105 protein-coding genes (2 of these 105 only partly in view) are annotated in these 113,107 nt (G+C 71.0%); 54 read left to right on the top strand and 51 right to left on the bottom strand.

All coding sequences use genetic code 11. The annotated features are described in order from the left end of the window. Positions 1–683: the 3' portion of an ABC transporter permease subunit gene (locus ACIBLC_RS08830; protein ID WP_399210050.1), read on the top strand. The gene continues 1,105 nt to the left of window position 1, outside the view; the window shows 683 of its 1,788 coding nt (coding positions 1,106–1,788); the start codon falls outside the window, past its left edge; it ends in the stop codon at positions 681–683. Positions 684–697: 14 nt separating this feature from the next. On the opposite strand, the gene ACIBLC_RS08825 is transcribed toward ACIBLC_RS08830, so the two are convergent. Then, the gene (locus tag ACIBLC_RS08825; RefSeq protein ID WP_399210049.1) at positions 698–1,777 is read right to left on the bottom strand and encodes an NADH:flavin oxidoreductase/NADH oxidase; all 1,080 of its coding nucleotides are present in this window, start codon (positions 1,775–1,777) and stop codon (positions 698–700) included. 159 nt (positions 1,778–1,936) lie between these two features. Between ACIBLC_RS08825 and ACIBLC_RS08820 the strand changes: the two genes are divergently transcribed. After that, the gene (locus ACIBLC_RS08820; protein ID WP_399210048.1) at positions 1,937–2,296 is read left to right on the top strand and encodes an ArsR/SmtB family transcription factor; all 360 of its coding nucleotides are present in this window, start codon (positions 1,937–1,939) and stop codon (positions 2,294–2,296) included. Here the strand turns inward: ACIBLC_RS08820 and ACIBLC_RS08815 are convergent. Further along, positions 2,216–3,604, bottom strand: a complete 1,389-nt coding sequence (locus ACIBLC_RS08815; protein ID WP_399210047.1) for a nucleobase:cation symporter-2 family protein — start codon at positions 3,602–3,604, stop codon at positions 2,216–2,218. The genes ACIBLC_RS08820 and ACIBLC_RS08815 overlap by 81 nt on opposite strands. A 316-nt stretch (positions 3,605–3,920) precedes the next feature. Then, entirely contained in the window at positions 3,921–5,303 is a 1,383-nt protein-coding gene (locus ACIBLC_RS08810; RefSeq protein WP_399210046.1) for an FAD-dependent oxidoreductase, read from the bottom strand. A 223-nt stretch (positions 5,304–5,526) separates the two neighbouring features. On the opposite strand from ACIBLC_RS08810, the gene ACIBLC_RS08805 reads away from it, so the two are divergent. Then, on the top strand, positions 5,527–6,027 hold the full coding sequence (locus ACIBLC_RS08805) for a DUF6214 family protein (protein WP_399210045.1): 501 nt from the start codon (positions 5,527–5,529) through the stop codon (positions 6,025–6,027). A 207-nt stretch (positions 6,028–6,234) separates the two neighbouring features. On the opposite strand, the gene ACIBLC_RS08800 is transcribed toward ACIBLC_RS08805, so the two are convergent. Then, positions 6,235–6,885, bottom strand: coding sequence for a DUF305 domain-containing protein (locus ACIBLC_RS08800; protein ID WP_399210044.1), 651 nt, complete (start codon positions 6,883–6,885; stop codon positions 6,235–6,237). Between the two features lie 194 nt (positions 6,886–7,079). Here ACIBLC_RS08800 and ACIBLC_RS08795 point away from each other — a divergent pair, with 194 nt between their 5' ends. Continuing rightward, complete coding sequence (locus ACIBLC_RS08795) at positions 7,080–8,582, top strand: LVIVD repeat-containing protein (RefSeq protein ID WP_399210043.1); 1,503 nt, start codon at positions 7,080–7,082, stop codon at positions 8,580–8,582. Here ACIBLC_RS08795 and ACIBLC_RS08790 read toward each other — a convergent pair. The 5 genes from ACIBLC_RS08790 to ACIBLC_RS08770 all read right to left on the bottom strand — a co-directional run bounded on the left by ACIBLC_RS08790 (position 8,570) and on the right by ACIBLC_RS08770 (position 12,520). After that, positions 8,570–9,301: a TetR/AcrR family transcriptional regulator gene (locus ACIBLC_RS08790; RefSeq protein ID WP_399210042.1), complete on the bottom strand. Its 732-nt coding sequence runs from the start codon at positions 9,299–9,301 to the stop codon at positions 8,570–8,572. The two genes, ACIBLC_RS08795 and ACIBLC_RS08790, sit on opposite strands and share 13 nt — an antisense overlap. Positions 9,302–9,436: 135 nt before the next feature. Then, complete coding sequence (locus ACIBLC_RS08785; protein ID WP_399210041.1) at positions 9,437–10,135, bottom strand: HAD family hydrolase; 699 nt, start codon at positions 10,133–10,135, stop codon at positions 9,437–9,439. Between the two features lie 33 nt (positions 10,136–10,168). Continuing rightward, positions 10,169–10,852: a phosphatase PAP2 family protein gene (locus ACIBLC_RS08780; RefSeq protein ID WP_399210040.1), complete on the bottom strand. Its 684-nt coding sequence runs from the start codon at positions 10,850–10,852 to the stop codon at positions 10,169–10,171. Positions 10,853–10,944: 92 nt separating this feature from the next. Then, the gene (locus ACIBLC_RS08775; RefSeq protein ID WP_399210039.1) at positions 10,945–11,880 is read right to left on the bottom strand and encodes a M56 family metallopeptidase; all 936 of its coding nucleotides are present in this window, start codon (positions 11,878–11,880) and stop codon (positions 10,945–10,947) included. Positions 11,881–11,974: 94 nt separating this feature from the next. Beyond that, positions 11,975–12,520: a DUF5134 domain-containing protein gene (locus ACIBLC_RS08770; RefSeq protein ID WP_399210038.1), complete on the bottom strand. Its 546-nt coding sequence runs from the start codon at positions 12,518–12,520 to the stop codon at positions 11,975–11,977. A gap of 203 nt (positions 12,521–12,723) precedes the next feature. Between ACIBLC_RS08770 and ACIBLC_RS08765 the strand changes: the two genes are divergently transcribed. Both ACIBLC_RS08765 and ACIBLC_RS08760 read left to right on the top strand, forming a co-directional pair. Then, positions 12,724–14,379, top strand: a complete 1,656-nt coding sequence (locus ACIBLC_RS08765; protein ID WP_399210037.1) for an FUSC family protein — start codon at positions 12,724–12,726, stop codon at positions 14,377–14,379. Continuing rightward, complete coding sequence (locus ACIBLC_RS08760) at positions 14,376–14,969, top strand: MarR family winged helix-turn-helix transcriptional regulator (RefSeq protein WP_399210036.1); 594 nt, start codon at positions 14,376–14,378, stop codon at positions 14,967–14,969. Before ACIBLC_RS08765 ends, ACIBLC_RS08760 begins: the two co-directional genes overlap by 4 nt. Before the next feature lie 60 nt (positions 14,970–15,029). Here the strand turns inward: ACIBLC_RS08760 and ACIBLC_RS08755 are convergent, their stop codons facing one another. Beyond that, positions 15,030–15,416 (bottom strand): VOC family protein, encoded by a 387-nt coding sequence (locus ACIBLC_RS08755; protein ID WP_399210035.1) that lies wholly within the window; start codon positions 15,414–15,416, stop codon positions 15,030–15,032. A gap of 70 nt (positions 15,417–15,486) precedes the next feature. On the opposite strand from ACIBLC_RS08755, the gene ACIBLC_RS08750 reads away from it, so the two are divergent. Then, complete coding sequence (locus ACIBLC_RS08750; protein ID WP_399210034.1) at positions 15,487–16,029, top strand: GNAT family N-acetyltransferase; 543 nt, start codon at positions 15,487–15,489, stop codon at positions 16,027–16,029. 29 nt (positions 16,030–16,058) lie between these two features. Here ACIBLC_RS08750 and ACIBLC_RS08745 read toward each other — a convergent pair whose 3' ends face one another. Continuing rightward, complete coding sequence (locus ACIBLC_RS08745; RefSeq protein WP_399210033.1) at positions 16,059–16,742, bottom strand: glycerophosphodiester phosphodiesterase; 684 nt, start codon at positions 16,740–16,742, stop codon at positions 16,059–16,061. A gap of 390 nt (positions 16,743–17,132) precedes the next feature. Here ACIBLC_RS08745 and ACIBLC_RS08740 point away from each other — a divergent pair, with 390 nt between their 5' ends. From ACIBLC_RS08740 to ACIBLC_RS08720, 5 genes are all read left to right on the top strand, one after another. Further along, on the top strand, positions 17,133–18,530 hold the full coding sequence (locus ACIBLC_RS08740) for a DUF6421 family protein (RefSeq protein WP_399210032.1): 1,398 nt from the start codon (positions 17,133–17,135) through the stop codon (positions 18,528–18,530). Between the two features lie 35 nt (positions 18,531–18,565). After that, positions 18,566–19,324 (top strand): SDR family NAD(P)-dependent oxidoreductase, encoded by a 759-nt coding sequence (locus tag ACIBLC_RS08735; RefSeq protein ID WP_399210440.1) that lies wholly within the window; start codon positions 18,566–18,568, stop codon positions 19,322–19,324. Beyond that, positions 19,321–20,394, top strand: coding sequence for a threonine aldolase family protein (locus ACIBLC_RS08730; RefSeq protein ID WP_399210439.1), 1,074 nt, complete (start codon positions 19,321–19,323; stop codon positions 20,392–20,394). Before ACIBLC_RS08735 ends, ACIBLC_RS08730 begins: the two co-directional genes overlap by 4 nt. A gap of 81 nt (positions 20,395–20,475) precedes the next feature. Further along, positions 20,476–21,048 carry a transglutaminase domain-containing protein gene (locus tag ACIBLC_RS08725; RefSeq protein ID WP_399210031.1) on the top strand — a complete coding sequence of 191 codons (573 nt, stop codon included), beginning with the start codon at positions 20,476–20,478 and terminating at the stop codon, positions 21,046–21,048. Positions 21,049–21,056: 8 nt separating this feature from the next. Continuing rightward, positions 21,057–21,749, top strand: a complete 693-nt coding sequence (locus ACIBLC_RS08720) for a B3/4 domain-containing protein (protein ID WP_399210030.1) — start codon at positions 21,057–21,059, stop codon at positions 21,747–21,749. A gap of 4 nt (positions 21,750–21,753) precedes the next feature. On the opposite strand, the gene ACIBLC_RS08715 is transcribed toward ACIBLC_RS08720, so the two are convergent. Together ACIBLC_RS08715 and ACIBLC_RS08710 are read right to left on the bottom strand one after the other, a co-directional pair. After that, positions 21,754–22,482 (bottom strand): lysophospholipid acyltransferase family protein, encoded by a 729-nt coding sequence (locus ACIBLC_RS08715; protein WP_399210029.1) that lies wholly within the window; start codon positions 22,480–22,482, stop codon positions 21,754–21,756. Between the two features lie 185 nt (positions 22,483–22,667). After that, positions 22,668–23,084 (bottom strand): DUF4395 domain-containing protein, encoded by a 417-nt coding sequence (locus tag ACIBLC_RS08710; protein WP_399210028.1) that lies wholly within the window; start codon positions 23,082–23,084, stop codon positions 22,668–22,670. 75 nt (positions 23,085–23,159) lie between these two features. On the opposite strand from ACIBLC_RS08710, the gene ACIBLC_RS08705 reads away from it, so the two are divergent. The 6 genes from ACIBLC_RS08705 (at position 23,160) to ACIBLC_RS08680 (ending at position 29,729) form a co-directional block, all read left to right on the top strand. Further along, a complete protein-coding gene (locus ACIBLC_RS08705; protein ID WP_399210027.1) occupies positions 23,160–23,573 on the top strand; it encodes a thioredoxin family protein in 414 nt (137 codons plus the stop codon). Positions 23,574–23,815: 242 nt separating this feature from the next. Continuing rightward, positions 23,816–24,325 carry a flavin reductase family protein gene (locus ACIBLC_RS08700; protein WP_399210026.1) on the top strand — a complete coding sequence of 170 codons (510 nt, stop codon included), beginning with the start codon at positions 23,816–23,818 and terminating at the stop codon, positions 24,323–24,325. 245 nt (positions 24,326–24,570) lie between these two features. After that, positions 24,571–25,356, top strand: coding sequence for an electron transfer flavoprotein subunit beta/FixA family protein (locus ACIBLC_RS08695; RefSeq protein WP_399210025.1), 786 nt, complete (start codon positions 24,571–24,573; stop codon positions 25,354–25,356). A gap of 89 nt (positions 25,357–25,445) precedes the next feature. After that, positions 25,446–26,408, top strand: a complete 963-nt coding sequence (locus ACIBLC_RS08690; protein ID WP_399210024.1) for an electron transfer flavoprotein subunit alpha/FixB family protein — start codon at positions 25,446–25,448, stop codon at positions 26,406–26,408. A 162-nt stretch (positions 26,409–26,570) separates the two neighbouring features. Then, positions 26,571–27,866, top strand: a complete 1,296-nt coding sequence (locus ACIBLC_RS08685; protein WP_399210023.1) for a DUF6986 family protein — start codon at positions 26,571–26,573, stop codon at positions 27,864–27,866. A 123-nt stretch (positions 27,867–27,989) separates the two neighbouring features. Next, positions 27,990–29,729 carry a serine/threonine-protein kinase gene (locus ACIBLC_RS08680; RefSeq protein ID WP_399210438.1) on the top strand — a complete coding sequence of 580 codons (1,740 nt, stop codon included), beginning with the start codon at positions 27,990–27,992 and terminating at the stop codon, positions 29,727–29,729. Here ACIBLC_RS08680 and ACIBLC_RS08675 read toward each other — a convergent pair. Continuing rightward, positions 29,675–30,478 (bottom strand): hypothetical protein, encoded by an 804-nt coding sequence (locus ACIBLC_RS08675; RefSeq protein WP_399210022.1) that lies wholly within the window; start codon positions 30,476–30,478, stop codon positions 29,675–29,677. The genes ACIBLC_RS08680 and ACIBLC_RS08675 overlap by 55 nt on opposite strands. Before the next feature lie 3 nt (positions 30,479–30,481). Next, positions 30,482–31,546, bottom strand: coding sequence for a LacI family DNA-binding transcriptional regulator (locus tag ACIBLC_RS08670; RefSeq protein WP_399210021.1), 1,065 nt, complete (start codon positions 31,544–31,546; stop codon positions 30,482–30,484). 241 nt (positions 31,547–31,787) lie between these two features. Here ACIBLC_RS08670 and ACIBLC_RS08665 point away from each other — a divergent pair, with 241 nt between their 5' ends. Beyond that, entirely contained in the window at positions 31,788–32,747 is a 960-nt protein-coding gene (locus ACIBLC_RS08665; protein WP_399210437.1) for an ROK family protein, read from the top strand. 23 nt (positions 32,748–32,770) lie between these two features. Here the strand turns inward: ACIBLC_RS08665 and ACIBLC_RS08660 are convergent, their stop codons facing one another. Both ACIBLC_RS08660 and ACIBLC_RS08655 read right to left on the bottom strand, forming a co-directional pair. Further along, on the bottom strand, positions 32,771–34,819 hold the full coding sequence (locus ACIBLC_RS08660) for an NPCBM/NEW2 domain-containing protein (protein WP_399210020.1): 2,049 nt from the start codon (positions 34,817–34,819) through the stop codon (positions 32,771–32,773). A 434-nt stretch (positions 34,820–35,253) separates the two neighbouring features. After that, positions 35,254–35,763 carry an excalibur calcium-binding domain-containing protein gene (locus ACIBLC_RS08655; RefSeq protein ID WP_399210019.1) on the bottom strand — a complete coding sequence of 170 codons (510 nt, stop codon included), beginning with the start codon at positions 35,761–35,763 and terminating at the stop codon, positions 35,254–35,256. Between the two features lie 122 nt (positions 35,764–35,885). Between ACIBLC_RS08655 and ACIBLC_RS08650 the strand changes: the two genes are divergently transcribed. Beyond that, complete coding sequence (locus tag ACIBLC_RS08650; protein WP_399210436.1) at positions 35,886–36,077, top strand: hypothetical protein; 192 nt, start codon at positions 35,886–35,888, stop codon at positions 36,075–36,077. Between the two features lie 133 nt (positions 36,078–36,210). Further along, on the top strand, positions 36,211–37,251 hold the full coding sequence (locus ACIBLC_RS08645) for an NUDIX domain-containing protein (protein WP_399210018.1): 1,041 nt from the start codon (positions 36,211–36,213) through the stop codon (positions 37,249–37,251). A 244-nt stretch (positions 37,252–37,495) separates the two neighbouring features. On the opposite strand, the gene ACIBLC_RS08640 is transcribed toward ACIBLC_RS08645, so the two are convergent. Then, positions 37,496–38,851: a dipeptidase gene (locus ACIBLC_RS08640; RefSeq protein ID WP_399210017.1), complete on the bottom strand. Its 1,356-nt coding sequence runs from the start codon at positions 38,849–38,851 to the stop codon at positions 37,496–37,498. Positions 38,852–39,035: 184 nt separating this feature from the next. Between ACIBLC_RS08640 and ACIBLC_RS08635 the strand changes: the two genes are divergently transcribed. Then, on the top strand, positions 39,036–40,241 hold the full coding sequence (locus tag ACIBLC_RS08635) for a geranylgeranyl reductase family protein (RefSeq protein WP_399210016.1): 1,206 nt from the start codon (positions 39,036–39,038) through the stop codon (positions 40,239–40,241). A 49-nt stretch (positions 40,242–40,290) separates the two neighbouring features. Here the strand turns inward: ACIBLC_RS08635 and ACIBLC_RS08630 are convergent, their stop codons facing one another. Beyond that, complete coding sequence (locus ACIBLC_RS08630; protein ID WP_399210015.1) at positions 40,291–40,740, bottom strand: nitroreductase family deazaflavin-dependent oxidoreductase; 450 nt, start codon at positions 40,738–40,740, stop codon at positions 40,291–40,293. Positions 40,741–41,011: 271 nt separating this feature from the next. Here ACIBLC_RS08630 and ACIBLC_RS08625 point away from each other — a divergent pair, with 271 nt between their 5' ends. The 3 genes from ACIBLC_RS08625 to ACIBLC_RS08615 all read left to right on the top strand — a co-directional run bounded on the left by ACIBLC_RS08625 (position 41,012) and on the right by ACIBLC_RS08615 (position 43,806). Continuing rightward, positions 41,012–41,749: a TetR/AcrR family transcriptional regulator gene (locus ACIBLC_RS08625; protein ID WP_399210014.1), complete on the top strand. Its 738-nt coding sequence runs from the start codon at positions 41,012–41,014 to the stop codon at positions 41,747–41,749. Positions 41,750–41,887: 138 nt separating this feature from the next. Continuing rightward, entirely contained in the window at positions 41,888–43,144 is a 1,257-nt protein-coding gene (locus ACIBLC_RS08620; RefSeq protein WP_399210013.1) for a sensor histidine kinase, read from the top strand. Continuing rightward, entirely contained in the window at positions 43,141–43,806 is a 666-nt protein-coding gene (locus tag ACIBLC_RS08615) for a response regulator (RefSeq protein ID WP_399210012.1), read from the top strand. Before ACIBLC_RS08620 ends, ACIBLC_RS08615 begins: the two co-directional genes overlap by 4 nt. Here ACIBLC_RS08615 and ACIBLC_RS08610 read toward each other — a convergent pair. Next, complete coding sequence (locus ACIBLC_RS08610) at positions 43,767–44,057, bottom strand: DUF6332 family protein (protein WP_399210011.1); 291 nt, start codon at positions 44,055–44,057, stop codon at positions 43,767–43,769. The two genes, ACIBLC_RS08615 and ACIBLC_RS08610, sit on opposite strands and share 40 nt — an antisense overlap. Before the next feature lie 69 nt (positions 44,058–44,126). Further along, positions 44,127–45,656: an MFS transporter gene (locus ACIBLC_RS08605; protein WP_399210010.1), complete on the bottom strand. Its 1,530-nt coding sequence runs from the start codon at positions 45,654–45,656 to the stop codon at positions 44,127–44,129. Positions 45,657–45,741: 85 nt separating this feature from the next. Between ACIBLC_RS08605 and ACIBLC_RS08600 the strand changes: the two genes are divergently transcribed. The 3 genes from ACIBLC_RS08600 (at position 45,742) to ACIBLC_RS08590 (ending at position 51,730) form a co-directional block, all read left to right on the top strand. Beyond that, positions 45,742–46,149 (top strand): MarR family winged helix-turn-helix transcriptional regulator, encoded by a 408-nt coding sequence (locus tag ACIBLC_RS08600; protein ID WP_399210009.1) that lies wholly within the window; start codon positions 45,742–45,744, stop codon positions 46,147–46,149. A gap of 517 nt (positions 46,150–46,666) precedes the next feature. Continuing rightward, entirely contained in the window at positions 46,667–47,578 is a 912-nt protein-coding gene (locus ACIBLC_RS08595) for a S1 family peptidase (RefSeq protein WP_399210008.1), read from the top strand. A 720-nt stretch (positions 47,579–48,298) separates the two neighbouring features. Continuing rightward, positions 48,299–51,730, top strand: coding sequence for a CARDB domain-containing protein (locus ACIBLC_RS08590; protein WP_399210007.1), 3,432 nt, complete (start codon positions 48,299–48,301; stop codon positions 51,728–51,730). A gap of 385 nt (positions 51,731–52,115) precedes the next feature. On the opposite strand, the gene hutH is transcribed toward ACIBLC_RS08590, so the two are convergent. Both hutH and ACIBLC_RS08580 read right to left on the bottom strand, forming a co-directional pair. Continuing rightward, entirely contained in the window at positions 52,116–53,660 is a 1,545-nt protein-coding gene (gene hutH / locus ACIBLC_RS08585) for a histidine ammonia-lyase (protein ID WP_399210006.1), read from the bottom strand. Continuing rightward, a complete protein-coding gene (locus tag ACIBLC_RS08580) occupies positions 53,657–54,658 on the bottom strand; it encodes an ornithine cyclodeaminase family protein (protein ID WP_399210005.1) in 1,002 nt (333 codons plus the stop codon). Before ACIBLC_RS08580 ends, hutH begins: the two co-directional genes overlap by 4 nt. Positions 54,659–54,909: 251 nt before the next feature. On the opposite strand from ACIBLC_RS08580, the gene ACIBLC_RS08575 reads away from it, so the two are divergent. The 7 genes from ACIBLC_RS08575 to ACIBLC_RS08545 all read left to right on the top strand — a co-directional run bounded on the left by ACIBLC_RS08575 (position 54,910) and on the right by ACIBLC_RS08545 (position 61,069). Further along, positions 54,910–56,223, top strand: a complete 1,314-nt coding sequence (locus ACIBLC_RS08575) for an ABC transporter ATP-binding protein (protein ID WP_399210004.1) — start codon at positions 54,910–54,912, stop codon at positions 56,221–56,223. Continuing rightward, positions 56,220–56,885, top strand: a complete 666-nt coding sequence (locus tag ACIBLC_RS08570) for an ABC transporter permease (RefSeq protein WP_399210003.1) — start codon at positions 56,220–56,222, stop codon at positions 56,883–56,885. The genes ACIBLC_RS08575 and ACIBLC_RS08570 overlap by 4 nt, the downstream gene beginning before the upstream one ends. Further along, complete coding sequence (locus tag ACIBLC_RS08565; RefSeq protein WP_399210002.1) at positions 56,882–57,571, top strand: ABC transporter permease; 690 nt, start codon at positions 56,882–56,884, stop codon at positions 57,569–57,571. Before ACIBLC_RS08570 ends, ACIBLC_RS08565 begins: the two co-directional genes overlap by 4 nt. 56 nt (positions 57,572–57,627) lie before the next feature. After that, a complete protein-coding gene (locus tag ACIBLC_RS08560) occupies positions 57,628–58,557 on the top strand; it encodes an ABC transporter substrate-binding protein (RefSeq protein WP_399210001.1) in 930 nt (309 codons plus the stop codon). A gap of 144 nt (positions 58,558–58,701) precedes the next feature. Further along, the gene (locus tag ACIBLC_RS08555; protein WP_399210000.1) at positions 58,702–59,565 is read left to right on the top strand and encodes a MurR/RpiR family transcriptional regulator; all 864 of its coding nucleotides are present in this window, start codon (positions 58,702–58,704) and stop codon (positions 59,563–59,565) included. Between the two features lie 199 nt (positions 59,566–59,764). Continuing rightward, positions 59,765–60,364, top strand: a complete 600-nt coding sequence (locus ACIBLC_RS08550; protein ID WP_399209999.1) for a hypothetical protein — start codon at positions 59,765–59,767, stop codon at positions 60,362–60,364. 252 nt (positions 60,365–60,616) lie between these two features. Next, positions 60,617–61,069, top strand: coding sequence for a phospholipase (locus ACIBLC_RS08545; RefSeq protein ID WP_399209998.1), 453 nt, complete (start codon positions 60,617–60,619; stop codon positions 61,067–61,069). Between the two features lie 64 nt (positions 61,070–61,133). Here the strand turns inward: ACIBLC_RS08545 and ACIBLC_RS08540 are convergent, their stop codons facing one another. From ACIBLC_RS08540 to ACIBLC_RS08530, 3 genes are all read right to left on the bottom strand, one after another. Beyond that, a complete protein-coding gene (locus ACIBLC_RS08540; RefSeq protein WP_399209997.1) occupies positions 61,134–62,663 on the bottom strand; it encodes a metallophosphoesterase in 1,530 nt (509 codons plus the stop codon). 128 nt (positions 62,664–62,791) lie between these two features. After that, positions 62,792–63,598 (bottom strand): DUF427 domain-containing protein, encoded by an 807-nt coding sequence (locus ACIBLC_RS08535; protein WP_399209996.1) that lies wholly within the window; start codon positions 63,596–63,598, stop codon positions 62,792–62,794. 133 nt (positions 63,599–63,731) lie between these two features. Continuing rightward, a complete protein-coding gene (locus tag ACIBLC_RS08530) occupies positions 63,732–64,511 on the bottom strand; it encodes a DeoR/GlpR family DNA-binding transcription regulator (RefSeq protein WP_399209995.1) in 780 nt (259 codons plus the stop codon). A gap of 123 nt (positions 64,512–64,634) precedes the next feature. Between ACIBLC_RS08530 and ACIBLC_RS08525 the strand changes: the two genes are divergently transcribed. After that, on the top strand, positions 64,635–65,525 hold the full coding sequence (locus tag ACIBLC_RS08525; RefSeq protein WP_399209994.1) for an SIS domain-containing protein: 891 nt from the start codon (positions 64,635–64,637) through the stop codon (positions 65,523–65,525). Positions 65,526–65,558: 33 nt separating this feature from the next. Beyond that, a complete protein-coding gene (locus tag ACIBLC_RS08520; RefSeq protein WP_399209993.1) occupies positions 65,559–66,410 on the top strand; it encodes a ketose-bisphosphate aldolase in 852 nt (283 codons plus the stop codon). 2 nt (positions 66,411–66,412) lie between these two features. On the opposite strand, the gene ACIBLC_RS08515 is transcribed toward ACIBLC_RS08520, so the two are convergent. Together ACIBLC_RS08515 and ACIBLC_RS08510 are read right to left on the bottom strand one after the other, a co-directional pair. Then, positions 66,413–66,688 (bottom strand): hypothetical protein, encoded by a 276-nt coding sequence (locus tag ACIBLC_RS08515; protein WP_399210435.1) that lies wholly within the window; start codon positions 66,686–66,688, stop codon positions 66,413–66,415. 2 nt (positions 66,689–66,690) lie between these two features. Beyond that, the gene (locus tag ACIBLC_RS08510) at positions 66,691–67,503 is read right to left on the bottom strand and encodes a phytanoyl-CoA dioxygenase family protein (protein WP_399209992.1); all 813 of its coding nucleotides are present in this window, start codon (positions 67,501–67,503) and stop codon (positions 66,691–66,693) included. 71 nt (positions 67,504–67,574) lie between these two features. Between ACIBLC_RS08510 and ACIBLC_RS08505 the strand changes: the two genes are divergently transcribed. Continuing rightward, on the top strand, positions 67,575–68,348 hold the full coding sequence (locus ACIBLC_RS08505) for a helix-turn-helix domain-containing protein (protein ID WP_399209991.1): 774 nt from the start codon (positions 67,575–67,577) through the stop codon (positions 68,346–68,348). Here the strand turns inward: ACIBLC_RS08505 and ACIBLC_RS08500 are convergent. Then, entirely contained in the window at positions 68,338–69,471 is a 1,134-nt protein-coding gene (locus ACIBLC_RS08500; protein ID WP_399209990.1) for a methyltransferase, read from the bottom strand. The genes ACIBLC_RS08505 and ACIBLC_RS08500 overlap by 11 nt on opposite strands. Positions 69,472–69,536: 65 nt before the next feature. Here ACIBLC_RS08500 and ACIBLC_RS08495 point away from each other — a divergent pair, with 65 nt between their 5' ends. Beyond that, a complete protein-coding gene (locus tag ACIBLC_RS08495; RefSeq protein WP_399209989.1) occupies positions 69,537–70,190 on the top strand; it encodes an alpha-ketoglutarate-dependent dioxygenase AlkB family protein in 654 nt (217 codons plus the stop codon). A 39-nt stretch (positions 70,191–70,229) separates the two neighbouring features. After that, positions 70,230–71,468, top strand: coding sequence for an ROK family protein (locus ACIBLC_RS08490; RefSeq protein WP_399209988.1), 1,239 nt, complete (start codon positions 70,230–70,232; stop codon positions 71,466–71,468). A gap of 55 nt (positions 71,469–71,523) precedes the next feature. On the opposite strand, the gene ACIBLC_RS08485 is transcribed toward ACIBLC_RS08490, so the two are convergent. Genes ACIBLC_RS08485 through ACIBLC_RS08475 form a run of 3 tightly spaced genes read right to left on the bottom strand, consistent with a single transcriptional unit; the run spans position 71,524 to position 73,615 of the window. Continuing rightward, the gene (locus ACIBLC_RS08485; protein WP_399209987.1) at positions 71,524–72,432 is read right to left on the bottom strand and encodes a phosphotriesterase; all 909 of its coding nucleotides are present in this window, start codon (positions 72,430–72,432) and stop codon (positions 71,524–71,526) included. Beyond that, entirely contained in the window at positions 72,429–73,013 is a 585-nt protein-coding gene (locus ACIBLC_RS08480) for a DUF4865 family protein (protein ID WP_399209986.1), read from the bottom strand. The genes ACIBLC_RS08485 and ACIBLC_RS08480 overlap by 4 nt, the downstream gene beginning before the upstream one ends. Next, entirely contained in the window at positions 73,013–73,615 is a 603-nt protein-coding gene (locus ACIBLC_RS08475; protein ID WP_399209985.1) for a TetR/AcrR family transcriptional regulator, read from the bottom strand. Before ACIBLC_RS08475 ends, ACIBLC_RS08480 begins: the two co-directional genes overlap by 1 nt. 199 nt (positions 73,616–73,814) lie before the next feature. Between ACIBLC_RS08475 and ACIBLC_RS08470 the strand changes: the two genes are divergently transcribed. The 3 genes from ACIBLC_RS08470 to ACIBLC_RS08460 are packed head-to-tail and all read left to right on the top strand — an operon-like array spanning position 73,815 to position 77,436. Continuing rightward, positions 73,815–74,123 (top strand): SHOCT domain-containing protein, encoded by a 309-nt coding sequence (locus ACIBLC_RS08470; RefSeq protein ID WP_399209984.1) that lies wholly within the window; start codon positions 73,815–73,817, stop codon positions 74,121–74,123. Then, positions 74,120–74,878, top strand: coding sequence for an ABC transporter ATP-binding protein (locus tag ACIBLC_RS08465; protein WP_399209983.1), 759 nt, complete (start codon positions 74,120–74,122; stop codon positions 74,876–74,878). Before ACIBLC_RS08470 ends, ACIBLC_RS08465 begins: the two co-directional genes overlap by 4 nt. Beyond that, the gene (locus tag ACIBLC_RS08460) at positions 74,875–77,436 is read left to right on the top strand and encodes an ABC transporter permease (RefSeq protein ID WP_399209982.1); all 2,562 of its coding nucleotides are present in this window, start codon (positions 74,875–74,877) and stop codon (positions 77,434–77,436) included. The genes ACIBLC_RS08465 and ACIBLC_RS08460 overlap by 4 nt, the downstream gene beginning before the upstream one ends. Positions 77,437–77,462: 26 nt before the next feature. Here ACIBLC_RS08460 and ACIBLC_RS08455 read toward each other — a convergent pair whose 3' ends face one another. Together ACIBLC_RS08455 and ACIBLC_RS08450 are read right to left on the bottom strand one after the other, a co-directional pair. Further along, positions 77,463–77,978, bottom strand: coding sequence for an ATP-binding protein (locus tag ACIBLC_RS08455; protein WP_399209981.1), 516 nt, complete (start codon positions 77,976–77,978; stop codon positions 77,463–77,465). Positions 77,979–78,194: 216 nt separating this feature from the next. Beyond that, positions 78,195–78,518: a hypothetical protein gene (locus tag ACIBLC_RS08450; RefSeq protein ID WP_383689688.1), complete on the bottom strand. Its 324-nt coding sequence runs from the start codon at positions 78,516–78,518 to the stop codon at positions 78,195–78,197. A gap of 348 nt (positions 78,519–78,866) precedes the next feature. Here ACIBLC_RS08450 and ACIBLC_RS08445 point away from each other — a divergent pair, with 348 nt between their 5' ends. Beyond that, positions 78,867–79,991, top strand: a complete 1,125-nt coding sequence (locus ACIBLC_RS08445; RefSeq protein ID WP_399209980.1) for a PLP-dependent cysteine synthase family protein — start codon at positions 78,867–78,869, stop codon at positions 79,989–79,991. Positions 79,992–80,334: 343 nt separating this feature from the next. Here the strand turns inward: ACIBLC_RS08445 and ACIBLC_RS08440 are convergent, their stop codons facing one another. Beyond that, the gene (locus ACIBLC_RS08440) at positions 80,335–80,814 is read right to left on the bottom strand and encodes an SRPBCC family protein (RefSeq protein ID WP_399209979.1); all 480 of its coding nucleotides are present in this window, start codon (positions 80,812–80,814) and stop codon (positions 80,335–80,337) included. 99 nt (positions 80,815–80,913) lie between these two features. Next, complete coding sequence (locus ACIBLC_RS08435) at positions 80,914–81,744, bottom strand: DeoR/GlpR family DNA-binding transcription regulator (RefSeq protein WP_399209978.1); 831 nt, start codon at positions 81,742–81,744, stop codon at positions 80,914–80,916. Positions 81,745–82,017: 273 nt separating this feature from the next. On the opposite strand from ACIBLC_RS08435, the gene ACIBLC_RS08430 reads away from it, so the two are divergent. Next, a complete protein-coding gene (locus tag ACIBLC_RS08430; protein ID WP_399209977.1) occupies positions 82,018–84,417 on the top strand; it encodes a hypothetical protein in 2,400 nt (799 codons plus the stop codon). Here ACIBLC_RS08430 and ACIBLC_RS08425 read toward each other — a convergent pair. The 4 genes from ACIBLC_RS08425 to ACIBLC_RS08410 all read right to left on the bottom strand — a co-directional run bounded on the left by ACIBLC_RS08425 (position 84,387) and on the right by ACIBLC_RS08410 (position 89,095). Continuing rightward, entirely contained in the window at positions 84,387–86,825 is a 2,439-nt protein-coding gene (locus tag ACIBLC_RS08425) for a right-handed parallel beta-helix repeat-containing protein (RefSeq protein ID WP_399210434.1), read from the bottom strand. The two genes, ACIBLC_RS08430 and ACIBLC_RS08425, sit on opposite strands and share 31 nt — an antisense overlap. Before the next feature lie 159 nt (positions 86,826–86,984). Beyond that, positions 86,985–87,590 (bottom strand): hypothetical protein, encoded by a 606-nt coding sequence (locus ACIBLC_RS08420; RefSeq protein WP_399209976.1) that lies wholly within the window; start codon positions 87,588–87,590, stop codon positions 86,985–86,987. A gap of 186 nt (positions 87,591–87,776) precedes the next feature. Next, positions 87,777–88,604 (bottom strand): MOSC domain-containing protein, encoded by an 828-nt coding sequence (locus ACIBLC_RS08415; RefSeq protein ID WP_399209975.1) that lies wholly within the window; start codon positions 88,602–88,604, stop codon positions 87,777–87,779. Between the two features lie 59 nt (positions 88,605–88,663). Beyond that, positions 88,664–89,095, bottom strand: coding sequence for a DUF6643 family protein (locus ACIBLC_RS08410; RefSeq protein WP_399209974.1), 432 nt, complete (start codon positions 89,093–89,095; stop codon positions 88,664–88,666). 300 nt (positions 89,096–89,395) lie between these two features. On the opposite strand from ACIBLC_RS08410, the gene ACIBLC_RS08405 reads away from it, so the two are divergent. Next, complete coding sequence (locus ACIBLC_RS08405) at positions 89,396–90,679, top strand: TerD family protein (protein WP_399210433.1); 1,284 nt, start codon at positions 89,396–89,398, stop codon at positions 90,677–90,679. A 4-nt stretch (positions 90,680–90,683) separates the two neighbouring features. On the opposite strand, the gene ACIBLC_RS08400 is transcribed toward ACIBLC_RS08405, so the two are convergent. Then, a complete protein-coding gene (locus ACIBLC_RS08400; RefSeq protein WP_399209973.1) occupies positions 90,684–91,859 on the bottom strand; it encodes a glycosyltransferase in 1,176 nt (391 codons plus the stop codon). A 55-nt stretch (positions 91,860–91,914) separates the two neighbouring features. Here ACIBLC_RS08400 and ACIBLC_RS08395 point away from each other — a divergent pair, with 55 nt between their 5' ends. Together ACIBLC_RS08395 and ACIBLC_RS08390 are read left to right on the top strand one after the other, a co-directional pair. Next, a complete protein-coding gene (locus ACIBLC_RS08395) occupies positions 91,915–92,700 on the top strand; it encodes a glutamate racemase (RefSeq protein WP_399209972.1) in 786 nt (261 codons plus the stop codon). Between the two features lie 116 nt (positions 92,701–92,816). Continuing rightward, positions 92,817–93,362, top strand: coding sequence for a hypothetical protein (locus ACIBLC_RS08390; RefSeq protein ID WP_399209971.1), 546 nt, complete (start codon positions 92,817–92,819; stop codon positions 93,360–93,362). 18 nt (positions 93,363–93,380) lie between these two features. Here ACIBLC_RS08390 and ACIBLC_RS08385 read toward each other — a convergent pair whose 3' ends face one another. Beyond that, positions 93,381–94,442 carry an O-antigen ligase family protein gene (locus ACIBLC_RS08385; RefSeq protein ID WP_399209970.1) on the bottom strand — a complete coding sequence of 354 codons (1,062 nt, stop codon included), beginning with the start codon at positions 94,440–94,442 and terminating at the stop codon, positions 93,381–93,383. A gap of 251 nt (positions 94,443–94,693) precedes the next feature. Here ACIBLC_RS08385 and lnt point away from each other — a divergent pair, with 251 nt between their 5' ends. From lnt to ACIBLC_RS08370, 3 genes are all read left to right on the top strand, one after another. Next, positions 94,694–96,328, top strand: coding sequence for an apolipoprotein N-acyltransferase (lnt, locus tag ACIBLC_RS08380; protein ID WP_399209969.1), 1,635 nt, complete (start codon positions 94,694–94,696; stop codon positions 96,326–96,328). Positions 96,329–96,362: 34 nt separating this feature from the next. Beyond that, entirely contained in the window at positions 96,363–96,836 is a 474-nt protein-coding gene (locus ACIBLC_RS08375; protein WP_399209968.1) for an NUDIX hydrolase, read from the top strand. Positions 96,837–97,017: 181 nt separating this feature from the next. Continuing rightward, the gene (locus ACIBLC_RS08370) at positions 97,018–99,897 is read left to right on the top strand and encodes an AAA family ATPase (RefSeq protein WP_399209967.1); all 2,880 of its coding nucleotides are present in this window, start codon (positions 97,018–97,020) and stop codon (positions 99,895–99,897) included. Positions 99,898–99,950: 53 nt separating this feature from the next. On the opposite strand, the gene ACIBLC_RS08365 is transcribed toward ACIBLC_RS08370, so the two are convergent. The 4 genes from ACIBLC_RS08365 to ACIBLC_RS08350 all read right to left on the bottom strand — a co-directional run bounded on the left by ACIBLC_RS08365 (position 99,951) and on the right by ACIBLC_RS08350 (position 105,312). Continuing rightward, positions 99,951–101,972, bottom strand: a complete 2,022-nt coding sequence (locus tag ACIBLC_RS08365; protein ID WP_399209966.1) for a trypsin-like peptidase domain-containing protein — start codon at positions 101,970–101,972, stop codon at positions 99,951–99,953. A gap of 148 nt (positions 101,973–102,120) precedes the next feature. Beyond that, positions 102,121–102,882 (bottom strand): TIGR03943 family putative permease subunit, encoded by a 762-nt coding sequence (locus tag ACIBLC_RS08360; protein ID WP_399209965.1) that lies wholly within the window; start codon positions 102,880–102,882, stop codon positions 102,121–102,123. Further along, positions 102,879–103,898, bottom strand: a complete 1,020-nt coding sequence (locus ACIBLC_RS08355) for a permease (RefSeq protein WP_399209964.1) — start codon at positions 103,896–103,898, stop codon at positions 102,879–102,881. Before ACIBLC_RS08355 ends, ACIBLC_RS08360 begins: the two co-directional genes overlap by 4 nt. 151 nt (positions 103,899–104,049) lie before the next feature. Continuing rightward, the gene (locus ACIBLC_RS08350; protein ID WP_399209963.1) at positions 104,050–105,312 is read right to left on the bottom strand and encodes an alpha-L-fucosidase; all 1,263 of its coding nucleotides are present in this window, start codon (positions 105,310–105,312) and stop codon (positions 104,050–104,052) included. Between the two features lie 249 nt (positions 105,313–105,561). On the opposite strand from ACIBLC_RS08350, the gene ACIBLC_RS08345 reads away from it, so the two are divergent. Further along, positions 105,562–105,975 (top strand): SseB family protein, encoded by a 414-nt coding sequence (locus tag ACIBLC_RS08345; protein WP_399209962.1) that lies wholly within the window; start codon positions 105,562–105,564, stop codon positions 105,973–105,975. A 221-nt stretch (positions 105,976–106,196) separates the two neighbouring features. Further along, a complete protein-coding gene (locus ACIBLC_RS08340) occupies positions 106,197–107,315 on the top strand; it encodes a hypothetical protein (protein ID WP_399209961.1) in 1,119 nt (372 codons plus the stop codon). 30 nt (positions 107,316–107,345) lie between these two features. Here ACIBLC_RS08340 and ACIBLC_RS08335 read toward each other — a convergent pair whose 3' ends face one another. The 5 genes from ACIBLC_RS08335 to ACIBLC_RS08315 all read right to left on the bottom strand — a co-directional run bounded on the left by ACIBLC_RS08335 (position 107,346) and on the right by ACIBLC_RS08315 (position 112,045). Further along, complete coding sequence (locus tag ACIBLC_RS08335; RefSeq protein ID WP_399209960.1) at positions 107,346–107,738, bottom strand: MarR family winged helix-turn-helix transcriptional regulator; 393 nt, start codon at positions 107,736–107,738, stop codon at positions 107,346–107,348. A 134-nt stretch (positions 107,739–107,872) separates the two neighbouring features. Then, positions 107,873–108,904 carry a LacI family DNA-binding transcriptional regulator gene (locus ACIBLC_RS08330; protein WP_399209959.1) on the bottom strand — a complete coding sequence of 344 codons (1,032 nt, stop codon included), beginning with the start codon at positions 108,902–108,904 and terminating at the stop codon, positions 107,873–107,875. Then, positions 108,901–109,806: a carbohydrate ABC transporter permease gene (locus ACIBLC_RS08325; protein ID WP_399209958.1), complete on the bottom strand. Its 906-nt coding sequence runs from the start codon at positions 109,804–109,806 to the stop codon at positions 108,901–108,903. The genes ACIBLC_RS08330 and ACIBLC_RS08325 overlap by 4 nt, the downstream gene beginning before the upstream one ends. Continuing rightward, entirely contained in the window at positions 109,803–110,726 is a 924-nt protein-coding gene (locus ACIBLC_RS08320; protein WP_399209957.1) for a carbohydrate ABC transporter permease, read from the bottom strand. The genes ACIBLC_RS08325 and ACIBLC_RS08320 overlap by 4 nt, the downstream gene beginning before the upstream one ends. Then, a complete protein-coding gene (locus ACIBLC_RS08315) occupies positions 110,723–112,045 on the bottom strand; it encodes an ABC transporter substrate-binding protein (RefSeq protein ID WP_399209956.1) in 1,323 nt (440 codons plus the stop codon). Before ACIBLC_RS08315 ends, ACIBLC_RS08320 begins: the two co-directional genes overlap by 4 nt. Positions 112,046–112,230: 185 nt before the next feature. Here ACIBLC_RS08315 and ACIBLC_RS08310 point away from each other — a divergent pair, with 185 nt between their 5' ends. Further along, positions 112,231–113,107, top strand: the 5' end (the start) of a protein-coding gene (locus ACIBLC_RS08310; protein WP_399209955.1) for a beta-galactosidase. It continues 1,145 nt past the right edge of the window; only the first 877 of its 2,022 coding nucleotides appear in the window; it begins with the start codon at positions 112,231–112,233; the stop codon falls past the right edge of the window.

Below are 113,107 nucleotides of genomic sequence, written 5' to 3'. Positions count from 1 at the left end.
ACCCGTTCGGCACCGACGCCCTGGGCCGTGACGTCCTCGCCCGCGTCGCCCACGGTGCGCTCGACACCCTCGGGCTCGCGCTCGCGATCAGCGCCGCCGCCCTGTTGACCGGCGTCGTGCTCGGCCTGCTGCCCCGCGTCTCGGGCTCGCTCGTCGACACGGTCAACGCCCTGCCGCCCGTCCTCGTCGCGCTGCTGGTGACGGCGGTCGCCGGCAGCGGACCTGCGACGCCCGCGCTGGCCGTGGCCGCCGTGGCCTGGGCCCCGCTCGCCGCCCACACCACCGCCCTGCTCCGCCAGGAACGCGCCACGACCCACCTGCTCGCCACCCGCGCCCTCGGCGCGGGCCCGCTCCAGCTCCTCGCCCACGAAATCCTCCCCGCCGTCCTGCCTCCCGTCACCCGGCACGCCCTGCTCCGCCTCCCGGGCGTCGCCCTGGCCCTGGCCGCGCTGGGCTTCCTCGGCCTGGGCGCCCAGCCGCCGGCCCCCGAGTGGGGCCTGCTGCTCGCCGAGAACCAGCCGTACGCCGAACGCGCCCCCTGGGCCGTCCTGGCCCCGGCCGCCGCACTCGCGCTGCTGGGCGCGCTGGCGGTGACGGTCGCGGACGGCGTGCCACGGCGGCGCGACCGGACCGCCCCGCTTTCCCCGCACCGGTTCCGCGCCGCCGTTCCGTCCCAGGGGTGAGGTGCCGGGCCGCGTCAGACGGAGCGGTGGTACTGGTCCGGCACATGCACGTCGGCGCCGAGCGTGCGGGCGGCCAGCCGGGCGAAGGACGGGTTGCGGAGCAACTCGCGGCCCAACAGCACAGCGTCCGCCTCGCCGTTGGCCACGATCTTCTCGGCCTGCACGGTGTCGGTGATGAGTCCGACGGCGGCGACGGGCAGCGTCGTCTCGGCCTTCACCCGGGCGGCGAAGGGGACTTGGTAGCCGGGCTCGACCGGGATGCGTACACCTGAGGCGTTGCCGCCCGTCGAGACGTCCAGCAGATCCACACCGTGCTCCTTGAGCTGCCCGGCGAAACGGACCGTGTCGTCCGCCGTCCAGCCGTCCTCCTCCAGCCAGTCGGTGGCGGAGATGCGGAAGAAGAGCGGCTTGTCCTCGGGCCACACCTCCCGTACGGCGTCGACGACTTCGAGGGCGAGACGCGTGCGGTTCTCGTACGAGCCGCCGTAGGCGTCGGTGCGGTGGTTGGAGTGCGGGGAGAGGAACTCGTTGATCAGGTACCCGTGGGCGCCGTGGATCTCGGCGATCTCGAAACCGGCGTCCAGCGCGCGTCGGGCCGCGTCGGCGAACTGCCCGACGATCTCCCGGATCTCGGCGACGGTCAGCTCGGCCGGAACGGGGTGGCCCTCGGCGAAGGGGAGCGGGCTCGGGCCGAGCGGCTGCCAGCCGTACGCGTCCGGGCCGATCGGCGCGCCGCCCTTCCAGGGCTGGTCGGTCGACGCCTTGCGGCCCGCGTGGGCGAGCTGGATCCCGGGGACGGTGCCCTGGCTCGTCAGGAAGCGGGTGATGCGGCGGAACGCCTCGACCTGCGTGTCGTTCCAGATGCCGAGGTCGTACGGGCTGATGCGGCCCTCGGGGGAGACCGCGCTCGCCTCGACGATGATCAGGCCGGTTCCGCCGGCGGCGCGGGCCGCGTAGTGGGCGAAGTGCCAGTCGTTCGGGGCGCCCGCCGACGGCCCGTCCGGCGCGGCCGAGTACTGGCACATCGGGGGCATCCACACCCGGTTGGGGATGGTGACGTCGCGCAGGGTGAAGGGCTGGAAGAGCGCGCTCACGGCGGACTCCATTCGTCGTGGGGCCGGGGACAGCTACTACGATAGGCATCGTAGTACGGCAGATGTCAAACTACGAAAGGTCTCGTACAATGAGGTCCCCCGACGGCGTTTCTCCGACGACGTTTCCCGGACGCTGTTCCCCGACGATGTGGAGTCGCCGTGACGACCGCAGCCCCCGCCACCGGCAGCCGTGATCTGCCGCACCCCGAGCGCGGGGAGATCCGGCTGGAGGCCGTGCTGCACGCGCTCTCCGACCCCATGCGGCTCCAGGTCGTGCGAGAGCTCGCCGCCGACGGCGACGAGCTCTCCTGTTCGGACATCGTGCTGCCCGTCACCAAGTCCACGACCACGCACCACTTCCGGGTGCTCCGTGAGAGCGGGGTGATCCGGCAGGTCTACCGGGGCACGGCCAAGATGAACGGCCTGCGCCGGGATGACCTAGGCGACCTCTTCCCTGGGCTTCTCGACAGCGTCCTCGCCGCTGCCGCCGGCCAGGCCCGCCGTCTCGGGAGCGGCTGAACCGCCCCTGGCGGGAAGGTGGTTGAAGAGCAGGTTGAGTACGATCGCCGTCAGGCAGCCCGCGCTGATCCCGCTGTTCATCACCGTCTGGAACCAGTCGGGGAACTGCTCGTACACCGTCGGCACCCCGACCGGCAGCACGCCCACGGCCACCGAGACGGCCACCACGGTCAGGTTGTGGTTGTCCTCGAAGTCCACCTGGGCCAGCGTCCGCACCCCGCTCGCGGCGACCGTACCGAACATCACCAGACCCGCGCCGCCGAGCACCGGCGCCGGTATCGCCGCGACCACCGCGCCCAGCTTGGGCAGCAGACCGAGCAGCACGAGGATGCCGCCCGCGGCGGCGACGACCCAGCGGCTGCGGACGCGGGACATCCCGACCAGGCCCACGTTCTGCGCGTACGCCGTGTAGGGGAAGGTGTTGAACACCCCGCCGAGGACGGTCGAGAGGCCGTCGGCCCGCAGTCCGTCGGCGAGCGACCGCGGCTCGATCCTCCGGTCGGTCATCTCGCCGACCGCGATGAGGTCACCCGTGGTCTCGGTCATGATCACCAGCGCCACGATCAGCATCGAGATGATCGCCGAGGCGTGGAAGGTGGGTGCCCCGAAGTGGAACGGCGTGCTGATCCCGACCCAGTCGGAGTCGCCGACCCCGCCGAAGTCCGTGAACCCGAAGGGCACCGCGACCGCGAGGCCCACCGCGATGCCGATCAGCACCGCGATCCGGCTCAGGAAGACCGGCGCGAACCGTTGCACCCCCAGCACCACGGCCAGGACGAAGCCCGCGAGCGCCAGGTTCTTCGGCTCCCCGAAGTCCGCCGCGCCCGCGCCGCCCGCCGCCCAGTTGCCCGCCACCGGCAGCAGGGAGATGCCGATGATCAGGATCACCGTGCCGGTGACGAGCGGCGGGAAGTAGCGGAGCAGCTTCCCGAAGACCGGTGCCAGCAGCACGATCGCGAGACCCGCGACGATCACCGAACCGTAGATCGCGGGCAGTCCGCCGCCCGTCGTGCCGATGAGCACCATCGGCGAGACCGCCGCGAACGTGCAGCCCTGCATGATCGGCAGCCGCACTCCGAAGCGCCAGAAGCCCACGCACTGGATCAGGGTGGCGATCCCGCAGACGAGCAGATCCGCGGTGATCAGATACGCGAGGTCGGCGGGCGACAGCTTCATCGCCCCGCCGACGATCAGCGGGACCGCCACCGCCCCCGCGTACATGGCGAGCACATGCTGGAGCCCGAAAGCTGCCAACTGGCGTACGGGTGGGACCTCGTCGACGGGATGCACGGGTGTGGTGGTTGCCATGGGCACTCCAGGAGCGGCGGGGAAGCGGAGATTCGGGGGGCAGCACCAGACCGTAGGGGCCTTGAACAGTTTGTTGATTTCTGACTTGTTGCCGATGTGTGTCATGCCCACGGACTTGGCGCGGGCCCCGCCGGAGCGCTGCGAATCACGCACGGCAGCGGAGCCGTCCGGACTCCTACGACCCACATACGGCGGCGGACGCCGGGTCACTGTGGTCCGCGCACGCCGGCGGACCCCGCCGGAGCTCTGCGATCCACGCACGGCGGCGGACCCGCCTGATCCTTGTGGTCCGCGCGCGGCGGCCGCGTCGGCGCGGCTACGACTCCGTGGTCCGAGCGGCCGCGGCCAGCAGCGCCGCCCAGTCCGGAAGCTTGACGACACCGCGCCCGAGCGAGGCGCCAAGCTCCGCCTCGGCCCGCTCGATCGCCTGCCATCCGGCCCACTCGACCGGCGCCGGCCCCGCCGCCCGCAGCGCCACCAGCGGATCCACGGGCACTTCCCGTCGTACGAGCACGGCCGCGTCCTCGAGCAGTGAGGTGACCGTCTCCTTGGCGCAGGGCCGGTTGGTGCCGATGACACCGGTCGGGCCCCGCTTGATCCAGCCGGCCACGTACTCGCCCGGCGAGATCGCGCCGTCCCGCACGACCCGCCCGGCGAGATGCGGCACCGTGCCCTGCCGGGCGTCGAACGGCAGCCCGTCCAGCGGTACTCCGCGATAGCCCACCGAGCGCAGCACCAACTGCGCCCCGATGTCCTCGTACCGGCCCGTGCCCGTGACGCCCCCCTGCCCGTCCGGCACCGTCCGCTCGAAGCGCACCGCGGCCACGCGACCGCCGTCGGCCCCGCCCCCGGAGACCCCGTCACCTGAGAGCAGTGCGACGGGACGCAGGAAGAAGCGCAGCCGGATCCTGCGCGGGGCGTCACCCCGTGGCGGCACGGAGGCCCAGCCCCGCATCACCTCCACGTTCCGGCGACTGGCGGCCGGTAGCCCGGAGGGGTCGGCGTACGCCGGATCGAGCGCCAACTCCCGTGGATCCACGATGACTTCGGTGTCCGGCAGGGCGCCCAGCTCGCGCAGCTCCTTGGTGGTGAAGCGGGCCTGGGAGGGGCCGCGCCGCCCCACCATGCTGATCTCCGTCACCTGGCTGGCGGCCAGCGCGGTGAGCGCCGACTGCGGTATGTCGGTGGGGCTCAGCTCGGCCGCGCCGCGGGCCAGGATGCGTGTCACGTCGACGGCCACGTTCCCCACGCCGATGACCACGGCCGACCGGGCGCCGAGCACGAATCCGTCGGTCAGGCAGTCGGGGTGCGCGCTGTACCAGGACACGAACTCCGTCGCCGACCAGCTGCCGGGCAGTTCCTCGCCCGGTATCCCGAGGTGGCGGTCGGTGGCGGCGCCGACGCAGTAGACGACCGCGTGGTAGAGCTCGCGCAGCCGGGCCGTCGGCAGTGCGTCCGGGCCGATCCGGACGCCGCCCAGGAACCGCACCCGCTCGTCCTCCAGGACGGCCCGCAGATTGTTCTGGAGGGACTTGATCTTCTCGTGGTCGGGCGCCACGCCGTAGCGCACCAGACCGTACGGGCAGGGCAGCCGGTCCAGGACGTCCACCCGCACCCCGGGGACCTGGCTCTGCTGGACGAGACCCTGGGCGGTGTAGACCCCGCTGGGGCCGGATCCGACGACGGCGACACGCAGCACGCGGAACTCCTTGTCCGAAACCTGGGCAGTCCGAGGAGATCGCTGACGGCTCCAGGATCCCACCACTGGTGCTCCGCTGACAGGGTCGGCGCACGGCTCGTGCGTGCGTGTCCGTTCGTATGGAATGTGATCATGCGGTTACGTTCCGTATGTGCTAGAAGCATCCTCTCTTAATCTGTCCGACCGACTGGACGTCTGTGACCGCGGCGGTCCCGACGGCGCTGTGTCGGTGTGGCCCGCGTGGGAAGTGCGTGAGCGCGACGGGGTGACGTCCTGGTTCGACGTCCGGCTGGCGTTCGCCGACGGCGCCCGGGTCGACCTGCTCGCCGTGGTGTCCGAGGGGGACGTGTCGATCGAGGACGTACGGGCCCAGCCACCGCTGTCCTTCGGTGATCTCGACCTGCTCGCCGAGTGGATCGAGGAACCGCTCTTCGAGGCGTGCGGAGTGCGGACCGCGCTCTCGCACGAGGAGCCGGACGAGGGGGAGCCGCCAGAGGATCCGTCGAGCGAGGAAGGGCCGTCCAGGCGCGCCCGGCCCGCGTGGCCGCGCGGTATCGAGGGCCGCAGGCTCGTCGCGGAGGAGTACCTCGCGGCTCAGGGCGAAGGCCGCGACGCCGTGCTCGCGGTGATGAGCGCGACCGGGCACAGCCGCCGCAGGTCGCTCAAACTGATCGCCGGGGCACGCGACGCCGGATTCCTGGCACCACGTCACGTACGCCGCTAGCCGGCCGGAGCGGCGGCCGGTGGTCCGGTGGACGGGGAGGGGCCTGGGCTCGGTGGTCCGGTGGACGGGGAGGCGGGCTGGGTTCGCTGGTCCGGAGCGCGGAGCGGTGGCCTGGGTTCGGCGGTCCGGTGGACACGGCGGGCGGCCGCGCGTCGGTAGTCCCGGTGGACCCAGCGGGCGGCCTTGCCTCGGCGGTCCGATGCGCGGCTACGACATGTCCCGCATCCTGCCGATCTCGCTCGTCTGCTGTGCGATCACGTCGTCGGCCATCTCCTCGATCTGGATGTTGTTGCCCTGGGCCTTCACATCCGTCGCCATGGTGATCGCGCCCTCGTGGTGGGTGATCATCAGCGTCAGGAAGAGCTGGTCGAACGCCTTGCCCTCGGCGGCACGCAGCTTCTTCAGCTGCGCCTCCGTCGCCATGCCGGGCATCGCCTCGTGCGCGTGCTCGGTGGCGGTCTTCTCCCCGTCGTTCGCCTTGAGCCAGCCCTCCATGGTCTTGATCTCCGGCCCCTGGGCGGCCGCGATCCGCTCGGCGAGCGCCTTCACCGGGCGCGACTCGGCCTTTTTCGGGGCCAGTTGGGTCATCTCCAGCGCCTGCGTGTGATGCTCGATCATCATCCGCGCGTACGCGAGGTCCGCCGAGTTGGGTGTGTCGTCGTCCATCCGCTGTTTCGCCGCGTCCTCGGCGGAGAGGGTCTCGGCCGCCTCGCCGGGCTTGCCGGGCACGATCACGGAAGGCCCGCCCGTCGTGGCGGACTTGGTCTCGGAGCCGGAGTCGCAGCCGCCCAGCGCGAGCACGACGAGCGCCAGTGACGCCGTGACCAGGGGCGCGTGGGACGGACGGCGGAACAACACAGCGACCTCCTGCGGCACACGAACGGGCGGACACCTCAAGGATGTTGATGACCGTCCTAGCACGCGGCTGAACCTGAATGATCAGAAACTTTCATTACGACTACGTTGCTGTCTGTTGATCTGTGCATGGTGAAGACGATACTGCGGGGTGTGCGTGAACCGTTCGACTGCGAACGGCTACAAGGGAGGACGCAGTGACCCTGTTGAAAGACCCCCGAACGCGGCACAGACGTCTGGGAGTTGCCGCGGCCGCGGCCGGACTCCTGGCCGCGCTGCTCACGACAGGCCCGGCGGCCGCGACCCCCGACCCCGGGGACGGTCCCGCCGCGCAGAAGAAGGTCTCCCAGAGCGACGAGGCCGTCGCCGAGGCGGCCATAGCGAGCGGTGAGATACCCGGGCAGGACGAGATCGTCCACTCGGACAACATCGAGCACCTCGCGAACATCCCGAAGGAGGCGCTGCCCAACTTCAACTCGGACCTCGCCTTCCAGGGCAACTACGCCTTCGCGGGTAACTACGACGGCTTCCGCATCTTCGACATCCGGAACCCGAAGGCCCCCAAGACGGTCGCCCAGGTGCTCTGCCCCGGTTCGCAGAACGACATCTCCGTCTCGGGCAACCTGCTCTTCCTGTCCACCGACTCCTCGCGCAGCGACAACTCGTGTGCGAGCACCTCGCAGCCCGCGACCGAGAAGTCGTCGTGGGAGGGCATGAAGATCTTCGACATCAGCGACAAGGCGAACCCGAAGTACGTCGCCGCCGTCGAGACCGCCTGCGGCTCGCACACCCACACGCTGGTGCCGGAGCGCAAGAACGTCTACGTCTACGTCTCCTCGTACTCGCCGAGCGCCACCTTCCCCGACTGCCAGCCGCCGCACGACGGCATCTCGGTCATCAAGGTGCCTCGGAAGTCCCCCGAGAAGGCCGCGGTCGTCGGCTTCCCCGTCCTCTTCCCCGGTGAGGGAACCGACGGTGGCGGCAACCCGGGCTCGCCCACCAACCCGGGCGTCTCCAAGACCACCGGCTGCCACGACATCACGGTCCTGCCGTCGAAGGACCTGGCCGCTGGCGCCTGCATGGGCGACGGCATCCTCTTCTCCATCAAGGACCCGGCGAACCCGAAGGTCATCGACAGGGTCCAGGACAACGTGAACTTCGCGTTCTGGCACTCGGCGACCTTCAACCAGGACGCCGACAAGGTGGTGTTCACCGATGAGCTGGGCGGCGGTGGCGCGGCCACGTGCAGCGCGGCCGTCGGTCCCAACCGCGGTGCCGACGGCATCTACGACATCGTGGGCAAGGGTGACAAGCGCAAGCTCGTCTTCAAGAGCTACTACAAGATCCCCCGTTACCAGGCGGAGACCGAGAACTGCGTCGCCCACAACGGCTCGATCATCCCGGTCAAGGGCAAGGACCTCATGGTCCAGGCCTGGTACCAGGGCGGTATCTCCGTGTGGGACTTCACCAACTCGGCCAAGCCCAAGGAGATCGCCTACTTCGAGCGCGGCCCGCTGAGCACCGACGCACTCTCGGTCGGCGGTTCGTGGTCGGCGTACTACTACAACGGCTACATCTACTCGAACGACATCATCAAGGGCTTCGACGTACTGAAGCTCAGCGACCGGCGCACCGACCCGGCGAAGCGGGTCAAGCTGCGCGAGCTCAACGTCCAGACGCAGCCGGACTACTTCGACTGACCGTCGAGTCGATCGGACCGGTCCTCGGACCGAGGACCGGATTGTTGACCGGAAGGATCGGCCGGCTGCCGGCCGGTCGCGAAGAACCGTGACAGGTCCGTGTCGGACGTCCCGCCGGGCACCTCGGTGTCCGGCGGGACACCCGACTCCCAGTCCAGGCCGTAGCGTTCGAACAACTCGGCCCGCAGCGTCGGGACCGGCATCGGGACGCCCGGCACCACGGCCGCGTACACCGCGCCCATGAGCAGCGCGCGCAGCAGGGGATAGTCGGCGGCGGGGTCCGCCGAGCCGAAACGGGCGACGGTCTCGCCGAGCAGCTGCGCCAGACGCTGCTGATCCGGGCATTGCACGAATCCCTCGGGCTGGAGAATCCCGGCCATGTGCTGGCGCATCAGAACCGGCTGCTCCCGGGCGAGTCCCAGCACCGCGTCGATGGCCCGCGCCATCCGCTCCCGGCCGTCCCCGGAAGCCGGCTCGCGCTCCAGCGCCTCTTCCAGCGTGCGGTGCATCAGCCGGTGCACGGCGGACTGCACGAGCTGGCGCTTGCCGGGGAAGTAGTACGACACCAGTCCGCGCGCCGATCCCGCGCGATCCGCGATGTCCCCGAGCGTCGTCGACTCGTAGCCGCGCTCGCTGACCAGTTCCACCGCGGCCTGGAGGAGCCGCTCCCGGGAACGCCGCCGTAACTCTTCATTGACGGATCGGCTGCGCGGGGACATTCTGAAACTCCTGCGTTGACTGGTTGTCAGCCAACTATACTCAGTGCGTCCGGACCGAGACCCTCCGTGGGTCGGCTCCGGGCTGCGTCCGCCTCGGGTGACGCGGGGGATCATCCGAGGCGGACGTGCGGGATCTCAGCCGACCAGGCCGAGTACCGGCCGCAGCCCGTCCGGGCGCTCGGCCGCCGGCTGATGGTCCACGAAGTGCACGGCACAGCCCAGCGCCGCCGCACCTCCGTCCGCGTGACGGTTGTCGCCCACCATCAGTGTGTCCTCGGGCGCGACTCCCAGAGCGTCGCACGCGGTCGTGAACAGCCGCGGATCCGGCTTCTGGACGCCGTGCTCGTACGACAGGACGTACGCGCCGACGTGACGGTCGAGCCCGTGGGCGCGGAAGACGGGCCGCAGGTCCCAGCCGATGTTGCTGACCACGGCGACCGCGATCCCGCGCTCCCGCAGGTCGCCCAGTACCTCGTCCGCGTCCGGGTAGGGCAGCCACGCCTCCGGGGCCATGTGGCGCTCGTACAGGGCGTCGTGCAGCCGGGGATCGGGCAGCGTCACCCCACGGGAGAGCCCGGTGTAGGCGGCCCGGTGCGACTGAGTGCTCTCGTCGCGGACCGCCCACACGTCGGCGAGGTCGTCCGGGAGCGGCCCCGCCGGGGAGGCCCCGCCTGGGAGCGCGCCCGCCGACTCCAGGTCCCGGGCGAAGCGGACCAGCTCCCGCTCGGACAGCGGGATACCGGCCTCCGCGAGCACCGCCCGCAGCCAGGACTCGGTCGATTCGACGCGGAAGAGCGTTCCGGAGAAGTCGAAGAGCACGCCTTTGATCGTCATGAGGGTGATCCTTCGCGGCGCGGCCCGCACCGGTCAAGGCTGCCTCGGCGCGGCCCATCGCTCGTACGAGCCCACCGCCAGCGCGACGAGCAAGGCCCCGAGAAGCCAGCCGCCCACGACGTCCGACGGCCAGTGGACGCCCAGCCAGACCCGGGTCAGACCGACGCCCAGGACGGAGGCCACGGCCAGCGCGAGTGCCGTACGCCGCAGGGTGCGTCCGGCGCCGTACAGGTGCAGCAGCCACAGCAGCAGCCCGCACACCACCGCGGCCGTCATGGCGTGCCCGGAGGGGAAGGCTGCGTAGTGCGCCGAGTCGACAGGGTCGGTCCAGACGGGGCGTTCACGGCCGATCAGCCACTTCAGCCCCTGCTGCACCACGCTGCCCAGCACACAGGTGGCCGTCACCCACAGGGCCGGCCCCCACGCGCGATGTCTCCACACCAGCCAGACCACGACGGCCGCGCAGAGCGCGCGCATGGCCCAGGGGTCCCACACCCAGTCCGTCAGGATGCGGAACGTGTGGGTGAGGCCGGGTTCGTCGACCGCCCAGGGGTGTGCGGCGCGGGCGATCTCGTCGTCGAGGTCGAGCAGCGGGCGCCAGGAGAACGCCACCAGCAGGAGAAGCAGTACGCAGGGTACGGCGAGAGCCGCCGCGGTGCGCGCGGCGTTGTGCGGGCCCGGCGTGTGTGGAGGTGAGTCGACAGGCGGGGAGTGCATGGAACGATCCTCGCCGACGTGCGGGGTCGGATGCCAACCCCGGGCCGCTCGGGGTGGGCGTGGCCGCTGGGCTCAGCGCCCGGCCGGCCCGGTCAGGTCAGCGCCCGCAACCCCGGCACGAACGTCACCAGTACCGGGATCACCGGCACCAGCGCGGCGGCCGCGGTCAACCGCAGGCGCCTTGCCGCGGTGAGCCGGTCCGGGGGAGTGAGCAGGCGGTGCACCCGGTGCGGGACATGGGCGTGCGGGGTGGCGCCGGGGCCGAACACGCCCCGGTCCTCGTTGAGTTCGACCAGGGCGAGGGCGATCGTGAGGCGGCCGAAGCGGCGTGAGGCCATGTCGTCGGCGGAGAGTTCGACCAGCCGGTGCATCTCGTCACGGAACGCGGCGAAGACCGGAACCTGCGGGAACCCGTTGGCCAGCGCGCCCGAGCAGTGCAGCAGCCAGTCGTGCCGTGCCCGCGCGTGTCCCTGCTCATGGGCGAGCACGGCATCCAGCTGGCGGCCCTTGAGACGCCGCAGTGCGCCTGTGGTGACCACCAGTTGGGGCGCAGAGCCGGGCAGCCACCAGGCGTCCGGCCGCTCACCCTCCAGGACCACCAGCCGGTCGGCGGCGGGCTCCTCGCCGGGCAACAGCGGGGCGCGCGACAGGAGTTCGGTCCGGTTCTGGCGACGGCGGGCCCGGGCCCTGGCGATCTCGCGGACCAGCATCGCCGCGGTCCACACGCCACCGCACGCGAGCGTCACGGCGGTCGTCGCGGCCCACGGACCACCGGTGCTCAGCGCGTAGGCGTCCACGACCGAGTGCGGTGCCGGACCGAACACATGGCCTCGCACCACCACCCAGGCGGCGGCCGCGCTCAGCGTCATCGACAGCGCACAGCACAGCAGAACGGCCGCCACCACGCACTGCCACACCCACAGCGCCACCACCGGTTCGCGGTCCACCCAGTCCGCCCGTGAGAGCAGTCGCGGAGCAACCATGGCGGCAAGGGCGCCGAGCAGCAACAGTGCCGCGGGGACCATCATGGCTGAAGCCTATGAGCGGGGTGTCGCCGGAGGATACGGGCCGCGACGGCAAGTGACGTACGCCACGACCTTCCGGGTCCACCGGGCGCCGGCGTCAGAGCGTGACCAGCATGGCGAGCATCGCGATCCCCATGGACAGCCGGCAGGCCTGTGACAGTTCCGGGCGGTCGGCCCAGCCGACGGTTCCGCTGCCGCCGGCCACGGAGGTCAACGGCAGCAGGCGCAGGCCCGAACGCAGCACGTATCCGGTGAAGTAGAGCAGGAGCGCCCCGGTCAGCAACGGCACCCCCGTACCGCCGTGGCCGTGGTGACCGGGAGAGGCGGCCATCGCCCCGGCCATGTAGGCCATCGCGCAGACACCCACCAGGTGGTGGGCGTGGTGCGGGCTCGTACGGGCCACCCACAGGCCACGGACCGCCGCCGCGCCGAAGACCGCCGCGTAGGCGAGCCAGGCCCAGCGCGGCGGCGCGGCCACCGCCGCGGGCACGGCCATCGCGGCCATGCCGAAGCCCATGAGCGCCTCACCGCCCGCGGTGCGGCGCTGCTCCTCGACGGAACTGCGCATCCGCAGCAGGCAGTACGCCCCGGTCGCCGCGCACAGCGCGACGAGCAGCCAGCCGGGCGAAGCCGGTCCGTGCATCGCACACCTCCCGCTCGACGGCGTAGTACATCGGACATTCGGTCAGGACATGCCCCGCCCGGACAGGGCGCAAGCGAGCGCAAGGGCGTACATGGGGGAGCGTTATGAGCGCATCGGTGATGACGCGCTGAAAGCGCCGGCAGCGGCCCAGGAGCAGGGAGACCAGATAGTTCACAAGTAAAACACCTGCTAATCTTGTCGTCATGAGCAGTGCGACACCCTCCCGTCCCCCACGTGCCCCGCGTCTCCCGCTGGCGGGTGTCCTGCGCGTCGGCCGCCCTTCCGACATCTGGTTCAAGCCCGCACTGAGCGTCGTCGCCGCGGTCGCCCCGCTGAACCTGCTGCTCGTGGCACTCGGCCGGCTCGACCTGGCGATGTACACGATGGCCGGGTCGCTCTGCGCGCTCTACGCCCACCAGCGGCCGTACGCCGCCCGGGCCCGCGCCCTCGCCTGGGTGGTGCTCGCCATGCTCGGCGGGACGGCCGTCGCCCTCGTCACAGCCTCGCTGACCACCGACGCCGTCGTGCTGGTCGCCGTCGGCGCGCTGCTCGCCGCCGTCCAGAAGACCCTGTGCGACGCCACGCGCGTCGGGCCGCCCGGACACCTGATCCTCACCTTCATCAGCTCCGCGTCCCTCTTCGCACCACAGACCCTGAGCCAGGTCCCGGGCCATCTCGCCCTGACCGCCGGAGCGGGCCTCTGGGCCTGGATCGTCGCCATGGCCCCCGGGCTGCTCCGTCCGCACGGCCCGGAGCGTCGCGCCACCGCGCTCGCGCTGAACGCCGCCGCGGCCTACGCGCAGACCCGGGGGAGTCGCGAGGAGGCCGCCGGTGCCCGCGCCGCCGCGGTCGCCGCCGTGCACGGCGCCTGGCAGTCACTGCTCTCCACCGGCGCGCGCTCCGTTCCCCGGCGCGCCCTCGAACGGCTCGTCGTCCGCGCCGAGGTCGCCCTGGCCGCACCCGCCGGCACCGACCCCGAGCGGCTGCGCGCCTGGGCCCGCGGGCTGCGCGGCACCGGTCCGGTGCCACGGCCGGACGACCTCGCGGAGACCGCGGACGAAATCCTCGGTGTCGAAGCCGAACTCGCCTTCGGGCAAAGGCCGTTGCTGCGCCGCCTCGGCCCGCTCGGGCCCATCGCCCTGCGCACCGCGCTCGGCTGCGCCCTCGCCGGATACGCCTCACTGGCACTCGGAGTCGGCCGCCCCTACTGGGCTCTGGTCACCGCGGCCTCCCTCTACCAGGCCAACGTCACCCTGACCTGGAGCCGGAGTGTGCAGCGCGTCGTCGGCAACCTGGCAGGCGTGCTGGTCTTCGCGGCGGTCGTCCCGCTCGCCCATCTCGGCGACGCGGTCCTCGTGCTCTGCGTCCTCGCCTGCGCCTTCGGTGCCGAAGCGCTCATCAGCCGCAACTACTGGCTCGGCAGCCTGTGCGTGACCCCCATGGCGCTGCTGATCACCGAGTTCACGCGCACCCAGCAACCCGGCCGGCTCATCACCGACCGAGTCGTCGACACCCTTGTCGGCGCGCTGGTCGGCTTCGCCGCCGCTGTCGCGGTCACCAACCGGCGGGCCGGCGACAGCGTCGAGCACGCGCTCCTGGCGGTGGAACACGCCCGCGAGCACGCCGCCCGGGTCCTCGCCCGCGACCACCCCGAGCCCGGCACGCTGGAGTCCGCCCGCCGCGGCCTCGCCGCCACCCTCGTCGACCTCCGTGCCACCGTCGACACGGCGGCCGGCGAATGGTGGCAGCGCGCCCTGCCCGAGGACCGGCTGATGCCGGTCGAACACGCCGCACACCGTACGCTCGCGGCGACGGTACGACGGCAGGGACTGCACTCCTTGGAGGGCGCACGGGCATGACGGCAGCGAACGGGCGGGCGACGGACGGGGACGCCCAGGCGGGGCGGAGGGAGCGCGCGGGCACCGGCTCGGGATGGAGGGCGGGGTCCGGCGACACCATGGCCGCGGTCGTGCGGCAGTGGCAGGAGGTGCGGCCCGATCTCGACACCGGGCCCATGGAGGTCATCGGCCGGATCAACCGCTGTGCGGCCCTGCTTCAGCAGGCGGAGGACGCCCCGCTGCGCCGTGCCGGGCTGACCCGGCCCGAGTTCGACGTCCTCGGCACCCTGCGGCGCACCGGACACGAGCTGACCCCGAGCGAACTCGCCCGGGAGACCTTCTCCTCCGGCGCCGCCGTCACCAAGCGCCTGAAGCAGCTGACCGAACGGGGACTGGTGGAGCGGCGCGGTGACACCCGTGACCGCCGGGTCGCGCATGTCCGGCTGACCGACGAGGGCCGCGAACTCGTGGACGGCATCCTCCCCGAGCAGCTCTCCTACGAGACGACCGTCCTGTCGGGGACCGACCTCGGCCGACAGCGCGAACTGGCCGACCTGCTCGCCGAGTTGCTCGGCCAGCTGGAGGGCCGCCTCGGGATGCCACGCGCCTGACTCCTCGCCCGTGCGCCGACCGGGTCAGCGGCGAACCCGGTACGGACGCAAGCCGGACCCTCAGGGGCGGTACCGCAACGGATGGTCGTCCGGGGTCTCCACGAGCGCGATCTCCGTGCCGTCCGGATCCGCGATCCACATCTCGATCAGCCCCCACGGCTCCTTCACCGGCGGACGCAGCACCTCGACACCGGCGGCGACCAGTTCCTCGTGCGCCGCCTTCGCGTCCGCGACCTGGAGCCACAGCTTGACCGCGGGGGACGGTGGCGTCTCGGAGCGCCCCGAGACCTCCAGGAACCCGCCGCCGAGGAAGTAGACGGTGCCGCGTTCGGGGCCCGTACCGAACTCGCGGTACACGGCGAGGCCCAGCTTCCCGCCGTAGAAGGCCCGGGAACGCTCGGGGTCGGTGGGGCGCAGGAGGATTCGGCTGCTCAGTACATGCACCATGAGGCCGCAGCCTAGGCGAGGGTTAGGCTCGTCGGTGCCTGGCCCGCCGCCGAACGGAAGAGACCGCTTCATGGACACCGCCGCCTCCACCGGACTGACCTTCCGCGACGCCGCCGACAGCGATGTGGACGCTCTGGTCGCGTTGATCGAGTCGGCCTACCGCGGGGACTCCAGCAGGACCGGCTGGACCACCGAAGCGGACATTCTCGAGGGGCAGCGGACCGATCCCGAGGGCGTGCTCGCGGTCATCAAGTCGCCCGACAGCCGGCTGCTGACCGTCGAGCGGGACGGATCGGTCGTTGCCTGCTGCCAGCTCGAACACCGCGGCGACCACGCCTACTTCGGCATGTTCGCGGTCAGTCCCGCCCTCCAGGGCGCCGGCCTCGGCAAGGTGATCATCGCCGAGGCGGAGCGGCACGCGCGCGAGACCTGGGGCGTCGTGGAGATGCACATGACGGTGATCTCCGTACGGGAGGACCTGATCGCCTGGTACGAGCGTCGCGGCTACCGCCGTACGGGAAAGATGACCCCCTTCCCGTACGGCGACGAGCGCTTCGGTATCCCGCAGCGCGACGACCTCCGGTTCGAGCTGCTGGTCAAGCCCCTCGCATAGTCGTCACGCCAGGTGTCGAACCGACACGGCTACGCGGTGAAGCGGCCGGTGCGCTTGATCTCGGGATAGTCGGTGGTCGCGCCGTCCAGTCCGAGGGCGCGCACCAGCCGCAACTGGTCCTGGGTGTTCACCACCCAGCCGATGATCCGCAGGTCGGCCTTGCGGGCGTGCTCGACGACCTCCAGGGTCAGCCGGCGGACGTTGAGACAGACGGTCGCGGCGCCGACGTCCACGGCGCGGTCCACGACGTCGGTGCCGTACCGGCTCGCGATCAGCGCGGTGCGGACGCCCGGCACGAGACGGGTGATCTCGTCGACCGCCTCGTCGTGGAACGACGACACCTCGACCTGCCCGACCAGGTCACGCCGGTGCATGACCTCGGCCAGCGCCCGCGCCGCCGCCACGTCCTTCACCTCGGCCTGGAGCGGCGTCGTGATGGCGTCAAGGACCTCCTCGAAGATGGGAACCCTCTCACCGCGCCCCGCGTCCAGCGCGCGCAGTTCGGCGAGCGTCTTCTCGGCGATCGGCCCCGACCCGTCGGTCGTACGGTCCACTTCGGCGTCGTGCATGACGACGAGGGCGCCGTCCTTGCTCAGATGCAGATCGAGTTCGATCAGGTCGAGGCCCGCGTGCTGGGCGGCGAGGAAGGAACGGAGGGTGTTCTCGGGTTCGACACCCATGACTCCGCGGTGACCGATGGTGAGGAAGTTCAAGACGCGACTCGCTTCCGTCGACGGCGGCTCGGCTCGCGCGTGGTTCCGACGGCGGCGCCCACGCGGCAGGGCCGCAGCCTAGTGGCCCTGCTCTGCGATGTACCCGCTCGTACGCGGGCCAATGGCCCCGCCGGTCAGGGGAGACCCGCCTCGCGTCGCCGGTCCGGGTCACTCCGCGGTGGGCGCGTCACGGCGACGGTTGACCCCCCGGGGGCTCCCTCGCCGCTCCTCGCGGTGCTTAGCAGCAACAGCCGCATCCCCGGTTAATGACAGGAAAAAAGGCCGTGAAGGAGCGAGTGTGCAGGATAATGTCCCGAGATTCTGCTTGCAGGAAGGAACTACGTACGCATACGGTGTTCTAACGCGAGGTTCTCCTGTGGAGGGTGGGACATGACGGAAATTCTTGTGCAGGTGGGTGCGGAGGAGCGGGTCCCTCCCGTGGTCAGGGTGGTGGAGCACCCGGCCTGGCCCGTGCTCAAGAATGCCGTGGAGGAGATCCGGCCGTGGCAGGCCAAGGACGGCTCCATCGACTTCGACGCGGAGGGCGCGCCTGACGCGTCCGACGCCCGGCTCGCCGTCCGCCGTGCCGTCGACGCGATCGAGCGGCTCGCCCCGCTGCTGCCGCACGACGCCGCCTACCACGAGGCACTCGCGAAGGATCTGCGCCGCTGGGCCGACGGCGGCTTCCAGGTGCCCGACTTCCTCGACTCGCTGCTGGCCTTCCAGCCCGCCGCACACCGCGAGGACGGCCTCCAGCACCTGGTCGTGTTCCCGATGTACACGCAGAACGGCAACCCGGACCGCAACCTCGAAGCGGTCGTGCTGCGCATGGTCTGGCCGGACTGGCTGGCCGACCTGGAGCGCACCCGCTACGACAACCCGCTGTTCTGCGGCATCACCTTCGAGGACTTCACGGCCGGATACGACACCAACTCGGCGGTTCTCTTCCCGGAGACCATCGCGGTGCGCGAGGCACCCGAGCGCTTCTCCTGGGGCGGCATCTTCTGCGACCGCGAGGCCGCCCGCTTCCGCGCCGTCACCGACGCCGCCGTGGGCATCCTCGGTCTGGAGCTGCCCGTGGACATCGCCGCGATGGTCGACGACCAGGCGCGCTGTGAGCAGGCCTTCGTGCTCTGGGACATGGTCCACGACCGCACCCACAGCCATGGTGACCTGCCCTTCGACCCCTTCATGATCAAGCAGCGCCAGCCGTTCTGGATGTACGGCCTGGAGGAGCTGCGCTGCGACCTCACCGCCTTCAAGGAGGCCGTGAAGCTGGAGGCCGACGGCTTCCCGCAGGGCCGCGACGTGCAGTACGCGATGCTCTTCGACCGGATGTTCCGCTTCCCGGTCACCGGCGAGCGCGTCCGCAACTACGACGGCCTCGGCGGTCAGCTGCTCTTCGCGTATCTCCACAAGCACGACGTCGTCCGCTGGACCGACAACAAGCTGCACATCGACTGGCAGCGCGCACCGCAGGTCACCAACCAGCTCTGCGCGGAGATCGAGGACCTCTATCGCGCGGGCATCGACCGCCCCAAGCTCGTCCACTGGTTCAAGGCGTACGAGCTGGTCGCCACCTACCTCGCCCCGCACCCGGGTTCCCGCTGGGCCAAGGGCCCGGACGCCCTGGATCTGACCCTGCCGCCGCGAAAGCTCGTGGACGACGTGCTTCCGGACGAGTTTCCCCTGAGCATGTTCTATGAGGCGCTCGCCAAGAAGCTGAAGCACGTGATCGCCTCGACCAGGGGCATCACCGCGGCGAACGCCGAGCGGGTCGCCGCGTGACTGCCCGTGCCGAGGACGTATCGGAGGCGAAGGCGATGTCCAACGGAAACGGCGACGGAGCACTCAGCGGAGCGGTGATCGCGGTGGCGGGCGCCGGAGGCCCCGCGGGCCGCGCGACACTCCTGCGGCTCGCCGAGGCGGGCGCCACCGTCGTCGGCTCGGACAACGATCCCGAGCGTCTCGCGGAGGCCGTGGACGCGGCCAGCTACGCGCACGGCGGCGCCACCGTCGTCGGTGACACGGTCGACCTGCTCGACCTCCAGTCGACCCGTGACTGGGCCACCCGCGTCGAGAAGGAGTTCGGCCGCGTCGACGGCCTGGTCCACCTCGTCGGCGGCTGGCGGGGCAGCGAGACCTTCACCAAGACGGTTCTCGACGACTGGGACCTGCTCGAACTGCTGCTCATCCGCACCGTGCAGCACACGTCCCTGGCCTTCCACGAGGCGTTGCAGCGCAGCGAACGCGGCCGGTATGTCCTGATCAGCGCCGCGGGTGCGAGCAGGCCGACCGCGGGGAACGCCGCGTACTCCGCCGCCAAGGCCGCCGCCGAGGCGTGGACGCTGGCCATGGCCGACTTCTTCCGCAAGGCCGGGGGCGAGCAGGGGCCGACCTCGGCGGCTGCCATCCTGGTCGTGAAGGCACTGGTGCACGACGCGATGCGCGCCGAGCGCCCGAACGCGAAGTTCGCGGGCTTCACGGACGTCAACGAGCTGGCCGAGTCCATCGCCGGCGTCTGGGACAAGCCCGCCGGTGAAGTGAACGGAAAACGTCTGTGGCTGACCGACAAGCCGTGAACCCTCCCAGGACCGATGCCCGGCGTCACCACGACCCGGCCGTCCGGGGCTTCGCCAGCGACAACTACGCGGGGGCCCACCCCGAGGTGCTCGCCGCCCTGGCCCTGGCCAACGGCGGGCACCAGGTCGCCTACGGCGAGGACGACTACACCGCCAACCTCCAGCGCATCGTCCGCAGCCACTTCGGCGCCACCGCGGAGGCCTTCCCGGTCTTCAACGGAACCGGCGCGAACGTCGTCGCCCTCCAGGCCGTCACCGACCGATGGGGCGCGGTGATCTGCGCCGAGAGCGCGCACATCAACGTCGACGAGGGCGGCGCCCCCGAGCGCATGGGCGGCCTCAAACTGCTCACGGTGCCGACCCCCGACGGCAAGCTCACGCCCGAGCTGATCGACCGGCAGGCGTACGGCTGGGACGACGAGCACCGTGCGATGCCGCAGGTCGTCTCGATCACCCAGAGCACCGAACTGGGCACCCTCTACACGCCCGAGGAGATCCGCGCGATCTGCGACCACGCCCACGCGCACGGCATGAAGGTGCACCTGGACGGGTCCCGGATATCCAACGCGGCCGCCTCCCTCGATGTCCCCATGCGGACGTTCACCAACGCGGTCGGCGTCGACATCCTCTCGCTCGGCGGGACCAAGAACGGCGCGCTGTTCGGCGAGGCCGTCGTCGTCATCGACCAGGACGCCGTCAGCCACATGAAGCACCTGCGCAAGCTGTCGATGCAGCTCGCCTCCAAGATGCGCTTCGTCTCCGTGCAGTTGGAGGCGCTGCTCGCCAGGGACCTGTGGCTGCGCAACGCCCGGCACGCCAACGAGATGGCCCAGCGGCTCGCCGAGGGCGTGCGCGCGGTGCACGGCGTGGAGATCCTCTACCCCGTGCAGGCCAACGCGGTCTTCGCGCGCCTTCCGCACGACGTGAGCGAGCGTCTCCAGAAGCGCTACCGCTTCTACTTCTGGGACGAGACAGCGGGCGACGTCCGCTGGATGTGCGCCTTCGACACCACCGAGGACGACGTCGACGGTTTCGTGGCCGCGCTGAAGGAAGAGATGGCGCACCCGTAACCAGGAGATTCACTGCATAGATATGCTGCCACCTGAAAAGTCATTGACTCTCGGGTGGTCGCGTTCCTATGCTCTGCGGGCATGGAGCTGATCCAGAACAACACAGACCTGTCCGCGTATTTGGCCGCCGACGAGGTCATCGACCATCACCATCCGCTGGTGCGCGAGACCGCCGCGCGGCTCGCCAAGGGATCCGTCGACTCGTATGCCTATGCACGGTCCGCGTTCGAATTCGTGCGCGATGAGATCCCGCACTCGCGGGACTCCGGCGACTTGCGCGTCACCTGGCGTGCGTCCGACGTGCTGGAGCGGCGCACCGGGATCTGTTACGCCAAGGCCCACGCCCTGGCCGCGCTGCTGCGAGCCGAGGACATCCCGACGGCGCTGTGCTACCAGAAGTTCGACGAGGTGCACGGGCTCGTCGCCGTGCGGTTCAACGGCGCCTGGCACCGGCAGGACCCTCGCGGCAACAAACCGGGAGTGGATGCCCAGTTCTCCCTGGACGGCGAACGGCTGGCCTTCACCCCTGACCCGGAGTTCAATGAGCTGGACTATCCAGTACTGTACGCTGAACCTCACCCGGTTGTGCTGAGCGTCCTCAAGGCCGCCACCGACCGGCCACACCCCTGGCAGACGCTCCCCACCGCACTCTGAGGCAGGCCATGACCCTCACGCTCACCGTCTCCGACGAGGTGCGCGCGCTCGCACCCGGCTTCACCCATGTCGCCGTCGAGGCGTCCGGACTCGTCAACGGGCCCAGTACCGAAGCGACTTCGGCGCTGCTCGACGACGCGGCCCGCCGTCTGGCCGTACGGCTGGACGGTCGCGCTCCGCACGAGGACCCGCACATGGCGGCCTGGCGGGAGACCTACACGGCGTTCGGCTCCAAGCCCTCTCGGACCCGCAACTCCGCGGAGGCGCTGGCCAAACGAGCCCTGTCGGACGCCGGACTGCCCCGGATCAACGTGCTGGTGGATGTCTACAACGCCATCAGCGTCGCCCACTTGATCCCTGTCGGCGGTGAGGACACCGACCGCATCAAGGGCGGCATGCGCCTGGTGCGCGCCGTGGGCGACGAGGAGTTCGTGACCGTCGCGGGCGGCGAGCAGACCGTCGAACACCCCGACGCGGGCGAGGTGGTGTGGCGGGACGACGCGGGGGTGACCTGCCGCCGCTGGAACTGGCGCCAGGGGCCGCGCACGCGTCTCACCGAGGAGTCGGTCTCAGGGGTCTTCTTGCTGGAGAGCCTGGCGCCGATGCCGGTGGCCGACGTCGCGCGCGCGGGGGCCGAACTCGCCGAACTGCTCGAGAAGTTCAGCCCCGGGGCGCGGATCCACGTCCACGCCCCGGAGTGACGATTCAGCGTGCCTCGGCCGCTTTGACCTCTTCCGGCGTCGGCGCGGTGCCGCCGAGGTGCGCGGGCATCCACCAGGTGTCGTCCGGCCCCTTGGGCCGCACGGGGTAGGCGCGCTGCGCGGCTTCGAGGAGCTCCTGCACGCGGTCACGCAGCCGCCGGGTGATCGCGCCCGCGTACTGGTCCTTCGGGGCCTCGAACGGCTCCCCGACCCGGATGGTGACCGGGATGTGGCTGCGCTTGAAGTTTCGCGGGCGGCCCTTGGTCCACAGCCGCTGGGTGCCCCACACGGCCATCGGGATCAGCGGGACGCCGGCCTCCTGGGCCAGCCGGGCGGCGCCCGACTTGAAGCTCTTCAGGGTGAACGACTGCGAGATGGTGGCCTCGGGGAAGACGCCGATGATCTCGCCGGAGCGCAGTGCCTCCAGTGCGTGGGCGTACGCCGCCTCGCCCTGCTTCCGGTCCACCGGGATGTGCTTCATGTTCCGCATGAGCGGACCGGAGATCCGGTGCCGGAACACCGACTCCTTCGCCATGAAACGCACCAGACGCTTCTGTGGCAGGGCGGCCAGACCGTCGAAGATGAAGTCCATGTAGCCGATGTGGTTGCTGACCAGAACGGCGCCGCCCGAGCGCGGAATGTTCTCCGATCCCTTGCAGTCGATCTTGAGGTCCCAGGCCTTGAACAACGTTTGGGCGAGACCGACGACGGGGCGGTAGACAAGCTCTGCCATGGACGGGGTGGACCCTTCTCTCTGCCTGGGATGGGGTCTCCCGGCGGGCAAGTTACGCAGCCGTAGGTTTACGGCATTGCGCAGATCGTGCCCGAAGAACGGACGAGTGGCCAGCCCCAGTTCCGGTAGTGGGCGAGATTCTCGTCACGTCACCCCTTGATCCACCTCGTACTTTTAACTCCCCTTTACTCCGTGCGTACGGTGAATCGGCGTACGAGCAGGTACATCTCGCACCCCAGGCAGTACCCGAACGCCGCGTTGAGGAACGCGGCCGCCAGCGCGCACGAGGTGGCCACCAGGCCCAGCCATTCAGGTCCCACCGCGTAGCCGACGAGCCCGACGACCGCGAAGGCCAGTCCGACCGCCTGCGCGAACCGGGGCGGCTCGGGCGCCTCGAACTCCGCGGGCGGACCGATCCGCGGGCGTACGGCCTTGCGGAACAGCCAGCCGTACGGGGAGCGCCCTACTCCGCCGGCAGCGCCCAGCGCGAACGCCAGCGTCTGCCAGGCCAGCAGCCAGGGACTGCCGGTGACCAGTACGACCGCCAGCACGAAGGCCGTCACGGCCGCACCGAACCGCGGCCCCCTCACGTCAATTTCCATGAACCAAGCATTCCGCACCGGGCGCGAATCCCGTAACCGGGAATCTTTGCGGTCTCGTGAACGCTTGTCGATGTGATGACCGGACTTGTGGTGTGCGTGGTGGTGCTCGCGGCGGCGAGCGCCTACGGAGTGCTGCATCGGCGGCGGAGCGGGAGGGTGAGGGTGCGCGGGCGTGACGGCGGAAAGCTGCTCGGCGCGGCGGAGTTGGGGGAGGGCCTCGGCGAGCGGGCCACACTCGTCCAGTTCTCCAGTGCCTTCTGCGCCCCCTGCCGGGCGACCCGGCGGGTCCTCACCGAGGTCGCGGAGCTGGTCCCCGGGGTGGCCCACGTGGAGATCGACGCGGAGCACCACCTGGACCTCGTGCGCGAGCTCGATATCCTCAAGACCCCGACCGTGCTCGTGCTCGACGCCGACGGGCGGATCGTGCGGCGGGCGACGGGGCAGCCGCGCAAGGCGGATGTCATCGCCGCACTCGGGGAGGCCGTCTGACCCGTGGTGATCAAGGTGAGGCATCTCCCGGATACCGGAACGCGCTTGACTGTACCGGCCACCTATCGTCAATCTGACCGTATGCCCCCGGAACTCCTTCTTTTCGAGCGCGTCCACGTGGACCTGGCCCGCACCGCGAGTGCGCGCTGTCCGGCCTGTTGAGCAGCCACGGATCATCCCCCGCTCTCGGCACCGCCCGGGCGGGGGACTTCCCACGTCCCCCCTCGCAGAAGGACAGTTCGATGACGGCCAGGCCCGACCTCGGCACGCCCCAGCTCGCCTCCCCCGATCTGCTGCGCTCCGTCTTCAGGCGGCACGCGGCCGGTGTTGCCGTGATCACGGCGACCGGCGGCGAGGGTCCCGTCGGCTTCACCGCCACCTCGCTCACCTCGGTCTCCGCCGAGCCGCCGGTCGTCTCGTTCGGGATCGGCGTCGGCGCCTCCAGCTGGCCGGCGGTCTCCGGGTCCGATCACATCGGCGTACACATACTCGGGGAGCACCAGCGGGAACTCGCCGGCACCTTCGCCAGGAGTGGCGCCGACCGGTTCGGCGCGCCCACCCGTTGGCGTAACGGCCCCGAGGGTGTTCCCGTGCTCGACGACGTCCTCGCGTGGCTGGTCTGCCGTGTCGTGGCGCGGGTGCCCGCGGGGGACCATCGCATCGTCCTGGCCGAGGTCGTCCTCGGTGACCCGTCGGGCGCCGGCCGCCCGCTGCTCTACCACCAGGGGCGCTTCAACGGCCTGCGCGACTGAGCCCGTACGCCCGTGACCGCGCACCGGCCTGACTCGCCGGTCCCGCCCGCAAGTCCCGCTCGCCGGTTACGCAGCGTTGCGAACGTCACAGTTCAAAGCGCTTGCTCAGTGGGCATTCAGTAGGTGTACTGACGAGTAATATTCCGGTCGGAGCGCGGGCCGCCCCGACCGGGATCGGCCGCTTCAGGCGCCTATGCTGCCGATAGAAGGCAGCCAAAAAATGACGATGCAGTAGGAGAGCCGGCGTGAGCTTGAGGATCGTTGTCACTGTGAAGTACGTGCCCGACGCCACCGGCGACCGGCACTTCGCCGATGACCTGACCGTCGACCGTGACGACGTGGACGGTCTTCTCTCGGAGCTCGACGAATACGCGGTCGAACAGGCGCTGCAGATCGCCGACGAAGCCGATGACGCCGAGATCACCGTGCTGACCGTCGGCCCCGAGGACGCGAAGGACGCGCTGCGCAAGGCGCTGTCGATGGGCGCCGACAAGGCCATCCACGTGGAGGACGACGGCCTGCACGGCACCGACGTGATCGGTACGTCGCTGGTGCTGGCGAAGGCCATCGAGAAGGCCGGCTACGACCTGGTCATCTCCGGCATGGCGTCCACCGACGGCACCGCCGGTATCGTCCCGGCCCTCCTCGCCGAGCGGCTGGGCGTCCCGCAGGTCACCCTGCTCTCCGAGGTCTCCGTCGAGGACGGTGTGGTCAAGGGCCGCCGCGACGGCGACTCCGCCTCCGAGCAGCTCGAGGCCTCCCTCCCGGCGGTCGTGTCGGTCACCGACCAGTCGGGCGAGGCGCGTTACCCCTCCTTCAAGGGCATCATGGCCGCCAAGAAGAAGCCGGTGGAGTCCTGGGACCTGGAGGACCTGGAGATCGAGGCGGACGAGGTCGGCCTCGAGGGTTCCTGGACCAAGGTCGACTCCGCGGTCGAGCGCCCCGCGCGCACCGCGGGCACGATCGTCAAGGACGAGGGCGAGGGCGGCAAGCAGCTCGCCGAGTTCCTCGCGGGCCAGAAGTTCATCTAGCGGCCGGGGTTTCCCCCTGGCCGGATGTCCGTCCCGGTCCAACCCGCTGACCTCCCATCGTCTTTCGCAAGCAGGAGAGAAGAAGTCCCATGGCTGAAGTTCTCGTCTACGTCGACCACGTGGACGGCGCCGTCCGCAAGCCCACCCTGGAACTGCTGACGCTGGCCCGCCGCATCGGCGAGCCCGTCGCCGTCGCCCTCGGTGCCGGAGCGGAGGCCACCGCCCCGGCGCTCGCCGAGCACGGCGCGGTCAGGGTCCTCACCGCCGACGCCCCCGAGTTCACCGACTACCTGGTCGTCCCGAAGGTCGACGCGCTCCAGGCCGCCTACGACGCCGTCTCCCCGGCCGCCGTGCTCGTGCCCTCCTCCGCCGAGGGCAAGGAGATCGCCGCCCGCCTCGCGCTCCGCATCGGCGGCGGCATCATCACCGACGCCGTCGACCTCGAAGCCGGTGACGAGGGCCCGGTGGCCACGCAGTCCGCGTTCGCCGCCTCCTTCTCCACCAAGTCCCGCGTCTCCACGGGCACCCCGGTCATCACGGTCAAGCCGAACTCGGCCGCCGTGGAAGCCGCTCCGGCCGCGGGCGCCGTCGAGGCCCTCACCGTCAGCTTCTCCGAGAAGGCCACCGGCACCAAGGTCACCGCGCGCACCCCGCGTGAGGCCACCGGCCGCCCCGAGCTGACCGAGGCCGCGATCGTGGTCTCCGGCGGCCGTGGCGTCAACGGCGCCGACAACTTCTCGATCATCGAAGGCCTCGCGGACTCCCTCGGCGCGGCCGTGGGCGCCTCCCGCGCCGCGGTCGACGCCGGTTGGTACCCGCACTCCAACCAGGTCGGCCAGACCGGCAAGTCGGTCTCGCCGCAGCTCTACATCGCCTCCGGCATCTCCGGCGCCATCCAGCACCGCGCCGGCATGCAGACCTCCAAGACGATCGTGGCGATCAACAAGGACGCCGAGGCCCCGATCTTCGACCTCGTCGACTACGGCGTCGTCGGCGACCTCTTCGAGGTCGTCCCCCAGCTCACCGAGGAGATCAAGACCCGCAAGGGCTGAGGTCTCCGAGGTACCGGGTGCACGAGGCCCTCGCGACCGTCTTCGACGCGGTCGCGGGGGCCTCTGCTCATCCCAACAGGGTGTTGACCGGCGGGAAGGTCCCCGGATAACTTCGTTCTACGGATTGTTGATTCCGTACTGCGGAAAACAGGAGGGTATGGAATGGGTCAGGGTCAGCAGGAGAAGGTGGCGACCAGCCTCGCGGGCACCGTCAGCGAGGAGATCAGCGCCTCCCTCGCCCCGGTCGACGCCGACCTGGAGCGCCGCTACCCCGGAGACCCGGGCACCCGTCAGCCCGTCCACACCGTGTACGTACCCGGGGACGCGTTCGCCGCCGACACCCTCCGCTCCTGGGGCGACCGGGCCCTCGCCGCCCTCGACGAGCACGCCCCCGACGCCGCTTCCTTCGCCGCCGTCCTCGGCCTCGCCGACGACCTCGCGCAACCCGTGTACGACCGCGTCAGGGCCAAGCTGGAGCGCGAACCGATCGAGGACCTGCGCGTCGACTTCGAGGACGGCTACGGCCCCCGCCCGGACGCCGAGGAGGACGAGGCGGCGGCGCGCGCCGCCCGGCTGATCGCCGGGGCGTACGAGAACGGCACGGCGGCCCCGTACATGGGCATCCGCATGAAGTGCATGGAGGCCCCGGTCCGCGACCGCGGCATCCGCACCCTCGACATCTTCCTCACCGGCCTGCTGGAGGCCGGCGGTCTGCCCGAGGGACTCGTCCTGACCCTGCCGAAGGTGACGTACGCCGAGCAGGTCACCGCGATGGTCCGGCTCCTGGAGGAGTTCGAGAAGGCGCGCGGTCTCGAGCCCGGGCGGATCGGCTTCGAGATCCAGATCGAGACCAGCCAGTCCATCCTCGCCGCCGACGGCACCGCGACTGTCGCCCGCATGATCCAGGCCGCCGACGGCCGCGCCACGGGCCTGCACTACGGCACCTTCGACTACAGCGCCTGCCTCGGCGTCAGCGCCGCTTACCAGGCCAGCGACCACCCCGCCGCCGACCACGCCAAGGCGATCATGCAGGTGGCCGCCGCGGGCACCGGAGTGCGCGTCTGCGACGGCTCCACCAACGTTCTGCCGGTCGGCCCGACGGAGAACGTCCACGACGCCTGGCGACTGCACTACGGCCTCACCCGCCGCGCCCTGGCCCGCGCCTACTACCAGGGCTGGGACATGCACCCCGGACACATCCCGACCCGCTACGCGGCCGTCTTCGCCTTCTACCGCGAGGGCTTCGAGCAGGCCGCCGCCCGCCTGTCCCGTTACGCCAACCAGGCCGGCGGCGACGTCATGGACGAGCCCGCCACCGCCAAGGCCCTCAGCGGCTACCTGCTGCGCGGCCTGGACTGCGGCGCCCTCGACATCGCCGAGGTGACGGGGCTGACGCGGGCCGACCTGGAGGGGTTCGCGGCCCCGAGGCGGGGAGACCTGACCATCTCCGCGAAGTAGGGGCGACGGGCCCGCCGTTGAGAGACGTGCGCTCCCGCCACAGCGCACCCTGTGGCTCAGCCCTGTCACGCCCGCCCCGTACTGTGTAGCCCACGCATGGGTGGCTCACAGAACGGGGCGGACGTGTCATCGGGGGAGAACCAACAGGCCGACGGAACAGGCCGGTTGCTGGCCGGCCGCTACCGAGTGCTGGCCCAACTGGGCCGTGGCGGCATGGGTGTTGTCTGGTGCGCCCGGGACGAGGTCCTGGGCCGTGAGGTCGCCGTCAAGGAGTTGCGCACCTACACGGACGCCGCCGGCCCCGAACTCGCCGACCTGAGCCGGCGGATGCAGCGCGAGGCCCGCGCGGCGGCCCGGGTACGCCATCCCGGAGTCGTGGCCGTGCACGACGTGGCGGAGGTCGACGGACGCCCGCTCATCGTCATGGAACTGGTGGACGGCCCCTCCCTGGACGACGTCCTGCGCGAGCGGGGCACCCTTGACCCCCGAGAAGCGGCCTCCATCGGCGCCAAGGTCATGGACGCGCTGGCCGCGGCCCACCGCGCGGGTGTCCTGCACCGCGACGTCAAGCCGGGCAACATCCTTCTCGACCGCTCGGGCCGCGTCGTCCTCACCGACTTCGGCATCGCCACCATGGAGGACCCGGGCGACGGCTCGGCCACCCACCTGACCCGCAGCGGCGAACTGGTCGGCTCCCTCGACTACTTGGCACCCGAGCGGGCCCAGGGCGACGACCCGGGCCCCGCCTCGGACGTCTGGGCCCTCGGCGCGACGTTGTACGCGGCCGTGGAGGGAGCGTCTCCCTTCCGCCGTACGTCGACGTGGTCCACGCTCACCGCGATCGTGGCCGAGCCGCTGCCGGAACCCGTGCGCGCCGGGCCGCTGGGCCCCGTACTGCGGCAGCTCATGCACAAGCATCCGGAGGCCCGCCCGGACGCGGACCGGGCCCGGGAGCTTCTGGAGGAGGTCGCGGGAGGCCCCGAGGGGGACTCCGTGACGACGGGCCTGAGGATGCCGGAGCCGCGCCCGCGCGAGACGACGGTGCTGAGCGTCCCCTCGATACCGCCTGGGTTCGGACCGCCGGAACCCGTCCCTGCGGCACCACCGGGATTCGGACCGCCGGAACCCGTCGCCACGGCGCCCCCTGCCGCTGTCGTTCCGTCTCCCGCACCTCGCCGCCGCAGAGGGCGCGCCCTTCTCGCCGCCGCTGCCGTCACCGTCGTCCTCGCGGCGACCGGCGTGACCGTCGCGCTGCTGAACAGCCTGGGCGAAGCCGAAGCCGACGCCGCGGCCGGGGCGTCGCCGTCCCGGACCGACGGCGCGACCCCCTCCGACGGAGCCAGCCGCGGCGAGGTCGACCTCTCGGACGACTCCAGGCCGAGCGAGCAGGGCGACAAGAAGTCCAAGACCCCGGAGCGGCAGCCCACTCACACAGGCGAGACGACTCCGCGCCCCTCGAAGACACTCGTCAACGGCGGTGGTACGGGCGGGACATCGGGCGGAGGAACGGGAGGCTCCACCGACGGCGGTACGACAGGGGGCGGTTCGAGCACCGCTCCCACCCCCGACGCTCCCGTCGCCCCGGTGTGCGACTCCATCGGCGGCGGCAAGTACAACTGCCAGGTCTGGCGCACCGCCAAGTCCTACACCGCCTCCGGCGCCGAGGCCGGCGTCCTCAACGCGGGCACCAACTACTTCTACTGCCAGCAGAATCTGGGCCGCCGGGAGACCTACGGCGAGTGGACCAACGTCTGGTGGGCCAGGACCGACGACGACAGCGGCAACACGGGCGTCTTCGTCAGCGTCGTCTACGTCCAGGGCGGCGACAACGACTCACCGGTGCCCGGACTCCCCGTCTGCTGAGACCGTACGTACTTCTCCAGACCGGAAGCCATCACGCGCCCCTCCTCCGCGAACAGCCGGGTGCCCCGCGCGCAGAGTGCTCCGTCGAGTCGCGCGCGGGCGCAGAACTCCTGAGGCGTGTCCCCGAACAGCTCGCGCAGGCGCGGTGAGCCGGCGAGCAGCGAGGTGAGCAGCGGAAGCTCGCCCGGATGGCCGAGCGGCGTCCCGGCGCCGTCATGAAGGACACCTCGGCGGTTGACGTAGACGTATGCGCCGGGGAGGAGTTGGCCGGACTCCAGCTCGAACCGGAAGTCGTCCGCGGGCAGCAGGACGCGGTCGTAGGCGCCGGTCGGTGTTGGGACTCCCTCGCTGGCGTCGACGACCGCGAGCTGGGCCGCGTCGAGCCAGGTGACGAACAACTCGCTGACGGTTCCCGGCGCTTGGAAGGGCGACGCGGACACGTATCCCATCAGGCTCACATGGCCGGAGACGCCGACGCCCACGCCGGTGACCCTCGCCCTCACCAGGGGGATGGGGGAGGACACCGCGTGCTCCGCCATCTTGTGCCGGAGCTGGGCGGGGCAGGCGTTTGAACCCACGGCGACGACGGGGACGCGGTCCTCGTACACCAGGCGCTCCAGGGGCAACAGGCGGTCCCCGTCCAGGAGTCCGGACTCCTGGGGCCACTTTCCCGGATAGCTCAGCGGATGGTCGCGTGGCGCCTCGGCGAGTCCGAGCGCTTCGAGCGTACGAGGGTCGGGGCGGCCCATCGCTCAGTCCGCGGGCGGCAGTTCCCCCGAGCCGCGGGTGATCAGCCGGGTCGGGAGCTGGATCCGTTCCGGCGTGAGGAGAGTGCCGTCGAGCTGGCGGAAGAGGCGTTCGGCGGCGGTACGGCCGAGGGCGGCGGCGTCCTGGGCGACGACGGTGACGCCGGGCTGGAGCAGGTCGGCGAGTTCGATGTCGTCGAAGCCGACCAGGGCGACGGGGCGGCCGCGTTCGGCGATGACGCGGACCACCGTGACGGTCACGCGGTTGTTGCCGGCGAAGACCGCTGTGACGGGGGAGTCGCCGGAGAGCATGTCCTCGGCCGCCTTGCGCACCCGCTGCGGGTCGGTGACGCCAAGAGACATCCATGCGTCCTCGACCGTTGTGCCCGCGTCCTCCATCGCGGCGCGGTAGCCGCGCAGTCGCTCGGCGGCCGTGTGGATGCGGGGCATGTCGCCGATGAAACCGATCCGGCGGTGGCCGTGGGCGATGAGATGGGCGACGCCGTCGCGGGCCCCGCCGAAGCTGTCGGACAGTACGACGTCGGCATCGATCTGTCCGGCCGGGCGGTCCACGAACACCGTGGCGACGCCCGCCTTTATCTCGGGCTCCAGATAGCGGTGGTCGTCACCGGCCGGAATCACCACGAGACCGTCCACGCGGCGCGCGCACAGCGCGAGGACCAACTCCTGCTCGCGGTCCGGGTCCTCGGCGCTCGAGCCGTTGATCAGCAGCGCGCCATGGGCGCGGGCGACCTCTTCGACCGCCCGGCTCAGGGGCCCGTAGAACGGGTCCGCGAGGTCCTCCAGGACGAGGCCGATGCTCGCGGTGCTGCCCTTGCGCAACACCCGCGCGCTGTCGTTGCGGCGGAAGCCCAGCGCGTCGATGGCCTCCTGGACACGGCGCTCGGTGTCCGGGGTGACCCCCGGCTCGCCGTTGACCACACGCGAGACCGTCTTCAGACCGACCCCCGCACGCGCCGCGACGTCCTTCATGGTGGGACGATTGCCGTAGCGGTTCTCGGATCGACGAGCGGGCTCTGCCACGATGCGCTGTCCTGTCCTGTCGTCCATGGGATGTGCCGGTCCATGAGAATGGTCCATCGGGATGCACAGGTCCATGGGTTTGTATGAGGATGTGGCGTCGAGCATAGAGCCTGGACAACGTTGTCAGATGCGGGAGACACTGTCCACCGCATTCTCCGGCCTGCGTCTTCCCCCAGAGGCGTCTCGCACCGCCGTGTTTCCGGCCGGAAACCCGGATCCGCAGCGCGGCGGGTCCGTTTCCACACCGCCCATGGGAGATCTGACACTGATGCACACCGACCTCGTGGCCGCGCTCGATATCGGCGGCACCAAGATCGCCGGAGCGCTGGTGGACGGCCACGGCCGGATTCTCCTCCGCGCGCAGCGTGCGACGCCCGCGCAGGAGGACGGCGACACCGTGATGGGGGCCGTTGAGGACGTGATCGGCGAGCTGACGTTCTCCCCGCTGTGGGGCAGGGCGGGCGCCGTCGGCATCGGCAGCGCGGGACCCGTGGACGCCTCCGAGGGCACGGTGAGCCCGGTGAACGTGCCGGGCTGGCGTGGCTATCCCCTGGTCGAGCGGGTGCGCAGGGCCACCGCGGGGCTGCCCGTCGAGCTGATCGGCGACGGTGTGGCCATCACGGCGGCCGAGCACTGGCAGGGTGCGGCGCGCGGCCACGACAACGCGCTCTGCATGGTCGTGTCGACGGGGGTCGGCGGCGGGCTGGTGCTGGACGGCAAGCTGCACCCCGGGCCCACCGGCAACGCGGGCCACATCGGCCACATCAGCGTGGACCTCGACGGCGACCTGTGCCCCTGCGGATCCCGCGGTTGCGTCGAGCGCATCGCCAGTGGCCCGAACATCGCGCGCCGTGCGCTGGAGGGCGGCTGGCAGCCCGGCCCGGACGGCGACACCTCGGCGGCCGCGGTGGCCGCCGCCGCCCGCACGGGCGACCCCGTCGCCATCGCCTCCTTCGAGCGCGCGGCGCAGGCACTCGCGGCGGGTATCGCGGCGACCGCGACCCTCGTGGAGATCGACATCGCCGTCGTCGGCGGGGGAGTGGGCAAGGCGGGCGACGTCCTCTTCACGCCGCTGCGCAAGGCACTGGCCGACTACGCGACGCTGTCCTTCGTCCAGCGCCTGACCGTGGCGCCCGCGCTGATGGGCACGGACGCCGGTCTGGTAGGCGCGGCGGCGGCCGCGCTCACCCGCAGGGCGAACACGACCGCCGCCGGAGTCGCCGGCTGACCTGGTAACGGGCGGGCGCCGCGTCAGCAGGCCAACTGCGCGTCCGCCCAGTCGCCGTGGTCCGAGGTGATCCCGTCACCGCCGTCGGTGACGACGAGCCGCACCACCTGGGCGCCAGTCACGTCGGCCGAAATCGCCTGCGCGGCCTGGGAGTTGGTGAGTACGCCCGTGGAGGCCACCTTGGTGCCGTCCGCCCAGATCTCGAACGCGACAGAGCCGTCGGCGCCCTCCTCGTCGTCGACACCCACCTGTGCGGTGACGGTCTCGCACGCCTTGCCGGTGTAGTACTCGACGCTGCTCTCGGCGTGTACGCCCAGCCCGTCGGCCCACACGACACCACCGACGGTCAGCGGATTGCCGTCACCCGCCTCGTTCTCCCCGTTGCTCGTATTGCGCTCAACAGGCCCCCAGCCGTTGGTCGTCGACAGCCAAGGAAGGTCCCCGAGGGAGGAGACGCCCGAGGGCGGTGCCACGACCACGGACGCGGTCAGCGGCAGCACGCTTTCGGCGCGCACTCCGGTGGGCGAACGGTAGGTCGCCTTCAGCTTCAGATCGTACGAGCCCGCGGCCGTGCCGTCGGGAGCGGTGACCTTCCAGGACGTACGCAGTGAACGGCCCGTCGGCAGCGAGTTCACGGTGGCCGGTGAAGTCGCCCTGACCGCCCAGCCCTTGGGCCCGCTCAACTGCACGGAGACCTGCTTCGCGGCCGTGCGGCCGAGGTCGGTGACCGTGGACGTCAGCGTGACCTTCTTGCCGGCCTCGGTCAACAGGCTCCCGTCCAGGCCGAGTTCGACGGCGGGCGGGTTCTTGGCCCACCTGGTGTCGGTCGCGACGCGCACGAGCACCGTGCCGTGCGCGGGAACGGTGGCCGAGATGGTGCCTGCGGTGTTGTAGCTCCTGTGCTGCCACAGATCGCGCAGGGTGTAGGCGCCCGCGTCGGGCAGCCCCACGGCCTGCGCGGTGGTGGCGACGCGCTGTGCGCTGCCGGTCTCGTTGAAGAGCGCCACCGTCCGGCTGCCGTCCCGCATCTCCTTGGCGACGACCCAGCGCCCGCCCTCGGAGGAGAGCACCTTGCCCTGTTCGCCGAGCGGGTCCTGGTCGACCGCGATGACCTCCCTGTTGCCCAGGATGTCGAAGGTCTCGTCGGAGGCCCGGCGCAGGTCGGAGCCGATGAGGAGAGGGGCGGCCATGATCGACCACATGGAGAAGTGCGAGCGGTACTCGGTGTCGGTCATGCCGCCGTTGCCGACCTCCAGCATGTCCGGGTCGTTCCATTGTCCGGGTCCGGCGTACTCGTCGAGTGGCAGGTTCTGCTTGAGGATCGACAGCATCGAGCCCCAGCTGTCACTGATGTCGCCGGTCGTACGCCACAGGTGTCCGACCTCCGACGCCCATTCCCACGGCTTGTTCTCGCCCCACTCGCAGATGCTGTAGACGATCGGGCGGCCCGTCGTCCGGGAGGCCGCCTGGAGGGCGTCACGCATGGTCGTGTAGCGGGAAAGGGCGTCCACGCCCTGGTTGTTGCAGTTGTCGTACTTGAGGTAGTCGACACCCCAGTCCGCGAACTGCTGGGCGTCGCTGTACTCGTGGCCGAGCGCGCCCGGGAATCCCGCGTCGTTGCACGTCTTCGTGCCGGCGCTGGTGTAGATGCCGAGCTTCAGCCCCTTGGAGTGGACGTAGTCGGCAACCGCGCTGATCCCGTTGGGGAATCGGGCGGGGTCGGGTACCAGTTTGCCGTTCGCGTCGCGGGACGGCAGGGCCCAGCAGTCGTCCAGGTTGACGTACTGGTACCCGGCGTCCTTGAGCCCCTTCTCGACGAAGATGTCGGCGATCCCCTTGACCATGTCCTCGTTGAACTCGGCGCGGCAGTGCGTGGAGTTCCAGTTGTTGAAGCCCATGGGCGGGGTGAGGGCGAGGCCGTCGTCCACGGCCGGGGAGACATCCTCGGCGGCGGCGAGATTCTCGGTGGGGGCGGCCAGGGCCGGCGCGGCGAGGCCGACCGTACACAGGAGTCCTGCGGCGAGTGCTCCGACCACTCTTCGGCGGGCTGTGCGGGTGTGAAGGTGACGCATCGTTACGTTCCTCCGAGCTCGCGAAAGGTGGGATGACGTCATGCTCGCGTCATCTCTGTGCGATTACGGTAGGACCTGTCGGACTCTGTTGGAAGAGGTGTGCCACGACCCGGTTCAGGCAGGCGTGGTTGTTCGATACCTTGCCAGAACCCTTGAGGAAGACCTGATTTGGGCATGACATCGAACGCCGCCGCGTTTGTTTGTGTGGGTTGGCGTGCCGAGGAGAGGGTGCTGCGGTCGCCGTTGGAGCGGTTTGTCGCCGACAGCTGTGCGAAGGGACATCGGATGTCCCCGCGAACCCAAAGTGGCCTTCCTGCTCGGCCGGGTGCACCCGGCCGAGCAGGAGGACCGTCATGCCCGCCTGTTCCGGTTCTTGTCGCGCACCTTCACCGCGGGTCCGGCACCCGGCTCGACGAAGGCTTGATCATCCCCTTTCACTCGCAGCCGACGCCGTCCCCGTCGCGGTCGAGGTGGCTCCCGTAGCCGGGGTCGCCCACGCGTACGGGAGCGGCTCCCGCGGCACGGGCGGCGTCGCAGTTCTGGAAGAACACGTCGTCGCTCCCGCCGCCGGTGTCGTCACTCCCGCCGCCGCCCCCGCTGGTGTCGTCCGCCGCGGCGGCTTGCGCGGTGACGGTCGTTCGCACGGTCGTCGTCGCGCGGACCGTCACGGTGGCGGCGGGCTCCGCGACGGCGGTCTCCGTCGCGGTGGCGGTGGCGGTCGCTGTGGCGGTGACCGTGGCGGTCGGGCGGGTGCTGGCCTCCACCGGCTCCTTGTTGTCTCCGTCGCTGCCCGCGCCTATGCCGATGAGGAACGCGAAGGCGAGCGCGGGCAGGACGAGACGTTTGCGCGCCCAGCGCGGAGCGGTACGGGCCGGTGCGGTGGACGGTGGTGTGAATGGTGGGATCGGTGGTGGTGTGGGTCGGGGTGTGTACGGGTTGGTCATCTCATCCCCCCTGGGACGTTTCGAGGGGAATGACGGTAGTGCTGCGGATGTGCCCGATGGTGCGGAGATGGCTTTGCGTGACCGAGCCGTTACTGATCTCCGGCTTCGCAGTTGATCCGGGCATGAAGAAGCGAAGCATGCTTGCCATTGCCTCCCTGGCTGCCGGATTCGTCGTCGCGGCGGTCACGCCGTCCCACGCGGACACGGACGTACTCGACAACCTGGACGTCAACGACACGCTCAGCACCCTCGACCACACCGTCAGCAGCGACAGCCTGGCCATGGAAGAGGGCGCGCCGGGCCGGCACAGCTGAGGGGTTCGACCCGCGGCGCCGGTGTCCCAGGACGGGGCACCGGCGCCTTGCTGTCGGCTCCCTCATCAGGGGCTGGTTTCCGTGGCAGGGTGAAGCGGGCAAACCTCAGGGGGTCAACAGAAGAGGGGGAACCGTGATCGTCTGGATCAACGGCGCGTGCGGTGCGGGGAAGACCACCACCGCACGGGAACTGATCGAGCTGATCCCGAACAGCACGCTCTTCGACCCCGAGGTCATCGGTGGCACGCTCCCGCAGCTGCTTCCGCCCAAGCGCCTCGCCGAGGTCGGCGACTTCCAGGACCTGCCGATCTGGCGCCGTCTCGTGGTCGACACCGCGGCCGCGTTGCTCGCCGAACTCGGCGGAGTCCTCGTGGTCCCGATGACCCTGCTGCGCCAGGAGTACCGCGACGAGATCTTCGGTGGCCTCGCCGCGCGCCGGATCCCCGTACGGCATGTGCTTCTCGCCCCGGCGGAAACGATCCTGCGCGAGCGAATAGCCGGGCGCGAGGGCCCCCCGGACCTGCCGGACGGTGAGATGCGGGTGGCCAAGTGGGCCTTCGACCACATCGAGCCCTACCGCGCCGCGTTCGCCTCCTGGCTCACCGCCGACGCCCACCCGGTGGACACCAGCGCGCTCACTCCGTACGAGACCGCCCTGCGCATCGCCGAGGCCGTACGCACCGGGGACGCGCCCGTGTGCGAGATCGTGCAGACCCCCGAACCCACCGCGGAGACCGTCGCCGCGGGGGTTCTGCTCTTCGACGAGCAGGACCGTGTGCTGCTCGTCGACCCTACGTACAAGGCGGGCTGGGAGTTCCCCGGTGGCGTCGTCGAGCCCGGCGAGGCTCCCGCCCGGGCCGGCATCCGCGAGGTCGCCGAGGAGACCGGCCTGCTGCTGGAGGACGTACCCGCTCTCCTCGTCGTCGACTGGGAGCCGCCCGCGCCGCCCGGTTTCGGCGGACTGCGCCTGCTCTTCGACGGTGGCCAGCTCGACACCGCCGCGGTCCACCGCCTGCTGCTGCCCGGCCCCGAACTGCGCGACTGGCGTTTCGTCAGCGAACAGGAAGCGGCGGATCTCCTCCCGCCCGTGCGCTACGAGCGTCTGCGGTGGGCCCTGCGAGCCCGCGAGCGCGGGGCGGCGCTGTACCTGGAGGCAGGGGTTCCGGTCGGTTGACCGCCGTCACGTGTCATCGGTGGGTGGGGCATGGCCGAGCCGACGCGAATCCTTCGCCGGGAGGCGACTCCGAACCCCGGCAACCCGCACCTGGCGACGGCCGCAGGCAGACAGATCCAAGGGTGGACGACCGGCCGGGGATCGGCAGGTACCCCCTCAAGCGCCCGCATCGCTGCCACCCGCCCAGCCCGCGGCCACGCGAACGGCGTGGGCGGGCGACCGGCTCAGCCGGTCGCCCGCGTACTCAACTCGCCGCGTAGTTCCGCAGGAAGAGCGCCTCCGCGACCGAGAGACGCTCCAGCTCGTCCGGAGAGACGCCCTCGTTCGCCGCGTGGATCTGTGCCTCCGGCTCGCTCAGGCCGATCAGGAGGATCTCGGTCCGCGGGTACAGCGAGGCGAGGGTGTCGCAGAGCGGGATGGAGCCGCCCAGACCCGCGTACTGCATCTCCTTGCCGTCGTACGCGACCGACATCGCCTCGGACATCGCGGCGTACGCCGGGCTGGAGGTGTCGGCGCGGAACGGCTGTCCCCCGCCGATCTGTTCGGTGCTCACCCGCGCGCCCCACGGCGTGTGCGCCTCCAGGTGGGCCTGGAGCAGCTTGGTCGCCTCGTCAGTGTCCGCGCCCGGCGCCACCCGCAGGCTGACCAGCGCGCGGGCGCCCGCGTGCACGGAGGCGCTCGCGCCGACGACGGGCGGCACGTCGATGCCGAGGACGGTGACGGCCGGACGCGCCCAGATACGGTCGGCGACCGTGCCGGTACCGATGAGGTCCACACCGTCGAGCACTTTGGCGTCCTGCCGGAACAGCTCCTCGTCGTACTGGAGGCCCTCCCACGCGGCGTCGCCGGACAGTCCGTCGACCGTCGTCGAGCCGTCCTCGGCACGCAGCGAGTCCAGTACCCGGATCAGCGCCGCGAGCGCGTCCGGAGCCGCGCCGCCGAACTGCCCCGAGTGCAGGTTCCCTTCGAGAGTGTCGACCTGGACGCGTACGAGGGTCATACCGCGCAGCGTCGAGGTGACCGTCGGCAGACCGGCCCGGAAGTTGCCGGCGTCGCCGATGACGATGGTGTCGGCGGTCAGCAGCTCGGGGTGCTCCTCGGCATACCGCTGGAGACCGCCCGTGCCCTGCTCCTCGGAACCCTCGACGATCACCTTGACGTGCACGGGAACGCCGCCGTTCGCCTTGAGCGCGCGCAGCGCGAGGAGGTGCATCACGACACCGCCCTTGCAGTCGGCGCTGCCCCGCCCGTACCAGCGGCCGTCGCGCTCCGTCAGCTCGAACGGCGGCGACACCCAGGCGGCCTCGTCCAGCGGCGGCTGCACGTCGTAGTGCGCGTACAGCAGGACGGTCCTGGCGCCCTCGGGACCAGGCAGGTAGCCGTACACCGACTGCGTGCCGTCGGGGGTGTCGAGCAGTGCCACGTCCTGGAAACCCTCGGCGCGCAGTGCGCCGGCGACCCAGTTCGCGGCGCCCTCGCTCTCGCTCTTCGGGTACTGGTCGAAGTCCGCCACCGACTTGAAGGCCACCAGCTCGGTGAGCTCCGCCTTCGCCCTGGGCATCAGGGAGGCGACGGTCTCGGCCACCGAGTTCGACGACATGGGCACGCTCCTTGTGGGTGCGACGTTGTACTTCTGTGTACGAGTGATCGTGCGGTGTGTAAGCGTCTCCCGATACGGAGAGCGCCTACGCCGCCGATCCTCCCACAGTGGCCTGCGGCGATGGCCACCGTAGGATGCGGTTGACACGTGCGGCAGACGGCTGGACTGGGAGCAATAGACCATCGTGAGCAGCGAGAACTCTTCGGCGGACGACGGGCAGCGGGTGTGGGACGTCGTCGTGGTGGGCGCGGGGCCCGCGGGCGCCTCGGCCGCCTATGCGGCAGCGGTCGCGGGACGCAGCGTCCTGCTGCTGGAGAAGGCGGAGCTGCCGCGTTACAAAACGTGCGGCGGCGGGATCATCGGCCCCTCGCGCGATTCCCTGCCGCCCGGTTTCGACCTGCCGCTCCGGGACCGGGTGCACGCGGTCACCTTCTCGCTGGACGGGAAGTTCACGCGCACCCGGCGCTCCAAGCAGATGCTGTTCGGGCTGATCAACCGTCCCGAGTTCGACCAGCAACTGGTCGAGTACGCGCAGAAGGCGGGCGCCGAACTGCGTACGGGCGCCACGGTCTCCCGCGTCGAACAGCACGGTTCGGCCGTCCCGGACCGGCGTACGGTCGCCGTTGTCCTCCAGGGCGGTGAGGCCGTCCTCGCGCGGGCGGTCGTCGGCGCGGACGGCAGCGCGAGCCGCATAGGAGCGCATGTCGGGGTGAAGGTCGACCAGGTCGATCTCGGCCTGGAGGCGGAGATCCCGGTGCCGGAGACGGTCGCCGAGGACTGGGCCGGACGCGTCCTCATCGACTGGGGTCCGATGCCCGGCAGTTACGGCTGGGTGTTCCCCAAGGGCGACACGCTCACCGTCGGGGTGATCTCCGCGCGCGGTGAAGGCGCCGCCACCAAGCGGTACTTGGAGGACTTCATCGCCCGGCTCGGGCTCGCCGGATTCGAACCGAGCATCTCCTCCGGCCACTTGACCCGCTGCCGTGCCGACGACTCCCCGCTGTCGCGCGGCCGGGTGCTGGTGTGCGGGGACGCGGCCGGGCTCCTCGAACCCTGGACCCGCGAAGGCATCTCCTTCGCACTGCGCTCCGGGCGGCTCGCGGGGGAGTGGGCGGTCCGGATCGCCGAGGCGCACGACGCGGTCGACACCCGGCGCCAGGCGTTGAACTACGCCTTCGCGATCAAGGCGGGACTCGGTGTCGAGATGAGTGTCGGCAAGCGGATGCTCGCGGCCTTCGAGCGCCGTCCGGGCGTGCTCCACGCGGTGATCACGGGCTTCAGGCCGGCGTGGAGTGCCTTCGCAGGGATCACCCGCGGCTCGACCTCGCTCGGTGAGGTCGTCCGCTCCCGGCCGATCATCGGACGCGCCCTGAACGCGCTCGACCGGTAGGGACCGGCCCGGCGGGGACACGGCTCGGCCGTGACGCCCCGGCCGGGGGTCACGGCTTGACGGTGATCCGGAACACCGGGTGCTTGGGCGCGGCGGCGAGAAGTTCCTCGTCGCTGGAGTTCACGTTGACGTCGCCGAAGAAGCGGCCCACCTCCCAGCCCCACTTCTTGAGGTAGGTGCGCAGGACCACCGGCTTCTCCGCGTCGGGCAGTTCGACCGCGGTGAACTCCCGGGTCCTGCGCCCGACCCGGAGCCGGCCGCCACCGGCCGCCCGCACGTTGCGCACCCATTCGGAGTGGCCGCGCGCCGAGATGAGATAGGGACCGCCTTCGTACGGGAGCGGGTTGACGGGGACCTTCCGCCACTCGCCGCTCTTGCGGCCCTTGACCGAGAGTTCGGCGGTTCCCAGGAGGCTGACGCCGCGCCGGGCGAGCCAGCCGACGACGCCGTTCATGGCCTTGTCGAAGGGCTTGGGCTTGACGTAGTGGGCCGACGGCATGGTTCCTCCTGAGATTTGGAGAGCACTGCTCTCGCTTGAGAGCAGTCTGCGTGAGATCGGTGATCCAAAGCAAGAGCACTGCTCTCGGTTTTGTGCGGCGCTCTCGTTTTGGTGCACTGCTCGCGTTGGGGGACGCCACCTTTGCTGCCGGGTGTGCGATGTGCGGTGTACGGCGCTCGATGCTCGGCACTCGCGCGGAAGCACCGCTCCGCTCTCGGAGCACCGCTCTCCTTTGTGTGCACTGCTCTGGAAACGTGACACACTGCGCCGCATGAGTACCGCACGAGGGGCACGCGCCCGCGCCAGGATCGAGGTCACCGCGGCGATCAAGGACGAGGCCCGCCGACAGCTCGCGGCGGAAGGCGCCGCCAAGCTCTCGCTGCGAGCCGTGGCCCGCGAGCTCGGCATGGTCTCTTCCGCGCTCTACCGCTATTTCCCCAGCCGCGACGACCTGTTGACCGCACTCATCATCGACGCGTACGACTCCCTTGGCGAGAGCACGGAGTCGGCGCACGCGGGAGTCGCCGACGCCGCGCCCCGCGAGCGCTGGAACACGGTCTGTGCGGCGGCGCGCCACTGGGCGCTCGATCATCCGCACGAGTACGCGCTCATCTACGGGTCGCCCGTGCCCGGATACTCCGCGCCGGAGACGACGATCCCGGCGGCGTCCCGCGTGGGTCTGCTCCTGATCGGCATCGTCCGTGACGCCCACCAGGGCAAGGGTGTCGCCCGCCCGCGCCTGCCCGCCGATCTGAAGGCCGAGGCCAAGCGCATGGCCGCCGACCTCTCGCCCGACCTCCCGCCCGAGGTCGTCACCGCGCTCGTGGCCGCCTGGGCGCAGCTCTACGGGCTGATCGGTTTCGAACTGTTCGGCCAGTTCAACCGGGTCGTGGAGGACCGCGAAGCGTTCTTCCGGCATGCGGCGGACCAGCTGGCCCACGGTGTGGGCCTCGTGTTCCCGCAGGTCACCGGTACGGCGAGCAAGGGCCCGGGCGGCTCCGGGGTCTGACGGAGCACCCCTGCGGGTCTGGCGCGTCCAGGAGGCGGTGCGGCCACTTGCCGCTGCCTCGGTACTCCCTGGGGAGTACGAGTGATCACCTCGCCCGGCTGACGCCGCGAGCGACCCGGCGCGTCTAGCGTGACCGTCATGGAAGAGCAGCGCACTCCCGGGCCCTCCGCATCGGGGGGCCCACCCCCGTGGTGGCGGCACGGGCCGTCGGGGTGGCAGGGGCCGCCCGGATGGCACCGTGGGGACGACCAGGAGCGCCGTGCCCGCCGGCCGTGGCGCTCCACGCTGCTGCTGACCGTCTTCGTGTTCGTCGGCTCCAGCTTCGCGAGCCAGGCCCAGGAGGGCGAGCGCGCCGCCCTGGACCTCTTCGCACGGGCGCTGCTGTTCGTGGGGTGCGGTCTTTTGCTGTGGCGGCAGCGGTACCCGGTGCCTGTCGCCTTCGGCACCGCCGCGGCCGCCATGCTCTACCTGGGCGCCGGATATCCGTACGGACCGGTCTTCCTCACCGTCGCCCTGGGCTGTTTCAGCGCGATCGTCACCGGGCACCGCAGAGCCGCCTGGGCGGCCGTCGGGATGCTCTGGGCCGGACATGTGCTGGTGGCGCACTGGCTCTACCGCTGGCTTCCGCCGTCGGGGGACACGCCCGCGGCCTGGGGGCAGGAAGTGGTGGTCGCCACCTGGATCGTGGCGATCGTGGCGCTGTCCGAGCTGGTCCGGGTACGCCGCGAGCAGTGGGCCCGCGACCGTACCGAGAGGGCACAGGCCGCCAAACGTCGCGCGGACGAGGAGCGGCTGCGGATGGCGCGCGAGCTCCACGACGTCCTGGCGCACAGCATCTCCGTGATCAACGTGCAGGCGGGTGTGGGTCTCGCGCTGCTCGACTCCGACCCGGAGCAGGCGCGCACGGCGCTCACCACGATCAAGGCGGCGAGCAAGGAGGCGCTCGGTGAGGTCCGTCAGGTGCTCGACACGCTGCGTGCGCCGGGGGAGGCGCCGCGCGCTCCGGCACCCGGGCTCGACCGGCTCTCCGAACTCGTCGAACAGGCGGCGGGCGCGGGTCTGACGGTCGAGATGCGGGGAACTGCCCCGAAGCTTCCGCCGGGCACCGACCTGGCGGCCTTCCGCATCATCCAGGAGGCACTCACCAATGTCGTACGGCATTCGGGATCGCGGCACGCACGTGTGCTGGTCGAGCGGGCGGAGGGCGCGCTGAGGCTGCGTATCGACGACGACGGGCCGGCGACCGGCGAGGACGCGGGCGGCAGCGGCAACGGGCTGGCCGGTATGCGGGAGCGGGCCGCGGCGCTGGGTGGCACGATCGAGGCGGGCCCGCGTGACGACGGCGGGTTCCGCGTGCTGGCCGTACTGCCGCTGAAGGTCAAGGAGGACCGGTGATCCGCGTACTTCTCGCCGACGACCAGTTGTTGGTCAGGGCCGGCTTCAAGGCACTCCTCGACGCGCAGCCGGACATCGAGGTGGCCGGCGAGGCGGCCGACGGCGAGGAGGCGCTGCGGCAGGTGCGTGAACTGCGCCCCGACGTCGTCCTGATGGACATCCGGATGCCCCGGCTCGACGGCCTCGCCGCCACCCGCCGCGTCACGGACGACGCGGACCTCGCGGACGTCAAGGTGGTCATGCTCACCACCTTCGAGCTGGACGAGTACGTCTTCGAGGCGATCCGCTCGGGCGCCTCCGGATTCCTGGTCAAGGACACCGAACCTGAGGAACTCCTGCGCGCGGTACGGGCGGTGGTCGAGGGCGACGCGCTGCTCTCGCCCGGTGTGACCCGCCGGCTGATCTCCGAGTTCGCGGCCCGGTCGAAGGAGCCGACGGCGGTCGCCTCGCTCGCCGAACTCACCGAGCGGGAAAGGGAGGTGATGGCCCTGGTCGGTATCGGTCTGTCAAATGACGAGATCGCGCGGCGACTTGTGGTCAGCCCGCTCACGGCCAAGACCCATGTCAGCCGCACGATGGTCAAGCTGGGCGCCCGAGACCGGGCCCAACTGGTCGTGCTGGCCTACGAGTCGGGGCTGGTGCGGCCGGGCTGGCTCGGCTGACTCCCGTCCTCGCGGCCGAAGCGGAGCAGCACGCTGACCGTGCGCAGGACGAACAGGACGGCGGCAAGCAGGGTTCCCGACGCGAGCAGTGTCCTGTGGAGCGGGTCGGGGAGGTCGAAGAGCAGCGCCGGGCCGGACACGGCTCCGAACACCACGGCCGCCGCGAACGCCGCGCTGAACAGGGCGTATCCGATCTCGACGGTGATCGCGTCACGCTCGGCCCGACTCCGTCGCCCTCTTGTGGGCTCCATACGTCGAGTCAAGCAGGCGTGGGCCCGGCGGGGCAAGAAGCCCGCCGGGCCCACGCGTTGAGGCGCCCCTCAGTCGCGGACCGCCACGCGCTCCGCGCCCGCCTCCTCCTGGGTGGACTGTGCCTGAACGGCCTCCCCCTGCCCTGACCGCACGCCCTGAACGGACTTGACGACCACGAGGGACTCCGGCGACCGCCGGGTCCGCAGCCCCGGCAGGCTGATCAGCAGGCCAACGAAGGCGATCGCCGTCACCACCATCAGGCCGGGCCGGTAGCTGTCCAGGACGGCCTGAGGCGAGGAACCGCCGGAGGAGTTCGCGGCCACGACCGCCGTCACGACGGCCAGGAAGATCGCACCGCCGACCTGTACCGAGGTGTTGAGGAGGCCGGAGACCATGCCCTGCTCATGGTCGTCCACGCCGTTGGTGGCCTGGATGTTGAGCGAGGGGAAGATCAGCGCGAAGGCCCCTCCGATCAGCACCATCGACGGCAGGATCAGCGTCGCGTACCCCGGGTCGAGGCTGACCCGCAGGAACAGCGCGTACCCGACGATCATCAGCACGAAGCCCACGGCGATCAGTCGCTGAGTGCCGAACCGGTCGACGATCGCACCCATCTTCGTCGCGGACAGGGCGACGATCGCGCCCGCGGGCAGGAAGGCGAGCGCGGTGTGCAGCGCCGACCAGCCGAGCAGGGACTGCATGTACAGAGTCACCAGGAACTGGAATCCGACGTACGAGCCGAAGAGCGTCATCGCACCGAGTTGGGCGCGGAGTTGGTCGCCGGAACGCAGTACGCCGAGTCTGACCAGCGGACCGGCCGACCGCTGCTCGATCCGCACGAAGACGGTCAGCAGGACGGCGACGGCGAGGAAGGACAACAGCGTACGGGCCGAGGCCCAGCCGCTCTCCGGTGCCTCTACGACGCTGAAGACGAGAAGCAGCATCGACGCGGTGCCGATGACCGCGCCGGGGATGTCGTAGCCGTTGTGGTCCTTCTCGCGCTCACTGTGCGGCAGGAGTTTCAGGCCGGCGAACAGCGCGATCAGGGCGATGGGTGCAGGGAGCAGCATGGTGAGGCGCCAGCTGGCCTCGGTGAGCAGGCCGGAAAGGACCAGGCCCATCGAGAAGCCGGTGGCGGCGCAGGTGGTGTAGATCGACAGGGCGCGGTTGCGCAGTGGGCCCTCGGCGAAGGTCGTGGTGATGATCGACAGGCCCGCGGGCGCGGTGAACGCCGCGCTCAGGCCCTTGATGAAGCGGCTGGCGATGAGCAGCGGGCCCGAGTCGACGAGTCCGCCGAGCAGCGAGGCGAGCGCGAAGACACCCAGGGCCACGAGGAACACCTGACGGCGGCCGAGCAGGTCGGCGGTGCGTCCGCCGAGGAGGAGCAGGCCGCCGTATCCCAGGATGTAGCCGCTGACGATCCATTGGAGCGTCGAGGTGGAGAGGTCGAGTTCGGAACCGATGGACGGCAGCGCGACGCCGACCATCGACACGTCCAGCGCGTCCAGGAACATCGCGGCGCAGAGCACCAGCAGGGTGCCCCACAGCCGAGGGGTCCAGCGTCCCTCGGTCGCGGAGGTGGTGAGCGGAGAGGTCATGCCGGAGACAGTACATGCGCATGCATTGAATGCAAATGCATTTAATGTCGATGCAACAAACCGGATTGTTTGCTACGGTGCGCCCATGGCGGCGAAGAAGGCCGAGCAGGGGCTCGTGAACCAGTGGCGCGACATCCTCGCGGTGCATGCGCGCACTCTCTGCGAGCTGGACCGCGAACTGCACCGGCACGGCCTCGGGGCCAGCGACTTCGAGGTGCTCGACGTGCTGGCCGAGGGCGCGGCGGCGGACGGCGGTGCCTCTTACCGTGTGCAGGAGATCGCCGATCACGTCCACCTGAGCCAGAGCGCGCTGTCCCGGCTGATCGCCCGACTGGAGCGGGACGGTCTCGTGACGCGCGGGATGTGCCCGGAGGACCGTCGCGGTGTGCGCGTCTGCCTCACACCGAAGGGGCGCGACCTGCACGGCGAGGTGCTGCCGGTGCAGCGCGCGGTGCTGACGCGGATGCTGGCGGGCCAGGACCCGGGGGACTGACGGCTCGGTCTGTCCTGGGTGGCTGTCCGGGGTGGGTAGGTGCCGAGTCGGGCGGCTCGGGGGTTAGTGCTGTCCGACGGGCCTCGGCCGATGGTGACCGGGCCTCGGTCGACGACGAGTCAGTCGGCCATGAACCCGATCACGGGTGCTCCGGGCGGCATTCCGAGCGCCGCCGTCGTGCCGCCCGATACCAACGTGCGGGTACGGCCCAGGCGTTCGAGCAGCGTTGTTCGAGCTCATGTCGGCCGGAGTTGGCCTATCCGCGGCCGGGCGTTGCCGGGGACAATGAGGCGTTGGTCTGGCTGGAGCGGGGCTCGCGGGCGCTATGGGGTCGTGTCCCGCGTGCCGTCACGTGTCCCCGGAGGGATGTCGGGTACGGGCGCGGCCTTCGCAACCGCTCACGCACCAGCACCAGCAGCAGCACGGAGGCACGGCACGCCTGGTGATCAGTCGGGCGCCCGGTGATCAGTGGGGCGAGCCCGGACCTGACCGACCGTTCTTCGGGGGAGATTCGGTGATGAGAGCCCGTACGACGACGACCCGTTCCCGCGTCATGACCCGTTCCCGGCTGGTCGCCTCGGTGTCGAGCCTGCTCGTGGTGGTGGCGCTGGCGGTGTCCGGCCCCGACGCGACCGCCGCGCCGACGGCCCGCCCCGCACCGTCCGCCGCCTCGGTGGCCGGTGCGACCTCGGCCGTCGAATCCCTGGGTATCGCCGGGACGACCTGGACCGTCGACGAGCGCACCGGGAAGCTGCGGGTGCTCGCTGATTCCACGGTCGCGGCTGCGGACCTGGTCGGACTCCGCCAGGTCAACGACCGTTTCGCCGGTGCCGTGACCGTCGAACGGCTCGAGGGGCGGCTGCGCACTCTCGTCTCTGGCGGCGACGGCATCTATGCCTCCGGTTGGCGCTGCTCGGCGGGGGTCAACGTGCAAAGCGGCTCCACCTACTACTTCGTCACCGCCGGCCACTGCACCGACAACCTGCCCACCTGGTACACCAGTTCCGCCATGACGATGCTGATCGGCCCCACCACGGGCGCCAGTTTTCCCGGCGACGACTTCGGCGTCGTCCGGTACTCCAACTCGGCCGTGCCACGCCCCGGCACCATCGGAACCGTCGACATCACAGGCACCGCGACCGCCTACGTCGGCCAGAGTGTGTGCCGTCGGGGAGCGACCACCGGTGTCCGATGCGGCGTGGTCACCGCACTGAACGCGACAGTCAACTACGCGAGCGGAGACGTCGTCTACGGGTTGATCCGGACGAACATCTGCGCAGAGCCGGGGGACAGCGGCGGCCCGCTCTACGCGGGCGACAAGGTCATCGGCATCCTCTCCGGCGGCTCCGGGAACTGCACCTCGGGCGGGACCACCTACTACCAGCCGATCCAAGAAGTGCTGAGCGCCTACGGGTTGTCGGTCTACTGACGGAGCGTCGGACGCACCCGAAGTAACCTCAACTTCGGGCCCGCGCGCCGTCGGGAGCGAGGGTGGGGGCGCCCACGGCTGCTGCCAAGACCGTTCGGCCCAGGCCCGATCGGCATCGCGCCGTCCCGTGACCGTACTCCCGTGACCGCCCCGGTGCCCCATGCCTCCGAGCAGCGGGCTGGTCGCTGAACACGCCTCGTCGCCATGGCGTTCGGGAAGCCGCGGGGGCTTCCACGAAGGCGGCAGCACGCGTCGGCGCATGTCGTCGCCCGGTGGGCCTTTCGGCGTATCGCCCACCCGTTCCCCGTATCGCCCACCCCGCTCTCCGTGTCACACGCCGGGCTTCCCCGTGTCACACGCCGGGCCTCGCCACGTCACCCTCCGGGCCTCGCCGCCTGACCGGCCGCGCGCGACCTCAGTTGACGGTGGCCTCCCCGGCCCTCTCGTCGCCCCCAAGCTCAACCCACGATGGGCCGTCGTGCTCATGCCATTGACAAACGGAAGTGAAGCCAGAAATCTGTCCTTCGAGAGCAAAGTTCTGATCGAATCACGCAAATTACCGACTACATGGCGGTAATCCTCGGCAGGCGGACCCAGGTCCACCCCTGCCACCTCGCGTACCTTCGCGCTTCACCGTTGACCTGCCGGCCCCAGTCGGCACCTCTTCACCTCTCGCAGCACGCTCCCCCCGTCGTCCCCCTGCCATGGAACGAGGACGCCATGAGACGGAAGCGATTCGGCCTACGGACGACCATTGGGCTGCTCTTCGCCAGCCTGGTCACCGTCGGTCTCCAACCCGGCACCGCGGCCGCCGGAACGGCCGCCGAACCAGCCGCTGTCCGCGGACCCAATCTGGCGCTCGGCAAGAGCGCCACGACCAGCGGGTCCAACAGCGGCTATCCCGCCACGAACGTCACCGACGGCAGTCAGCAGAGTTACTGGGAAGGCCCGGCCGGGTCGTTCCCGCAGTGGATACGCGTCGACCTGGGCGGGACCGTCGAGGCCAACCAGGTCGTCCTGAAGTTGCCCACCACCTGGGAGGCCAGGACCGAGACCCTCGCCGTCGAGGGCAGTACCGACGGATCCACCTTCACCTCCCTGTCCGGCTCGGCGGCCCGTCGCTTCGACCCGGCCGGCGCCAACACTGTCACCGTGGACTTCACCGCCCGCAGCGTGCGCCATGTCCGTGTACAGGTGACCGCCAACACCGGCTGGAGCGCGGCCCAGTTGTCCGAGGTCGAGGTCTACGGCACCGACGGAGGAGGCGATCCCGAGGAGCCGCCCGTCGACGGAACCAACCTCTCGCTCAACAAACCGATCGAGGCCTCGTCGTCGGTCCAGTCGTTCACGGCGACCAACGCCAACGACGGGCAGGTGGGAACCTATTGGGAGTCCAACGGCCACCCCGCGACGCTGACGACCCAACTGGGCGCGAACGCGGACCTCAGTGGGATCACCCTGAAGCTCAACCCCGACGCGGCCTGGGCGACCAGGACGCAGAACATCGAGGTTCTCGCGCGTGAGCAGTCCGCCAGCGCCTTCACCTCGATAAAGGCCGCCGCCGACTACACCTTCAACCCCGCCTCGAACGCCAACACGGTGACGATCCCGGTCACCGGCCGGTACACCGACGTGCGTGTGAGGTTCGCGCGCAATTCGAGCGGATTCGGCGCGCAGGTCGCGGAGTTCGAGGTCATCGGCGCCGCGGCCCCGAACCCCGACCTCGTCGTCACCGACCTGACCTGGACGCCGGCGTCACCCACCGAGTCGGACACCGTCACGGTCCGCGCGACGGTACGCAACTCCGGCACGGCCGCCTCACCCGCCACCACGGTGAACGTCAGCCTGGACGGCACCGTCGCCGGCAGCGCCCCGGTCGGCGCACTCGCGGCGGGTGCCTCCGAAACCGTCTCCGCGGCCGTGGGCAAGCGGGCCACCGGCAGCTACACGGTCTCCGCCGTGGTCGACCCGACGGACACCGTGCCCGAGACCGACAGCACCAACAACAGCCGTACCGCGGCTACCAAGTTGACCGTCGCCCAGAGCCCCGGCCCCGACCTCGAGGTCAGCGGCATCGCGACCAACCCCGCCAGCCCGGCGGCGGGCGCGGCCGTGTCCTTCACCGTCTCGGTGCACAACCGCGGCACCTCGGCAGCGTCCGCCGGTTCCGTGGCACGCGTCCAGGCGGGGAGTACGACACTCAACGGCACGGCGGGTGCTATAGCCGCGGGTGCCACCGCCAACGTCACCATCGGCGGGACATGGACCGCCACCAGCGGTGCGAGCGTGCTCACCGCGACCGCGGACGCCACGAACACCGTCACCGAGACCAACGAGGGCAACAACATCTTCTCCCGCTCGATCGTGGTCGGCCGCGGTGCCGCGGTGCCGTACGTCGAGTACGAGGCAGAGGAAGGGACCTACCAGGGAACCCTTCTGACGACCGATCAGCAGCGGACCTTCGGTCACACCAACTTCGCGACCGAGTCCTCGGGCCGTGCGTCGGTGCGCCTCAACTCCACCGGCCAGTACGTGCAGTTCACCTCCACGAGCCCGGCCAACTCGATCGTCGTACGCAACTCGATCCCGGACGCGGCGAGCGGCGGGGGCACCGAGGCCACCCTGAGTCTCTACGCGAACGGCACCTTCGTACGGAAACTCAACCTGAGCTCCAAGCACAGCTGGCTGTACGGGAACACCGACCAGCCCGAGGGGCTCACCAACACCCCGCAGGCCGACGCGCGCAGGCTCTTCGACGAGTCGAACGCGCTGCTCTCGCAGAGTTACCCGGCGGGCACCACCTTCCGGTTGCAGCGCGACGCCGGTGACACCGCGTCCTTCTACATCGTCGACCTGATCGACCTGGAGCAGGTGGCACCGCCCACCGCGCAGCCGGCCGGCTGCGTCTCGATCACGCAGTACGGGGCCGTCCCGAACGACGGCATCGACGACACGGACGCCATCCAGCGTGCGGTGACCGCCGACCAGAACGGGCAGATCGACTGCGTGTGGATTCCGTCGGGCCAGTGGCGCCAGGAGCAGAAGATCCTCACCGACGACCCGCTCAACCGGGGCGAGTACAACCAGGTGGGCATCAGCGACGTCACCATCCGCGGTGCGGGCATGTGGCACTCGCAGCTCTACACCCTCACCCCGCCCCACCAGGCGGGCGGCATAAACCACCCGCACGAGGGCAACTTCGGGTTCGACATCGACGACAACACCAAGATCTCGGACATCGCCATCTTCGGCTCGGGCACCATTCGGGGCGGCGACGGCAACGCCGAGGGCGGCGTCGGTCTCAACGGCCGCTTCGGCCAGGACACGAAGATCAGCAACGTGTGGATCGAGCACGCCAACGTCGGGGTCTGGGTGGGGCGCGACTACAGCAACATCCCCGAGCTCTGGGGCCCCGGTGACCGGCTGTCGTTCACCGGGATGCGGGTCCGCGACACCTACGCCGACGGCATCAACTTCGCCAACGGCACCCGCAACTCCACTGTGGAGAACTCCTCGTTCCGCAACAACGGTGACGACGCGCTCGCCGTGTGGGCGAGCAAGTACGTCAAGGACCAGGCGGTCGACGTCGGCCACGATAACCACTTCCGCAACAACACGATCCAGTTGCCGTGGCGGGCCAACGGCATAGCCGTCTACGGCGGTTACGGCAACACCATCGAGAACAACCTGATCTACGACACGATGAACTACCCGGGCATCATGCTGGCGACCGACCACGACCCGCTGCCCTTCTCCGGGCAGACGCTCATCGCCAACAACGGGCTGTACCGCACCGGCGGTGCGTTCTGGAACGAGGACCAGGAGTTCGGGGCCATCACCCTGTTCGCCCAGGGCCAGAACATTCCAGGGGTCGTCATCCGCGACACCGACATCCGCGACTCGACCTACGACGGCATCCAGTTCAAGACCGGTGGCGGCTCGATGCCGAACGTCCAGATCACCAATGTCACCATCGACAAGTCGAACAACGGCTCAGGCATCCTCGCCATGAGCGGCGCCCGAGGCAACGCCACTCTCAGCAACGTCACCATCACCAACTCGCGCGACGGCGACATCCTCGTCGAACCCGGCTCGCAGTTCGTGATCAACCAGGGCGTCACGTCAGTGAGTCCCCAGAACCGGCAGCCGTAAGGCTTCCCGTTCGCAGCAGCACAGTTGATGGGCCCGCTCCGGAAAGGGAGCGGGCCCATCGGCGCGTGGGCAACACCGGCACCGCGACCGGCGCCTGGACGCACGGTCAGGCGCCGATCGAGTTGAGCGCGTCGAGCAGTCGAGACTTACGGGCGAGTCCTCGACTTCGAGTACTCACACGCCGACGCGGGACCCCTGAGGATCGTGGTAGCCGGTGTCGCGCGACTCCAGCCAAGTGTTGCGCCATGCCTCGGAGTTGTCGTTACGCCACAGCAGACGTACGACCCGGGTCCGGTGCGGTCCGAGCGCGGTGGTGTCGACGAACGCGGCAGGGCGGAGTGCCCGGGCCGCGCACTCCCCGGATGCTGGTGTACGTCGATGTTGGTCACGTCACTCCTCCCACCATGGCGCGCAAGGCACTTCGAACGTCTTCGGACTCCAGGACGTCGCGACTCACCCGCTCCACGTCCGCCCCGCAGGGCCGGTCGTCGTCCAGGCGGGGGACGAGCTCACGGATCGTGCGGTGCAGGAGCGCGGGCCCCTGCCCCAGGGCGGCGGGCGCGGCCAGGTCCACGGCCTGCGCGGCCACCAAGGCCTCCACCGCGAGGAGTTGACGCAGCCGAAGGAGCATGGTCGTCAGTCGGCGTGCTCCGAGAGCCGCGTTGGTCGAGTCGTCCTCGACGGCGTCCGCGCCGTGGCGGGGGTCGTTGCACACCGGTGCGGACAGCATGCGGATCTCCGCGACGAGCGCCTGTGCCGTCTTGGTCAGAGGTGCGAAACCCGAGCGCTCGGGGCCGTACGAGGTGAGGTTCGCGGGCAGGCCGCTGACGCCGGGGTTGAGCAGCCGACGCATGCGTTCGGCGGAGATCGCGGCCGTCTGTGTCAGGGCCAGCGCGAGGGTGTCGAAGGCCAGGGCCAGCGCCGGGGTGTGGAAGTTGCCGGACGAGAGGATCTCACCGGTGTCGGCCAGCACCACCGGATTGTCGCCGCAGCCGTTGAGTTCCGGCGCCAGTGCGGCCGTGGCGAAGTCGAGTGCGGCGTGCAGAGCGCCGTGCACCTGGGCCGCGCACCGCAGGCTGACCGGGTCCTGGACCCGCCGTGCGTGCCTGGGGTCGCCCAACTCGCCACCGCTCAGCAGGGCGAGCAGCTCCCGCGCCGCCAGTGACTGACCCGGCGCGGGACGCAGGTCCAGCACGCGGGCGTCCAAGGGGCTGGTGTTCGCCCGGAAACCCTCGAAGGTCAGCGCGGTGACCGCCTGGCCGAGCAGGAGGACGGCCGCCGCCTCGTGGAGCGCGAGGGCGCCGTTTCCCGCGGCCAACGGGCTTGCGCTGCACAGGACATGGCCGTCCTTGGGACCCAGCTCCACCGGGGTGAGCCCGGCCCGCCGCAGTGCCGTGGCGCCGTCCAGCACCTCACCGGAGAACTCGGCACGCCCCTCACCGATGACGGCCAGACCGACATGGGCCATCTGGCACAGGTCGGACGCACCGATCGAGCCGACCTCCGGAATCACCGGATGCACACGCGAGTTGAGCAGCCCGACGAGCGCGTCCAGGATCTCGGGCCGCACGCCACTGCCACCGCTTGCGATCCCGTTCACCCGGGCGAGAAGGGCGGCGCGTACGACGGGGACCGGCAGCGGATCGCCGACGGCGTTGGCGCGCCCTCGGACGGTACGGACACTGAACGCCGTGAGTTCCGCGCGTGGCAACGCGTACGAGGACCGGCTGCCAAGCCCCGTGGTCAGCCCGTACGTCGGCACGTGGCGGTCGACGATGTCATCGACGACGGCGCGCTCGCGCACCAGCCGCGGGAACACCTCGTGAGCCAGGGTTACTCGGGCGCCGCGGTGGGCCACCGCGACGAAGTCCGCGCAGGTGAGCGTTCGTCCGTCGACGACGACCGGTCCGGCGGGGGCCGCGCCCGTCATGAGAACCGCAGCTTCTGACCGAGGCCGCGTGCCTGGGCCTTCGCCAGCATGGCGGCTCCCAGCGCGATGTCGGAGAGCGAGAGTCCGCGGTGCCAGAAGAGCGTGGTCTCCTCGGCGCGTTCACGGCCGGGTTTGTCGCCGACGACGATCTCGCACAGCTCGCCGTGCAGGGTCTCCTCGCTGAGCCTGCCGGACTCGACATGGGCGCGCAGCGCGCCGAACGGCCCGGACCGGCACTGGCCCCAGTCGTCGACGACGATCTTGTCCATCACGTCGGTGAGGGAGAGTTCGACCGCGCTCATCGTTCCGTACGGAACGACCAGGGCACCCGGGGCGATCCACTCGGTCTTCAGCAGCGGCTCCGGACGCTCCAGCCGGGAGGCCTCCACCACGATGTCCGCGCCCTCGACACAGGACTGCCAGTCCTCGGTCACGATGACTGGCTTCCCGAGGTCGCGCTCCAGCCGCTCGGCGAAGGCCTTGCGGCTCTCGGGCCGGCGCGAGTGCACGCGTATCTCGGTGAGGTCGAAGATCCGGTCCAGCAGGCGGACGTTCCAGTACGACGTGGCGCGGGCGCCGATGTGACCGAGCACCTTGGCATCGGGGCGGGCCAGATGGCGTGCCCCGAGCGCGGTGAGGGCACCGGTGCGCATCTCGGTGATCGCGGTGGCGTCGAGAATGGCGACCGGCATGCCGGTGCGCGGGTCGAAGAGGTTGAGCAGCGCCATTTCGGAGGGGAGCCCCGATTTGTAGTTGTCGACGTAGTCGCCCACGATCTTGACCCCGGCCAGCCCGAGCGGGGCGACATAGCCGCGCAGCACGTTGAAGTGCCCGTTGAACGCGGGATCGGGCGTCAGGTGCACACGCGGTTCGATGACCGTCTCTCCGCGGCCCTGGGCGAGCAGCCCCTGCTCGACGGCGTCGAGCACCTCGGAGTCGGACAGCTGAAGCCGCTCGATGTCCGAGCCGTTCAGGAATGTGAACCGGACCGGTTCCATGAGGTGGCTCCCTAGGTGGGGATGGCGGACGGTACGACGTCGGCGGTGTGGCCGAAACAAGCCTGTCGAGGCAACTATCAAAGCGGTTGTGGTTTACATGGAAAGGCGCATTTCATAACAAATTTGGAGAATCCGGGCGCCTCGGCTACGGCTTCGCAGGAACGTAACGCGCCGTTTACGAAAGAGCATTGACTGCTATTCAGTCACCGGCAACTCTGCATGACCATATGCAGTCGGGGTAAGGGGCAGCCTTGATCAGGTTCGACGCGGTGAGCAAAAACTATCCAAACGGCACGACGGCCGTGGACGAGCTGTCCCTGGAACTGGCCGAGGGCGGCATCACGGTCCTGGTGGGCCCCTCCGGCTGCGGCAAGACCACGACGCTGCGCATGGTCAACCGGATGGTGGAGCCGACGGCGGGGACGGTGAGCCTGCGAGGCCGGGACATCCGCGAGATCCACGCCCCGGAGCTGCGCCGCGGCATCGGTTACGTGATCCAGCACGCCGGTCTCTTCCCGCACCGCACCATCCTCGACAACATAGCGACGGTGCCCCTGCTGCTCGGCTGGAGCCGGAAGAAGGCCCGGGTGCGGGCGGCGGAGCTGCTGGAACTGGTGGGGCTGCCGGGCGAGATGGCCAAGCGCTATCCGTACCAGCTCTCCGGCGGGCAGCAGCAGCGTGTCGGGGTGGCCAGGGCGCTCGGTGCCGACCCGCCGGTCCTGCTGATGGACGAGCCGTTCAGCGCGGTCGACCCGATCGTGCGCGGAGAGCTGCAGGCCGAGTTCATCCGGCTCCAGAAGGAGCTGCACAAGACGATCGTCTTCGTCACCCATGACATCGACGAGGCGATCAAGCTCGGCGACAACATCGCGGTGTTCCGTACCGGCGGCAAGCTCGCGCAGTTCGACACCCCCGAGCGGCTCCTCGCCCATCCCGCCGACGACTTCGTGGCCGACTTCGTGGGCCAGGACCGCGGTATCCGCCGGCTGTCCTTCGTCAAGGCGGCCGACCTGCCGCTGCGTGACGGTCCGGTGCTGGCGGCGACCACTTCCGTGGCACGGGCCCGGGCCGCGGCCGAGCCGTGGGTGCTCGTCGTCGACGGTGAACGGCGTCCCCTCGGCTGGGCCGCGGTCGCCGAGCTGCCGACGGGGGGCACCCTCGCGGAGGTGCCGTTGACTCCCCTCGGCCACACCTTCAGCCTCGTCCACGACTCGGCGCGGGCCGCCCTCGACGCGGCGCTCCTGTCGCCCTCCCGGCTCGCGGTGGGCGTGGACGGGGAGGGCGCCGTCATCGGCGTCGCGGACGCGTACGAGCTGTCGGCGGCGATGGCCGACGACACGGCGGACGGGACGGCCGCGGACGCGATAGCCACGGACGCGATGGCCACGGCCAAGACTGCCGCGGCCGGGCCGGCTGGCGGAGAGCAGGCCGTCGTAAAGGCGGCCACCGCAAAGCCAGTTGCCGGAGAGCCGGCCGACGCGAAGCCGGCCGTGAACGGCACAGTCACCAGATCAACGGCCGGCGACGAGCAGGACACCGACCCCGCGGGCGGTGGTGAGCGATGAACGACGGGGAGCCACTGATCCGGTGGGACTGGATCGGAGATCATGTCGACGAACTGGCCCACTACACCGGTGTCCATCTGCAACTCGGCCTGCTGCCAGTGCTGTTCGGCCTGGTCATCTCGGTGCCGCTCGGCATCCTCTGCCATCGTTGGCGATGGCTCTACCCACCGGTCCTGACCGTCACCAACGTGCTGTACGCGATCCCGTCGCTGGCCATGTTCATGATTTTCGTCCGCTACACGGGGCTCACCGAACGCACGGTGATGATCCCGCTGACGCTCTACACCCTGTCCGTCCTGGTGCCCAACGTCGTGGACGGGCTCGCCTCGGTCCCCGAACCGGTCAGGCAGGCGGCCACCGCGATGGGATTCAGCACGGTACGCCGTGTCGTCCAGGTCGAACTGCCCATCGCCGTACCGGTCGTCGTGGCCGGCGTACGCGTCGCCGCCGTCTCGTCCATCAGCCTCGTCGCCGTGGGACAACTCATCGGACAGGGCGGCCTCGGCTTCTACATCACCCGGGGGCTCCAACTCGACTTCCCGACCCCGATCATTACCGCGATCGTGCTGATCATGCTGCTCGCGCTCGCCACCGACGCCGTCCTGGTCCTCGCGCAGCGTCTGCTCACCCCGTGGGCCCGCGGCAAGGGGGCGGCGGCATGAACGATCTCGTGAACCAACTCCGGCTGGTGGGGGACTGGTTGACGTCCTCGGAGCAGTGGCAGGGCGACGAGGGAATCCCGCATCGGCTCCTGGAACACCTCACGTACAGCGGTATCTCGCTGCTGTTCGCCGCCCTGATCGGGCTCACGTTCGGACTGCTGGTCGGCCACACCGGCCGCGGGGCCTTCGCCGTCGCCAGCGTCGCGAACCTCGCCCGCGCGATCCCCACCTTCGGCCTGGTGGTCCTCGTCGTCACGCTCGCCGGACTCAGCACCACACCCGTCCTGGTCGCCCTGGTCGCGCTCGCGGTCCCGCCGATCCTCATCAACACCTTCGAAGGCGTACGGGGGGTGGACGCCGACACCCGCGACGCCGCACGCGGGGTGGGGATGACCGAGTGGGAGGTGCTGGTAAAGGTGGAGGCGCCGATGGCGCTGCCGCTGATCCTGCTCGGACTGCGGGTCGCCGCGATCCAGGTCGTGGCCACCGCGACCATCGCCGCCTATCCAGGTCTGGGAGGCCTCGGCCGCTTCATCGTCGACGGTCTCGCCCGCAACGACTACGAACTGGTCATCGGCGGCTCCACTGTCGTGGTCGTGCTGGCCCTCATCGTCCAGGTGCTCTTCACCGCTCTGCGGCGCTTCCTGGTCTCGCCGGGCCTCCAAGGCCCCGCGACCAGGACCTGAGTTCTCACAGTTCATGCGTTTCTGAGCCCGTTGGCTCATGAGAAAGGAAAAAACCCATGAGAGGCATCTTCCGTGGCGCCGCGTTCGGCCTGATCGCCGCACTGTCGCTGAGCGCCTGCGGCAGCGGCGACAGCGACGACAATCCGCTGTCGGGAAGCAGCGGTGACAGCGACGGCAAGGCCCTCGTCGTCGGCTCGGCGAACTTCCCCGAGAACCAGCTCCTCGCCGAGATCTACGCCCAGGCCCTGGAGGCCAAGGACCTGAAGGTGACCCGCAAGTTCGACATCGGTGCCCGCGAGGTCTACTACGACCAGATCGTCAAGGGCGGCATCAGCGTCTTCCCCGAGTACAACGGCGCGCTGCTGGCCGTCGCGGTCGACGAGAAGAGCACCGCGACCAGCACCGAGGACATCAACGCCGAGCTGAAGGCGAAGCTCCCGTCGTCGGTCGAGATACTCGACTCCGCGGCGGCCGAGGACAAGGACTCGGTCACGGTCACCCCCGAGACCGCGGAGAAGTACAACCTCAAGACGCTTGCCGACCTCAAGCCCGTCGCGGGCGACATGACGATCGGCGCCGGCTCCGAGTTCAAGACCCGCACCCAGGGCGGCGTCGGTCTGAAGACCGTCTACGGGGTCGAGTTCGGCAAGTTCCAGCCGCTCGACGCGGGCGCGCAGAGCACGCTGATCGACCTGCTGAAGTCGGACAAGGTGCAGGCCGCCAACATCTACACCACCGATCCGGCCATCATCGAGGACAAGCTGGTGGTGCTGGAGGACCCGAAGAACCTCTTCTCCTCGCAGAACGTCACGCCCCTGGTCTACAAGTCGGCGGTCAACGACACGGCCCAGGCCGCGCTCAACGGTGTCTCCGCCAAGCTCACCACCGAGGACCTGCTGGAGATGATGAAGAGGCTGGTCAACGACAAGGAGGACGCGAGCACGGTGGCCAAGGACTGGCTGACGGAGGCCGGTCTCGCCGGCTGACCGGGGTGATCTCCGCGTCCCCCGGGCAGGCCGATCCAGGGCGGGCGGTGCCGGAGTGGGCTCGACCACCCCGACACGGCCCGCCCTGCGGTGAGTTCCGCCGGGCAGGAGCGAGGGACGGGCGCGACCGGCTGGGGGATCGGGATGAGCGAGAGCGACGCTGACGAGGCCGGTACACCGGGCGCGTCCGCCCGCCTGCACCAGCTCTTCGAGGGACGTCGGCTGACTCCGACCCAGCGCCGCATCGCGCACTGCCTGGTCCGGCAGGCCGCGGCCGTGCCCTTCCTGTCGAGCGTGGAGCTGGCCCAACTGGCCGGGGTGAGCCAGCCGTCGGTCACGCGCTTCGCCGCCGCCCTCGGCTTCGACGGATATCCGGCGCTGCGCAGACACCTGCGGGAGGTCGCGCCCGACGCTGTCGCCGTGGACGGGCGGCCGAGCAACCAGTACCAGGAAGCGGTCCAGGCCGAGATCGACAACCTGCGGCAACTGGCGTCCCATCTCGCCGACGCCGGGCCCCTGGAACGCGCGGGCCGGCTGCTCGCCGCCTCACGGCCACTGCCGGTGCTCGGACTACGCGCCTCCGCCGCCCAGGCAGGCGGCTTCGCCTACTTCGCCGCGAAAGTGCATCCCGACGTACGCCTGCTCGACGAGGGCGGCTCGTCGCTCGTCGACCGCATCGACAGCGCCCGGCGCGCCGGGGCGAGCACCCTGCTGTGCTTCGCGCTGCCGCGCCACCCGCGCGAACTGCTCGACGCGCTGGACCATGCCCGCGACACGGGACTGACCGTGGTGACGATCGCCGACGGCACGTTCGCCCCGGTGGCCGCGCACAGCGACCTGCTCCTTCCGGCCGCCGTGGGCACCGGCCTGGTCTTCGACACGGTGAGCGCCCCCATGCTGCTGGGCCAGGTTCTCCTGGAGGTGATGTGCGACTGCCTGCCGGACGCTCAGGTCCAACTGGAGGAGTTCGACGCGCGGGCGGCGGCGCGAGGGCTGTTCGTCGACTGAACGGTTCGTCCGTCGGCGGGTCCCGTCCCCTGACAGCCGAATGCCGCCGGATGAGGAGCAGCCGCGTCATGTGGGCGGAAGGTGCTGGTCAGCGCCGTATGGGCGAAGCGCGGGGCCGTACGGCGGACGCGTGACCGGTTGCGGGGAGGAGCGGCGGTTCTCACCGTGGCCCCAAGAGCAGCTCTCGAAAGGACTGTGCATGTCTTCCCTTGTTTCCCGCGGACTCCTCCTGTCACCTCTGGTCTGCGCCGCCCTGGTCTTCGGCCCGCTCGGCACCGCCGCTGCCGCCGTCGACGTATCCCGGTCGGCTTCCGGTGGTGCTGCCGCGGCATGGTCCTCCGCCGACTCCGAAGCGGTACAGGAACGGCTCGACGTACTCGACAGGGCGAACCACGCCGACGAACTCACCCCCCTGCTGGATGCCCTGTCCCCCCTCGCCCAGCGGGGGGCCGGCCCGCTCGACGCGGTCGAGGCGGCCGGTCTCGCCACGGCGGTGGAGACGGCGAACACGTCCCTCCAGCAGCGTCTGAATGAGCGGGCCGGCGTCCCGGCGGACCGGGCGGCGGCCGCCGCCGACCCGGTCTCCGATCTGGTGGCCCAGCTCCGGTCGGCGATCGACGAACTGGTCAAGGGGCTGACCTCGCTCGACCTCGGCGCCGTGCTGGGCTCGGTGACGGGCCTGCTGGCGCCGGTGCTCGACCTGGTCACGGGGCTCCTCGGCGGCGCGACCTCCGCGGTTCCGGCGCTTCCGGAACTGCCGGCGCTCCCCGCTCCCGGCAGCCCGGCGGACGTCTCGTAGCAGCCGTCGCGTGATCGGCGGGGCGCGGAGGAACCATCTCCGCGCCCCGCCGTTTTTCGTCCACGGGCGTGAACCCGCCCGGAACTCCCGCCGGTTCACGCTTCGATGACCTCACGCCGGTTCACGTTTCGATCCACCGGCACAGCGGAGAGTTGGTGGGCCACCAGGGGTGTGAAGGCACCCTGGTGATGGCGATCATATTGACATGAACCTGCGGTCCGACGGACGGGCCGCAGCCTCATGGAGGTGTGGATGCACCGCAGACTCGCCGCCGGCCTTGCCGCCTCAACTCTGGCCCTGATCACCGTCGTCGGTACCGCCACAGCGGCCGACGCGGCTCCCGCCGACAAGCCCCAAGTCCTGTCGAACTGGACCCAGACCAGCGCGTCGAGCTACAACACCTGGAACGCCGCCCGCACCAACCAGGCTGCCTGGTCCGCGTACGCGTTCGACTGGTCCACCGACTACTGTTCCTCGTCGCCGGACAATCCGTTCGGCTTCCCCTTCTCCACGTCCTGCGCCCGCCACGACTTCGGCTACCGCAACTACAAGGCCGCGGGCACCTTCAGTACCAACAAGTCGCGCCTCGACAGCGCCTTCTACGAAGACCTCAAGCGCGTCTGCCTCAACTACAGCGGCGCGACGCTGACTTCATGCAACGGCACGGCGTGGACGTACTACCAGGCGGTCAAGCTGTTGGGCTGAGACCGTCGGCCGCGAAGAACCGGGACGCCGCTCATGCGGCGTCCCGCACTCGTCGACGATCCGCTCAGCCGGCCACCGGCTCACCAGGCCTGTCCTGGAGGGCCGTTCGGGGTGCCGGTCGGCTGATGCCGGACAGATCGTGGACGGTGACGCTGTTGCGGTCGGCGACCGAGCGGCCCAGAGCGTGGTGCGGCCACAGCCCCGCCGCCACCCGGCGACTGCGCTCGCCCCATTCGCGAGCCGCCGCGCTGCTGGACTTGTAGTGGTTGAGGGCGAATCCGCCGGTGTGGATCCGGAGCAGACAGAAGCCGCCGGGATAGTCCTTGACCGCGCCGACCTCCTGCAACGTCACATGCGGGGCCTGCGGCAGGACGGTCCGCTTGTTGCGGTGGGTGTGGCCGGCGTGGTGGAGGAAGACGCCGGGGGCGGCGGCGTAGGCGTCGAGGACGGCACGGGCATGGCGCCGCCCGAGCTGCTGTCCCCTGGTCACGGGGAAGACGGAATCCCGTACGGTCAGCGGATGGTGGCCGAACACCACGGTGGGCTGATCCGACTGTTCCCTCAACCGGTCCTGGAACCAGGACAGTTGCTCGGCGCCGAGCCCGCCCGCGTCGGCGCCGTGCCCCTCCTTCACGTACGTGTCGAGCCCGATGATCCGCAGTCCGCCGAGGTCGTGGGCGAAGTACGAGGGTGCCCCGCCGCCGAGGAACCCCGTACGGAAGGCGTCCGTGTCGGCGTGGCCGGGCCGGGGACGGTCGTGGTTCCCCCGTACGACGAAGTAGTCCCGCCCGTGCGCGCCGAACCCGTCCAGGATCCGTTTGGCCTCGGCCAGGTCCCGAGGCGCACCGCCCGCCGAGATGTCCCCGGCGGCCAGCAGCACGTCCGCCCCACGACGCCGGGCCTCCTCGACCACCGCCCGGCTCATGATCTCCGGGTACGGCGCGAGGCCCGCCTCCTGTGACACTCCGCGCATCAGCGGTACGCCGCCGACGAGACCGGCGGTGGTCTCCCCGACGTGCAGGTCGTTGCAGAGGGCGATCGTCAGCAGGTGCCGTCCGGGCGGGGGTTGCGGGGTGGTGAACGAGTACGGGCCTCCGCGTGTCCCGAGCCCGTAGCGGTTGGTGCCGACGGCGTTGCCGCGGATGAGGTGCAGTGAGGTGGGAGTGGCGGCCACGCCCCGTGAGCGGGCCTGGTAGTAGTACGTCTGCCCCGGCTCCAGGCCCGTGAGCTCCACATGGTGGTGCGCGGTGGGCCGGACCTCCGAGGCGCTGCGGTTCAGCCGGGTCGGGTGGGTGCCGTAGACGACCTCGCCCTCGGTGACCGCGGGGAGCATGTGGCCTGTTCCGTCGTCGGTGCCCGGTATCCCGGTGTGCCAGGTGATGACGGCGCGGTCCTCGGCCAGGGTGACCAGTTCCAGGTGTACGGCCGCGAGGAGGTCGGGGGGATGGCGGCGGCTCTGGTGCGCCGTGCCGTGCAGGGCGGCCCTCAGCAGGGCGGGGGCGAGGAGGGCGCCGGAGCGCAGGACTTCGTAGGGAGCGGGCAGGGCGGCCAGGGCGGACAGGGCGGCGAGGGGTGCGGAGAGGCAGCAGCGCATGTCCGACGGGTGCCCACGCGCAGTGAACAGCGGCGGTGTTACCGACGGCGGCACCAGGTATGGCACGCGACATCTCCGTCCGGGCGCGGCTCGGCGTGATGGATCCGGCCCGGTTGGGTGGCCGGCGGTCAGCTCGTCGACAGCGTCTTGCTGAACGGAGTGACGGGGCGCTCCAGGCGCCTGCCATCCACCGTAATGTCCACCGCCTCGTTGTAGAAAGCGATGAGCCCTGTGACAGCGGCCACGGCGGGCAGTGGCTCGGGGTAGCTCCAGACGAGGTTCGCCGGGACGTCGGCGTCGCCCCGCCACGACCAGTACTCGGCGGTTCCCTTGTACGGGCAGCCGGTGCTGAGGTCGGTGGGGGCGAGGAGTTCGAGGCGGACGTCCTCGCGCGGCACGTAGTACCGCACCGGCAGTCCGGTCTCGAAGAGCAGCACGGGACGCCGGCTGTCCGCGACGACCGTGCCGTCGATCTCGACCCGCACATGGCGGCTGCTCGGCAGGGCGTCCACCCGCTTGTGCGGGTCCCGGGGATGGATGAAGATCTCTTCCTCCTCCTCGTACCAGTGGTCGAGTCCCCGGCCGCTGCGCCGGAACCACTCGAAGGCGATGTGGCCGGCCAGGTCCTCGGCGGGGAACGTCCAGGCCGCGTTCTCGACCACCTCGCCGGCGACCTCGAGGTCGTAGAAGATCCGCGAGCCCGTGTGCGTGCCCGTCCGGGGGTTCTCCGCCGGGCGGAGCAGGTCCTCGCGCACCTCGGCGCGGGGGAAGGCGTACATCGGAACGGGCAGGTCGGGCTCCCACACCAGGACGGGGTGCCGGCTGTCGACGACGGTGACGTCGCCCTTGCGGCCGCGCACCCAGCGTTCGCTGGGCTCCCACAGGAGGCCCTCCGGGGTGGTCCGTACCGCTCGCGCGGTGGGGAAGGCACTCATCGTCCGTTCTCCTTCGGTCGGTTGGGACCCTCGGATGTCCGGCGGTTCTGCCCTGACACCTCCGAAAGCAGTGTCCCCACGTACGCCTCCCACCGCGAGCCGATCACCGGCCGCCGACAGCGGAGTACGGCGGTCAGACAGCGATGACGCCGACTCCCGCCTCCTCGAACGCCCGCACGGTCTCCTCGGTCACCGCCGTGTCCGTCACCAGGGTGTCCACCGACTCGGCCGCGCAGATCCTGGCGAAGGCACGCCGGCCCAGCTTGCTGGAGTCGGCGGCGACGATCACGCGCTCGGCCCGTTCGCAGAGCAGCCGGTTGATCGCGGCCTCCGCCTCGTCGTTGGCGGCCGCGCCGTGGGTGACGTCGAAGGCGACCACGCCGAGCACGGCCACGTCGACGGTGATCTGGCCGAGTACACCGTCGGCGAGCGGGCCGATCAGCTCGTACGACTGCGGGCGGGCGACCCCGCCGGTCACCACGATCTTGAACTGAGGGCGCACGGCGAGCTCGTTGGCGATGTTGAGCGCGTTCGTGACGACGGTCAGCGCGGGCGAACCGTTCGCCAGATCGGGGCGCACCGCCAGAGCGCGCGCCACCTCCGTGGTGGTCGTGCCGCCGGTAAGCCCCACTGCCTCGCCGGCTGTGACAAGGCCGGCCACCGCCTTCGCGATCCGCTGCTTCTCGGAGGCTCGGCGGGCGCTCTTGTAGCGCAACGGCAGTTCGTAGGAGACCCCGTGCACGACCGCGCCGCCGCGCGTGCGGACGAGCATCTGCTGCTCGGCGAGCTGGTCGAAGTCGCGCCGGATGGTCGCGGCCGACACCGCCAGCCCGGTCGCGGCCTCCTCGACGTCCAGCCGGCCCCGCTCCACGAGCAGTTCCAGCAGCGCCTTCCAGCGGGCGTCGCGCGACATCCGCACTCTCCGTTCCTCGATCTTCCGCGACCCTAGCGCACCCTTCCTCCGTCCAAATGCTTGATTCTGCTTGAAAACTCGCTATATCTTGCACGAACGAGCATCTTTGGGGAGGGGTGGAGCATGACGCATGTCGAGGACGAGCTCAGCAGTCAGCCCGAGTGCTGGATCCGCGCCGCCGAGCAGGCCGCGGCGCACGGCGGCGCACTGCCGACGGCGGGGGAGCGGGTCGCGATCGTGGGGTGCGGGACCTCGTTCTTCATGGCACAGGCCGTCGCCGCACTGCGCGAACGGTCGGGCCAGGGCGAGACGGACGCCTTCGCCGCGTCGGAGTTCCCGGGCGCCCGCTCCTACGACCGGGTGGTCGCCCTCACCCGGTCCGGCACCACCTCCGAGGTGCTCGGGCTCCTCGCGAGCCTGAAGGGCCGTACGCGCACGACGGCGATCACCGCCGACCCGCGCACGCCCGTGATGGAATCGGCGGACGAGGTCGTGGTGCTCGGCTTCGCGGACGAACGGTCCGTCGTCCAGACCCGGTTCGCGACCACCGCGTTCACCCTGCTCCGCGCCCACCTCGGCCTCCACACGGACGCCGTCGTCGCCGACGCGCGAACCGCTCTCGAGTCCCCGCTGCCCGAAGGGCTCGTCGGCTGCTCGCAGTTCACCTTCCTCGGCCGCGGCTGGACCGTCGGGCTCGCCAACGAGGCCGGGCTCAAGATGCGCGAGGCCGCGCTGGCCTGGACCGAGGCCTACCCGGCGATGGAGTACCGGCACGGTCCGATCAGCGTCACCACGCGGGGCACCGCCACCTGGATGCTCGGTGACGCGCCCGAGGGCCTGGCCGAACAGGTGCGGGGCACCGGCGGACTGTGGGTGGCCGGCGGGCTCGACCCGCTCGCCGAACTCGTCCGTGTCCAGCGTCTCGCTGTCGCGGTCGCCGCGGCTCGCGGGCTGGACCCGGACCGGCCGCGCCACCTCACCCGCTCGGTGATCCTTCCCGGGGCACCCAGGTGAGCCGGCTCAACCACGCGTCGAGAAGGAGGAGTCGTGCCACTCGCGGCAACCGGTGAACTGGTCCTCGCGGCCGCCGAGGCGCGGACCGCGGTCGCCGCGTTCAACGTCATCACCCTGGAGCACGTGGAGGCGGTCATCGCGGGCGCCGAGTCCGTGGACGCGCCGGTCGTCCTCCAAGTCAGCGAGAACGCGGTCAGGTTCCGTTACGGACGGCTGCTCCCGCTGGCCCGTGCCGCGTCCGCCGCGGCCGAACGCGCCGCCGTTCCCGTCGCGTTGCACCTCGACCACGTCCAGAGCGACGAACTGCTGCGGCAGGCGGCCGACGCCGGGTTCAGCTCGGTGATGTACGACGCCGCCCGGCTGCCGTACGAGGAGAACCTCGCCGCCACCCGGGCCGCCACCGACTGGGCACACGCCCAGAACCTCTGGATAGAGGCCGAGTTGGGCCAGGTCGGCGGCAAGGGCGGCGAGCCCGCGCTTGACGCCCACGCGCCCGGCGCCCGCACCGACCCCGCCGAGGCCCGTGCCTTCGTCGCCGACTCCGGGGTGGACGGCCTGGCCGTCGCGATCGGCAGCTCGCACGCCATGACCAGCCGGACCGCAGCCCTCGACCACGCCCTTCTCAAACGCCTGACCGCGGCACTGGGCGTCCCGCTCGTCCTGCACGGCTCCTCAGGAGTGCTGGACGAGGAACTGGCCGCGGCCGTCGCGGGCGGCATCGCCAAGGTCAACGTCGGAACAGCGCTGAACCTCGCGATGACCACCGCCGTACGGGAGTTCCTCGCCGCCCATCCCGAAGCCGTGGACACGCGCAAGTACCTGGGCGTGGGCCGGGAGGCGATGGCGCGGGCGGTGGCGCGGCTCATCGGCGTACTGCGCGGGTGACCTCAGGAAGCCCCCGTCCCGACCAGCTTCTCGAAGAAGAACTCGTGCTTGAGGAACGACACGTCGTACTCACCCCCTGGATACGGCGGTATCAACTGCGCCGCCTGGAACAGACGCCAGCCGTCCTCAAGGGCGTGCACCCCGGAGGCGTACGGCGGCTCGTCGCCGTCCCCGGCCGTGGCGGAGGTGCGGCCGGTGCCGTCGTAGAACGACCAGCCCACCACGTCCGCGTCCAGCGCCGAGGTGGCCAGATAGAGAACGAGCACCTGCTGACGAATGGTCATGCGGCGTCCTCCTGCGGGCGGTTGGTGACCCTGGTCACCCAGTGGTCCAGGTCGAAGGAGTCGTCACCGGTGAGCGAACGCCACCACAGGACCCGGTTGTAGATCTCCAGGCGGCCCGTGGCGGGCTCGTACCACGGGAACGTCGTGGCGAGTTCCTCGGGGACCCGCGGATCCCCGAGGTCCGAGGTGTCCCACAGCCGCCGCTGCCGCACCGTCGGATTGAAGCGGATCTTGAACATGAAGCGCACCGCGTCGCTGTCGTTGCGCCGCCCGCCGTGCCACAGGCCATGGTGCAGAAACACCACGGTGCCCGCCGGACAGACAAGGCGGCTCTGCCCGCGCAGATTCTGGTAACGCCCGGTGTCCGACTCGTTCGTGCGCCGCAGATGACTGCCCGGCACGCTGAGGGTGCCGCCCATGTCGAGGGTCACGTCCTGCGGGTAGTACATCAGCTGGACGTCGAAGGCGTCGGGCCGCACATCGATGATCGCGTCACCGTGCAGCGGCTGCGCCCGGCCCTCGCGGGGCTCGCGGATGTGCACGGCGTGGTGGTCGACCGTGGGCCCGGGCCCCACGAGACTGCGCAACGCACCGGCGACAGCCGGGAGTTCCACCAGTCGTCGGACGAAGGTGCCCTCCGGATACGCGTCCGGAACAGCGCTGCCGTAGGGCACGTCGGGCACACCCTCGCGCAGTACCTCGATCCCCTCGGCGTTCATCTCCGCCGGCACCACGGCATCCAGGCGCAGCGAGCCGTGGGCCACGAAGCGCGCCATCCGCACCGAACTCAGGAGCTTGGTGTTGGTCATGCGCTCCACGGTAGGAGCGGCGAGCTCGCGGTCGCGTTGGCCCCGTTCACCACTACTGGTAATTTCTCATCATGCGGGAGACGGTGATCCACCTCGGCGAACCCCCTGTCGTCGTCAACGTGGGCGTCGGCGTGCACGGGGTCGCGAGCCCCACGGACGTCTTCAGGCTGCCCGAGCTGTGGCAGCTGCACCTCTACCAGTACGAGGCCGAGCTGACCGTCGACGGCACGGCCCACGCCATCCGCCCCGGCCGCGTGAGCCTCGTACCGCCCGGCACCACGGTCCGCTACCGCTACCAGGGCCGCTCCGAACACCTCTACGCCCACCTGCGCGTCACCCCGGCCGGCCCGCCGCGCACCGTCCCCGTCATGCAGGACGCCGGCCCCGAACTCCCGCTGCTCTCCGGCCTCCTGCTCCACGCGATGACGGCGGCCCCGGGAAACCCCGAGCACACCAGGGCCGAGATCTGGACCGCGCTGTGGCGCGTCGCCCAGCTGACCCCGGCCACCACCACGAGCGCCGGCCCGCACCCTGCGGTGAGCGCGGCGATCGCCCACATCGAGGCACGACTGGCCACCCCGCTCCCCATCCCCGAGATCGCCCGCGCCGCCGGCATCTCGCACAACCACCTCACCCGGCTCTTCCGCACCGAGATGAGCACCACCGTGGTCGCCTACATCCGCCGACGCAGACTGGAGCGCGCCCACCATCTGCTGCGCGCCTCGACACTCTCCATCCCGGCGGTGGCCGCGTCCGTCGGCATCCCGGACCTCCAGGCCTTCAACAAGGCCTGCCGCAGGGAGCTCGGGGCGTCGCCCCGGGGCCTGCGCGGAGTTACTTCCTGACGGCCCTGAGGACCACGAACTTCGCGTCGCTGGCCATGAGTTCACTGTTGCCGAACAGGCGGCGCAGCTTCAGGTGGTAGCCGAGGTGGCGGTTGCCGATCACCCACAGCTCGCCGCCCGGCCGCAGTGCCCGGCGTGCTTCGGTGAACATCCGCCAGGCCGAGGCGTCCGTCGTCGCCTGGTGCGAGTGGAACGGCGGATTGTTGAGGACGAGATCGACGCTCCCGTCGGCGACGCCCGCCAGCCCGTCACCGGTCAGGAACTCCGCCTTCGCGCCCTCGACGTTCGCCGCGTAGGTCGCCCGCGCGGAGGCCACCGCCTGGTACGACTCGTCCGCGAACAGCACCTCGGCCTCGGGATTGGCCAACGCGACCGCCGTACCGACGACCCCGTTCCCACAGCCCAGGTCCGCGACCCGCTCGGGGCCGCGGCTGCGCGGCAGGTGCTGGAGGAGGAAACGGGTGCCGACGTCGAGACGGTCGGCGCAGAAAACGCCTGCGTGGTTGATGACAGTACGGCCGGAAACCGTGCCGACACCGTCGGGCAGCTCGTAGCTGTACGGCCACGGGTTGGAGTTCCGGGCGATCCCCGGGAACGGCGTGCAGAAGATCAGCCGGGCCTTCTTCTCGGCCAGCGAGGTGCGGGTCGGGCCGATGATCCGCTCGAAGAGGTGCAGCGTCGAGGTGTGGATGTCCTTGACCATCCCGGTGCCGATGACGACCGTGCCCTCGTGCACGCCGGGCGCGAGGCGGTGCAGCTGGTCCTCCAGGAGCCCGAGGCTCTTCGGCACCCGGACGAGCAGCACGTCGATGCGGTCGGGAGGGGTGTCCCGCGTGGTCAGAAGCCGTTCCGGGGACTCCTCGACACCGGCCCGCGCCAGGTTCGCCCGGGTCGCCTCGCGGGCGAGGAACGAGTCGGTGATCTGCGTCGGCCGGTGCGCCGCCAGCGCCGTGGCGAGCGCGCCCCACCGGTCACCGACCACCACGACCGACCCCGACAGCGGGGTGCCGCTCTCCGCGAGATGCCGCAGCAGATAGGTGTCGGCGGCGTCCCAGGCGCGCAGCTGGTCTCGGGTGTCCTCGGGGAACCGGGCGAGTGCGTACTCGCCCCAGGGTGTGGTCATAGAGTCGGTCATCGTGCGTCAAGGCTAACGGAGCCGCAGCTCAGCAAGGTCGGGAGGACAGGGAGATGTCGATGTTGTTCCCCCGGGACCGGACGGAGGTCGCTCCTGACGCGGTCCACGTGCCCGACTGGCTGGACCCCGGCAGGCAACGACACCTCCTCGACGCGTGCCGCGACTGGGCCCGCCCACCGTCCGGCCTGCGCACGGTGAACACCCCCGGCGGCGGGACGATGACCGCCCGGCAGGTCTGCCTGGGCTGGCACTGGTATCCCTACGGATACGCCCGCACGGTCGTCGACGGCGACGGCAGCCCCGTGAAGCCGTTCCCCGGGTGGCTGGACGACCTGGGCCGGGACGCGGTCACCGAGGCGCTCGGAGCCGACGCCGCGACGGCCGCGTACGACATCGCACTGATCAACTTCTACGACGCCGACGCCCGTATGGGCATGCACCGCGACAGCGACGAGCGGTCGGACGCGCCGGTGGTGTCGCTGAGCCTGGGCGACACCTGCGTCTTCCGGTTCGGGAACACCGGGACGCGGACCCGGCCGTACTCCGATGTCGAGCTGCGCAGCGGCGACCTGTTCGTGTTCGGCGGAGCGTCCCGGCTCGCGTATCACGGGGTGCCTCGGGTGCTCGCGGGCACGGCGCCCCCGGAGTTGGGGCTGACCGGGCGGCTGAACGTCACCCTGCGGGTGAGCGGCCTCCGGGCGGCATGAGGGGCCACCGGATGAGCGGATCATGGGACACTCGCCCTCATGAACGGCAAGGCGGGCCCCCGGGCGGCGGGGGAAGGGAACACGCGGACACGGCTGGACCGAGGGCGCGGGGCACTCGGTCCCGCGCTGGAGCTCGTGCACACCGGACGTGCGCCGACGCGTGCCGTGCTCACCGCCGAACTGGGCGTGACCCGGGCCACCGCGGGCGCGGTGGCCGCTGAGCTGGAGGCACTGGGGCTGATCCGGGTCGACGCGCGGCCCGGGGCGGCGGCGGGTTCGCAGGGCCGGCCCTCGCACCGCCTGGAGGTCGCCGAGGACGGGCCCGTCGTGCTCGCCGCGCAGGTGCACGCCGACGGGTTCCGCGCCGCGCTGATCGGTCTCGGCGGGCGTCTCGTCGCGACCGCTCCCGGCTGCGAGACGGTCGACGCCGACCCGGCGAAGGTGCTCGGCTCCGTCGTCGAGGCCGGCGCCGAACTGCTCCGCGAGACCGGGCTGCGCTGCGTGGGCGCCGGACTCGCCGTGCCGTCCGCCGTCGCCGAACCCGAAGGGCTCGCCCTCAATCCGCTGCACCTTGCCTGGCCCGCGGGCTCCCCGGTGCGCCAGATCTTCGCCGAGAAGGTGCGCGCGGCCGGCATCCAGGGGCCCGCGTTCGCCGCCAACGACGTGAACCTCGCCGCCCTCGCCGAACACCGCCACGGCGCGGGCCGCGGCGCCCGCGACCTGCTGTGCGTGGCCACCGGACACCGGGGCGTCGGCGGCGCGCTGGTGCTCGACGGCCGTCTGCACACCGGCAGTTCGGGGCTGGCCCTCGAAGTCGGCCACCTCACCGTCAACCCCGAGGGCCGCCCCTGCCACTGCGGCAGCCGCGGCTGTCTCGACGTCGAGGCCGACCCGCTGGCCTTCCTCACCGCGGCAGGCCTCGAACCCGGCCCCGAGGTCTCGCTCCTCCAGCAGGCCAACGACCTGATCCAGCACCAGTACGACGATCCGGCCGTCCGGCTGGCCACCGAGGCGCTGATCGACCGGCTCGGCCTCGGACTGGCCGGCCTGGTCAACATCCTCAACCCGGACCGCATCATCCTCGGCGGACTCCACCGCAGCCTGCTGGACGCCGACCCGCACCGCCTGCGCGCCGTCGTGGCCGACCGCAGCCTGTGGGGCCAGAGCGGCGGCGTCCCGATCCTCGCCTGCACCTTGGACCACAACAGCCTGGTCGGAGCGGCCGAGTTGGCGTGGCAGCCGGTACTCGACGATCCGCTGGCGGCGCTGGTCTCCTGAGACCCGGCGCCGGTGGGACATCGTCGCCTATCGCCTATCGCCTATCGCCTATCGCCTATCGCCAGTCGACACCGAAGGCGCGCCCGGGATTCACGGCGAGCATCAGCTCCACCAAGCCCTCTCCCAGGGCCTGTTCGAGTCTCGGGCGCACTCTGCGCAGCAGATACGGCATCCCAGGACCACCGTTGACCGAGCGGGCCGCGGCGGTCGTCGTGTCGCCGCCGAGAAGCAGCCGGTCGCCGAAACCGGCGTCGGCGAGGGCGCGCACGGCGTCGGGCATGCGCCAGTCGGTGGCGTGGTTGGCCCGGGAGGGGCCGTCGAAGGCGAGGTAGGCCCCCGACCCGGCCGCCTGACGCTGTGTCACGAGGTCGGGCGAGCGGTTGAGATGGCCGAGGATCACCCGGTGCGGTGGCACCTCCAACTCGCCGCACAGCAGGTCCAGTACGTCGAGCGCCCCGGTGCCCAGCTCCAGGTGGACGGCGATCGGCGCGCCTGTCGCGTGGTGGGCCTCGGCCGCGGCGGTCATCGTCCGGCGGGTGTGCGCGTCCAGGGCGTGGAAGCCGCCCGCGACCTTGACCAGTCCGGCCCGGACCCCGGAGGTCCCGATGCCCGTAGTCAGTTCGGCGACGAAGAGCTCGGCGAGTCCGCCGCGCGGCCCGGCGAGCGACTCCGGCGCGTAGTGCGCCGCTTGGTGGAGCCCTGTCGCCGCGACCACCTGGACTCCGGTGTCACGGGAGAGAAGTGGCAGATCCGCGGCACGCCGGCCCATGCCGTACGGCGTCCACTGCACGACGCTCCCACCGCCCGCCTCGCGGAAGGCGGCCAGCTCGGCCCGCGCGGCGGAGGCGTCGTTGAGTTCCTGGCCGGCGAGCAGGGGACTGCTCAGGAAGAGGTGGTCGTGCGCGTCGCACACCCCCAAGTCCGCGGGCGCCACGTCCCCGAGGACGGTACGCACCGCGGTCACCACTGTCGGCCACCGGGCAGCCGGTCGCGCTCCGGAGCGTTCACGTACAGCACCTGGAACACCTCTCCCGGCGCCTTCGGAGTGTCGTGTTCCCAGAGCGAGAAGTGCAGGAGCTCCCAGGCCCCCGGATCCACGACGGCGGCCGCGCAGAGGGCACCTTCGAGCGTGGCCAGCCGCTCGGCCTCCCGCACGGCCTCCGCCATCACCTCGGACAGGCGCACGCCCTCCGGCACGCTCTGCCGCCGACGCACGGCGACCAAGGCCGGGGAACCGGCGGCGACCCCCTCCTCGTACGACAGACACGTCCACTGACGCACCCGCGGGCGCCCGAAGTCGTCGACGAGGCCCTGGAAACCCGGCCCCCAGAGGAAGGAGTTCATGCCCTCCGGCGTGTTCCACAGATAGAACGGCGCGTACTGATTGACCGGCGAGCCGTCGACCCCGCGCTCACGCATCAGATACGCCTTCAGGCCGAGGCCGGGGAAGTCGTCGAGCAGCGGCCCCTTGCCCGTCGCCCGGGCGCGGACGACGTCCATGTCGTAGTCGGCGGGCAGGGTGACCTCGTACTGCATGGCGTGCATCAGGTGCCTCCTGGCTCGTGTGGTGCGGGTGCGCGGTCCTTGTCACCGGACGGCGCGAGCAGGGAGAGCAGTCCGCGGACTCCCGTGTCGAACGCGGCCGGAGAACCGGAGGCGCGCGCCAGCACATAGCCGCCCTGCACGGTCGCCAGGATCGTCGCGGCGATCTCCTCCGCGTCGAGCGAGGCGGCGAACTGGCCCTGCTCCTTGCCCTCTTCGACGATTCCGGCCAGCCGCTCGCGCAGCCAGTCGATCGTCTCGTCGACCGGCGCGCGCAGTTCCGCGCTCGCGATCACGTCCGGGTCCATCGTCAGCCGCCCGACGGGGCAGCCGCGCAGGACGTCACGCTCACGGCGCAGGTACGCCTCGACGCGCTCGTACGGCGATCCGGGCGCGCTCAGTACGCCCTCCGCGGCGGCGCGCAGCTCCTCGGCGGTGCGGAGGATCGCCGCGAGGGCCAGATCGGGCTTGCCCTTGAAGTGGTGGTACATGCTGCCCTGCCCCGCGTTCGCGTGCTCCTGGATCGCCTTGGGACTGGTCCCCACGTAACCGCGCTCCCACAACAGCTCACGCGTGGACTCGATCAGCCGCTCCGGAGTGCTCATGACCGCACTGTACATACTAGTAGGTACAGAAGTCGAGGGCGTGAGGAAGCAGCCGAGGGGGGCGCGCGTACTTCCGCGGAGGTACACACACGGCCGCTGGCCGTACGACGACCCCGGCCTTCTCCCGGAGCGAGGCTCGAGGCATCGGAAAAGACCCCGCAGCGGATCGGTGACGGTCCCGCAGAGGAGATGACTTGAGATGCAGACCCTGGCGAACTGGGACGGCGGACCCGGCCCGTGGATCCTGTTCTTCCCGCTCATCTGGGCAGCCGTCGTGATCGGCGTCGTGACCCTCCTGCGCCGCACCGTCCCGCGCGGCCGGCCCGGCCCGTGGCGCGCCATGGCCGACCCACGCGCGATGGCCGACTCCCGCCCGACGGGCGACTCGCCGATCGCGGTGCTCGGCCGCCGCTTCGCCTCCGGCGAGATCGACGAGGACGAGTACTGGCGGCGGCTCTCCGTCCTGGACGAGCAGTTCGGCCGTACGGGCAAGGGCGGTGCGGCATGACCACCGTGACGGCCACCCGGGAGGCGGCGCGTGTCACCGACGCCGTCAAGGTGTACGGCAGCGGAGACACCGCTGTACGGGCCCTGGACGGGGTGAGCGTCGGCTTTCCGGCCGGCCGCTTCACCGCGATCATGGGCCCCTCGGGGTCCGGCAAATCGACCCTGATGCACTGCGCGGCAGGCCTGGACACCCTCACCGGCGGAGCGGCCTTCATCGGCGACACCGAGCTCAGCACGCTCGACGACCGCCGCCTCACCCTCCTGCGCCGCGACCGCGTCGGCTTCGTCTTCCAGGCGTTCAACCTGGTCCCGACGCTGACCGTCGCGGAGAACATCACCCTGCCCATGGACCTCGCGGGGGCGAAGGGGACCCGCGAGTGGACCGACGCCCTCATCGACGTCGTCGGGCTGCGCGACCGGCTCCACCACCGCCCCAGCGAACTCTCCGGCGGACAGCAGCAACGCGTGGCCGTGGCACGGGCGTTGGCCGGACAGCCCGACATCGTCTTCGCCGACGAACCGACCGGCAACCTCGACTCGCGCTCCGGCGAGGAGGTGCTCGGCCTCCTCGGCCGCGCGGTGCGCCAGATGGACCGTACGGTCGTCATGGTCACGCACGACCCGGTGGCCGCCGCGCACGCCGACGAGGTCGTCTTCCTCGCCGACGGCCGGCTCGTGGACCGGATGGAATCCCCGACGGCAGACAAGGTCCTCGACCGCCTCAAGGCCTTCGACGGCAAGGGGGCGTCGTCATGAGCGCCGCCCTGCGCATCAGCGTTTCTTCCCTCCGCGCCCACAAGCGGCGCTTCGCCGGTACGTTCCTCGCGGTGCTCCTCGGTGTCTCCTTCCTGGCCGGAACACTTGTCATGGGCGACACCCTGCGCGCCGGCTTCGACACGATGTTCGGCGACGCGACCAGCGGTACCGACGCCGTCGTCCGCAGCGCCGACACCATCACCACGCCCGGTGAGAGCGAAGGCGTCCGCCGGCCCGTCCCCACCGACCTGGTCCGGACGATCGAGAACGTCCCGGGTGTCGCGGCGGCCGTGCCCGACATCCAGGGCGCGGGCCAGCTCGTCGGCGCGAACGGCAAGCCCATCGGCGGCCAGGGCCCGCCCACCCTCGCCGGCAACTGGATCGACGACCCGGAGCTCAACGCCTACCAACTCGCCGAAGGCCGCGCCCCGTCGAAGTCCGGCGAGGTCGTCGTCAACCGTGGCACCGCCGACAAGGGCGACCTGAAGATCGGCGACACCACCACGCTGCGCACACCCGACCCCGTCCAGGTCACGATCGTGGGCCTGGCGACCTTCGGCGGCGAGGACGGCATGGCCCAGGTGACCTTCACCGGTATGACCCAGGCCGACGCCGGGAAATACCTCACCGCCAAGCCGGGCGAGGCCGCCGGCATCCGCGTGCGGGCAGGCCCCGGGGTCGGTCAGGAGGAACTCGTCTCCGCCCTGACACCCGCGCTGCCGAAGGGAGTCGAGGCCATCACCGGCCAGGAGTCGGCACAGGAGAACACCGACATGATCTCCAGCCAGTTCCTGACCATCTTCACCACCTTCCTCCTGGTGTTCTCCGGCATCGCGCTGCTCGTGGCGACCTTCTCCATCCACAACACCTTCGCGATCGTCGTCGCCCAACGCACCCGCGAGAACGCCCTGTTGCGTGCCCTCGGTGCCTCCCGCCGCCAGGTCACCGTCGCCACTCTCATCGAGGCGAGCGTCGTCGCCGTGACCGCGTCGGTCGCCGGCCTCCTCGCCGGTGTCGGCATCGCGGCCGGGCTGCAGGCGCTGTTCCCGGCCATCGGATTCCCCTTTCCCGAGGGCGACTTGGTCATCAGCGGACTGTCCATGCGGCTGCCGCTCGCGGTCGGCGTCGTCGTCTGTCTCGGCTCCGCGCTGCTGCCCGCCGTACGCGCCGGACGCACCGCACCCCTTGCCGCGCTGCGGGAGACGGCGGTCGACCAGTCCGGGGCCTCGCGGACCCGCGCCGTGACCGGCGCTGCTCTGGCCGCGCTCGCGATCGGCATCACCCTGTTCGGCGTGCTGGCGAGCCCTTCCCTGTGGCTCGCGGGGTCGGGCGCGGTTCTTGCCCTCGCCGCCTTCGTGGTCCTCGGTCCCGTCGCGTCCTCGACAGCCGTACGTGTCCTCGGCATCCCCCTCGACAGGCTGCGCGGTGTCACGGGCGGACTCGCCCGGCGCAATGCCCTGCGCAGTCCCAGGCGGACCGCCGCCACCGCGAGCGCCCTGATGATCGGCGTCGCCGTCGTCTCCCTGTTCACGGTCTTCGGCGCCTCGCTCAAGGCCACCATGGACCAGACGGTCTCCCGGTCCTTCGCCGGTGATGTCGCCGTCAGCACTCCGTCGTTCGGCGCCGGGGGCAGCGGCCTGAGCCCGAAGCTGGCACCCGCGATCGCCGAACGACCCGCGGTCGAGAACGCCGTGGGGCTCGGCCGCGGTGTCGCCGAAGTCAACGGCAAGGGACGCGCGTTGACCGTCACCGACCCCGTCATCCTCGCCGAGGTCCTCGACCTCGGCGACGTACACGGCTCGCTCGAGGGCCTGGGCGCCGACGGCATCGCGATCACCGGGAAGGAGGCCGGCCGGCAGCACCTGAAGGTCGGCGACTCCACCCAACTCGCCTTCACCGACGGTCAGAAGAAGACGTTCACCGTCCGCGCGGTCTACGGCCGGTCGGAACTCGCGGGCGACTACGTCATCACCCGCGCCGCCTGGAACCCGCACCGCACCCAGGACTCCGACACGCTCGTCGCCGTCTCCTTCAAGGACGGCGTGAGCATGGCCGAGGGCAAGGCCGCCGTACAGCAGGTCGCGGACCGGTACGGCAGTCCAGAGGTGCAGACCCGCGAGGAGTACGCGCGGTCCTCGGCCGGTGGCATCGACATGATGCTGACCCTGGTCTACGCGCTGCTCGCCCTCGCGGTGCTCATCGCACTGCTCGGCATCGCCAACACGCTGACGCTCGCGATCCACGAGCGCACCCGCGAACTCGGCCTGTTGCGGGCCGTCGGACAGACCCGGGGGCAACTGCGCGCCATGGTCCGCTGGGAGTCCGTCCTGGTCGCCGCGTTCGGCACGGCGGGCGGACTCGCCCTCGGTGCCTTCCTCGGCTGGGTGCTCGTCAAGGCATCGGACGGCGCGAGCGACAGCGGCTTCGCCTTCGCGGTGCCGCCCGTGCAACTCGTGGTGGTCACCCTGGTGGGCCTTGGTGCCGGAGCCCTCGCGGGCCTGCGTCCGGCACGTCGGGCGGCACGCCTGGACGTGCTGCGCGCCATCGCCACCGAATGACGTACGAGGAGGGTGTCACCGCCCGGTCAGCCGGCAACGGCGGACCGGGCGGGAGCGTGTTCCGGCCTGAGACCGTCGACCGGGTGCCGACGCGTGGTCTCGAGGACCGCGTCGTACAGCGGACGGACAGGAGCCGCCGCGGCGGGCGCCGGGGCCGGAAGTGTGAACCACACGACCTTGCCGGACTCGCCGTCGGGACGCACGCCCCAGCTCTCACTGACCGCGGCGACCATCGCGAGGCCGCGACCGCAGGTGGCGGTGGTGTCCGCGTCCCGAATCTCGGGAAAGCGCGGATCGTGGTCGTGCACCGAAACCGTGAGCCGGTCGAGCAGCAGCTCGATCTCCACGGTGCACAGCTTGTCGGGCTGGGCGTGCCGGTGGACGTTGGTCAGCAGCTCGGTCACCCCGAGTGCTGCCGGTTCTATCAAGGGGTCCAGATGCCAGTAGCGCAACTGTGCAGATACGATTCTGCGGACCTGGCCGATCCGCGACGGCAGGGCTTGGAGCTCCACCGTGCAATGCCTGCTTGGCTGGCTGATCACGGCTGCGACTCCCCGAATTGAGGTCCGGAAGAAGACGGAGATCGGATCCAGCAGCGCGGCCCGGTAAGAAGGCCGCCTGCTGATGTGACCGGCGGGCTGGTTCGCAGCGTTATCGCCGGTAAACCCAGAGTAGTGATGTGGGAACAGCGTGACTCAGCGGGTGCGGTCCTGCAACTCGCGGCGCTTTTCGCCCCCGCTGTCACGGTCGCCGTGGGGTCAGTGCCCGCGCCCCGCGGCCTTGCGTACGGCCTCGATGAACCGGCGGGCCGAGGGCGGCCCCGGTTTGCCGGGAGCGGGGTCGTGCTCGCCGAGCGTCAGGGAGTACCGCGTGCCGTTGACGTCGGCCAGCGCCCGGTCCTCGGGCGCGAACCACGGCCTCGACGCCCGCACCGCCTGCACGGGTGCGCTGTCGATCTCGCTGCCGTAGCTGTTGAGCAACTCCAGCCTGCCGTCGCTGATCCGGACTCTTCCGGCCCGGGTGAGCGAACGCAGCCTCTTCCCGATCCGCACGCCTGTGGCTGTGAACTCCGGCTCGGCCATGATGCCCCGCCCCCTTCGTGCGCTTCGGCTGTGCTGTGCCGTGGTCCAGTGTGCGCCCCGCCGGGCGAGGCCGGCTCGCCCTCGACGAGCGCCGTTGTGTTGAACCCCGGTTCCGCGGTGCAGTCTGCCCGCACCCGGCGGCCGGCACCAGTGCGCATGACGAGGCCGCGGCTGGGACGGGAGCACTTGTCCGGATGCGCCCCCACCGCCCCACGGCCGTTGGTCCAGGGGTGCCTTTGAGGCGCTCAAAGGTATGTTTATGCAGGTGAGAAGCGTGTGCAAGGTGCCTATGATCGAAGGTGTCCGACCTCGCGATCCGGCGTCGGCACGATCCGAAGGAGCCCCTCCGTGAGCACCCCTCAGCAGACCCGGACCGGCGAAACCCTCGACGTCGATCACAGCGACGCGGGGTACCGGGCCTGGCTCAAAGAAGCCGTTCGGAAGGTCCAGGCCGACGCCAACCGCTCGGCCGACACGCATCTGCTGCGCTTCCCGCTCCCGGAGCACTGGGGCATCGACCTCTATCTGAAGGACGAGTCGACACACCCCACCGGCAGCCTCAAACACCGGCTCGCCCGCTCCCTCTTCCTCTACGGGCTGTGCAATGGCTGGATCCGGCCCGGCCGTCCGGTGATCGAGGCGTCCAGCGGCTCGACGGCCGTCTCCGAGGCCTACTTCGCGGGGCTCATCGGCGTACCCTTCATCGCGGTCATGCCCCGCACGACGAGCGCCGAGAAGTGCCGCCTCATCGAGTTCCACGGCGGGCGGTGCCACTTCGTGGACGACTCCCGCAAGATGTACGAGGAGTCCGCCGCCCTCGCGGTCGAGACCGGCGGCCACTACATGGACCAGTTCACCTACGCGGAACGGGCCACGGACTGGCGCGGCAACAACAACATCGCCGAATCCACCTTCCGCCAACTGGAGTTGGAGCGGTTCCCGGAGCCCGCGTGGATCGTCGCCACGGCCGGCACCGGCGGCACCTCGGCGACCCTCGCGCGCTACGTCCACTACATGCAGTACGACACCCGCATCTGTGTCGCCGACCCGGAGAACTCGTGTTTCTTCGAGGGCTGGACCACCGGCGATCCGGACGTCACCTGCGACTGCGGCTCGCGCATCGAGGGCATCGGCAGACCCCGGATGGAACCGAGCTTCGTGCCCGGCGCCATCGACCGGATGATGAAGGTCCCGGACGCCGCGAGCGTCGCCGCCGTACGGGCCCTGGAACAGACCATCGGCCGCAAGGCGGGCGGCTCGACCGGCACCGGTCTGTGGAGCGCGCTGAAGATCGTCGCGGAGATGGTCTCGGAAGGGCGCACGGGGAGTGTGGTGACGCTGCTGTGCGACCCGGGGGACCGCTATCTCGACAAGTACTACTCGGACGCCTGGCTGGCCGAACAGGGGCTGGACATCGCGCCGTACACGAGGGCGATCGCATCGCTGCTGGAGACGGGGGTCTGGCCGGACTGAGGCGCCGACCTGAGGCCGCCCTGTCGCCCTGTCGCCGAATCGACGTTCGTGAGACGTCGGTGGGCCGGGTGCCGGGTGCCGGTGCAAGGGTGGCGGGGCCGAGGGCGGGCGTGTGCGGGGTGTCGGTGAGACGCCAGGGGGCGCCGGTGGGTCGGTCGGGTGCGGGTGCCGCGTACGAGGTGTCGGAGGTACGGGGTGGCTGGGGTGCTGGCCGTCAGCCGTCAGCCGTCAGCCTTCAGTCGTCGGTCGTCGGTCGTCGGTCGTCAACCGTCACCGTCGGACGTCAGCCGTCAGCCGTCGGACGTCGGGCGTCGGGTGTCGGGCGTCGGGTGTCGGCCGTCGGTCAGACGTTGGTCGACGTCAGCCGCCGGTCGAGCGCCGTGACCGCGTCGCGGAACGTCCGCCCCAGGCCCGCCCGGCCCAGCTTCAGGGCCAGCCGGTAGGGCGCCGTGCCGTCCGTGGCGAAGGTCCACCGCACCCGCGTGCCCGTACCGTCAGGGGTGAGCCGCCATTCCTCGACCAGGGCGCGGACCCCGGGCGCGTTCGTCTCGTCCACCCGGTACGCGTACGCCTCGGGAGCCGTGGCCACCAGGACCGTCTCCTGGAAACGGACGCCGCCCCGGAGCCGGACCTCGCGCCCGGCGCCGTCCTCGGTCGGCCTCGCGAGCGTCACCGCCGAGAACCACTCGCTCCAGCCGGGAACGTCCTCGGCGAGCGCGCGGAACACCGCCTCCGGGGATGCCGTGACCACCCTGGCGAACACCAGACGCAGCGGAGCTGTCTCGATGAAGTCGGTTCCTACCGGGCGCAGTCGGCGTGCCATGTGCGGAACCCCCTGGCGGGACGCGGTGCCGGTCGATGACGGAGCGCGCCCCCACCGCGGAACGCGGCGAGGGGCAGCGTCACCATATCTGGCGCACCGTCAGATGTCTGTACCGTCTCCGGGCTCACCGGCCACCATCAGGCGCCTGAGGTGCTCGGAGATCTCCTCGCGGGCATCGGCGGGCAGCCCCGCGTCGGTGACGAGCGTGTCGACCTGCTCCAGCTCGGCGAACGAACTGAGGCCCACCGTGCCCCACTTGGTGTGGTCGGCGACCACGACGACCCGCCGTGCGGAGTGCACCAGGCGCCGATTGGTCTCGGCCTCGGCCAGGTTCGGTGTCGACAGTCCCGCCTCGACCGATATCCCGTGCACACCCAGGAACAGCACGTCGAAGTGGAGCGCCCCGATGGCCTGGTCGGCGACCGGACCCACCAGCGAGTCGGACGGTGTACGCACCCCGCCCGTCAGGACGACCGTGGCGGCACCCTGCCGCTGACCGGAGACGCGCTGCGCCGCGTGGAACACGTCCGCCACCCGCACCGAGTTGGTCACCACGGTCAGGTCCGGCACGTCCAGGAGCCGCTGGGCCAGCGCGTACGTCGTCGTACCGCCGGAGAGCGCGATCGCCGTGCCCGGCGCGACCAACTCGGCGGCGGTGCGCGCGATGTCCTCCTTGGCGGAGAGCTCCAGGCCCGACTTGGCCTCGAAGCCCGGCTCGTGCGTGCTCGCCTCGACGACCGGCACCGCGCCGCCGTGCACCTTCTCCAGCACGCCCTGGCGGGCGAGGGCGTCGAGGTCGCGGCGGACCGTCATGTCGGAGACGCCGAGCTTGCGCGTCAGTTCGTTCACCCGGACGCCGCCGCGGCGCCGTACCTCGTCGAGGATCAGAGCGCGGCGCTGCTCCGCGAGGAGGTTCTGATTCTCACTCACGTCCGCTCCGGTTTCCTTTCGTCCAAGGCTGTCCGACACTCCGTCCGAACCCACTCCCACGTGGACATTCTCCCCGCCCGAGGTCTTCAGGAGGCCTCATCCTCGCACGGGACACGGACAGTCGCGCCACTGCCCGTACAGACTCCGGTCGCGGTGGTGTCACCCGTATCGGGGAGATTCCGTGACTACGGGTGTGCGTACGGACCGCGGGCGAGATCCTTGTGCCTGCACATGACACATGAGACGCACGCGGCACGGGGGAAGTGCGAAGCAGTGGAACCTGCGCGGGAAAAGGGTTCGGCGGGGGAGAGCGGCACCCCCGCACAGCGGCCCGAAGCGGCCGTACCGGCCCTCGAACTCCTGGTGCACGGAGTCGGCGGTGCCTCACCCGAGGAGATGCTCGGCGACCCACGGACGGTCCGCGTCACCGGCGACGAGACGGCTGCCGTCTTCCGGCGCATCGCCGACGTGGACGCCGAGTGCCATCCCGACGCCCAGGAGGGCCGGCCGGTGCCCGAGGCCTACGTGTGGTGCAACCTCACGTCCGGGAACGGCTCCCGCGCGTTGTGGCTGTTGCTGCTGCCCTTCATGGTGGTCAACCTCGCCCACTGGATGCGCCCCACCACCCGGGGCCGCGAGCGCACGGTCCGCCTGTACGGCCTGCTCGTCCGGCTGGCCGGGCTCACCCTCACGGTGCTCCTGGTCGCCGCCGCCTGCGAGGTCGCCCTCGACCTGGCCGCCTGGCAGTGCGCGGGCACGCGCGCGTGCGCCGAGGAGCACTCCTGGCTGGAGTTCCTCTCACCGGCCGCGTCCGACGACGGCTGGTGGAGTCAGCCCGGCCGCCGCCTCGCCCTGGCCTGCCTGGTGCCCACCGCGCTGACCGGCCTCCTGTGGTACCTCTCCCACCGCACCTGGAGCGCGTACGAGTCGCAGCAGCCGATGTCCCGCAGGGCCGAGCCCGACGAGGAGACCGGCCGTTCCGGGCTCGGCCGGCCGGGTTTCTGGTACGGGCGCAGGCTGGTGGCCCGGCTGCGCGCCGCCCACACCGCCGCGGGCCTGCTGACGGTCGCCGCGGCGGTCGGCACGTCCGCGGCGCGCTACGACCGGGCGTCGGACGGTCCCGCCCCGCCGGCGACCCTGGGCCTGCTCCTGGAGGTGCTCCTCGTCGTGGGCTTCGGCGTCGTGCTGTGGGTGGTGTGCAGCAGGGGCCGCACGGAGAACCGCCTCGACGAGGAGCTGGACCGGTCCCTGGTACGCCTGCTGCCCGTCGGCGCGGTCATCCTGCTGGCCCTGACCCTGCTGTACGCCGGCTGGTCGCGCCCCGGCTGGCAGTCCGAGGGGCGGCTGCCGGGCGACATGACGTTCGGCGGCATCGCTCTCCTCCAGGGCCTGCTCGTCATCGTGCTCGGCGCGGTGGCCCACATCCTGTTCCGCGGTAGCCCCGACACGCGCACCGCGATGCGCGGTCTTGCCGGTCCCGCCGTCGCGATGCTGGCCTGCGCGCTGGGTGGCGTGATGTCGGGAGGGGTGTCACAGCGCGTCGCCGACTGGCTGGACGGCACCCGGAGTTCGATCCCGGGCCCGCCGGTCCTGCTGACCTGGCAGGCCTCCACGATCCCCGCACTGCTCGTGGTGCTCGCCCTCCTCATCGGCTGGCTGGCCCGGCGCACCCTGCGGCTGCGAAAGCGGGAGACGGGCGCGGTGGAGCTCGAGTACGAGGGGGAGGCCAAGGACCCCGCCCGCACGCGCCGCATCGCCGGCACTCGCGCGATGGCCGTCCTCACCGACCGGGCGCCCCTCATGGTCGCCGTCATCTCCTCCGCCACCTGGCTGCTCGGCGCCGGGGCCCTGGCGGGCGCGCTGGCCACCGAGGACCCTCCGAGCGAGGCCGCGGAAGGGACGTACGCCTTCGTCCGGGGCGCCGCGGAGACCGCTCAGGCGCTCGGATCCTGGCTGATCGGTCTCGGCTTCATACTGTTCGTCACCTGGGGCCGCCGCGCCTACAAGGACCCGGCCGCCCGCCGTACCATCGGCATCCTCTGGGACGTCGGCACCTTCTGGCCGCGCGCCGCGCATCCCTTCGCGCCGCCCTGCTACGCCGAGCGCGCCGTGCCCGACCTGACCTGGCGCATGGCGGGCTGGACCCGCGCGACCGGCGGGCGGCTCGTCATCTCCGGACACTCCCAGGGCAGTGTGCTGGCCGCCGCGGCGGCCTGGCAGCTGAAGCCGTCCGTACGCAAGAGGGTCGCGCTCCTGACTTACGGCTCGCCGCTGGAACGCCTGTACGGGCGCTGGTTCCCGGCCCACTTCGGGCCGGCCGCCCTCGGTTCCCTGCACCGTGACGTCGCCTGCTGGCGCAATCTGTACCGGCTGACCGACCCCATCGGCGGAGGCGTCCATGTGCGCGGTGACAGCGGCCCCCAGGTCGACCGCGAGCCCCTCAAGGACCCGCTCGCCTACGGACGTACCGCCCTGCATCCGCTGCCCGCGCCGATCCTGGGCCACTCCGAGTACCAGGCGGACCCCGCCTTCGCGGAGGAACGGGAAAAGCTGCTGGCGCGGCTGACGCCGGACGTACCGGTCCCGCGAGCGCCGGGGGACGACGACGGCGCGGCCCCCCGGACACGGGACGGCGCGGCGCCTCAGGGAAGTTCCGGCAGGTCCTCCGAGTAGAGCAGGGTGAGGTCGTCCGTGCTGGGCTCCGTCAGTTGGGCGACCCGCCCCGCGTGCCGCTCGACCATCGCCTCGAACGTCTGCCGCGCGGTGCGGCCGTTGCCGAAGGCCGCCCCCTTGGGGATCGCCGTGAAGTACGTCTTCAGCGCCTCGGGCGCCCCCGGGGCGAGCCGGTACTCGTGGTCCTCGGCCTGCTGCTCCACGATCCGCAGCAGTTCCTCGGCGTCGTAGTCGCCGAAGGTGATGGTCCGTGAGAAGCGAGACGCCACACCGGGGTTGACGCTGAGGAACCGCTCCATCTCGGCCGTGTAGCCCGCCACGATCACCACCACCGCCTCCCGGTGGTCCTCCATGAGCTTCACCAGCGTGTCGATGGCCTCGCGTCCGAAGTCGCGGCCCGAGTCCTCCGGCGACAGCGCGTACGCCTCGTCGATGAACAGCACGCCGCCGCGCGCCTTGTCGAACGCTTCCTGCGTACGGATCGCCGTGGAGCCGATGTGCTCGCCGACCAGGTCCACGCGGGACACCTCGACGAGATGCCCCTTCTCCAGGACACCGAGCGAGGCGAGGATCTCGCCGTACAGCCGCGCGACGGTGGTCTTGCCGGTACCGGGTGAGCCGGTGAAGACCAGATGCCGCCGGGCGGAGGCCGCCTTGAGGCCCGCCAGCTGCCGGCGCCGCCCCACCTCGATCATGTCGGTCAGGGCGCGTACCTCGCGCTTGACGCTCTCCAGACCCACCAGGGCGTCGAGTTCGCCGAGAACGTCCGTCGACGAACGTGCCGGCCGCCCGGGTTCCTCTACCGCCACGCGGGGCTCCTGCTCGGTGGTGCGCTGGCCGGGGATGGCGCCCAGCAGGCTCGTGGACGCGCTCGAGGACTGTACGGCGGTCTCGTGTGCCGGGGGTCGCTGTCCGGCGGCGCTCTCGTCGCTCGTGCAGTCCTCCACGATCGGTCCGCCGCCCCCGTCCGGTGCGGCGTTGGCGTCGGCGAACTCGTAACCCCCGCGCGCGCAGCGCTCCGTACGGCACTTCGTCAGCGTCGCGCGGCAGCCGTCGATCACATGGAAGCCGTAGCCCTCGCTGTCCGTCACGCGGCAGTTGAGGAAGCTGCCCCGGCCGCCCGCCGACACGTAGAAGCCCGCCTCGGCGGGGGAGGTGACCGTGCAGCGCTCGATGGTGGGATCGGCGCCCTTGGTGACGATCACGCCGGTCTGTGTGCCGTCCACGGTGCAGCCCGACAGGGTGCCGCCGCTGCCGTGGTCACGGAACCAGGCGCCTGTCGCGGCGTCGCGGATACGGCAGTCGTCGAGTTGCGCGGTCGCTCCGTCGCTGACCGAGACAGCTGTGTTGCGCACCTGCGAGAGGTCGCTGTCGACGACGTCCGCGCGTGAACCGCGGTCGAGGACGAACAGGGCGTCCGGCACGTCGTGGACCCGGCACGAGTCGAGCACCGCGGTGGCGCCGTCGCTGATCCACACCGCGGGGTAGTCGCCCGTACTGTCGAAGATCTCGCACTGGTTGGCGTCCACGCGGGTGCCCGGGTCCCAGACCGACAGGCCGTTGCGCCCGAACTTCTGCACGGTCGTGCGCGTCAGCGTGAGGACCGAGCGCGAGCGCAGGTCGACAGCGTTCTCCGGGATGTCGTGGATGCGGCAGTCGGCGAGGGTGAGCACCGCGTCCGTGTCGAGGGTGATGCCGTCGCCGGTCGTACGGTGCACATCGCAGTCGGTGAGATGAGCCGTGGCCCGGCCGGTGACCTGCACCCCGGAGCCCTTGACCTCGTACACCTCGCAGCCGACGGCCTCGAGCGAGGAGCCCTCGCCGGTCGCCGAGAAGCCCGCTCCGGAGGCGTGGTGCACCCGGCAGCGCTCCAGGCGCGGGCGGCCGCCGCCACGGACAGAGACGCCCGACTGGCCCGCCGCGACGACCTCGCACTCCTCGAACACCCCGCCGCCGCCGTCCAGTACGGCGATACCGATGCCTGCCGGATTGTCGACCGTGCAGCGGCGGACCGTCGGGCGGGCGCCGCCGCGCACCTCGATGCCGGCGGCCGAGCGTGTGACGATCCGTATGTCGAGGAGCTCCGGGGTGCCCTCCTCGACGAGCAGCGCGGGCGCGGCCGAGTCCTGGCCCTCCACATGCAGGTCCTGGACCACCGCCGAGGCGCACACCGTCAGCGGCACCCCGTCCACCGGCGCGATGCGCACGGATCCGTTGGACCCCTCGGGGCCGCGCAGTGTCACCGCGCGCTGGACCACGAGGTTCTCCCGGTAGGTGCCCGGAGCGACAGTGAGAACGTCTCCGTCGCTCGCCGCCTCCAGAGCGGCGGCCAGCGATGCGTACTCACCCGTGCGGCGCCGCCACCGCGAGGTGCCGGTGTGCGTCACCTGGACCGTGCCCTGTGCCATGGCGCTGTTGTGCCCCCACCTCGTCATACGCGGGTCCTGCGAGGCCGTACAAGTACCCCGTCGCAATGACGGCAAGCCTCTCACGACGATGCCGAAGACCTCGGCCGGTCCACCGTAGCGTGCGCGGGGACGTGGGGTTGACCGGAGTGGGAAGGCTGTTCAGCTGCCCGCGCCGGTCCTGCCCCAGTCGGGGCCCGCCCTGTCCCAGGCGCGGTCCCAACGGGCGTACCGGCGAAGGACCATGCGCCAGACGATCAGCCGCCTGCCGCCCTCGACGAGTCCGACGGCCAGCGCGGTCGCGCCGAACCCGGCCAGCACGGCGTGTGTGGTCGCGGTGGCACCGTCCAGTGGGCGGGGGACCGTTCGGCCGTGCAGGTCGGTCCAGATCGTGAAGTGGTCCCCGGCGACGGGGGACTTGATGGCGGCCGTCACCGCACCGTGCTGTGCGGTGCCGTCCGGTGCTGTCCAGTCGGCGATGACGCGGCTGTGGGTGCCCCGTCCCGAGGCTGTCTCGGGGTCGGGGTCGAGCGGGCCGCGGGACAGCTTCCTGACGACGGTGGCCGCCACCTGGTGGCGGGCGGCCCGCTGGTCCTGGACGGACTGCTGGAGGGCGCTCTGCGCGGCGGCTCCGACAGCGGCTCCGACCAGAGGCGCGAGGCCGAGGATCAGCACGACGGCCGCCAGGGCCAACCAGGCCTCGGCCAGGTCGGTACCGCGACGCAGTGGATTGCGCCGCCAACGCCAGAGTCCGCCGATTGCTCGCACCGGTCCGCACCCCCTTCCCCTCCGTGATAACCCACCGCGGAGCCGTTCGCCCGTCGGGCTCGGGGAAGAGAGAGCGAAATCACCCTGCCCCGGGTCTTTCAGGGACTCCTCACGCAGTCTCAACGACCGTGCCCGGGGCCCGGGTTCCCCGTTTGCGTGGCCTAGTCACGGAATCTGCCCGCGCGGCTATCCGAGGACCGTGACGGCGTCGCCGATCCGCACCGTGCCCAGGGTCTCGGGCACCAGGTCCTGTCCGAAGATCAGCCGGTCCCCGATGCGGCGGTGGCGTCCGAGTGTCCGCAGCGGTTCTCTGCCGCGCTCGGCGGTGTCCTGGTCGGTGGTGGTGACGACACACCGGCCGCACATCTTGGCGACCCGGAAGGTGACCTCGCCGATGGAGATCCGCGACCAGTCGTCCTCGGCCCAGGCCGCCGTGCCCGCCACGACCACGTTCGGCCGGAAACGGTTCATGGGCAGCGGAGCCTCGCCAGGGTGGTCGCCCTGCGCGATGAGGGAGTTGAGGGCGTCCAGCGAGGCCAGCGTGGTGAGCAGCAGCGGGTAACGGTCGGCCAGGCTGACCATCTCACCCGAGTGGGCGTGCGGGGGATCGTCGATGGGGCGGCGCGTGGCGGGGTCGTCCAGGTGGACGAGGCGCACGTCGGTATCCAGATGGGCGCTGCACCAGGCATGCGCGGCGTCGTCCGCGAGGACCGCCTCCACCTTGGTCCCGAAGAAGTTCATCGCCGTCGTGCCCGTCGGCTCCGGCACGGCGACTGTCACCGGCTCACGGTCCGCCGCCGACAGACGGACCCCGCCGCCGGGCAGCAGCGCGGCGGCGGCGAGTGCCAGGCGTGGCTGCTGGCGTTGGGTGACGACCTTCCCCCCGGCGTCGATCAGTGCCCAGCGTCGGTCTCCGGCCAGCCCCCAGGGCTCCACCAGGGCCTCCCGGGGCGCCTGGCCCCTGAACGCCTTGACCGGATGGACGTGGATCGAGTGCAGTTCCGCGTTCCCCATGACGTCATCGTGCCAGCAGGCACCGACAATCCGGTACGAATTAGTCTGTGCCCGCCTGCTCAGTACCCGCGGTACTGCTGTCCGTTGTACGGCTCCTGGTAGGGGGCCGGAGCGGGACGGGGAGCCGCGGGGCGCATGGCCTCGTAGCCCGTGCCGGGCGCCATCGGGCGCTGCTGCTGGGGGCCCGGGTAGCCGCGAGGGGCGCCGGTCTGCTGCGGGATGTAGGGCGCGGGGGCCTGCTGCAGCGGTTGGGGCTGCTGCGCCTGCGGGTAGCCGTACATCGGGGCCTGCTGGGAGGGTCCGGCGGGCAGGGCCGGGAGTGCCGACGGAAGCGCGGGCAGGTGGCTGACCGACTCGTAGGCGGAGGGAACACGGATCGGGGCGATCTGGGGGGTGCCCCGCTCGGCGACGAGCGAGTCGTAGATCGGGGTGTCCGGGAAGGACGGCGCGGAGTAGTAACCGCCGCCATAGGTGGAGCGGGGGGAGGTCATGGCACATAAGTTAAGCCCACGATGTGCTGGTTGGGGAGACCGATAAGAGGGTTGTTTTCCGTGTCGGCAGTGCCTTGGGATCCCCAATGCGAGCGAACTCGGCAAAAAAGGGCACCAAAGCGCGTTGAGATCCTGTAAAGGCCGAGTACCTGGCAGGTTACCGGCGGTTGACCACTGAACTTCGAGTCCGGATCGTGGGAGTTCGCCGCGCGGGGGATTAGGTTTGGCCGGAGCGGAGCCGGCGGACTGCCCGAGGCGACCTTCGGCGCGGAGATGACGTGATGGGGGCCGTACATGTCAATGCCCAAGGGATCGAATGTTCCCGTGCCGACGACCGCGCTGCGCGTCGAGATGGGATGGCGTTCAGCGCCGGGGGTGCCCGACGCGGACGCCTCCGCGTTGTTGCTGGTCTCCGGGAGGGTCCGGTCGGACAGCGACTTCGTCTTCTACAACCAACCGGCGCATTCCTCCGGTGCAGTGCGGTACGAGGGCAAGGGGAGTCAGGGCGGCCAGGTGACGGACACGCTGCTCGTCGACCTCGCGCGCGTGGAGCCCGCGATCGAGACCGTGGTGGTGGCCGCCTCCTCGGACGGCGGCTCCTTCGGGCAGGTGCCCGGACTGTACATCCGGGTGCTCGACGGGCAGCGGGGCACCGAGATCGCCCGCTACGACAGCGCCGACGCGACCGTCGAGACCGCCTTCGTGCTCGGTGAGTTCTACCGGCGCCAGGGCGCCTGGAAGTTCCGCGCCATCGGGCAGGGATACGGCAGCGGCCTGGAAGGGCTGGCCACGGACTACGGGATCACGGTGGACGAGCCGCAGCGGGCGGCGGCCCCCGTGGCTCCGCCGGTGACCGTCCGGCCGCCGGTCGCCCCGCCCGTCACGGTCCGGCCGCCCGCCCCGCCCGCACAGCCGCCTGCCCCGCCCACGGCCCCTCCGGCCCCGGTGCGTCTCACCAAGGTCACGCTCACCAAGGAGACCCCGTCGGTCTCGCTGAGCAAGCAGGGCGGCGTCTCCGGAGCCATGCGCGTGAACCTCAACTGGGAGGTGCGCAAGCAGTTCTCGGGCTGGGGCAGCAAACTGGGGCGGGCCGTCGCCATGCACGCGGACCTCGACCTCGACCTCTGCGCCCTGTACGAGCTGTCCGACGGCAGCAAGGGTGTCGTCCAGGCTCTCGGCAACGCCTACGGAGCGCTGCACCAGCCGCCGTTCATCCATCTCGACGGCGACGACCGCACCGGCGCCGTGGCGAGCGGCGAGAACCTGTCCATCAACCTCGACCACAAGCAGAGCTTCCGGCGCATCCTCATCTTCGTGACCATCTACGAAGGAGCGCGTTCCTTCGCCGACTTGCACGCCACCGTCACCCTCCAGCCTCTGAACGGCGCGCCGATCGACTTCTCGCTCGACGAGTGCACGGTGCCCTCGACCGTCTGCGCCCTCGCCCTCATCACCAGCGACAGCGGCGATCTGATCGTCCAGCGCGAAGCCCGGTACCTGGTCCCGGATCGCGGAGTCAGCCCCCAGCGCACCGTCGACTACGCCTACGGGTGGGGCATGAACTGGACCCCCGGCAGGAAGTGAGCGGTCAGCCCTCGTCCAGGGCGGCGTCGGGGCGGGTGTAGGTGCGGCCCTTCCAGGCCGCGCCCCGCCCCCTGTAGTGCTGAACCGCGGAATCGACCGTCATGAGGAGATACAGGAACGCGGTGACCGGCAGCAGCGGCGCGAGCCACCCGGGCTGCCGGTAGTAGCGCAGCATCGGCACATACGTCGCCGTCATCAGCGCCCACGCGAGCCCTCCGGCGGTCGCCGCCCCCACACTCCCCGCGGCGAGTCCCGCGAACAGCGCGACCGGCGGCACCAGATAGACGACCGTGAGGCCGACGACCGTTCCGGCCAGCAGGGACGGGCTGTGCCGCAGCTGGGCGTACGCGCTGCGCGAGACCATCCGCCACAGGTCGTGCAGCCGTGGATACGGGCGCACGCTGTCCACGCCCTCCGCGAGCCCCAGCCAGATGTGGCCCCCGGTCCCCTTGACCGCCCTGGCGAGTGCGACGTCGTCGATGACGGCATGCCGGATGGCGTCCGGAATCCGCGCCCGCTCGGCCGTGTCCGCACGCAGCAGGACACAGCCGCCCGCCGCGGCAGCCGTGCGGGAACCCCACATGGCGATCCGGCGGAAGGGATAGAGCTGGGCGAAGAAGTAGACGAAGGCCGGGACGACGAGCCGCTCCCACACGCTCTCCACCCGCAGCCGTGCCATCTGCGAGACCAGGTCGAAGCCGCCGGTGCGCGCCGCGGCCACCAACTTCCGCAGGCTGTCCGGCGCGTGGGCGATGTCGGCGTCCGTGAGCAGCAGATATTCGGGTGCACGCGCGCGTGCCAGGCCGATGCCGTGGCGCACGGCCCAGAGCTTGCCCGTCCACCCCTCGGGCGGCTCCCCGGGAGAGTCGACGGTGAGCGGCAGCCCGCCGTGCCGCCCCGCGAGCTCACGGGCCAGCTCACCGGTGCCGTCGGAGCTGCCGTCGTCGACCAGGAAGACCTCGGCCCGCCCCGGATAGTCCTGCGCCAGGAGCGAGGGCAGGCTCTCGGGCAGCACGGCGGCCTCGTCGCGGGCCGGTACGACGACACAGACGGACGGCCAGTCGTCCGGCTCCCCGCGCGGCGGCAGTCTCATATCCGTACGCCAGAAGAAGCCCTGGCCGAGCAGCAGCCAGAGCCAGGCGGCCAGCGATCCAACAGCGGTCCACGCGACGGCGTTCACCCGCCGAAGTCTGCCCCACCCCGGTGCGCCAGGGCGGATCGTCTAAGGTGACCGGGTGAAGATCGCGCTCATGGACTCCGGTATGGGACTGCTCGCCGCCGCCGCCGCGGTACGCCGCCTGAGGCCCGACGCCGATCTCGTCCTCTCCTCGGACCCCGGCAGCATGCCCTGGGGGCCGCGCACGCCGGAAGACGTGACCCTGCGGGCCCTCGCCGTCGCCGAGGCCGCCGCGCGGCTCCGCCCGGACGCGCTGATCGTCGCCTGCAACACCGCCTCCGTGCACGCCCTGCCCGCGCTGCGCGCCCGTCTTGAACCCGCGGTGCCCGTCATCGGCACCGTGCCGGCGATCAAACCGGCCGCGGCGGGCGGCGGACCGGTCGCGATCTGGGCCACACCCGCCACCACGGGCAGCACCTATCAGCGCGGCCTCATCCGTGACTTCGCAGACGGAGTGCGCGTCACCGAAGTGGCCTGCCCCGGACTCGCCGAAGCCGTGGAGCACGCGGACCAGGCGGCGATCGACGCCGCGATCGCTGCGGCCGCCGCCCACACCCCCGACGAGGTAACGGCCGTCGTCCTGGGCTGCACCCATTACGAGCTGGTCGCCGACCGCATCCGCGCCGCCGTTCAGCGGCCCGGCCTGCCGCCGCTGGTCCTGCACGGCTCCGCCGGAGCGGTCGCCGCCCAGGCGCTGCGCAGGACCGCCGAGATCCCGGCCCCCGAGGCTCCCGCCACCGGCTCCGTCACGGTGCTGCTGAGCGGCCGGGAGGGAGCGCTTCCGGCCCCCGCCCTGGCGTACGAGGAAGGCCGCCTGCTGGCCGCGGTCAGCCCCGCGCACTGACCGCCGGTAACCCTGGGTCACCGGGTTGCCGTCCCGCGGACGGAGAACTTCCACCGAGAGCGGTAACGCTCCGCGATCCTGTGCCCGCACTGCGGAACCTGAGTACTCTCATGGACATGAGGGACCACCCCCACGGCGAGGACACCTCGCACCCCGAGATCTGGACCGGTCGCGCGACCAACCGCGTCCAGTGGCTGCCCGCGCTCGGCGGCGCCGCCTGCATCGCGCTCGGCATCGAACTGGCCGTCGACTCCGCGTGGACGTCCGGCAGCGCCCCGCTCGTCATGTCCGTCGTCGGGTGCATCGCGGCGGGACTGCTCATCCTGTTCGGCACGCTCGCGTTCGTGCACGTCGCCGTCAAGGTCGACAAGGACCACCTCGAAGTGCGCTGCGGCCACATCGGGCTGCCCCGCCGACGCATCCCCCTCTCCAATGTCGTGGGGGCCGACTTCGCACCCTCGGTCACCCCCCGCCAGTGGGGCGGCTGGGGCTACCGCTGGCGGCCCGAAATGGGCACCGCCGTCATCGTCAGGCGGGGCGAGGGCGTGGTGCTCCTCCTCGGCGACGGCCATACGTTCACGATCACGGTGGACAACGCGGAGGCGGCCGTACGGATCATCCGCGACCACCTGCGCGCGACCGGGCCGGGCACGGCACTCTGACCCCTCGGCCTGCCACGACTAGGACTCCGGACGTCCGCCCGTGCTCCCCGTGACGCGTTCCGGCGCCTCCTCGGACAGTGGTCGTGCGGTGGCGAGTCCGGCGAGCAGGCCCGCGCCGGCGGTCACCGTGGTGAAGCTCAGGGCATTGCCGACCGACGCGACGACGGCCAGCGCGGTGAGGGCGGCGCCCGCCGTGAGCGCGATCGGCGTGGGACGCCGGGTTCGCCACAATGCGTAAAGGACCCAGCAGAACACCGCCGCGAGCAGCAGCGCACCGATCACGCCCTGCTCGGCGGCCTGCTGCAAGGGCGCGGAGTGGGGCTTGCCGTCGGGCGGCAGCGACTGGGCGACCGTCGGACTGAGTTCCCCGTAGCGTCCGGGACCGGCGCCCAGAGCCGGGTACTCACGGGCGAGGTGCAGCGCGTCGCGCCAGAGCAGGATCCGGTGCTGGGTGAGCGGGCCTTCCAGAGCGTCGGTCAGGCCGTCGGGGAGCGCGTTCTCGGTCATCGCCCAGGACATTCCGGTCATCAGCGTCGCGGTGAGCCCGAGTCCCGCGAGCCCCAGTGCGCGGCGGCGCATGCGGGCGGCGGCCAGCGAGCACAGCAGGACCCCCGCGCACAGGACGAAGCCGGTGGTCGATCCCAGGACCGCCGCGGTCACCGTGATCCCGGCCGCCAGCATCCGCAGCGCGAGGCGTTGCGGCTGCGGGTGTGCCGCCCAGGCCGCGCAGCACGCGGCTCCGGCGGACAGGGCCAGCAGTGCGGTTGTGGCGCCACTGTGCCCGAGCGGCGAGGCGAGTTGCGCGCCGGGAGCGGTGTGCGGGGTGGTGATCGCGAGGCCGAGTCCGGCGAGCGCGCCCGCGCAGGGTGCGGCGACGGGCAGAAGTGCGCCGAGGATCCGTCCCGAGGCGTAGCCGGCGGTCAGGGCGAGGATCGCCAGGAGGACGCCCTCGGGCCGGCCGTCGTGCGCGCCCGCCGTGATCAGGGACCAGGCCGCGCAGGCCGCGAGCACCAGCACGCCCGTGATGTCGGAAGCGTTGCGTCTGTCGTCCCCGGCCATGGAATCGGCCGTGGACGTCATCCCCGTGGACCCCACCCCGTCGCCCCCCACTGTGACGGGCCCCGGCCGTCGCGGGCGCTTCCGGCCGCACGTCAGAGGCTCGGGCACACCGTAACGGGTGATGCGCGGGTTTGTGGACAAGTTGCGCAGAAACGTTGCGCCAGATGTGAGGGCCGAGCGGTCCGGAGGCGGCCCGTGCGCCGGACCGCCGCTGGTCGGGGCTGGGCGGACCGAGCTGTCGGCGCCCAGGTCACCCGCCGTACACTCCCGGAGTGACCGCCACCGCGACATCCGTAGACGAGCCGGAACAGCTCGAACCCCAGGCCGCGCCCATATCGCGCTGGGCAGGACTGGCCCGTCGTCTCGCCCCGGCCGCCTCCGCGGCGCTCTCCGGGGTGCTGTTGTACGTCAGCTTCCCGCCGCGCACCCTGTGGTGGCTGGCGCTTCCGGCCTTCGCGGTATTCGGCTGGACACTGCGCGGCCGCACCTGGAAGGCGGGGCTCGGGCTCGGCTATCTGTTCGGGCTCGGCTTCCTGCTGCCGCTGCTCGTGTGGACCGGTGTGGAGGTCGGCCCCGGGCCGTGGATCGCCCTCGTCCTCGCTGAGTCGGCGTTCGTCGCAATCGTCGGCGCGGGCATCACCGCCGTCTGGCGGCTGCCGGGATGGCCCCTGTGGGCGGCGACGCTGTGGATCGCGGGCGAGGCGGCACGCGCGCGCGTGCCGTTCGGCGGGTTCCCCTGGGGAAAGATCGCCTTCGGGCAGGCGGACGGGGTCTTCCTTCCGCTCGCCGCGGTGGGCGGCACACCGGTGCTCGGCTTCGCGGTCGTGCTCTGCGGCTTCGGGCTCTGCGAGGTCGTACGGCTGGCCATCGAAGGCCGCCGCACCCGGATCGTGCGACGCGGGGCCGCCGCGGTCGCCCTGCTGAGTGTCGCCGTCCCCGTGGTGGGGGCGCTCGCGGCGCGGTCGCTGGTGAGTGACGAGGCCGAGGACGGTACGGCGACCGTCGCGGTCATCCAGGGCAATGTGCCGCGCGCGGGGCTGGAGTTCAACGCCCAGCGGCGGGCCGTACTCGACTACCACGCGCGGGAGACCGAGCGGCTGGCCGCCGAGGTCGAGGCGGGCAAGGTCGCCCGGCCCGACTTCGTGCTGTGGCCGGAGAACTCCTCCGACATCGACCCCTTCACCAACCCCGACGCCCGCGCCGTGATCGACCGCGCGGCCAAGGCGATCGGCGCGCCCATCTCGGTCGGCGGTGTGGTCGAGCGGGACGGCAAGCTCTACAACGAGCAGATCCTGTGGGACCCGGAGAAGGGCGCGGTCGACACCTACGACAAGCGGCAGATCCAGCCGTTCGGCGAGTACCTCCCCCTGCGTTCGCTCATCGGGGCCATCAACAGCGACTGGACGTCGATGGTGAGCCAGGACTTCAGCCGCGGCACCGAGGCGGGCGTCTTCACCATGGACGGCACCAAGGTCGGGCTGGCCACCTGCTACGAGGCCGCCTTCGACTGGGACGTACGCGACACCGTCACCGACGGCGCGCAGATGATCTCCGTGCCCAGCAACAACGCGACCTTCGACCGCAGTGAGATGACCTACCAGCAGCTCGCCATGTCCCGCGTCCGCGCCGTGGAGCACAGCCGGACCGTCACGGTGCCGGTGACCAGCGGCGTCAGCGCCGTCATCATGCCGGACGGGAGGATCACCCAGAAGACGGGGATGTTCGTGGCGGACTCACTCGTCCAGAAGGTGCCGCTGCGCTCCTCCCGGACCCCCGCCACCCGGCTCGGGATCCTGCCCGAGATGGTCCTGGTGCTGGTCGCGGCGGGCGGGCTCGGCCGGGCGGTGGCGACGACGGTGCGCGGACGACGGAGCAACGGCGTTCAGACCGGCGTTCCCGGACGGTAACGGAGCCGTGGAAACAGGCCGTTAGGGTCGACGCATGGCTACTCCCGACTTCATCCGAACCATCCGGGCCACCGCCGGCCACCAGCTCCTCTGGCTCCCCGGAGTCACCGCCATCGTGTTCGACGACGAGGGCAGAATCCTGCTGGGGCGCCGCTCCGACACCGGCAAGTGGTCGGTGATCGGCGGCATCCCGGACCCGGGGGAGCAGCCCGCGACCGGTGCGGTGCGGGAGGTCTTCGAGGAGACGGCCGTGCGGTGCGTCGTCGAGCGCGTCGTACTCGTGCAGGCCCTCGCGCCGGTGACCTACGCGAACGGCGACAACTGTCAGTACATGGACATCACGTTCCGGTGCCGGGCGGTCGGCGGCGAGGCGCGGGTCAATGACGACGAGTCGCTGGACGTTGGCTGGTTCGACGTGGACGCGCTTCCTGAACTGAGCGAGTTCTGCCTGCTCCGGATCAAGCAGGCACTGTCCGACGAGCCCACCTGGTTCGATCCCACCACCTGAGTGCGAGGAAGCCCCATCCCGTGACGGACAAGGGCATCCGTCGGATGGCGTAGCGCGGGATGAACGCCTGCCGGTGACTCCCCGTGACCATCGCGAGGGGAGCATCCTGAGCGGGCGGCGCGGAATTGCCGCGATGGTGCGCATACGGGGGTATGCGGGGAGTGAAGGGCACGGGGGCCTCATGAACGAGCCGACGCTGAAAGCCGGGCTGCGCGAACACCGGGCCACGGACGACTACGGGGAACGGGTGCCCATCGGGCGCGAGCGGGAGTGCGCGCTGCTGGACGGACTGCTGGAGTCGCTGCCCGACCGCGGGGCCGCGCTGCTGCTGAGGGGTGAGCCCGGCATAGGGAAGACCAGCCTGCTCGACCATGTCGCCCGGCGGGCACAGAGCGGCGACCTGCCGGTGCGCGAGGGTTCGCGGCAGACTCCGGTACGGGTCCTGCGGGCGCGCGGGATCGAGTCGGAGGCGGTGCTGCCGTACACGGTCCTCGCCGACCTGCTGCTCCCGCTGCGGTCGCACTTCGCCGGCCTGCCGTCGAGCCGTCGCCGGGCGCTGGAGACGTGCTTCGCACTTGTGGAGGCTTCCGACGAGCCGAATCCGTACGCCGTCTGCGCCGGGACGCTCGAGGTGCTGGCCGCCGCAGGTGAGGCCGGGCCTCTGCTGGTGGTCGTGGACGACCTGCACTGGTCGGACCCGTCGTCACGGCGGGCCCTCCAGTTCGTCGCACGCCGCCTCGCCACCGAGCACGTGGCCCTGGTGATGGCCGCCCGTCCGGCGTCCGACGACGACACGACCTGGGAGGACGTGCCCCTGCTGGCGGTCGCCCCCCTGGCGGAGGACCACTGCCGACAACTGCTGGAGCGGCACGGAGTCGACCCGGCGGAGCCCGCCGCCAGCCGCCTGATCACGCTGAGTTCGGGAAATCCGCTGGTCCTGGTGGAGTACGCGGCAGCACTCGTGGACGCGAGGAGGCGCGGCGACGAACTGACCGACATGGCCTGGGAGATGCCCGGGCCGATGGTCGAACGGGCCTGGTGGGGACGGATACGGGCGCTCTCGCGCGCGACGCGCACGGCCCTCGTGTACGTCGCCGCCTGCCGCGAACCCGAACTCGCCCTGCTGGAGAAGGCGTTGGCCGCGAACGGGCTGTCGCTCGGCACCCTCGACGAGGCCGAGGAGAGCGGACTGGTCCGCGCTCTGGACGACGGATACGAGCTGCGGCATCCGGTGCTCCGGCCCCTGGTGTTCAGCCACTGCTCGGTCGCCCAACGACTGCGTACGTACCGGACGTTGGCGGATCTCTCGTCCGGGGAAGTACGGACGTGGTATCTGGCCTCCGCCGCGGCCGGTCCGGACGAGACGGTGGCCGCGGCACTCGCGGAAGCGGCCGAACGGTCCCGCCGCCGTGGCGCACTCGCCGCGGCGGCGCACGCCTGGCACCGCTCCGCGGAGCTGTCGCCCTCGGCCGCCGACCGGGCGAAGCGGTTGCTCAACGCCGCACGGGACGCCTTCTACGGCGGAGCATCCCGCGACGCGGTCGACTGGTGCGAACAGGCGCTCCGTTGGAGCGAGGACGCACGGCTCACAGCCGACATCGAGCTGTTGCGCGGCCAGGCCTGCGGCTGGCTCGGCGATCCCGGCCGCGCCCACCGTTCCCTGGTGGCGGCGGCCGAGGCGGTGGAACCGGTGGACCGCTTCCGTGCCTGCGCGCTGTACGGGGCGGCCGTCCTGCCCGCGACGACGGACGGCCGGATCGGCTGGGCGGTCGACACCTCGGCGCGATCCGTGGCGATGGCCGACCTCCTCGAGAAGGAAGAGGGCGCGGGGGCGGCCACCCTCTCCTCCCGGCACCTCGCCGACGTGATGCGCGGCTGTGCGCAGGCACTCGCCGGCGAGGTGGCCGAGGGCCGCGCCCTGCTGCTCGCCGGGCGGGCGGCGTTGCACGGCGACTGGCCCTCGGAGGAGCCGCAGTTGGCGGTCCAGATCGGCCAGGCGCTCTCCTGGGTGGACGAGCGGGAGGCGGCGACGGCGGTGCTCGACGCGGTCGTCGACGGAGCCAGGCGGGACGGGGCTTCCGCCCTGTTGCCGTACGCCCTCGTCGGCCGGTGCGAGGTGACGTCGTGGAGCCGTTGGCCGACGGCCGGGGCCGCCGGGGCCGAAGCCCTGCGCTGGGCCCAGGAGTTCGGGCACCGGGCGATGACCGGGTACGCGCTGCTCCTGCTGGCGCGGCTCGACGGGCTGCGCGGCGACCGGGCGGGCTGCGAGGACCGTGTCGCCGCCTACGAACGGCACTGCGGCAAGGTGCGCGGTCTTGAGGTCTTCGCCCAGGCGGCACTGGGCTCGGCGGCGCTCACAGCGGGAGAACCACAGGCGGCCGCCGGGCATCTGGAGAGGGCTCTGTCACTCGCGCACGAGACAGGGCTCGGCAACCCCAACCTGATGCCGTTCCTGACCGAACTCGCCGAGGCGTACGTCCGCACCGGCGAGCGGGACAGCGCCGTCCGACTCGCCGGCTGGATCGAGGAACTCGCCCGGTCCACGGGACTCGCCTGGCCGGCCGCCGCCCACGCGCACTGCCGCATCATGCTCTCCGAGTCCGCCGACGAGGCGCAGGAATGGCTCAGGACCGCCGAACACGTCCACGCACGCGAGGAGATGACCTTCGAGCTCGCCCGTACCCAGTTGATGTGCGGGGAACTGCTGCGCCGCTTCCGGCGGCCCACGGCGGCTCGCGGGCTGCTCCTCGCCGCCCAGTTGGCGTTCGCCGGCCTCGGCGCGGCCTCCTGGCGGTCCCGGGCGGCCGTGGAACTCGCCGCGGCCGGGCACCGAGCCGGAGACACACGGGTGCCGGTGCCGCGGACCGACAGCCTCACCGCCCAGGAGCTCCAGGTGGCGCTGGCCATCGGAGACGGACTGAGCAACGGCGAGGCCGCCACCGCCCTTTTCGTGTCCCGAAAGACGGTGGAGGCCCATCTGACGCGCGTCTACCGCAAGTTGGGCGTGCGTTCGCGGTCCGAGCTGGCCCGCTATCTGGTGCACGCCGACCAGGTGCGCTGACGGGACGCACCGACGGGGCCGGTGCCCGAGCTGGGCGCCGGCCCCGTCCGGGGTCAGGGGAGCAGCCCGCGTGCCACGGCCCGGGCGACGTCGGGATGCGCCAGGTACTCGTGGACGGAGTGTGCCTGCTCGCGCGGGTTCGTGACGACGGACTCGTGGAGATCGCCGCCCCACCGGGGACGCAGCGGGCATCCGATCGTGACCGGGTCGGCCGGGCACCAGACGTTGTCCCAGCGCCCCACCCGCTCCGGGCGCCGGAGTGTCGGGGCGAGCAGCCGCTCGTACACGGAGTCGAGGCCGAGCGGACTGCCGACCGTGATCAGGAGCCGTACGTCGACCGCGGCGTCCAGCTGGGTCAGCAGATCCATGGCCACGACGGTTCCGAGGCTGTGCGCCACGATGGTCAGTGAGCCCGAGTCGGGCACGCTCTCGCGCACGGCGTCCAGCACCGCCTGCCGGGTCTCCCGGTTGTCGAGGTAGCGGGCCACGTCACCCAGCACGGCCGACACGAACAACGCGTCCAGATCCGTACGGGCGGCAAGCCAGGCCAGCGAGCGCCGCAGCGCGCCGGACGCACCGCCGGGCAGGCTGAAAGCCTCCTCCGCGGTGAGCAGTTCCTCCGGCATACCGGCCTTGACCGCGGCCTCCCGGACCAACTGCTCATAGAGCACCCGGGTCGTGGGGTCGGTGGGCGGGGCCGCCGGGGCGAACCCCAGTGCCGACTCGTCGGCGAGCAGGGCCTCGCGTCCCGACGTACCGGCCGCGCGGTTGCCGTAGAACGGGAGCCATACGTCGACCGGATCCACCGTCGGCAGTCCGGCGAGGGTGAGTCCCCGGTTGAGCCCCGACGTCCAGGAGCGCCGCAGGTGCTCGGGATCCGCCTTCTCCTGACCTCGCCCGTGCAGGAACAGCAGGTGGCCACGGCCCGCGAACGCTCCCGTACGCCCCCGGAGCCCCCGGCGCCGGGGAGCGGCCTCGGCGGCGCGCGACGGCAGTCCTTCGGTGGCGGGCAGGGCCGCGGGCGCGGTGTCGGGGAGAAGACCGAGGTCCCCGAGGACGTTCTCCCGCGCGGTCCCGGCCAGTGAGGTCCGCAGTCGTGCCACGACGCGGCTGACCCGGGCGCCCTCGTTGGCGGCCCAGTCCACCAGGTCGTCCGGGTCGCCGGACTGTACGGGGGTGCCGTCGCGCCGCAGTTGCCTGCCCTGGTCGTCCTTGCGGGCGACACCGGCGTGGTGCAGCGCCACCACTTCCCACTGGTCGTTGAAGACAGGAGAACCGGAGTTCCCGGGCTCGGTGTCCGTGTCGTAGTGCAGGAAGTCCTCGAGCTGGACGCGCAGTTCGTTGCGGCGGATGGCGATCTCCTTGAGCCGGCCACTGGGGTGCCCCACGACGTTGACGGACTCGCCGATCACCAGCTTGCCCTGCGCCTCGATGAGCCGGTTCCAGCCGAACCGCGCCCCGGGCGGGCGCCCGTCGGCCCCCATCCCGACGCGTACGAGGGAGAAGTCCAGGTCCTCGTCGACGAGCGGGACGAAGTCCGCGAGCAGCCGGTACGAGGCCGGCTGTGCCGGGGTGTTGTCGATTCCGGTCTCGGCGCCGAACTCCACGACGACCCGCGCGGCCATGTCCGCGTCCGGCAGCACATGGTGATTGGTCATCAGCAGATCCGGGGAGACGAGGAACGCCGTCCCCAGCGGCAGCACGCGGCCGTTGTCGAGCAGTGAGACGCGGCCCACCGTCGCGGCGGCACGCGAGCCCCGGGAGAGGAAGTTGACCGCTTGGAGGTCCTTGGAGGCGCCGATGATGCGCTCCAGCAGCCGTCGCCCCGGCTTCTCCTGCGAGGCGAGCGACATCACCGTCTCCATGGGCAGCGCGCCCCCGCTGATCAGGTGTTCCGCGCGGGCCTGGAGCTGGCTCTCGGTGTCCGGCAGGGACATGCCCCGGCCGGTCCGGCGCTCGACCGCCTCACGCTGCGGAAGTGCCGCGACGTACCGTTCGGCCGCCGCTTCGTACTGATGCCGCCGGGCGGCCAGCACTCGTTCATACGTGTCCGCGGTGAGAACCTGGGTGTCCATGTGCACCATCCCGATGGCGAGGCCGAGGAGGAAAACGGGCTGCCTCTCTGCTTAGCCGGGTCCTCCGCGGAACCGCATCGGGGAACTCCCCATGGAACGGCGGACGGGCGCCGCCGTTCCCCGGGGAAGCCTTTCCCCGCAGGGCAGTTCAGTTGTTCCAGCTCTCGTCGTACGGGTCGCGTGGCGTCGCGACCGGTCTGGCCTCGCCGACCTCGATGAAGGGGATGACCCCGTCGTTGACGGGGTCCTTGGTCCGCTTGTCCGTGTAGGTACCGGTGACTTCGAGCCAGGAGTCGGGTCGCAGGACGGGGGGAATCCGTCCGGTCAGGCCGATCTTGACGGGCTGGGCGTCCGCGGCACAGCAGTTGAGGGCCATGCGGACGAGGTACGGAGTGCCGTCGTGGCCCAGAGCGACGAAGCCGGTGACCTTGATCCGCCGGTCGCCGAGGGTGTGCCCGTGGCCGTAGGCGGCGCGGCCGGCGTAGTCGACCAGGCTGAGCGTAAGCGGGTCGTCGGCGGGCAACTCGGCGTAGCCGAAGGGAGGTTGCAGGGCCGTGCCGGTGCGCATCGCGCTGTAGGAGCCCAGGGCAGGCGGGGCGACCAGGATGAGGGCGAGCAGGGGGAGCACCAGGAGCCAGGCGATACGGGGCTCGCGGTGGGCGTGCCCGTGCCCTTCGTCGGCCACGCCCTCACCCGCGCCCTCATCGCCTTCGCCCTTGTCGCGCGCCCGCCCGTGTCGCAGTTCGTACCAGACGGTGGCGGCGGCCGTGGCGATCAGGACGACGCCGGCCCCCAGCAGCAACGGGCGCAACCCGGCCTTGACGTACCGCAGATAGAGGTCGCTGGAGCCGGCCTTCAGGATCGCCGCGCCGACGAGGAACAGGACGGCCGCCTGCGCCTGCCGGTTCACAGCAGCACCGCCCCGACGAGCATCGACACGAGGATCGCGAGGACGAAGGTGGCGGGGGCGAACCGCAGCGCGAACCCGCGGCCGAACGTACCGACCTGCATGGCGAACAGCTTCAGGTCGATCATCGGCCCGACGACGAGGAACGCGAGTCGGGCGGTGAGCGAGAACTGGGACAGCGACGCGACCACGAACGCGTCGGCCTCCGAGCAGATCGACAACAGCACCGCGAGAACGGCCAGGGCGAGCACCGACACCACGAAGTTGCCCGCCGCGGCCTGCAGCCAGCTCTCCGGCACGACGGCCTTCAGGGTGGCCGCGGCCATCGCGCCGACGACGAGGAAGCCGCCCGCGTGCATCACGTCGTGCCGTACGGACCCCCAGAACGCGGCACCCCTGCCGAGTCCGTCGGACGCCGGGCGGGCCGGCGGGCGCAGCCAGTCCGCGCGGCCCAGCCGCTGCCAGAGCCAGCCCATCGCGCACGCCACGAGGAGGCTCGCCACGAATCGGGCGAGGACCATCTCCGGATCGCGCGGGAACGCGACCGCCGTGGCCGTCAGCACGATCGGGTTGATCGCTGGCGCGGACAGCAGGAAGGCCAGCGCCGCGGCGGGCGTGACGCCCCGGCGCACCAGCGCCCCGGCCACCGGAACGGAGGCGCACTCGCAGCCGGGCAGGACCGCCCCGGCCAGCCCGGCGACCGGTACCGCCAGGGCGGGCCTGCTCGGCAGGGCACGGGCGAAGAACGAGGGCGGGACGAAGACCGCGATGACCGCCGACAGGAGCACGCCGAGGACCAGGAAGGGCAGCGCCTGGATGATCACCGCGACGAACACGGTCATCCAGCTCTGCATCACCGGCGCGGACAGCGCCTGCCGGATCGAACCCTGCGAGGTGACCAGCAGGAGCAGAACCACGGTCAGGACGAGGGAGGAGTTGACGTGCCGGCCCCGCCGGCCCTGCCGGTCGCCCGCGTCGCGGTGCCCGACCGGGGGCGGGGCCGACTTGGTGATGGTCACGGGTGAGGTACCTCCGGTAAGGAAGGGCTCGGTGGCCTGGTCGCCCCTCCACCTTCAGTACGCCGGTCGAGGCACAGCTTCTCATCGTGGGGAGCAACGTCCGCGGGCCGGTCGCCGGTTCGCCCGTCACCGTGCTCGTCGGATACCTGCGTCAGTCGCGCCCCGCGCCCCGGTAGAGGTCCAGCTCTCCGTCGAGTTCGACGGCCAGCACGGTGGCGTACTCGTCGAGGTCGGCCGGGACGGGCGCGTCGATCCAGGTCACGCCGGGTACCGCGTCCAGTCCTCCGGTGACGTGGTGGCCCAGTTCGGTGCCCGTGCCCAGGACGGACACCCGGCGCACGGCGTTGCGCAGGCCACGGACCGACACGGCCTCACGCGGTGCGTCGAAGCAGGTCAGGTACAGCGTGCGCCGGTCGGCGGAGAGGGTACTGGGGCCGTAGTGGTGCCCGGCAGGCAGCCCGGCGACCGTCCCGTACACGGCGTCGGAGTGCTCGGCGATCCACGCGCCGAGGCCCTCCAGGCGTTCGACCTGTTCCGCGGGGATCGTCCCGTCCTCCATCGGGCCGACGTCGAGCAGCAGATTGCCGCCCATGCCGATCGTCTCGGTGAAGTAGCGCACCAACTGGCGTACCGACTTGTGGTCGTGGTCCGTGGGCCGGTAGCTCCACGAGTCGTTGATCGTCAGGCAGAGCTCCCAGGGGCCGTCCGGGGCCTGGAGCGGAACGCCCTGCTCGGGGGTCGCGTAGTCGCCGTAACTCAGCATGCGGGCGTTGAGAACGGTGTCCGGGGCGCCCGCGAGGATCAGCTCGGCCAGCTCGCGCATCCGCCACTGGTCCTCGGTGCGCTCCCACTCGCCGTCGAACCAGAGCAGGTCGGGGCGGAAGCGGTCGACGAGCTCGCCCACCTGGCCGTCGCGGTAGGCGAGGTACCGTCGCCAGGCCGCCGGGTCCTCCTTGCCGGGCTCGGCGTGGGAGAACGGGCTGGGAGGCTCGCCCGGCCGCACGTGCCGGAGGCTCGCGTAGTCGGGGTGGTTCCAGTCGGAGTGCGAGTAGTAGAGGCCGACCTTGAGATCCCGTTCGCGCAGAGCGTCGGCGAAGCCGGTGACGAGGTCCCGGCCGGCCGGTGTGTCCCGGACCACGTCCAGATTCCGGTGGCCGGTGTCCCACAGGGCCACGCCGTCGTGGTGCTTGGTGGTCAGTACCGCGTATCTGGCGCCGACACGGGCGAACAGATCCGCCCAGGCGGCCGGGTCATAACGCGAGGCGGTGAAGCGGCCGAGCTGTTCCATGTACCGCTCGTGCGTGACCTCACCCGTGTAGAACGACCAGGACTCGGCCCATCCGTCCACGGCGTAGACGCCGTAATGGATGAAGATGCCCAGCTTGGCATCGGAGAACCAGGGTTGCATCGGCATGCGCCCACGCTAGGAGCGGGTGCGCCGGCCGCGCGTGGGCGACGGTCACCACTGGTGGTCGATTTTCACCCTGGGGCGCGAACCCGGTGAGCGGGAAACCCGGGGCCGGCGCCCTACGGGCAAATTCTCTGCCGCGAAGTACGAGGAAGGCCCGCGAGGAATGCCCTGGTACTCGGCGGGTACGCGACGGGGGTGCCTGTGGCGGACCCCGTCCCGGGCAGCTTGTCCGATCTACCCCCGGGAGTCGCCATGGACACCCCCTCGAACGACCACATCACGCCCGCGACACCGGCCCAGGAAGCCTTGGACGTCCTCGCCCAGAACACCGAGGACGTGGTGGCCCTGGAGACGCTCGCCGGCAGCGAAGTACTGGTCCCCGTGCCCGACGACGTCAGCGAGGAGGACGTGGCCGATCCGACGGCCGTCGCGCTGCCCGTCCTGGAGGCGCCCGGCGGTGAGCAGGTCGTGCCGGTCTTCACCTCCGAGCTGGAGATGGCCGAGCTGCTCCCCTCCGTCTCCCGCTACCGCATGGTGCCGCTGGGCGCGCTCGCCTCACAGTGGCCGGCCAGTGACCTGGCGCTCACGATCGACGCCAGTTCGGCGCACGGCCTGACCCTCACCTCGGAGGGCGTACGCACCCTGCTGGCCCGGCCGCAGGCGTAGGTCCGGCAGCTGCGCGCTCCCCCTGCCTCGCACCCCCGTGCTCGCCCGTCACCGTGCCCACGCGGTCGCGGCGGCGGGGGAGGACGGGGTGTCAGGTGGCTGCCCCGCACCGTCGGCGCGTGGCGTGCGCACCCCGCGCCGGACGCCCGGCGCCATGACCTGGAGACACTTGAGATCAGGTGCCCGCTCCGAGGCCTGTGTGCCGGCGTGACAATGACCCCATGAAATGGCTTTCGGGCGTGGCCGGCGCTGTGCTCCTGGCAGTGGTCCTCGCCAGTGTTCTGCGCACCCTCGTGGTGCCGCGCGGGCTCTACTCCTCGCTGGTCATCCGCTGGTGGCAGGGCCTGCGGCTCCTTCTGCGGCTGGCCGCTCCGGGCGGCAGCTACCAGGCCCACGACCGCGCGCAGACCTGGCTGGCTCCGCTCATGCTGGTCGGCATGCTGGCGAGCTGGTTGGGCGGGGCGCTGTTCGGCTACGGACTGCTGCTGCACGCCCTGTCGTCACTGACCTGGCCCAACGCCGTCAGGGAAGCCGGCTCCAGCCTGTTCACACTCGGTTTCGCCAGCGGTGACCGGCTGCACCTGTCCGTGGTGGACTTCCTGGCAGCGGCCACCGGACCGATCGTGATCGCGCTCCAGATCGCGTATCTGCCCACGCTGTACGCCGCCTACAACCGCCGCGAGCTGGAGGTGACCCTGCTCCAGTCGCGCGCGGGCGAGCCCGCCTGGGGGCCGGAGATCCTGGCCCGGCAGTGGCTGGTCGACACCGAGACCGCGCTGCCCGAGCTGTACCGGTCCTGGGAACGGCTCGCCTCGGACATCGGCGAGAGCCACTCCACGTACCCGGTTCTGCTGGCGTTCCGTTCGCCGCGGCCCTACCGCAGCTGGATCGTCGGGCTCGTCGCCGTCATGGACGCCGCCGCCATGCAGCTCGCCCTCGCGCCGAGCAGTGCCCCGCCCGAGGCCCGCCTGGTGCTGCGCGCGGGCTTCACCGCGCTGCGTGACATCGCCCGCTCGCTCCGCTTCGGCTTCGACACCGACCCGGCTCCGGACGCGCCGATCCGGCTCACCTTCCAGGAGTTCGAGGCAGCCGTGGCGATGACCGAGACGGCGGGTTTCCCCGCGGAGCGGTCCGCGAGGCAGGCGTGGCCGCACTTCCACGGCTGGCGGGTCAACTACGAGGCGATCGCCTACGAGTTGTGCCGTCGGGGTGACGCGGTTCCCGCCCTGTGGACCGGGCCCCGGGACTTCGCCGCCGAACCTGTTCCTCCGCGACGCCCGACGGACCGGCGCCCGGGTGGCGAACCACGCCCGCGTCAACAGCCGCCTTCGGCCCGGTAGCCGGACTCGTGAGCTCCCGGCCGGCCCGTGCTAGTCGTTCAACATGCGGTCGAGGGCGGCGCGTTGCAGCGGCCGTACCTCGGTGTGCAGGTCGTGTCCCTTCACGGTGAGCGCGACCCACACGCCACGCCGGTCGTCCTCGCAGAGGGTGCGCTCCACCAGGCCGTCCCGCTCCAGCCGTCCGATGAGGCGGGACAGGGCGCTCTGGCTCAGATGGACCTGATCGGCGATGTTCTGCACCCGGCACTGGGCACCGGGCTGCGCGGCCGTGCCCGAGGCGAGGATGTCGAGCACCTCGAAGTCGCTGGCGCCGAGACCGTACGGATGCAGCTCGCGGTCGATCTCGCACATCGTGCGCGCGTGCACCGCAAGGATGTCCCGCCACTGGTCCTCAAGCCGAGCACCCGGATTCTTCGCTGCCATAACTGAACGGTAACAGAGATCGGGCCAGTCATTGAGTGTGCAACTACTGCAGCTGCATCCAACTACGACCGCTCATCGACAACTCGCCGACCGCTCGGCGCCGGCACGGTGACTGAGCGCACCCGCCGTACCGCCTAGGTCGACTCCCGCCGCACCAGCTCCGTCGGAAGGATCACCGCCGCCGGGTTCTCGCCACCGATCTGTGCGAGCAGCACCCGGACCATCTCGGCGCTGATGCGGTCCCAGGGCTGTCGGATGGTGGTGAGCGCGGGAGTGGACGCGGTGGCGGCGGGGGAGTCGTCGAAGCCGCCGACGGCCACGTCCTCGGGGACCCGGCGGCCGGCCCGGTGCAGCGCGCCCAGCACGCCCTGCGCCATCAGGTCGGAGGCGACGAACACGGCGTCCATGTCCGGCACCCGGCCGAGGAGTTGCTCGGCGCCCGCCTCACCGCTCGCCCGGCTGTAGTCCCCGGAGACGACCAGGCGGTCGTCCGCCTCGATACCCGCCTCGGTGAGCACCTCCCGGTAGCCCGCGAGACGCTCCACACCGCCGGGGGTGTCGAGCGGGCCCGTGACCATGCCGATCCGGCGGCGGCCGAGGGACAGCAGGTGCTTGACCATGTCGCGGGCGCCGTCCCGGTCGTCCGCGGCGACGTAACTGACCTTGGACCCCATGCCGATGGGCTTGCCGCAGGCGACCAGCGGCACGCCCGCCTCGCGCAGTTCCTCCGCCACCGGGTCGCCGGAGTGGCTGGAGACCAGCAGCACGCCGTCGACATGACCGGCGGTGATGTACCGCGTGATACGCCGCCGTTCGTCCTTGGTGCCGGCGAGCATCAACAGGAGGGGAACGTCGTGCGCGGCCAGCGCCTGTGTACAGCCGCGCAGCAGGACATTGAAGTTGGGGTCCTCGAAGAACCTCTCCTGTGGCTCGGTCAGCAGGAAGCCGATCGAGTCCGAACGCCCGGTGATCAGTGAGCGGGCATGCCGGTTCACGACGTAACCCGTCCTGCGGATGGCGGCGTTGACCGCTTCCTGGGCCGCGGGGCTGACGTAGTGCCCGCCGTTGAGCACGCGCGACACCGTGCCCCTGGACACACCCGCCTCGCGCGCGACGTCGTGAATCGTCGGCGGTCTGCGCCGGCCCCCCGCGTTGGTCATGGTCACGACTTTACGGCTCCCGACAACAGATCGAGACTCCAGAAACGCTGGATGACCAGGAACAGCGCGACCAGAGGGATGATCGCGAGCAGCGCGCCGGTGATCACCAGCGTGTACAACGCCGGGGTGTTGGAGCCCTGTTCGAGGAGCGTGAACAGACCGAGCGTGATCGGGAACTTCTCGTCGTCGCTGAGCATGATGTACGGCAGCAGGAAGTTGTTCCACACCGCCACGAACTGGAACAGGAACACGGTCACCAGGCCGGGCACCATCATCGGCAGCGCGACCCGGGTGAAGATCCGCCATTCGCTCGCGCCGTCCATCCGCCCCGCCTCGACCACGTCACCGGGCACGGCCGCGGCGGCGTAGATCCGGGCGAGGTAGACGCCGTACGGGGAGAGGACGAGGGGCAGGAGCACGGACGCGTACGAGTCCGTCAGGTCGGCCTTCGCCAGCAGCAGGTACTGGGGGATCGCCAGGATCACCGGCGGCATCAGCACCCCCGCCATCAGGACGCCGAAGATGGTCTCGCGGCCCCGGAAGCGGTACATGGCGAGCGCGTAGCCGCTGACCGCCGAGACGGCTGTCGACAGGAGGGCGCCGAGACCGGCGTAGAGGGCGGAGTTGCCCATCCACTTCCAGTAGATGCCCTCGCGGTAGGCGTTGAGATCCCGCACGTTCTCGGTGAAGCCGGTGCCCGGCAGGAAGGTGAAGGTGGAGAACAGCTCACTGCCCGACTTGGTGGCGGCGATCACCACCCAGGCGACGGGCAGCAGGCAGTAGAGGGCGCCGAGCAGCAGTGTCAGCGTCGGTACGAGGGCGATCCGGCGGCGCAGCGGCGGCCCCTGGGCGGTGCCGGGGGTGGTGCCCGCGGCCGGGGCGGCCTTGCGCAGGGCAAGAGAACTCATCGTGCTTCCTCCTGCTTGTTACGGGAGTTCGCGGCGCGCAGGAAGCCGAAGGACAGGACGAGGGTGATGACGGCGATGAGTGCCGCCTCCGCCGCGGCGGAGTAGATGTCGCCCTTGCGGAAGGCGTCCTGGTACACCTTCATCAGCGGACTCCAGGTCGTGGAGACGGAGTTGGTGAGCGGTTTCAGGGTGGTCGGCTCGCTGAACACCTGGAGCGTCGCGATGATCGAGAAGAAGAAGGTGAGCACCAGCGAGGGTGCCACCATCGGGATCTTGATCCGCAGCGCGGTCTGCAGCGGTGTGGCGCCGTCCAGCCTTGCCGCCTCGTACACCTCGGCCGGAATGGCCTGGAGCGAGGTGTAGATGACGATCATGTTGAAGCCGGTGCCGCCCCAGACCGCGATGTTCGAGAGGGCGATGTAGAGCGGACCGCCGTCCAGCAGGTCCGGCTGCGGCATCCCCAGTCTGTCGAGGATGAAGTAGAAGGGGCTCACGTCCGGGAGGTACAGGAAGCCCCACAGCAGCGCGGCGACGACGCCGGGGATGGCGTACGGCAGGAAGATCGCGAGCCGGGTGAAGGGGGCGAGGCGCACCTTGTCCGTGTCGAGCATCAGCGCGAAGAGCAGCGCGAGGCCGAGCATCACGGGGATGACGATGGCGCCGTAACCCACCACGCGCAGCGCCCCGTCGAGCAGTTCGGAGTCGGTGAGCGCGTCGGCGTAGTTGTCCAGCCCCGCCCAGACCTCCTTGCGGGCGCCGGCGCCCAGGCCCAGGCCCGAGACCTGGACCTTGTGCAGGCTCAGCCAGAGCGCGTATCCGATGGGCAGCGCGAAGAAGAGGGCGAAGAGGATCGTCGCGGGGATGAGGAAAGCGTACGGGGCCCCCTTGACCCCGTACGGCTTCCGGCGTGCCTTGGTCACTCCGCGACCCCGAAGCCCTGCTTCTTGAGGTCGGCGACGGTGTCGCCCTGCATGGTCTTCAGAGCGGCACCGAAGTCCGACTTGTTCTTTGCGGCGGCGCCGAAGGCGTCGTTGAAGGTCGTGTAGGCGACGTTCACGTTCGGGCCCCAGGCGGACGGCGCGGTGGTCTTCGCGATCTCGGAGGCCTTGGTGTAGAAGTCGGCCTGGTTCGAGAAGAAGGCCGGCGGCTGGGCGAACGCGCCACCGGTCTGGGCGCTGGTGGCGGCCGGGTAGATGCCGCCCTCCTTGGCCATCGCGGCCACCGCGGTCGGGTCCGTGTTCAGCCAGGCGGCGAACTTCGCGGCGGCCGACTTGTTCTTGGAGTCGGTGGTGACCGCGGTGGACGAACCGCCCCAGCTGCCGGTGACGTTGTCGGACGCCGACCACTGCGGCAGCGGGGCCATCGCCCACTTGCCCTCGGTGTCGGGGGCCGCGGTGGTGAGGGTGCCCGGCGCCCAGACCGCGCTGACCCAGGCGATCTGCTTGCCGGTGTTCAGCGCCTTGTTCCAGGACGGCGTGTACATCGGCTGGTTGTCGATCGCGCCCTCCTTGACGAGACCGCCCCAGAAGTCGGCGACCTTCCGCGTCGCCGCGTCGTCGATGCCGACCTTCCACTTGTCGCCCTCGGTCGTCCACCACTTGGCGCCGGCCTGCTGCGCGAGACCGGCGAACAGGCCGGAGTCGTTGGCGGAGAACGTGGTCAGGTCCTTGTCCGGGGCCTTCTCCTTGAGCGCGCGGGCCGTCTCCGCGAACTCCTCCCACGTGGTGGGAACCGTCAGGTCGTACTGCTTGAAGAGGTCCTCGCGGTAGTAGAACATCATCGGCCCGATGTCCTGCGGGACCGCGTACACCGCGTCCGAGCCCAGCGTCGTCTGCTGCCAGACGCCCTCGGCGAACTTGTCCTTGGCGCCGTCCACATCACCGGATATGTCGGCGAGCGCGTCATTGCTGACCAGCGTCGGCAGCGCCTGGTACTCGGCCTGCACCAGGTCCGGCGCCTTGTTCGCCTTGTGCGCGGTGAGGATCTTGGTGACCAGCGTGTCGCCGGACGCCTGCTTCTTCACCGTGACGGTGATCTGCTGCTCTTTGCCCGGCCCCTTGTTCCACAGGTCCACGACCTTGTCCATGCCCGGGGCCCAGGTCCAGTACGTCAGGGACGCGGGACCGGACTGGGCATCGCTCGTGTCGTCGTCGGACGACCCGCACGCGGCGAGCGAGGTGGCACCGAGCGCGACGGCGATGGTGGTGGCCACGAGGCGGCTGTGCTTCGTGATGGGCATGGATAGTTCTCCCCTGACCTGGGTCTCCGCCTGCTGCGGGCGACCTGCCATGCTTCTGTGAGCGTTCACAGTAGAGAAACATCCCGGACACTTGTCAATGGTTGTTGCTGTGCGGTTATGTTGGGCTCTCGCCGATGGCGATGTGTGTGCACGTTCCCAAATGATCGATTAAACGGGAGAGATCCATGCCGGAGACCACCCCCAAGGGCCTCACCAGGCTCGCCTTCGGTGGGGACTACAACCCCGAGCAGTGGCCGGAACACGTCTGGCAGGAAGACGTCCGGCTGATGCGCGAGGCGGGCGTCACGATGGTGAGCGTCGGGATCTTCTCCTGGGCGCTCCTCGAACCGGCGCCCGGCGCCTACGACTTCGACTGGCTGGACCGCGTCCTGGACCTGCTGCACGAGAACGGCATACGCGCCGACCTCGGTACGCCGACCGTGGCGCCGCCCGCCTGGTTCTACCGCGCCCACCCCGACGCGCTGCCGCTGACCGCGGACGGAACCCGGTACGAGTTCGGCTCACGCGGCGCCATCTGCCACAGCAACGCCCACTACCGGGCAGCCGCCGCGAACATCACCACCCAGCTCGCCACCCGGTACGCCGACCACCCCGCGCTCGCCATGTGGCACGTCCACAACGAGTACGGCGTGCCCGTCTCGGCCTGCTACTGCGAGTCCTGCGCCGCGCACTTCCGCCGCTGGCTCACCCAGGCCTACGGCACCGTCGACGCGCTCAACGAGGCCTGGGGCACCGCCTTCTGGGGTCAGCGCTACGCCGACTTCGACCAGGTCAACCCGCCACGGGTGACGCCGACCGTCGGCAACCCGGCCCAGGCGCTGGACTACAAGCGGTTCGCCGACGCCACCCTGCGCGAGAACTTCGTGGCCGAGCGGGACATCCTGCACCGCCTCTCGCCGGGCATCCCGGTCACCACCAACTTCATGACCGCGCTCAGCCAGTGCGACTCCATCGACTACTGGGCCTGGGGCCGCGAGGTCGACCTCGTCACCAACGACCACTACCTGATCACCGACGGCCGCCGTACCCACGTCAACCTCG

Source organism: Streptomyces sp. NPDC050535 (assembly GCF_044457665.1).
Taxonomy (GTDB): domain Bacteria; phylum Actinomycetota; class Actinomycetes; order Streptomycetales; family Streptomycetaceae; genus Streptomyces.
The sequence above is the reverse complement of the archived record's forward strand: the minus strand, read 5'-3'. Positions and strand labels throughout refer to the sequence as shown.

Bases quoted from the DNA above. Each gene is read 5' to 3' on its own strand.
- ACIBLC_RS08815 (WP_399210047.1), bottom strand. From the start codon at position 3,604: ATGGCAACCACCACACCCGTGCATCCCGTCGACGAGGTCCCACCCGTA.
- ACIBLC_RS08790 (WP_399210042.1), bottom strand. From the start codon at position 9,301: ATGTCCCCGCGCAGCCGATCCGTCAATGAAGAGTTACGGCGGCGTTCC.
- ACIBLC_RS08785 (WP_399210041.1), bottom strand. From the start codon at position 10,135: ATGACGATCAAAGGCGTGCTCTTCGACTTCTCCGGAACGCTCTTCCGC.
- ACIBLC_RS08780 (WP_399210040.1), bottom strand. From the start codon at position 10,852: ATGCACTCCCCGCCTGTCGACTCACCTCCACACACGCCGGGCCCGCAC.
- ACIBLC_RS08775 (WP_399210039.1), bottom strand. From the start codon at position 11,880: ATGATGGTCCCCGCGGCACTGTTGCTGCTCGGCGCCCTTGCCGCCATG.
- ACIBLC_RS08770 (WP_399210038.1), bottom strand. From the start codon at position 12,520: ATGCACGGACCGGCTTCGCCCGGCTGGCTGCTCGTCGCGCTGTGCGCG.
- ACIBLC_RS08765 (WP_399210037.1), top strand. From the start codon at position 12,724: ATGAGCAGTGCGACACCCTCCCGTCCCCCACGTGCCCCGCGTCTCCCG.
- ACIBLC_RS08760 (WP_399210036.1), top strand. From the start codon at position 14,376: ATGACGGCAGCGAACGGGCGGGCGACGGACGGGGACGCCCAGGCGGGG.
- ACIBLC_RS08755 (WP_399210035.1), bottom strand. From the start codon at position 15,416: ATGGTGCATGTACTGAGCAGCCGAATCCTCCTGCGCCCCACCGACCCC.
- ACIBLC_RS08750 (WP_399210034.1), top strand. From the start codon at position 15,487: ATGGACACCGCCGCCTCCACCGGACTGACCTTCCGCGACGCCGCCGAC.
- ACIBLC_RS08740 (WP_399210032.1), top strand. From the start codon at position 17,133: ATGACGGAAATTCTTGTGCAGGTGGGTGCGGAGGAGCGGGTCCCTCCC.
- ACIBLC_RS08735 (WP_399210440.1), top strand. From the start codon at position 18,566: ATGTCCAACGGAAACGGCGACGGAGCACTCAGCGGAGCGGTGATCGCG.
- ACIBLC_RS08725 (WP_399210031.1), top strand. From the start codon at position 20,476: ATGGAGCTGATCCAGAACAACACAGACCTGTCCGCGTATTTGGCCGCC.
- ACIBLC_RS08720 (WP_399210030.1), top strand. From the start codon at position 21,057: ATGACCCTCACGCTCACCGTCTCCGACGAGGTGCGCGCGCTCGCACCC.
- ACIBLC_RS08715 (WP_399210029.1), bottom strand. From the start codon at position 22,482: ATGGCAGAGCTTGTCTACCGCCCCGTCGTCGGTCTCGCCCAAACGTTG.
- ACIBLC_RS08710 (WP_399210028.1), bottom strand. From the start codon at position 23,084: ATGGAAATTGACGTGAGGGGGCCGCGGTTCGGTGCGGCCGTGACGGCC.
- ACIBLC_RS08705 (WP_399210027.1), top strand. From the start codon at position 23,160: ATGACCGGACTTGTGGTGTGCGTGGTGGTGCTCGCGGCGGCGAGCGCC.
- ACIBLC_RS08700 (WP_399210026.1), top strand. From the start codon at position 23,816: ATGACGGCCAGGCCCGACCTCGGCACGCCCCAGCTCGCCTCCCCCGAT.
- ACIBLC_RS08690 (WP_399210024.1), top strand. From the start codon at position 25,446: ATGGCTGAAGTTCTCGTCTACGTCGACCACGTGGACGGCGCCGTCCGC.
- ACIBLC_RS08685 (WP_399210023.1), top strand. From the start codon at position 26,571: ATGGGTCAGGGTCAGCAGGAGAAGGTGGCGACCAGCCTCGCGGGCACC.
- ACIBLC_RS08675 (WP_399210022.1), bottom strand. From the start codon at position 30,478: ATGGGCCGCCCCGACCCTCGTACGCTCGAAGCGCTCGGACTCGCCGAG.
- ACIBLC_RS08670 (WP_399210021.1), bottom strand. From the start codon at position 31,546: ATGGACGACAGGACAGGACAGCGCATCGTGGCAGAGCCCGCTCGTCGA.
- ACIBLC_RS08665 (WP_399210437.1), top strand. From the start codon at position 31,788: ATGCACACCGACCTCGTGGCCGCGCTCGATATCGGCGGCACCAAGATC.
- ACIBLC_RS08660 (WP_399210020.1), bottom strand. From the start codon at position 34,819: ATGCGTCACCTTCACACCCGCACAGCCCGCCGAAGAGTGGTCGGAGCA.
- ACIBLC_RS08655 (WP_399210019.1), bottom strand. From the start codon at position 35,763: ATGACCAACCCGTACACACCCCGACCCACACCACCACCGATCCCACCA.
- ACIBLC_RS08650 (WP_399210436.1), top strand. From the start codon at position 35,886: ATGAAGAAGCGAAGCATGCTTGCCATTGCCTCCCTGGCTGCCGGATTC.
- ACIBLC_RS08640 (WP_399210017.1), bottom strand. From the start codon at position 38,851: ATGTCGTCGAACTCGGTGGCCGAGACCGTCGCCTCCCTGATGCCCAGG.
- ACIBLC_RS08630 (WP_399210015.1), bottom strand. From the start codon at position 40,740: ATGCCGTCGGCCCACTACGTCAAGCCCAAGCCCTTCGACAAGGCCATG.
- ACIBLC_RS08625 (WP_399210014.1), top strand. From the start codon at position 41,012: ATGAGTACCGCACGAGGGGCACGCGCCCGCGCCAGGATCGAGGTCACC.
- ACIBLC_RS08620 (WP_399210013.1), top strand. From the start codon at position 41,888: ATGGAAGAGCAGCGCACTCCCGGGCCCTCCGCATCGGGGGGCCCACCC.
- ACIBLC_RS08610 (WP_399210011.1), bottom strand. From the start codon at position 44,057: ATGGAGCCCACAAGAGGGCGACGGAGTCGGGCCGAGCGTGACGCGATC.
- ACIBLC_RS08605 (WP_399210010.1), bottom strand. From the start codon at position 45,656: ATGACCTCTCCGCTCACCACCTCCGCGACCGAGGGACGCTGGACCCCT.
- ACIBLC_RS08600 (WP_399210009.1), top strand. From the start codon at position 45,742: ATGGCGGCGAAGAAGGCCGAGCAGGGGCTCGTGAACCAGTGGCGCGAC.
- ACIBLC_RS08595 (WP_399210008.1), top strand. From the start codon at position 46,667: ATGAGAGCCCGTACGACGACGACCCGTTCCCGCGTCATGACCCGTTCC.
- ACIBLC_RS08590 (WP_399210007.1), top strand. From the start codon at position 48,299: ATGAGACGGAAGCGATTCGGCCTACGGACGACCATTGGGCTGCTCTTC.
- hutH (WP_399210006.1), bottom strand. From the start codon at position 53,660: ATGACGGGCGCGGCCCCCGCCGGACCGGTCGTCGTCGACGGACGAACG.
- ACIBLC_RS08580 (WP_399210005.1), bottom strand. From the start codon at position 54,658: ATGGAACCGGTCCGGTTCACATTCCTGAACGGCTCGGACATCGAGCGG.
- ACIBLC_RS08570 (WP_399210003.1), top strand. From the start codon at position 56,220: ATGAACGACGGGGAGCCACTGATCCGGTGGGACTGGATCGGAGATCAT.
- ACIBLC_RS08565 (WP_399210002.1), top strand. From the start codon at position 56,882: ATGAACGATCTCGTGAACCAACTCCGGCTGGTGGGGGACTGGTTGACG.
- ACIBLC_RS08560 (WP_399210001.1), top strand. From the start codon at position 57,628: ATGAGAGGCATCTTCCGTGGCGCCGCGTTCGGCCTGATCGCCGCACTG.
- ACIBLC_RS08555 (WP_399210000.1), top strand. From the start codon at position 58,702: ATGAGCGAGAGCGACGCTGACGAGGCCGGTACACCGGGCGCGTCCGCC.
- ACIBLC_RS08550 (WP_399209999.1), top strand. From the start codon at position 59,765: ATGTCTTCCCTTGTTTCCCGCGGACTCCTCCTGTCACCTCTGGTCTGC.
- ACIBLC_RS08545 (WP_399209998.1), top strand. From the start codon at position 60,617: ATGCACCGCAGACTCGCCGCCGGCCTTGCCGCCTCAACTCTGGCCCTG.
- ACIBLC_RS08540 (WP_399209997.1), bottom strand. From the start codon at position 62,663: ATGCGCTGCTGCCTCTCCGCACCCCTCGCCGCCCTGTCCGCCCTGGCC.
- ACIBLC_RS08535 (WP_399209996.1), bottom strand. From the start codon at position 63,598: ATGAGTGCCTTCCCCACCGCGCGAGCGGTACGGACCACCCCGGAGGGC.
- ACIBLC_RS08530 (WP_399209995.1), bottom strand. From the start codon at position 64,511: ATGTCGCGCGACGCCCGCTGGAAGGCGCTGCTGGAACTGCTCGTGGAG.
- ACIBLC_RS08525 (WP_399209994.1), top strand. From the start codon at position 64,635: ATGACGCATGTCGAGGACGAGCTCAGCAGTCAGCCCGAGTGCTGGATC.
- ACIBLC_RS08510 (WP_399209992.1), bottom strand. From the start codon at position 67,503: ATGACCAACACCAAGCTCCTGAGTTCGGTGCGGATGGCGCGCTTCGTG.
- ACIBLC_RS08505 (WP_399209991.1), top strand. From the start codon at position 67,575: ATGCGGGAGACGGTGATCCACCTCGGCGAACCCCCTGTCGTCGTCAAC.
- ACIBLC_RS08500 (WP_399209990.1), bottom strand. From the start codon at position 69,471: ATGACCACACCCTGGGGCGAGTACGCACTCGCCCGGTTCCCCGAGGAC.
- ACIBLC_RS08495 (WP_399209989.1), top strand. From the start codon at position 69,537: ATGTCGATGTTGTTCCCCCGGGACCGGACGGAGGTCGCTCCTGACGCG.
- ACIBLC_RS08490 (WP_399209988.1), top strand. From the start codon at position 70,230: ATGAACGGCAAGGCGGGCCCCCGGGCGGCGGGGGAAGGGAACACGCGG.
- ACIBLC_RS08480 (WP_399209986.1), bottom strand. From the start codon at position 73,013: ATGCACGCCATGCAGTACGAGGTCACCCTGCCCGCCGACTACGACATG.
- ACIBLC_RS08475 (WP_399209985.1), bottom strand. From the start codon at position 73,615: ATGAGCACTCCGGAGCGGCTGATCGAGTCCACGCGTGAGCTGTTGTGG.
- ACIBLC_RS08470 (WP_399209984.1), top strand. From the start codon at position 73,815: ATGCAGACCCTGGCGAACTGGGACGGCGGACCCGGCCCGTGGATCCTG.
- ACIBLC_RS08465 (WP_399209983.1), top strand. From the start codon at position 74,120: ATGACCACCGTGACGGCCACCCGGGAGGCGGCGCGTGTCACCGACGCC.
- ACIBLC_RS08460 (WP_399209982.1), top strand. From the start codon at position 74,875: ATGAGCGCCGCCCTGCGCATCAGCGTTTCTTCCCTCCGCGCCCACAAG.
- ACIBLC_RS08450 (WP_383689688.1), bottom strand. From the start codon at position 78,518: ATGGCCGAGCCGGAGTTCACAGCCACAGGCGTGCGGATCGGGAAGAGG.
- ACIBLC_RS08440 (WP_399209979.1), bottom strand. From the start codon at position 80,814: ATGGCACGCCGACTGCGCCCGGTAGGAACCGACTTCATCGAGACAGCT.
- ACIBLC_RS08425 (WP_399210434.1), bottom strand. From the start codon at position 86,825: ATGGCACAGGGCACGGTCCAGGTGACGCACACCGGCACCTCGCGGTGG.
- ACIBLC_RS08415 (WP_399209975.1), bottom strand. From the start codon at position 88,604: ATGGGGAACGCGGAACTGCACTCGATCCACGTCCATCCGGTCAAGGCG.
- ACIBLC_RS08410 (WP_399209974.1), bottom strand. From the start codon at position 89,095: ATGACCTCCCCCCGCTCCACCTATGGCGGCGGTTACTACTCCGCGCCG.
- ACIBLC_RS08405 (WP_399210433.1), top strand. From the start codon at position 89,396: ATGCCCAAGGGATCGAATGTTCCCGTGCCGACGACCGCGCTGCGCGTC.
- ACIBLC_RS08390 (WP_399209971.1), top strand. From the start codon at position 92,817: ATGAGGGACCACCCCCACGGCGAGGACACCTCGCACCCCGAGATCTGG.
- ACIBLC_RS08385 (WP_399209970.1), bottom strand. From the start codon at position 94,442: ATGACGTCCACGGCCGATTCCATGGCCGGGGACGACAGACGCAACGCT.
- ACIBLC_RS08375 (WP_399209968.1), top strand. From the start codon at position 96,363: ATGGCTACTCCCGACTTCATCCGAACCATCCGGGCCACCGCCGGCCAC.
- ACIBLC_RS08370 (WP_399209967.1), top strand. From the start codon at position 97,018: ATGAACGAGCCGACGCTGAAAGCCGGGCTGCGCGAACACCGGGCCACG.
- ACIBLC_RS08365 (WP_399209966.1), bottom strand. From the start codon at position 101,972: ATGGACACCCAGGTTCTCACCGCGGACACGTATGAACGAGTGCTGGCC.
- ACIBLC_RS08350 (WP_399209963.1), bottom strand. From the start codon at position 105,312: ATGCCGATGCAACCCTGGTTCTCCGATGCCAAGCTGGGCATCTTCATC.
- ACIBLC_RS08345 (WP_399209962.1), top strand. From the start codon at position 105,562: ATGGACACCCCCTCGAACGACCACATCACGCCCGCGACACCGGCCCAG.
- ACIBLC_RS08340 (WP_399209961.1), top strand. From the start codon at position 106,197: ATGAAATGGCTTTCGGGCGTGGCCGGCGCTGTGCTCCTGGCAGTGGTC.
- ACIBLC_RS08335 (WP_399209960.1), bottom strand. From the start codon at position 107,738: ATGGCAGCGAAGAATCCGGGTGCTCGGCTTGAGGACCAGTGGCGGGAC.
- ACIBLC_RS08325 (WP_399209958.1), bottom strand. From the start codon at position 109,806: ATGAGTTCTCTTGCCCTGCGCAAGGCCGCCCCGGCCGCGGGCACCACC.
- ACIBLC_RS08315 (WP_399209956.1), bottom strand. From the start codon at position 112,045: ATGCCCATCACGAAGCACAGCCGCCTCGTGGCCACCACCATCGCCGTC.